A 112,802-nucleotide genomic window follows, 5' to 3' on the forward strand; every position below is an offset into this window, starting at 1 on the left:
TGCGGTCGCGCTTGGAGAGGCGGTCGATGTAGAGGTAGCCGTACAGGTGGTCCGTCTCGTGCTGCAGGCAGCGCGAGAAGTAGCCGGTGCCCCGCACCTTGACGGGGTTGCCCTTCTCGTCCTGCCCGGTCACCTCGGCGTAGTCCGGGCGGGCCAGGTCGGCGTAGGCGGTGGGCACGGAGAGGCAGCCCTCGCCCGCCTCGTCCAGGCGGCGCCGCTCGGCGGGGAGCTCGCGCACCACGGGGTTGCAGACCACGCCGACGTGCCGCTTGCCCTCGTCGTCCATGCAGTCGTAGACGAAGACCTTCAGGTCGACGCCGATCTGGTTGGCGGCAAGGCCCACGCCCTCCGCGCTCCGCTGGCTGGCGAACATGTCGTCGACGAGCCGCGCGAGTTCGTCGTCGAATGCGGTGACATCCTTGCACTCCTTGTGCAGCACAGGGTTGCCGACGACCGTGATGGGCCGGGACGTGCCGCGCTCGCGGTAGGCCGTCTCCCGCTCCTCGCAGTCCTCCGTGTCGATGACGAAGCCCTCGTCGTCCACGGGGAGGACCCCGCCCGAGGCCTGCTTCTCAGTGTCCTGCGCCATTGTCCGACGTACGCCTTCCTGGGAACCCACAAGAGATGGTGCCGGTACAGCCTACGGCCAGGAGTCAGCAGACCTCTTCCAGATCCCGCCAGTCACGGGAGTCCGGGCTGTCCGCGACCCAGCCGTCCAGGAGCCCGCGCACCAGGGCGGCGGGTGCCGCGATGCCGCACTCGCGCTCGGGCACCCACAGGGCACCGGGGCTGCGGTGACCGAGCGGTCCTGGATGACCGGGCTCGCTGTGGTCGTGCGGGTCCAGGTGTTCGCCGTCGCCCTCGTCGCTCGGCATGCGGCTCTCGGAGCACATGCGACAGAGCAGCCGTACGGACGACGACCAGTCCTCGGCGGCGAAGCCCGCGTCCGCGGCGAGCCGCTCCAGGGCGTTCCTGTCGTCCTCGGTGGCGGCCTCCAGGAGGACCACCCAGGTGGGGACCGGCGAGGGCGCCCACAGCTCGATCTCGTCGAAGACGGGGTACGAGTCCCCGGCCCCCGTCGTCCGCTCGCCGTGCGGGACGCCGTCGTGCAGCACGACCTCGCCCCAGCGGCGCCCGGAGGAGGGCAGCGGGATGGAGAGGATCTCGATCCTGGCGGGGTCGAGCCTGCGCCCCCACACGACCTCGGCCTCGCCCTCGGGCGAGAGCCGCACGGCGGCGCTGCCCAGGTCCATGCCGGTGGGCTCCCCGGAGGCGGCCACACCGCCGGGCACCTTCAGTCCGTACGCCTGCCAGGCGCGCCGGGCCAGCGGCCAGTCCTGCAACGCGGTGGCGGCGATACCCACGTTCCACCAGTCGGGGGCTCCCGCCGACCGGTCGAGCAGCGCGACGGCCCGCAGGCCCGCGGCGCGCGCCTGCTCCCAGTCGTGCCGGAACTTGTGGAGCAGCGCGAGGTTGAACCAAGACTCCGAGAGCCACGGCTCGAGATCCGCCGCGCGGGTAAGCAGCGCGCCCGCGTCCTCGTACCGCCCGTCGCCGATCAGCGTGAAGGCGCGGTCGGTGGCCTGCCGCCATGAGGCGGAGGGCCGGTGCCGTCCCTTGCCGAAGATCCTCACGATTCCCGCCTGCCGATTACTGAGTTCCTGTAGTCCCGCCGTGCCCCTGAGGGCCCTCTTCGCATCCAACCACGTACGGTCGGACGGCCGCTCATTACCCATGGGTTACCCAACCGGAGGCAAGCTATGACCGCCCCGTGCAAGGACCCGGGCCAGGGCTTCCACCACTTCGGGCTGGTAGTCGCGGCCGGTGCCCAGGCGCAGCCGCTCCAGGGCGTTGAGCGGGCCCCCCGGGCCTTCTCCCCTCGCCATCTCGTCGTACGCGTTGGCAGCTCGCACGATACGGGCGGTGAGCGGCTGCTCGCGATAGGGGTCCGCCTGCCGCTCCACGACCACGGCGACATCGCCGTTCACCCCCGTCTGACGCACGACGGCGCCCCCGAGCAGGGCGATGCGCCGCTGTTCCGCGTCCGGCAGGGCCGCGGTGGCGCCCGCGGGCACGGGGTCGATGAGGGAGAGCTGCCCGATGTCGTGCATCAGCGCCGCGTACTCGAGGACGGCGAGGTCCGGCGCGGAGAGACCCAGCTCACGCCCGACGGCCCTGCTCAGCGCGGCGACGCGGCGGGCATGCCCCTGCGGGGTGTACCCGGCGATCTCGGTGGACCTGGCGAGCGAGGTGATGGTCTGCCGGTAGGTGGTCCGCACGGCGGCGTACCGCCCGAACGACAGCTGGGTCAGGAGCAGCGGCAGGCTGAACACCGGAAGCGCCCAGAGCCCCGCCACGGCCACCGCGAGCGCCATGACGGCCCCGGTCGCGCACACGGCGGACCCGATGCCGAGCATGGCCCGCAGCTCGTCGCGCAGGAGCGGTCCGAACGGCCAGCGGGTACGGGCGTGCGCCAGGGCCGCGGCGAGGACCGCGTCGCAGAGGGCGGTCAGGACGAGCAGCGCGACGATGACGACGGCGAAGGCGGGCCCCCGCCCGGCCCACTCCTCCAACTTCCCCGCGTTGTAGAGCGGTTGGAAGCACGCGGCGGCGAAGCCGACCGTGAGCACGCGCCGCGCCACATGGTCGAGGGCGGGCCCTCTGCCGAGCGCCACACTCGGCACGGCTCCGACGAGCGCGGCGGCCACCACGACGGCGATCACCTGGAACACGCCGTGGTGCGTGGGCCGCCCCCCGACCTCCCCGAGCAGCGCGTACGCCAGCGCGCCCGCGGCACCGAGCGGCGCGGGCTCCCGGTCGCTTCCACCGGCGCCCCACCGGGCAAGCTCCCCCACCACCACAAGCCCCCCGAAGGCCAGCGCGACCCCGCCTTCGGCGACACCGCGCCAGAGGGTCCAGCAGAGGGCGAGCAGGGTGAGAATTCCGGCAGATCCGTAAACCAGTGCCGCCACCGTCGCGGACAGGCGTTCCGCGGGGCGAGTGGGGCCTCCCCTGTTCGAGCGAAGCCGAGAGCCTGGGGCAGGGCGGGCACTGCCCTCAGCGCCGGGTTCCGACAGAGCGGCGCTCACCGTGCTCCCGCCCCCGGGGCCGCGGGAACGCCGGGCTCCCCCCGGCGGGGCGACGGCACGCCCCCCGCGACGTCAGCAGTCACCTCGGGGTGCCAGCCGTACCGGCCCAGCGCCCGCTGGAGCGCGGCGACCATCACGGGGTCGAACTGCGACCCCGCGCACCGCGCCAACTCGGCCACGGCGGCATCAACGGGCCTCCCCCTCCGGTAGGACCTCGTGGACGTCATGGCGTCGAACGCGTCCGCGACGGCCACCACTCGCGCGAACTCCGGAATCTGCCGCCCCACGAGCCCGTACGGGTAGCCGCTCCCGTCGATCCGCTCGTGGTGATGGAGGATCGCCGCCCGCGCCTCTCCGAGGAAGCCGATCCCCCGCACCATCTCGTGCCCGTACTCGGGATGCAGTTCGATGACCCGCCTCTCCTCCGGGGTCAGCGGCCCGTCCTTGCGCAGCAGCCGGGTCGGTACGCCGAGTTTGCCGACGTCGTGGAGGATTCCGGCGAACCGCAGGCTCTCCACCCTCTCGTCCGCCATTCCCAGCTCCCTCGCGATCATCACGGAGGCCCGTCCCACGCGCTCGCTGTGCCCGCGGGTGTACCGGTCCTTGATGTCGACGGCCTGCACGAGCGCCCGGATCGTGGCCTGGTGGGCGGCCCGCTCGCGGTGGTACTGCGCGAAGACCCAGCAGGAGACCCCCATCGGGAGCAGCACGAGGAGCGCGGCGAGCGGCCCGTACGGACTGCGCCAGAGGACCGCCATCATCAGACCGGCGAGGCCGTGCACGGCGACCGGCGCGAACGACCGCAGGAAGAGCCCCCGCCAGGCGGTCCGCACCGGCACCCGTTCCGCGGTCGCCAGGATGCCGCCGTCCAGGGCGGTCAGTACGGCGGAGAAGGCCAGGACGGCCGCTCCGGCGGGCGCCAGGGCGTACGGAAAATGGGGCGCGGCCACCGCCTCGTGCCCGCCGAGCGCTCCGTACACCCACGCCGAAGCCCAGGCGGCCAGGACCAGTTGGGCCGCGCGCCAGACCCTGCGCACCCACCGGGGGCTCCGCTCGACGCGGGCGAGCAGCGCCCCCGGCACCGCGACGAGCGCGGCGGCGGCGGGCGGCAGCAGGAAGACGGCGGCGAGCAGCACGGGGAAGAAGGTGCCGAGGCCGTTCGGGCCGCGGCGGCCGATGACCCGGCACCGCGATGCCTGCTCGCAGCCCGCGTAGAGCGCGGCGAGGAGCCCGAGCGCGGCCCACGGCGTGCGCGAGGTCAGCGCGGGCGCGGCGCAGGCGGCCGCGGCCAGGGCGGCGCACAGGATGTAGGCGCGCGCCAACGGAGCGATGGACCGCATGGCACCGCCTCCTCCCCCATGACTCCCCCGTTGACCGCCCCCGGGGACCACGGTCCTCAGGAATCGCGTTCCAAGGTCCGGAGACTAGAACGGCCGCACCCCGCTCCGAGTCCCCCTCGCGGAAATTGGCACGTACGAGTGATGGAGGACAGAGAAAAAGCAGGTCGTGACGGAGTCCCGTCACGACCTGCTCACACTCAGCTGCCTCAACTGGCGAAAGTTCAGGCTTCCTTGGCCCGCAGGCCCTTGGCCGGCGCACTGCCCTCGGAGGCCACCGTCTCCACCGTCACGTCGTGCTCGGGCACGGCCTCGCCCGAACGGATCAGGTCGATGCGTCCCATGACCTTGGAGCGCAGGTCGACCGGCACGTCGTCCTGGCCGCAGCAGCGCTTCACCAGCTTCTTGACCGCCTGCTCCAGGCCGTACTTCTCCAGGCACGGAGAGCACTCCTCGAAGTGCGTCTCGAACTTGGTGCAGTCGCTGTCCGGCATCTCTCGGTCCAGGAACTCGTAGAGATGGTCCAGGACCTCACTGCAATCCGTCTCGTGCGGCTCTCCGCAGCTCATGAGCCTGAGCCTTTCGCTTCGTTCGACGACTCTGACGCAGCGCCGGCGGGGACGAGGCCGCGGTCACGGGCGTAGTCCTCGAGCATGCCGCGCAGTTGGCGACGGCCGCGGTGCAACCGGGACATCACCGTACCGATGGGTGTCCCCATAATGTCCGCGATCTCCTTGTACGCAAAGCCCTCTACATCGGCGAGGTAGACGGCGATGCGGAATTCCTCGGGGATCGCCTGCAGCGCGGACTTCACGTCCGAGTCCGGCAGGTGATCGAGCGCCTGCGACTCGGCCGAGCGCAGACCGGTGGACATGTGCGACTCGGCGCGTGCGAGCTGCCAGTCCTCGATCTCCTCGGCGGCGCTGCGCTGGGGCTCGCGCTGCTTCTTGCGGTACGAGTTGATGAACGTGTTGGTGAGGATGCGGTACAGCCACGCCTTGAGGTTGGTGCCCTCACGGAACTGGTGGAACGACGCGTACGCCTTGGCGTAGGTCTCCTGCACCAGGTCCTCCGCGTCCGCCGGATTGCGCGTCATGCGCAGCGCCGCCGAGTACATCTGGTCGAGGAAGCCCAGGGCGTCCCGCTCGAAGCGGGCCGTGCGCTCCGCCGATGTCTCAGCGGCTCCGTCGGGTCGCTCCGCCTGGCCGTGCTCGGCCCCTGCGTCGGTCCCAGTGACCGGACCCACCTCCTCCGAAGACGTGATGAGACCAAAAGCAGTCCCACTCGAATCGGAGGATAGACGACGATCCGGTCCTGCCGCCGCTCGAATAGGAGCGGTCTTGGGCGCGCTCAGCACAGTCCACTCCAGGTCAGAGGCGCTGGAGCGGGCCGGGCAAGTGGTCGAACCCATGCGGCGGACTTCCTCTCGTACGAACAGCGTTTAGCGTCTGTTCGGCACAACAGAGGTCATGCATCCAACATTCCCGTCCAATGGATGACGCCATCCGTGATGAGCGTCATGGCATCGGTCTCGGTGATGTCCGCGCGTTTGGGAATAGCGAAGCCATGATCGCCGTAGGGGATCTCCACCAGTTCGTACGTCCCGTCGGGGAACTCCGCGGGCTTCCCGAAGGGGTCGTTGCCGCCCTGTACGACGAGGGTCGGCACCCCGGCTCCGAGCAGTTCATCCGCGCGCGACTTCTCGGGCTTGCCCGGCGGGTGCAGGGGGAAGCTGAGGGCCAGTACGGCGGCTGCGCCCAGTTCGGTGGCGGTACGGCACGCGACGCGGGCCCCCGCGCTACGACCGCCCGCGATCACCGGAAGGCCGTGCTTGGCCACAGCGGGCCACAAGCCCCGCCATCCCACGTCGAGGGTCTTCGGCGCGGGTGCCAACTTCTTGCCCGCCACCCGCCAGGGCTGCTCCACGAGGGCGACGGTGACGCCGTGCGCGGGCAGGGCGGCGGCGATGGCCCTGAGGTCGCGGGCCTCGATACCGCCGCCCGCGCCGTGGCTCAGGGCCAGCACCGTGCGGGCCGTGCTCTTGGGGGCGGGGTGCCACGTGATGCGTGCCTCACCCGCGTCGGTCTCGACGATCTCGCTCTTGGTCACGTCAGAAGAGTGTGCCTTCTTCGGGCCCCTCCAGCTCCGTAAGCAGCTCCGGCCCGTTGTTGCGTACGTTGCTGACCGCCGTCGACACCGGGTAGGCCCGCATCAGGCCGTGCGGCGGCGGCTCCAGGAGCGTCCGCAGGTCCTCGGGGTCCGTGCGGGAGGGGTCGAGCCAGGCGTCCCAGCGGTCCGGCGTCAGCATGAGGGGCATGCGCGGATGGATGTCGGCCAGCGAGCGCGGGCCTTGTTCCGGTGCCTTCGCCAGGGGCGAGTTCTCCGCCTCCGTGGTGATCACCGTGCACGTCACCCACCAGGCGAGGGGGTGCTCGTCGGGGAGCGTCTTGTCGCGCCAGAACTCGTACAGGCCAGCCATCGCGAAGACCGAGCCGTCGGCGGGCGTCACGAAGTACGGCTGCTTGCGGGGGCGCTTCTTCTTGCCCTCGACCTCCAGATCCCGCTCGCCCGAGCCGGTGACCCACTCGTAGTAGCCGTCGGCCGGGATGACGCAGCGGCGGGACGTGAAGGCCCGGCGGTACGAGGGCTTCTCGTGCACGGTCTCCGCGCGGGCGTTGATCATCCGGGCGCCACCCTCGGGTGTCTTCGACCAGGACGGGACGAGTCCCCATTTGAGTGTGCGCAGCTGGCGAACCGGGCGGCCCGTGACAGAGGAACTATGAGAAACAGTTTCAGCGTCTTTCACCGGACGGTCCAGGATCGCGTAGACCTCCTTCGTGGGGGCCACGTTGAAATCGGGGGCGAGCGCCTCTTCCGGCTCCCACTTCTCGATCTCAAAGATTCCTGCGAGATCCTCGGGCCTACGACTCGATGCATACCGTCCGCACATACGTGCCAGACTGCCAGACCCCGTACACCCAGAGGAGCCGGTCCCGACAATGGCCAGAGCAATGGAAGCCACCGCGAACGCCAGCCTGACCGACCTCTGGGACCGGGTCTTCGGCACACAGGCGGCCCCCGACGAGTGGCTCGTGATCATCACCGGCCTCGTGGCGCTGGCCGTGGTCGTCCCGCACGGCGTCTGGCGGATAGCCCGCAACGCGATCACCATCGCGCACGAGGGCGGACACGGCCTGGTGGCCCTGCTCACCGGCCGCCGCCTCGACGGCATCCGGCTGCACTCCGACACCAGTGGCCTCACCGTCTCGCGCGGCAAGCCCACCGGGCTCGGCATGATCCTCACCGCGGCCTCGGGCTACACCGCGCCGCCCCTGCTCGGCCTCGGCGGCGCCGCGCTCCTCGCCGCCGGTCACATCACCGCGTTCCTGTGGATCGCCACGGCCCTGCTCATCGTGATGCTCGTCATGATCCGGAACGCGTACGGCGCGCTCACCATGGTCATCACCGGCGGCACCTTCCTGCTCGTCTCCTGGCTGACCAGCTCGCAGGTGCAGGCGGCGTTCGCGTACGCGGTGGTGTGGTTCCTGCTCCTTGGAGGCGTACGGCCCGCCTTCGAGCTGCAGTCCAAGCGCAGGCGCGGCGGCGCGGGCGACTCGGACGCGGACCAGCTGTCCCGGCTCACGCACGTCCCCGCGGGGATGTGGCTCTTCCTCTTCCACGCCGTCTCGCTGTGCTCGCTGATAGGCGGCGGTCGCTGGCTGCTCGACCTCTGAGCAGCGCCGACCGCGCCATTACCGTGAGCCACTAAAGTGTGAGCATGACCGCGAACCCAGCGCACAGCACCCTCTGGCCAGCCCCGCACGCGAGCGGAGCCGTCGCCGCGACGGTCCATGTGCCCGGGTCCAAATCGGTCACCAACCGCGGCCTCGTCCTCGCCGCCCTCGCCGCCGAGCCCGGCTGGCTGCGCCGCCCGCTGCGCTCCCGCGACACCCTGCTGATGGCGGGCGCCCTGCGTGCCCTCGGCGTCGGCATCGAGGAAGGCGTGGGCCCGGACGGTTCCGGTGAGGCCTGGCGGATCATCCCCTCCCGTCTGTACGGCCCCGCCACCGTCGACGTGGGCAACGCGGGCACGGTCATGCGCTTCCTGCCCCCGGTCGCCGCCCTCGCCGACGGCGCGATCCGCTTCGACGGCGACCCCCGTTCGTACGAGCGTCCGCTGCACGGCGTGATCGACGCCCTGCGCGCCCTCGGCGCCCGCATCGACGACAACAGCCGAGGCGCTCTCCCGCTGACCGTGCACGGCAGCGGCGCCCTCGACGGTGGCCCGGTCGAGATCGACGCCTCGTCGTCCTCACAGTTCGTGAGCGCCCTGCTGCTCTCGGGCCCCCGCTTCAACCAGGGTGTCGAGGTACGTCACACCGGCTCCGCCCTGCCCTCCATGCCGCACATCCGGATGACCGTCGACATGCTCCGCGCGGCCGGCGTCCAGGTGGACACCCCGGAGTCGGGCGGCGAGCCGAACGTGTGGCGGGTCACCCCCGGCGCCCTGCTCGGCCGCGATCTGACCGTCGAGCCCGACCTGTCCAACGCCCAGCCGTTCCTGGCCGCCGCGCTGGTCACCGGCGGCCGGGTGACCGTCCCGGACTGGCCCGCGCACACCACGCAGCCCGGCGACGAGCTGCGGCAGATCTTCACCGCGATGGGCGGTTCCTGCGAACTGACCCCGCAGGGGCTCACGTTCACCGGCTCCGGCTCCGTCCACGGCATCGACGTGGACCTGAGCGAGGTCGGCGAGCTCACCCCCGGCATCGCGGCCGTCGCGGCCCTGGCCGACTCCCCCTCGACCCTGCGCGGCGTCGCCCACCTGCGGCTGCACGAGACGGACCGCCTCGCGGCCCTCACCAAGGAGATCAACGCACTCGGCGGCGACGTCACCGAGACCTCCGACGGCCTGCACATCCGTCCGCGCCGCCTGCACGGCGGGATCTTCCACACGTACGACGACCACCGCATGGCCACCGCCGGCGCCATCATCGGCCTCGCGGTGGAGGACGTACAGATCGAGAATGTCGCGACGACGGCGAAGACGCTGCCCGACTTCCCCGCCCTCTGGACCGGAATGCTCGGGAACTGACGGGCGGATCCAGAACATGCGCCGCTACGGAAAGAACCCCGACGAGGACGACATCCGCGTCCGCCCCAACCGCAAGGGCAACCGCCCGCGCACCCACATCAGGCCCAAGCACGAGGACGCGTCCGACGGCATGGTCCTCACCGTCGACCGGGGCCGCCTCACGGTTCTGGTCGACGACCGGATCGTCCTCGCCATGAAAGCCCGTGAACTGGGCCGCAAGGCCGCCGTGGTGGGCGACCAGGTCTCGCTCGTCGGCGATCTCTCCGGCAAGAAGGACACCCTCGCGCGCATCGTGCGCATCGCGCCGCGCACGTCCGTCCTGCGGCGCACGGCCGACGACGACGACCCGTACGAGCGGGTGGTCGTCGCCAACGCCGACCAGCTCGCCATCGTCACCGCCCTCGCCGATCCGGAGCCGCGCCCGCGCCTGATCGACCGCTGCATCGTGGCCGCGTTCGACGGCGGTCTCAAGCCGATCCTCGTCCTGACCAAGTCCGACCTGGCGTCGGCCGACAAGATCCTGGAGACCTACTCCACGCTCGACGTGCCCTACGTGGTCACCAGCCGCGAGGAGTTCACCGACGGCGCGGAGCTCGCCCGGGTGCACGAGCTGCTCGACGGCAAGATCACCGCGTTCGTCGGCCACTCCGGAGTGGGCAAGACGACGCTGGTGAACGCCCTGGTGCCGCAGGAGCGCCGACGCAGCACCGGGCACGTCAACGCCGTCACGGGCCGCGGCAGGCACACCACCACGTCGGCGCTCGCGCTCCCGCTGGCGGGCTCACAGGGCGGCTGGGTGGTCGACACGCCCGGCGTACGGTCCTTCGGCCTGCACCACGTCGACCCGTCCCGCGTCATCCTCGCCTTCCCCGACCTGGTCCCCGGCACGGAGGAGTGTCCGCGCGCGTGCAGTCACGACGAGCCGGACTGCGCCCTCGACGCGTGGGTGGCGGAGGGGCACGCGGACCCCGCGCGCCTCTACTCACTGCGCAGGCTGCTCGCGACCCGTGAGCGGCGGGAGGGCGACTGACCTCCGTTGTTCGCGCCCGCGTTTGCGCCCGAGTTCACGCCCGATGCGCCGCGGCAAGGGCATAATCGCACCAAGCCTGATTCAAGCCAGACGAAGCGGTCACCGGACGTACGGATGCGGGAGGCGGATACATGGCGTGGCTGCTTGTCATCGTCGCGGGGTTCCTGGAGACCGGGTTCGCGGTCTGTCTCAAGCTCTCGCACGGCTTCACCCGGCTCTGGCCGACGATCACCTTCGCCGCCTTCGCGCTCGGCAGCTTCGGTCTGCTCACGCTCGCGCTGCGCAAGCTCGACGTGGGCCCGGCGTACGCCGTCTGGACGGGCATCGGCGCCGCGGGCACCGCGATCTACGGAATGATCTTCCTCGGCGACGTGGTCTCCACGCTCAAGCTCGTGTCGATCTCGCTGGTGATCGTCGGCGTCATCGGCCTGCAGCTCTCGGGCTCCGCCCAGTAGTCAGTAACCAGTAGCCAGAAGTCCCGTCAGACGTTGATCCAGCGCCCGAGCACCCCGCGCACCAGCTCCACCGGATCCTCGCCCGCGGGCGAGGGCGCGACGACGTACGACAACGCCATCCGCACGGCGCTCTCGCAGGCCATGGCCAGCTCGTCCGTGTCCGTGGGGCGTGCTCTGCCGTTCAGCGCGTTCACCGCCTTGTCCCGGACGAGGACGAGCAGTTCGGCGGGCGAGGGGACACCCGCGTCCGCTCGCCGCTGCGCCGGTACGGGCGAGGCGGAGACCCCGGACCTGCTCGGCGCGGGCAGGCGTTCGCCCCAGCAGCCGGTGAGCATGGCCCGGGTGAGTTCGTTCCCGCGCGCGGTGGCGATCGTCCAGGCGCTCACGGCGGCGAGCCGGTCCACCGGTCCGCCCTCCACGCCCAACGCCCGCTCCACGCCGTGCAGATAGGCGTCGGTCTCGCGTCGGAGCAGGGCGCGCGCGAGGCCGTCCTTGCTGCCGAACTCGTTGTAGAGGGTCTGCCGGGACACTCCGGCGGCCGCCGCGACATCGACCATGCGGACTGTCGGCCACGGTCGGCGAGCGAGCGCCGTACCGGCCGCGTCAAGTAGGGATTCCCGTGCTGCAGGCATCGTCGCCTCCCGGAGCCGAAGCGGCTCTGCGGCCAGAGTTGACGTGCTCGGAGGCGGTGTCAATAGCCTCGGCGGGACCTGGCACGGGATACGTCAGGTCCCGGAACGGCCCGGACATACGGCGCTGTGGCTCAGGTACAACGAGATCGATACTGTTCACTCATGCCCGACTACCACGATGATCTGCGTCTTGCCCATGTCCTCGCGGACGCCGCCGACGCGGCGACGATGGACCGGTTCAAGGCTCTCGACCTCAAGGTCGAGACCAAGCCGGACATGACGCCGGTGAGCGAGGCGGACAAAACGGCCGAGGAGCTGATCCGGTCGAACCTGAAGCGGGGGCGGCCGCGCGACGCGATCCTCGGCGAGGAGTTCGGCGTCGAGGGCACGGGCCCCCGCCGCTGGGTGATCGACCCGATCGACGGCACCAAGAACTACGTACGCGGGGTGCCGGTCTGGGCCACGCTGATCTCGCTGATGGAAGCGGGCGAGGGCGGCTTCCAGCCGGTGGTGGGCGTCGTGTCGGCGCCCGCGCTCGGCCGGCGCTGGTGGGCGGCGAAGGGTGCGGGGGCGTTCACCGGACGCAGCCTGACCTCCGCGACCCGGCTCAAGGCGTCCAAGGTCTCGCGGCTCCAGGACGCGTCCTTCGCGTACTCCTCGCTCTCGGGCTGGGAGGAGCAGGGCCGCCTCGACGGGTTCATGGACCTCACGCGCGCCGTCTGGCGCACCCGTGGATACGGCGACTTCTGGCCGTACATGATGGTCGCCGAGGGCTCCATCGACATCTGCGCGGAGCCCGAGCTCTCGCTGTGGGACATGGCGGCGACCGCGATCATCGTGACCGAGGCGGGCGGCACCTTCACCGGCCTCGACGGCGCTCCGGGCCCGCACAGCGGCAACGCGGCGGCGTCGAACGGCCTGCTCCACGGCGAGCTGCTCGGCTACCTCAACCAGCGCTACTGAGGCGCACGCCCCGCACGCCCCTCGCGCGCACACGCCCTGAACCGGCAGCACGCGCCCCCTTGTTGACACACCACATGGCTGCGAGTCTGAGGGTCCCCCCACTTGTGAACTTGTGAATCGCTTCTCTTGCGGTCCACTCAGGAGGTGGCTCAGCCCATGCTCGTCCGCGACGCCATGAGCACGACGGTCCTCACCATCGGCCCCGCCCACACGCTGCACCAGGCGGCCCGTCTGATGTCGACGCGCCGCGTCGGCGCTGCCGTCGTCCTCGACCCCGACACCTACGGCCTCGGAATCCTGACCGAGCGCGACGTCCTCATCTCGGTCGGCCTCGGCCAGAACCCGGACACCGAGACGGCCGGCACGCACACCACGACCGATGTCGTCTTCGCCGCACCGTCATGGACCCTGGAGGCGGCGGCCGACGCCATGTCGCACGGCGGCTTCCGCCACCTGATCGTGATGGAGGGGAACGAACCGGCGGGCATCGTCTCGGTCCGCGACATCATCCGCTGCTGGGCTCCGAGCAGGCAGCGCGTGGCGACGCTCACCGTGTGAAACGAAAGGTGGGCCGGACCCCCGAAGGAGCCCGGCCCACCTACTCCCCCCTCAGCCGCGAAGGGCCTGGACTGCGGCTTCGAGGCGCTTGCCGAAGTCACCGTCCGCCTGACGGAAGTTGTTGATCGCGCGCTCGGCGATGTCGTCGCGCGAGACACCCGCGATGTTGCCCGCGAGGTTCTCGATCAGACGCGCCTTCTCGTCCTCGGACATGTTGCGGTAGAGGTTGCCCGCCTGCACGAAGTCGTTGTCCTCGGCGTGCGAGGGGGCTTCGTGGTTGCCGGTGCCACCGGAGACGGGGGTGGTCACCCAGAGCGGCCGGTCCGTCTGGAAGGGGCCGCCGAAGGAGTTCGGCTCGTAGTTCTTCGCACCCTTGTGGCGGCCGTCGTACAGGAAGCCGTCACGGGAGTTGGTGCGCGCCTCGGTGGCGTGCGGGCGGTTCACCGGCAGGTGGTCGGCGTTGATGCCGACGCGGTAGCGGTGGGCGTCGCCGTACGCGAAGAGGCGGCCCTGGAGCATCTTGTCCGGGGACGGGCCGATGCCGGGAACGAAGTGCGCGGGCGAGAAGATGCTCTGCTCGACCTCGGCGAAGATGTTCTCCGGGTTGCGGTTGAGCTCCAGCTTGCCGATCTCGATCGGCGGGTAGTCCTCGTGCGGCCACACCTTGGTGAGGTCGAACGGGTTGAAGCGGTAATTGGCCGCGTCGGCCGCGGGCATGATCTGCACCTGCACGGTCCAGGACGGGAACTCGCCGCGCTCGATGGCCTCGCGCAGGTCGCGCTGGTGGGAGTCGGCGTCCTCACCGGCGAGCACGGCCGCGTCGGCGGCGGTGAGGTTCTTGATCCCCTGGTCGGTCTTGAAGTGGTACTTGACCCAGAAGACCTCGCCGGCCTCGTTGTTCCACTGGTAGGTGTGCGAGCCGTACCCGTTCATGTGGCGCAGTGTCGCCGGGATGCCGCGGTCACCGAAGAGCCAGGTGACCTGGTGGGTCGACTCGGGGCTGAGCCCCCAGAAGTCCCAGACGTTGTCGGCTTCCTGCGAGCCCGTGTACGGGTCGCGCTTCTGCGTGTGGATGAAGTCGGGGAACTTGATGGCGTCCTTGATGAAGAAGACGGGGGTGTTGTTCCCGACCAGGTCGTAGTTCCCCTCCTCCGTGTAGAACTTCAGCGCGAAGCCACGGGGGTCGCGCACGGCGTCGGCGGAGCCGAGGTTGCCTGCGACGGTGGAGAACCGGAGGAAGGTCTCCGTCTGCTTGCCGACCTCGGAGAGGAACTTCGCGCGCGTCCACTGCGAGACGTCGCGGGTCAGCGTGAAGGTGCCGTACGCACCGGCGCCGCGCGCGTGGACGATGCGCTCCGGGATGCGCTCGCGGTTGAAGTGCGCGAGCTTCTCGAGCAGCGCCTGATCCTGGACGAGTACCGGACCGCCGACACCAGCGGTCTCGCTGTTCTGGTTGTCGGCGACCGGCGCGCCGGCCTCCGTGGTGAGCGGTCCCTGCGTCACGTGCGCCTCCTGCGTCATTTCCTGCAAGTCCTGTCCTTTGGCGACTGCCCTCGGCGTTTGCCCTTGGCTTCCACCGACCTCGATCCTACGATGGACTTTGTCTAAGTCAAGTAAACATCCAAAGTCACACATCGTCGGGACTTAGGTCCCCCACCTGTTAGGCTGGTTCTCATGAGCGACCTGTTGGAACGACTGCGCGGACGCGGCTGGCGCATGACCGCGCAACGACGCGTCGTGGCCGAGGTGCTCGACGGGGACCACGTACACCTGACCGCGGACGAGGTGCACGCCCGCGCGGTGGGCAGACTGCCGGAGATCTCCCGCGCGACCGTCTACAACACCCTGGGTGAGCTGGTGACCCTCGGCGAGGTCCTGGAGGTCTCGACGGACCGCAGGGCCAAGCGGTACGACCCGAACGCCCACCGCCCCCACCAGCACTTGGTGTGCGCCCAGTGCGGCACGATCCGCGACGTCCACCCCACGGGCAACCCCCTGTCCAGCCTCCCCGACTCGGAACGCTTCGGCTTCACGATCGAGGGCGCGGACGTCACCTACCGAGGCACCTGCCCGAACTGCGCGGCGGCGTAGCACTTCTTCTTCGTACGTCCACGAAGCCCCCGGAGCCACCAGGCACCGGGGGCTTCGTGCGATGCCTGGGCAGGCGCTCCGCAAGGGCGGGACGGGTGGGCACAAACCACCCACGGCCCGCGGGGAACAACGAATCCCGGCCAAGGCGAACCCCTTCCGGAATCTGACGGTGCGTCATATCGTCGGCGGGCCCCATATCCGCCTGCCCTCCGCAAGGAGACCCCGTGGGAGATCCGCACCCCAAACTAGAAGCCCACGCAGTGACAAGAACGTTCGGCCGAGGCACCAAGGCCGTGGACGCCCTTGGCCCCGTGGACCTGGAGATCGCTCCAGGAGAGTTCACCTGCGTAGTCGGCCCCTCCGGCTGCGGGAAATCAACACTGCTCCGCATAGCCGCGGGCCTCCTGCGCCCCAGCGAGGGGGAGCTGAAGATCCGCACCACGGACCCGCGCCCCGCCGCGATGATCTTCCAGGACTACGGCATCTACGACTGGAAGACGGTCCAGGCCAATGTCCGCTTCGGCCTGGACATCCAGAAGGTTACCCGCCGGGAGGCGGACGCCCGGGTCAAGGACTGGCTCACCCGCCTCGGCCTCGCCGACTTCGCCGACGCCTACCCCGCCACCCTCTCCGGCGGCATGCGCCAACGCGTGGCCATCGCCCGCGCCCTGGCCGTGGAGCCCGAGATCCTCCTGATGGACGAGCCGTTCGCGGCCCTGGACGCCCAGCTCCGCACGATCCTCCAGGACGAACTCCTCGACCTCACCCAGACCACCCGCACCACCACCCTCTTCATCACCCACAGCCTCGAAGAGGCGATCGTGCTCGGCGACCGCGTCCTGGTGATGTCCGCACGTCCGGGCCGCATCATCGCCGAACGCCGCCCGCCGTTCGCGCGACCCCGCACCGGCGACGTACGCGCGACCCCCGAATTCACCGCCCTCAAGGGCGAGTTGTGGGACCTGCTGCGTGGCGAGGTGGTCCGCGAGGACGAGGTGGCCCTGGCATGACGACGGCCACCCCACGCAGAGCGGCCGACTCCGAGGACGGCGTACTCGTCCGCAGGCCAGGCCCCCAGGAGCTCCACCCCACCCGCACCCACCGCAGGCGCCGCACTCTGGAGATCGGCCTCGCCGCCGCCGTTCCCCTCGCCCTGATCCTCCTCTGGCAACTGGCCGCCACCCAGGGCTTCATCGACGACCGCGTCTATCCCGCGCCCCAGACCATCATCGAGGACGGCTGGCAGCGCGCGGCCGACGGCGATCTGTGGCCGGACGTCTGGGCCACGCTCAAGCGCGTGCTCGCCGGCTACGCGATCGGCACGGTCACCGGCTACGCGCTCGGCCTCCTCATGGGCTCCCTCTCCCTCGTACGCGCGGCGCTTGAACCACTTCTGGACGCTCTGTACGTCGTACCGAAGCTGGCCCTGCTGCCCGTCTTCCTGAACATGTTCGGCCTCGGGGAGGGCCCGCAGATCGCGCTCGTGGCGGCGACCGTCTTCTTCTTCGTCTGGATCTCGACGATGGCGGCGGTGCTCGCCGTGCCCTCCGGCCACCGCGACGCGGGCCAGGTCTTCGGCGCGTCGCCGTGGCAGATGTTCCGCCACATCCTGCTGCCCGCCTCGCTGCCCGCCGTGCTCGTCGGGGCGCGGATCGCGGCGGGCGTCGCCGTGCTGGTGATCGTCGCGTCGGAGCAGATCGCGGCGGCGAACGGCCTCGGCCATCTGATCTTCGACTCCCGGGCGCTGTTCCAGAACGACGTGATGTTCGTCGGCATCGTCTGCGTCGCCGTACTCGGCGTCGTCTTCTCCGAACTGGTGCAGATCGCGGGACGGATGCTCACTCCCTGGGCCCCGCGCGACCGCGGCCGAAGCCAGTCATGAGCCAGTCATGAGCCAGTCATGAATCATTCGTACGCGTACGGAGGCTCCATGCACACCCGCACCCGGTTCTCCGCCCTGACGCTCGTCGTGGCGGGCTCGCTGCTCGCGGCCGCGGGCTGCGCGAAGGAGGACGACAACACCACGGACTCGGCCGCGCCCGCGAAGCCCCGCACCGTCAAGGCGGTCGCCGGCTGCGGCAAGGCAAGTTGGACGGACCCGTCCGACCTCGCAAAGGACCGCGCGCCCGCCCGCTGCGCCAAGGGCGCCCCGGCCCCGCGCCCGCTGTCCAAGGAGCGCAGCCTCACCATCGCCACCGGCACACTGAGCGCCGAGTACGTAGCGCCTCTCCAGATGGCCGTGGAGAAGGGCGAGTTCAAGAAGGAGGGCCTGGACGTCCACCTCAAGGTGCTCCCGACCCCCGACGCACTGCCGCTCCTGGCCAAGGGAGACATCGACGCCCAGTGGGCAGCCCCCGAGGCCGCCGTCATGAACGGCATTACCAGCGGCTTCACCATCAAGTGGGCGGCCGGGAACTTCTCCCCCGACCCCCGGTCCAAGAGCGGCCTGTGGGTGAAGCTGAAGAAGGGCGAGAGCGCGGACCACGTCCCGATGGCGGGCCGCAAGCTCGGCACCATGATCGGCAAGGGCTCGGTCATCTCGTATCCCATGGACACGACCCTGAAGAAGCACGGCGGCGGCCTCGACAAGATCCAGTTCCAGCAGCTGGGTTCGGCCGACGTCCTGACCGCCCTCCAGAACGGCGGCACCGACTCCGCCTGGCTCCTCGACCCGGTCTGGCGCAAAGTCGACGGCGACGAGCGGTACGCCTTCCTCGGCGGCCAGCCCCGGGGCGAACCGCTCGGCGGCCTCCTGTTCGGCCCCGATCTCCTGACGAAGGACCCGGACGCGGGCGTCGCGCTGCTGCGCGCGTACATCAGGACCGTGAACACGTACTTCGCCGGTGACTACAAGGCGGACAAGGCCTTCGTCTCCGACCTCGCGAAGCTCCTCAAGACCGACGAGGCGGTCCTGAGGTCGACTCCGTCGCTGCGCATGGACTGGGAGATCCGCTCCGGAACCACGGACCGGCTCCAGGCGGCATACGAGACGGCGGGCGTGGCCGAGGGCGACAAGGTCCCGGAGAACGAGGCGGTGGACCGCAAGCTGTACGAGGAGGCGGTGGGCCACAAGCCGTCCTGATCAAGCGCTCCGAACACACCAGAGGCCGGGAAGCTAATGCTTCCCGGCCTCTGGCCTTTAGTAGCGGGGACAGGATTTGAACCTGCGACCTCTGGGTTATGAGCCCAGCGAGCTACCGAGCTGCTCCACCCCGCGCCGTTGTGTTGTAAGCGTATGCCAAACGCTACGACCAGCGCAAATCCGTTCCGGCGCCCTGCTGCGGGCAGGCGTCTCGCCCTGCTGCGGGCAGGCGTCTCGCCCTGCTGCGGGCGGGCGTCTCGCCCCGCTGTGGGCAGCCGCCTCGCCCCTGCTGTGGGCGGGCGTTCCGCCCCGCTGCGGGCAGCCGTCTCGCCCCGCTGCGGGCAGCCGTCTCGCCCCGCTGCGGGCAGGCGTTCCGCAGGGCGGAACGGGCGGGTACGGCCCGCCCATCCGCCTGCACCCGCCTGCACCCGCCTGCACCCGCCTGCACCCGCCCGTGGACACAGGCTCAGGCAGGGGCTAAGCAGTCAGCTCCTGCTGAAGAGCCTCACGCAGCCGAGCCGCCCGCTCGCTGACCTCCGCGGGTCCAAGCTCGACCGCACGGGACGCCCACCGCTGCCCCTCGACCAGCTGCCCGCGCCGAGCGTAAAGCAGCGCGAGCCGCAGAGCGGCCCGCCCGTGCCCCGCGTCAGCGGCCCGCGTCCACCAGAGCGCCGCCTCGGGCTCACTGCCCTCACGCGCAAGCAGCAGCCCCAGATTGAACGCTCCGTTCCGGCTGCCCGCATCCGCCGCCAGGCGGTACCAATGCGCCGCCTCCACGACGTCGCCGCGCCCCGCGGCCAGCATCCCGACCCGGACCTGCGCACGCCGGTGCCCCTGCTGAGCAGCCCGCTCGTACCACTCCTCGCACTCGGTCTTCTCGGCCGCGGGCTCGCCAAGGGCGGGCGGACCCGCGGGAGGCCGCCGCGCATCGAGCACGGTGCCCAGGCGGTACGCCGCCTCCGCGCTGCCGCCACCCGCCGCGCACCGCAGATGCCGCTCGGCATCCTGCTCGTCCCCCTCCCGCAGCCGCGCCGTGCCGACCTGGAGCGCGGCCTCGGTGTGCCCGGCCGCCGCCGCACGCTCGTACCAGGGCAGGGCGGAGTCCTCGTCGTCGCGGGACGCGTACAGGATCCCGAGGTTGAAGGCCGCGTCCACGCTGCCCGCCTCGGCGGCCTTGGAGAACCACGGCTCGGCGCCCGCCGCGTCGCCGCCCTGGAGCAGCAGCACGGCAAGCGCGTTGGCGGCCTCGCGGTGACCGGCGTACGCGGCACGCCTGTACCACTGGTCGGCCTGCACGGTCCGCCCCTGCTCGGCGCAGAGCAGACCGAGGTTGTACGCGCCGTTCACGTCCCCGGCGTCCATCGCGGCGCGGTACCACCGCTCGGCGGTCTGTGTCTCGCCCCGCTCGGCGTGCAGCGCGCCCAGGGCGTTGGCGGCGTTCCCGTCGCCGTCCTGGGCTGCTTTCAGCCACCAGACGGCTGCGCTCTCCTCGTCGCCCGCGTCGCGCAGCAGGAAGCCGAGGGCGCAGGCGGCACGGGCCTCCCCGTCCTTCGCGGAGTTCAGGTACCAGCGCCCCGCCTCCTTCAGCTCGCCGCGCTGCTCCAGGATCGCGCCGAGGTGCAGCGCGGCCCGCCGGTGCCCGCGCGCGGCGGCCTGGCGGTACCACTGCTCGGCCTCGGCGGCGGGCTCGGCAGGGGCCTTGGTGTCCGTACGGGCCGTGCGCTCGGCCGTGGCCCGCCGGTCAGTGGCCCGCCGGTCGAGGGCACGGGCGATCCGGTACGCGGCCTCGCGGTGACCGCGCTCGGCCGACGCCCGCATCCAGCGCTCGGCGCCCACGTCACCGCGGTGCTCAAGAAGGTCGGCGAGGGCGTACGCCCCCAGGGCGTGGCCCTGCTCGGCGGACTGCCGCAGCCAGTACTCGGCGGCGGGCTCGTCGCCGCGCTCGCGGTGGTGGCGTCCGAGCGCGTGCGCGGCCGCGGCGGAGCCGGCGACGGCGGCGACCCGCCACCACCCGGCCGCCTCGTCGGCGTACCCACGCTGGAGGAGGAGGACTCCGAGGTTGTTGGCCGCGGCACGGTCGCCCTCGGCGGTCGCCGCGCGCAGCATGGATTCGGCCTCGTCGAGATCACCGCGGCGCAGCAGAAGGCTTCCCAGGACGCTCATGGCGTCGACGTCTCCGGCCTCGGCGGCCAGCCGATGGCGCAATTCCTCCGCGGCCGTCCCGGGATCATCCCGATCGGCCGACTGCACAAACCGCCCTGTCTCCAACAGAGTTGCCTTGTCCCCCATAACGTCCATCGTCGCACCACCTGCAACCTGGGTATACCTGATATACCGCAGCCAGTGAGGTCACTACAGCGTTTTGTCGACTTGCCCACAGAGAGATAAGTCAAACACAGTTTTCCCAACTCCCCCCGGGCGGAGCAGGGTTCGCACAGACCAGCGCATGCCGCCACGACCCCACGCACACACGACAAAGGCCCGGATCCGATAAGGATCCGGGCCTTCGCCTTCTAGTAGCGGGGACAGGATTTGAACCTGCGACCTCTGGGTTATGAGCCCAGCGAGCTACCGAGCTGCTCCACCCCGCGCCGTTGTGTTGCAACCGTACCACGGCGCGGGGAGGGTGTTTCGCAGCTGGTCAGCCGCCCTTCTTGTCGCCCTTGTCGGCAGCCTTGCCGTCGCTCGCCTTGTCGCCCTTGCCGCCCTTGTCGGCAGCCTTGGCCTGGGCGTCCTCGGCTCGCTGCAGGGACTCCTGGAGCTTGTCCTGCGCCTTGCCGTAGGCCTCCCAGTCGCCGTCCTTCAGGGCCTGCTGCCCGTCCTCGAACGCCGTCTGGGCGTCGTCGAGGGCCGCCTGCACCGTCGGGTCGCTCGACTTGGGCGGATCGGTCGGCTGGTCCGTGCCGTCGGCCGGTGGCTTGGTGGACCCGTCGGCACCGAAGACCTCGTTGAGGCCGTCGCTCAGGGAGTCCGCGAACGCGGTCTCCGTGCCGTACGACACAGCCACCTTCTTCAGAAGCGGATACGCCGACTTGCGCCCCTGTACGTACACCGGCTCCACATAGAGGAACCCGTCGTCCAGTGGCACGGTCAGCAGATTTCCGTAGAGGACGTCGGAGTCGGCGCCCTTCATGTCCCGGACGAAGTTACCGACCTGCGTCATCGAGTTCAGCTTGTTCTGGACCTGTTCCGGGCCGTCCACGTCGCCCGTGACTCTCAGCAGTTTCATCGTGCCGAAGTTCTTGCTTCTGGCGTCGGCGTCGACCGTCATGAAGGCCCGTAGGTTGGGGCGCCCGCTCGGGGTGAACGTCGTCGTCAGTGAGAACTGCTGCTGCGTCTCACCCGGCGTCTTCATGGACAAGTAGTACGGCGGGACCGCGCTGTTGTCCTTCTTCGTCGGGTCGTTCGGCACCTGCCACGCGTCGGACGCGTTGTAGAACTGGCCGGGGTCCGTGACGTGGTAGAGCGTCAGGAGCTCGCGCTGCACCTTGAACATGTCCTGGGGGTAGCGCAGGTGGTCCATCAGGGCCTTGGGGATCTCACCCTTGTCCTTGACGGTGTCCGGGAACGCCTTCTTCCAGGTCTTCAGGACCGGGTCCTTGTCGTCCCAGGTGTAGAGCTTGACCTCTCCGGTGTACGCGTCGACGGTCGCCTTCACCGAGTTGCGGATGTAGTTGACCCGGTTCTGCTGGGCCACCACCGCACGCTGGTCGTCGGCCTCCGACAGCGAGTCGGCCGTCGTGTCGCCGAGCGTGGTCCGCGAGGCGTACGGATAGCCGTTGCTGGTCGTGTAGGCGTCGACGACCCACTGGATCCTGCCGTTGACCACCGTCGGATACGTGTCGCCGTCGATGGTCAGCCAGGGAGCCACCGACTCGACGCGCTCCTTGGGAGTGCGGTTGTAGAGGATCCGTGATCCCTCGCCGATCGCTCCCGAGTACAGCATCTGCGGTTCGCCGAAGGACACCGCGTACGCGGCGCGGTTGATCGGGTTGGAGAGGTTGACCCCGCTCTTGCCCTTGTAGCTGTAGGTCTTCTGACCCCCGCCGTCCTCCTCGTAGTCGAGCTCCTTCTGGGGCCCGCCCACGATCGAGTACTGGGTCGTCTTCTCGCCGTAGTAGACCCGCTGCTCGTACTCGCCGAGGCTGCCGGAGGTGGGCAGTCCGGACTCCGTGAAGTCCGGGGCGCCCTTGGAGCCCTTCTTGGTCTCCGTGCCCTTGGCGGTGACCATTCCATAGCCGTGGGTGTAGGCGAAGTGGTCGTTGATCCAGTTGCGCTTGTCGAGCTTGTCGAGGCTGAGCTCACGCAGACCGACGATGGTGTCCTGACCGTTGTAGCGGTCCACGTCCAGGGTCGTCGGGAAGCGGTAGTACTCGCGCTCCTGCTCCAGCTGCTGGAACGTCGGCGAGACGATGTTCGGGTCGTTCAGCCGGTAGTTGGCTGCCGCGTCAGCGTTCTCGCGCTTGTTCTTGGCGTCCTCGTCGGCCTTGCCCGCGCCCTTGTAGTCCTGGGGCTTCACACCGCTGATGCCGTACGCGTCACGCGTCGCCTTGATGTTCTTCTGGATGTACGGCGCTTCCTTGGCCTGCTCGTTCGGCGAGACCTGGAACTTCTGGACGATGGCCGGGTACAGACCGCCGATGAGGATGGCGGAGAGGACCATCAGGCCGAAGCCGATGACCGGCAGCTGCCAGGTGCGCCGCCACAGCGTCCCGAAGAAGAGCAGGGCGCAGATGACCGCGATGCAGAACAGGATGGTCTTGGCCGGCAGGTACGCGTTCGCGTCCACATAGCGAAGACCCGTCCAGTCGCCCGTCGCCTTGAAGTCACTGGACTTCACCGCGAGGCCGTACCGGTCGAGCCAGTACGCCACGGCCTTGAGCGTCACGAAGACGCCGAGCAGCACCGACAGATGCCCCGTCGACGCCGCCGTGGCCCGCGCGCCGGGGCTGGTGATCCGCAGCCCGCCGTACAGGTAGTGGGTGAGGGCCGCGGCGATCAGGGAGAGCACGGTGGCCGCGAAGCCGAAGCCGAGCATGAAGCGGTACCAGGGAAGGTCGAACGCGAAGAACGACACGTCCAGGTGGAACTGCGGGTCCTTCTGGCCGAAGGAGACGCCGTTCACCCACAGCAGCCACGTGCGCCACTGTCCCGCTGCCGACGCGCCCGCGATCAGGCCGACGAGCGTGGCGATGCCGAGCAGCAGCCACTTCTTGTACGGCGCGATGCTCATGCGGTACCGGTCGAGGCTCTGCTGCTCCATCGACATGGCGCTCAGCGGCGGGCGCAGCCGGTGCGCCAGCCAGATGTTGAGTCCGACCGCGGCCGCCATCAGGAGGCCGAAGACGAAGAACAGGCCGATCTTGGTCCACAGGGTCGTCGTGAAGACCGACGAATAGTTGACCGAGCGGTACCAGAGCCAGTCCGTCCAGAACCCCGCGAACATGACGAACACCATGGCGAGTACAGCCAGGATGCCCAGTGTCATGAGCAGGGTCCGGACGCGACGGGACGGTCGGCCCACTCTGATCCGTGGCCCCGTCGGGCCTCCGCCGCGGTCCGGCATCTGGAAAGCCAAGGTGCGCACCTCGAAGTTCGATGTTGATTCTGTTGATCCGTCAGGGCCCTTTGATCGTGGACCCACACCTATGCAACTTACTCACGCTTTACTCGGTTCCCGTTTTGCGGGACTAACGAGGCAGGATTGTGACCATGTCCAACACTCCCATGGCAGCGAGCCCCCTCACCCGTGCCGTACTCGAGATCGACGAGTACGCGTCCGGCCTCGGCTGGGACCAGCCCGCACGCCTTTTCGCGCTGGTCGACACGGCGCGACTGCGTACCCAGGAACCCGGCCTCGCCACCCAGCTCGGCCTCGACAACTCCCCCGAGGAGACCGCCCTCACCCCCATCGAGCAGGAGGAGATTCCGGCGGGCAAGCCGCTGGACGAGTTCCTCGGCACCATCGCCTGGCCGGACGCCGTGGCGGGCTGCGCCCTCACGGTGGAGCGCCTGATGCTTCCGCCGTCGGCGGAGACGTCCGTCCCCGAAGGGCTCGGCGAGGCGCAGCTCGCGAAGTGGGTGGCCGAGCACCCGGACCGCCAGGAGGTCCGCATGACGGTCGCGGTGCTCCGTGACGGTGCCCGCGACTCGGCCCTGCGGCTGCGCGAGAAGGACTCGCCGACCGAGGTCCTGACCGGTTCCGATCTGGTTCCGGGGCTCGCGGAGGCGCTGGCGGCCACGTTCGCCGACTGACACCACGCTGTTCTTCTCGTACGCGGGTGGGGTCGCACCCCATCCGCGTACGTCCGTCCCCGCGCTCCGTGCCGTGCTCCGTGCCGTGCTCTGCGCCGCACTCCGTGCTTCGGCCGCTACTTCGCGGTGCACTGCGGCAGGTCCGCGGTGTCGCCCTTGTGGATGTCCTTGAGGGCGGCGACCGCGTCGTCGATGGTGTCCACCTTGACCAGCGTGAGCCCGTCCGGGACGTCCTTGGCGGCGGTGGCGCAGTTCTCCTTCGGCGTCAGGAAGTACTCGGCGCCCTTGTCGCGCGCGCCGACCGTCTTCATCCCGATGCCGCCGATCGGGCCGACCTTGCCGTCGTCGGTGATCGTGCCGGTGCCGGCCACGAAATGGCCGCCGGTGAGGTCGTCCGGCGTCAGCTTGTCCACGATGCCGAGCGCGAACATCAGCCCGGCGCTGGGGCCGCCGACGTCGGCGAGCTTGATGTCGATGTCGAACGGGAACGTGTGATCGGTGCCCGCCTCGATGCCGACGATCGCGCGGCCGTCGTCCTTCGCCTTCTCCGTCGTCATCCTGACGTCTTCCGTCCCGGTCGGCTCCTTGCGCGCCTTCTCGGCGGCGGCGGCCTCCTTGACGGGGACGATGGTGAAGACGACGTCCTGGCCCGGCTTGCGCTTGGTGACCAGCTTGGAGACGTCCGTCATCTCCTTCACGGGCGTGCCGTCGACCTTCTTGATGACGTCGCCCGCGTGCAGCTTGCCCTCGGCGGGGCTGTCCTTGGAGACGGTGCGGGCGATGACCTGGGACTTCACCGGGATCTTCAGGTTCCGCAGCGCGGCGACCTTGGCGCTCTCCTGGGACTCGCTGAACTCTTCGGCGTTCTCCTGGCTCGACTGCTGCTCGGTCTTGCCGTCCGGGTAGAGGGTCTCGTGCGGCACCACGATGTTGTCGTGGGCCAGCCAGCCGTACACGGCCTCCGCGATGTTCATGTTGTAGTCGGCGCTGGTGACCCTGACCGTCGTCATGTTGAGGTGACCGCTGGTCCGATACGTCTTGCGGTCGGCGATCTGCAGCACCGGCTCGCCGCCGTGGTCGCCGAGGGTGTTCACCGTGGGGCCCGGGGACATCACCGAGTACGGCACTTTGATGAGGACTCCGGCGCAGAGCAGCGCGATCAGCATCAGGGTGGAGGCGAGCATCGTCGCGGTGCGGCGTGGCATGGAACGACAGTACGGGACCTGTCTGTCAGTACACCGCTGGGGCCAGTCCGTACGGGGCCCAGTGGGCCTGTCGGGGGCCATCGGGCCCCCGGGCCTCACGTGCCGGAGCGGGACTTGTCCATCGCCTCGCGGAAGGCCGCGTAGCCGTTCAGCTCGTTGTGGTCCCCGGTCTTGCCCGACCTGCGATTACGCGCGGCCCAGCCACCCCAAAGACCCGCACCGACAGCTGCCGCGAGTGGAATCAGCAACCAGGCAAGTGATGCCATGTCGACCTCCCGACCCCATATGCGACCGCAACTGACTGATCAGCAGATTAACCATCCGCTTCGTCAACGCTCACGGCAGGGGTCGGGTTACGCAACCGGAAGCTCTTGGTCCAACTGGCCCGACGGGGACGGGAGGAGGTCAGCGCACCTCGGCCGAGGAATCAGCAGGCGCCGACCCACACCTCCTGGCCGACCCGATTCCTGATGGCCGCTCTCGCACTGCTCGGCCCTGGCAGGCCTCCCAGGCTTCGACCGACCGCGTCGGACTCCGTCCGCCGACCGTGCAGGGCGGCCCGGACCGCGCACAAGCCGGCCGGCCCGGGCCGCGTCGGCGCTCAGCAGGCGCCGACCCACTCCTCCTGGCCGTCGGAGAAGCGCTGGTGCTTCCAGATCGGCACCTCGTGCTTGAGGTCGTCGATCAACTTGCGGCAGGCGGCGAAGGCCTCCCCGCGGTGCGGGCAGGAGACGGCCACGACGACCGCGAGGTCACCCACCGCGAGGTCGCCGACGCGGTGGACGGCGGCCAGGGCACGGACCGGGTATTCGGCGACGACCTTCTCGGCCACCCGGCGCATCTCGGCCTCGACCGTCGGGTGGGCCGAATAGCCGAGCGCGTCGACGTCCGCGCCCCCGTCGTGATTGCGCACCGTCCCCACGAAGAGCGCCGTGCCGCCCGCGGCGTCGTCACCGACGGCCCGGAACACCTCGTCCAGGGAGAGCGGTGCGTCGCGGATCGCAAGCAGCCGGATGGGGTCCTGAGCGGCCTGCTCGCCGGGGTGATCGTTCGTGGTGCGTGCCATGCGGCCATGGTGCCGCACGGCACGGACATCACGGAATAGCGCTTTCACCCGGCACGCGCGCGTGCCGGGTTGGAGCTCTCTACAGGCCCGCGGCTCGCGGCGGTCCCAGCGGGTCTCAGATCCGGCGCCGCGCCTTGCGGGCGCGCCGCACCACCGCCGCCGCACCAAGGAGCGCGACCGTCGCACCGGCGGCACCCGCGGCCGTGGCGTCCTTGCGCCCGAGCCTGCGTCCCGCCACGGTCCGGCGCCCCGCGACCTCTTCGAGCAGCTCCGCGAGGACCTCCTCGTTGGTCCACTGGGGCCGCCATCCGGCGTCGTGCAGCCTGCTGACGCTGACCACCCACGGATACATCGTGTACGCGAGGTCACCGGCGGGGGACGGAGTGAGACCGATCCGGTGCAGCCGGGCCGCCGCGCCGAGTGCCACCGTGGAGGGCAGCTCCATGCGACGGATCTCGCTGAGCTCCTCGACCTCCTCCTGCTCCAGCCATCCGTCGCAGCCGACGGCGAGCTCCCCGTCGACCTTCTCCAGGACGGCGTACTCCAGGGCGCTGCACAGGTCCTCGACGTGGCAGAACTGCCAGGCCGGACGCGAGCCCGCCACCACGAGCAGCCGGGGCGACTCGAAGTACCGCGTGAGCGCGGTGTCCGTGCCGCCCACCAGGACGGCAGGCCGCACGACGGTGACGTTCAGACCGGGGTGGGCACGGGGTGCGCGCCGGGCGAGCCGCTCGACCTCAAGAAGATCGCCGACGCCGGTCGCCTCCGCGGTGGCACGCAGTTCGGCGTCTTCGGAGAGGGGCAGTTCGTTGTCCGACAGCGCGCCGTAGACCATCGCCGACGTGCAGAGCACGACACGGTGGACACCGGCCGCCGCCGCGGCCGTGAGCACGGTCTGGGTGCCGCGTACGTTGTACGCCGTACGGGCGGCGGCGTCGGTCTCCAGGTCGAGATCGAGCGCGAGGTGGACCACGACGTCCGCGCCACGCAGCTTCTCGGCGATGGCCGGATCCCTGACGTCCAGGATGTGCCACTGGGCCTGGGCGCACTCGCCACGCCGCTCGTCGATGGCGACGACCTGCTTGATCTCTTCGGACGCGGCGAGGCGCTCGGTCAGCAGAGCGCCCACGCCGGACGCGGCGCCGGTGACGGCGACCACGGGCCCCCGGACAGGAGCCGGTGTAGAAAGGTTTCGCGCTGCGCGAACCTGTGGATCTGGGGAACTCACCAGGCGTCTCCAGCGGTTGTCTTCAGTAGATACGCAAATGACGCGTACGTACCAGGTGGCATCCATCCTGCCGCAGGCCATGAGTCGGCGGAGCACTGAGGCCCGATCCCGTCACGGTGTCTACGCTGGGTGGTGTTGTAAGGCAGCCGCCGCCGGAACAGTACCGGTGGCCTGACGAGCCGAGGAATCCCGTGAGTGACACCCCATTCGGATTCGGCCTTCCGCCGGAGGAGCCGGAGAACGGCGACGAGGGCAAGAAGAAGGACAGCCCCGGAGGGGGGCAGGGTGCAGGTGGTGGCCCTGGGAACCCGTTCGGCTTCGGAGGTCTGCCCGGCGCGGGCGGTCCCGGCGGCCAGGGCGGTGACAATCCGTTCGCCGCGATGTTCGGTTCGATGAATCCGAACGACCTGGGCGCCGCGTTCCAGCAGCTCGGCCAGATGCTCTCGTACGAGGGCGGCCCGGTGAACTGGGACATGGCCAAGGACATCGCCCGCCAGACGGTCTCCCAGGGCACGCCCGACGGCACCAAGGACTCCAGCGTCGGTCCCGCGGAGCGCGGCGCCGTCGAGGAGGCCGTCCGCCTCGCCGACCTGTGGCTCGACGACGCGACGTCGCTGCCGTCCGGCTCCGGCGTGGCCGTGGCCTGGAGCCGCGCCGAGTGGGTCGAGGCGACCCTTCCGGTGTGGAAGGAGCTGGTCGACCCGGTCGCCGAGCGCGTCGGCCTCGCCATGGGCGACGTGCTGCCCGAGGAGATGCAGGCCATGGCGGGCCCGCTGATCGGGATGATGCGCTCCATGGGCGGCGCCATGTTCGGCCAGCAGATCGGCCAGGCCGTGGGCGTGCTCGCGGGCGAGGTCGTCGGCTCGACCGACATCGGCCTGCCGCTCGGCCCGGCCGGCAAGGCCGCCCTCCTCCCGGTGAACGTCGAGGCCTTCGGCAAGGACCTGGGCATCGCCCAGGAGGAGGTCAGGCTCTATCTGGCGCTGCGCGAGGCCGCCCACCAGCGGCTCTTCGCCCACGTGCCGTGGCTGCGCTCGCATCTGTTCGGCGCGGTCGAGGGCTATGCCCGCGGCATCAAGGTCGACACGGCCAAGCTGGAGGACGTCGTCGGCCAGCTCGACCCGCAGAATCCCGAGCAGCTTCAGGAAGCACTCCAGCAGGGCATGTTCCAGCCGGAGGACACTCCCGAGCAGAAGGCGGCCCTGGCGCGCCTGGAGACGGCTCTCGCGCTCGTCGAGGGCTGGGTGGACGCAGTCGTCCACGCGGCGGCCAAGCCCCGCCTGTCGTCCGCGGACGCCCTCCGCGAGACGCTGCGTCGCCGCCGTGCGACGGGCGGGCCCGCGGAGCAGACGTTCGCCACGCTCATCGGCCTGGAGCTGCGCCCGCGCAGGCTGCGGGACGCCTCGCGGCTGTGGGCCTCGCTCACGGACGCGCGTGGCGTGGACGGACGCGACGGCCTGTGGGCGCACCCGGACATGCTGCCGACGGCCTCGGACCTGGACGACCCGGACGGTTTCGTGCACCACGAGCAGCTGGACTTCTCCGAGCTGGACAAGATGCTCGGCGAGGCGGCGGGCGGCTCCGCCAAGCCGGACCTCAAGAAGGACACCGGGGACACTGGGGACACCGAGGAAACCGAGGACGACGGCGACGGCAAGGGCGACAGCGAGAAGTGAGCCTGTATGACGACGCGGTCCTCGTACTGAAGAGCTACGAGGACCAGGAAGAGCTGCGCCAGTACTACCTGGACCACTTGGCGGCCCATCCGGACGACGGCATGTGGAAGGCCTGTACGGACGGCCATGTGACGGCCAGCGCCCTGGTGATCGATCCGGTGCGCGGGCGCGTCCTGCTGACCCTGCACAAGAAGCTGCGGATGTGGCTCCAGATGGGCGGCCACTGCGAGCCGGGCGACCCGACGCTGGCCGCGGCAGCGCTGCGTGAGGCGACGGAGGAGTCCGGCGTACCGGGCCTGACGCTCCTTGCGGGCGGCCCCGTCCGCCTGGACAGGCACCCGATCCCGGGCCCCTGCACACAGCACCTCGACGTGCAGTACGCGGCGCTGGCCCCGCAGGACGCCGTCGAGGCGATCAGCGACGAGTCACTGGACCTGCGCTGGTTCGCCTACGACGAGGTGGCGGGGGTGGCGGACGAGTCGGTGGTGCGCCTGGTGGAAGCGACGCGGGCGCGGCTGTAAACGCGCCCCGAAAGGGGCGCGGGGAACTGCGCGACCAGCCACGACCGGCCCGCAGTTCCCCACGCTCCTGTTCTGCTCCCGCTCCCGCTCCCGCGCAGAGCGATCGATCAGCTCCAGACGTTGCCCTGGTTCTGCCCGCGTGCGCCCTGCTGGCCCATGCCGTACTGAGCCCGGGCGCCCTGCCCGATGACCGCGTTCTGGGGCGGCAGCATCTCGCTCGGCTGGACGAGGGCGTAGCCCTGGCCCATGAAGCTGAGCTCCCAGCCCTCACCGGTGTTGCCGCGGCGCCGCCACACGCCCGACGAGTGCGTCTGGGCCTGCATCTGCACCCGCAGGCCGTTCGACCAGGCGACGATCGCGTCGGCGTCGGCGTTCACGTACTGGTCGGGCGTTACCTGCAGCATCAGCGGCTGGCCCGAGGTCATCAGGGCGACCTTGCCGCGGCCCGTGATGTTGAGCTGGTACTTGCCGGAGCCGGAGATGCCGTACTGGCTGTCCACGGCGATGACCTGGTGCGTCAGCGACGAGTCGAGCGCGAGGACGTAGCTGCTGTCCACGGTCAGACCGTCCCGGTCCACATCCACTACGTGGATGTACTGGGCGAGGTTGGCGAGATAGACCGTGCCCTGGCCGTGGCAGCGCATCAGGTCGAGGCCCTCGCCGGTGTGCGCACGGGCGCGCTGGCTGCCCTGGCTCTGGTACTCGGCGTCGAACTCCATCAGCCCCTGGTAGGCGACCATGGCGCCTTTGCGGGCCAGGATGTCGTCGTGGCCCGCGAGTGCCACCCGAAGGAGCTGCGGGTTCTGGACGGTGTAGCGCTCCTGAGTCTGCTGCTCGGTGTGCGCGAAAAGTGGGCTCTGCATGGTGTGTTGCTCCCCCTCAGCCCCGAGCTCGGAGACGGTCGGTGCTGTCCTCGCTGGGCTGTACGACGACGATGCCCTCCCCGGAGAAGCCCATCTGGTAGGCCTCGCCGCTGCCGCGCCCGATGAGCGAACCGGCCTTGAAGCTGCGCTTGCCCTTCACCTTGAGGTTCGGGGACCAGGCGATCAGGGCGTCCGGGTCGACGTACGTCTCGTCCTCGCCGCGGCCGCAGTCGACGACGACCGGGGTGCCGCGGGAGGTCAGCGCCACCCAGCCCTGGCCGGAGAGCTTGATGTTCCACAGGCCCTGACCGGCGAACTTGGCCATGCCCTTGACCCGCTCGACGCCCCACTGGAGGGATGTGTCGAAGGCCAGCAGGTTCGTGCCGTTCACCGAGAGCGAGTCGCCCGCCAGATTGATGACGACGACGTCGGCTCCGTAGTCGGCGAGATAGAGCAGGCCGTCTCCGGAGCACTTCATCAGAGGCGCGCCCTCGCCGGACATCCACTCCTTCGCGATCTGACGGACGGCGGGCGGATTGGGCTCGTACTGCACGAACCCTTCGTAGGCGACCATCGAGCCCACGCGCGCGAGGAGGTCGTTTCCGGTCTGCATCGCCACCTTGAGCATGTGGTGGCCATGGTTCTCCATACGGGCAGCGACAGGCGCCGCGGCGAAGCCCGCGAGTTGCTGATTCATGACGGGCTCCCTCAGACCTCGAACGGCTGGACGATGATGAAGTTGCCGGGTGCGCCCCGGAACTGCAGGTTCACGCTCTCCCCCGTGGAGCCCGCGTACGCGTTGCTGCGCAGCCGGACCTGGCTGGAGACGATCGCCTGAGCCGCCGCCGACCAGGCGACCACGGCGTTGCAGTCGGCGAACGTCGTCGGCGTGACGGGCAGGACGACGGGCACACCGTGCGTCTTGACGATGACCGTGCCGGTGCCCTGGAACTGCATCACGAACAGCGCGCCACCGGGGATCCCGTGGCCCTCGATCCTGCGCACCTCGTGCTGGAGGGACTCGTCGAACGCGAGGACGTTCTCCGCGGAGACACAGATCGCGTCGCCCTGGAGCTCGATGGGGTGCAGATGCGTGGCTTCCTCGGCGAGGAAGACCTGGCCCCGGCCGGAGCAGCGCATCAGCTGCATCTCCTGGCCGGTGGAGTTGCCCACGACGCGGCCCGCGAAGCCCGCGCCCTTGTAGCTGAACTCGACCTTGCCCTGGTAGAGCACCATGCTGCCCTGCCGGGCGAGCACGGCCTGCTCGCTGACGCCGAGGTCGACGCGGATCAGCTTCTCGTTCTGCTGCGTCCAGCGCTGCCCGGTGGGGGCCTCGCGGTACGCCGCGAGAGCCGCGGTCACGCCGCCGGCCTGCGCGGAACCCTGGGGGACGCCGGCTCCGTAGGGGGACGGGGCGGCGGGCTGACCGGGGAACTGGCCGGGGGGCTGCTGGCCGTAGCCGGGCGGCATCGGAGCACTTGGCTGCTGGCCGTAACCGGGCGGCGGGGGCGCCGACTGACCGGGCACCTGGCCGAACTGCGGCTGCTGCGGCTGCTGCTGGCCGGGCTGGCCGTACGGCGCGGGGGCCGGCGGGGGCGGAACCGTGCCGCCCTGCGGCTGGTTCGGCTGATGCATCGGCGCCACGATGGTCTGTGCGGCGTGTATCGACGGATCGAAGTTCTGGGCCGGAGCAGGGGCGGGAGCAGGGGCGGGCGCGGGGGCCGGAGCAGGCGCGGGGGCCGGGGCCGGGGCCGGGGCCGGGGTCTGTGCGGGGGCCGCCGGGGCGCCGAACGCGGGCGGGGCCGCGGCCTGACCGGGGGGCGGCGCGAAGGACGGCGCACCGATGGCCTGCGGTGCCTGCGGCGCGGGCTCCTCCTCCGCGACCTCGCCGCCGAAGTTCTTCAGGAGCGCGTCGAGACCGCCGTCGAAGCCCTGACCGATCGCGGCGAACCGCCAGACGTCCTTCATGTAGAAGTCGCCCAGCATCACGGCACGTTCCGTGGAGAACTCCGCACCGTTGAAGGAGTAGCGGGCCACTTCCTCGCCGCCCGCGACGATCCGGATGTAGCCGGGGGCGGCCTGCGACATCTGCCCCGCACCGTCGATCGTCGCGGTGAACGACAGCTTCTTGATCTGCGACGGGATCCGGTCGAGCGTGACCCGGAAGGACTCCGTGTCGCCGGCCTGCGCGCCGAGGAGCTGGATGGACTCCTCGGGCGACTTCGGCTGGTTGAAGAAGATGAAGTAACTGTCGTCCGAGAGCCGCTCGTCCGCGTCCAGGCCGAAGCAACTGATGTCGAAGCTCAGTCCGGGGGCGGAGATCTGCACGCCTACGTACAGATCGGTGCCCGCGGTGAGGTCACTGATCTTGGCCTTGTGGCCGCGTTGGAATTCCCTGGCCATACGTAACGACCGTCCCCCATCCCGAATGTAAATGCGTCGCGTCAGGCTAACCGCAAAGTCCGACAGCGAGCCAAGCCGGTACAGACCCGGTACACAACATCCGAGCGGGGCGGAAGTTCACTCGTCGCGGGCGGCAGGCTGGTGGGGCAGCCGGTCGGCCGCGACCACACCTTCGAGGTACCCACGAGCCCGCTCCGTCCGGGGGTAGGCCTCAAGGAGCTGCCAGAAGTCGGATCCGTGCCCGGGTACGAGGAGGTGCGCGAGTTCGTGGACGAGGACGTAGTCGACGACGTACTCGGGCATGCCCTGCAGCCGGTGCGAAAGGCGGATGCTGCCCTCCGCCGGGGTGCACGAGCCCCATCGGGTGTTCTGGTTCGTGACCCAGCGAACGGACGCGGGCCTGGCCCGGCCGTCGAAGTACTGCTCGGAGAGCCGCTCGGCGCGCTCGACGAGCTCCGCGTCGCCCAGGACCCGCTTGCTCTCCTGGGCCGCGAGCTTGTCGAGCATGACGTTGACCCAGCGCTGTTCCTCGGCCTCGGACATGCGGGCGGGGATGAGCACGACGGTGCGATCGCCCTCTCGGTACGCGGAGACCGTTCGGCGGCGGCGGGCGCTCCGTCTGACCTCGACCGCACTCGCCCCGTAGCCGGGTGACGGCGGGCTGGTCATGCTGCGCTGTGGGTTTCCGGCGCGGTGCAGTGGGTCGGCGGGCACGCCCCGACGTTACCCGCTGGGCAGGGGGGAAGTCCCGCCTCCGGATCGGTTCGGCGGGGTATCGCTCCCCGTCCGATCGATTAGTACGACGAATACCCCCAGCCTGTGGACAACGCTCGGCGGGTATCCGGCGGGGCGGGCATTCTGGCTGACGACCGGCGATGCGGACGGGGATCGACAGCGCCGGATGACCACGGGGGGCGACCATGCATCCGATCTTGAAACCGGCGTTGCGGCGCGGCTGGCGCGATCTGAACACCATCCAGTTCGGCGTGGCGCCCGCACACGCCCAGGTGCTCGGTCCTGTCGACACGGCGACGGGCAGCTTCCTCCAGCTCCTGGACGGGACACGCGGGCTGCCGCTCCTTCGCGACGAGGGCAGACGGATGGGGCTGCCCGACGATCATGTGGACAAGCTGGTGCGGCGGCTGTCCAGGGCCGGGCTGCTCGACGACGCGACGGGAGGCGGCGCCGCGGCCGACGCCCTGCGCAAGCGGGACCTGGCCATGGACCGGCTGCGCCCGGATCTGGCCTCGCTGTCGGTCGTGACTCCCGAGCCGGGCGACGGAATGAGGAAACTGGCCGCGCGCCGCGCCATGCGGGTCCAGGTCCGGGGCGCGGGCCGGGTGGGTGCGGTGGTGGCCTCGGTCCTTTCCGGGGCGGGCGTGGGGCAGGTCGATGTGATGGAGGGAGGAGTCGTCGAACCCTGGGATGTGGCGCCGGGCGGTCTGCCCGCCGACGCGGTCGGCGATCGCAGGGACGTGGCGGCCCGGCGGGTCGTGCGGCAATCGGCTCCGGACCGACCGCCCCGTCGGGGCCGGAGAGGAGCGGGGGCAGCGGGAGAAGGGGGAGAAGGGGAGCCGGGACTCTCCCTGGTGATCATCGCCCCGCGGGACGGTCTTGACGTTCATGCTCCCGACCCGGTCGCCGCCGAGCCGTTCGTCTCGTCCGGAACACCGCATCTTTATGCGGGCGTGATCGAGGGAACCGGAGTGGTGGGGCCGCTCGTCCTGCCGGGGACGACGGCCTGTGCGGGCTGTCTGGCGCTGGAGCGTGCGGACCGGGATCCCACCTGGCCACGGATGCTGGCTCAGTGGCGTTCGGGACGCGCGCGCCATGTCACCGCATGCGATCTGGCCCTGTCGACCACCATCGCCGGCCTTGCGTCGGCGCACGCCCTCGCTTTTCTGGACGGGGCGGCACCGGCGAGTGCGGGAGCACGCTGGGAGGCGTCCGCGCCCGGGTTCGACTGGCATGCGCGGCCGGTTTCACCGCATCTCGCGTGCCCGTGCGGGGCGGGTGTGGTGGATAAGGGGGAACACCCCGTCGGGGACAGAGAGCCGCACGACACAATGGCCGGGTAACCGCCTGACAAGGCGTGGCTGTCTGGGATTTGGAGGGGCGCATGTCTGATCTTCCCCGGAAGGCGGTAACCCGTACCGCCAAACTGGCCGCGCTGCCACTCGGCTTTGCCGGGCGGGCGACCTGGGGTCTCGGCAAGCGGATCGGAGGCAAATCGGCGGAGATCGTCGGCCGTGAGCTGCAGCAGCGCACGGCGGAGCAGCTGTTCAAGGTGCTCGGCGAGCTCAAGGGCGGGGCCATGAAGTTCGGCCAGGCCCTTTCGGTCTTCGAGTCTGCACTGCCGGAGGAGGTCGCGGGGCCCTACCGCGCCGCGCTGACGAAACTGCAGGAAGCGGCGCCGCCGATGCCCACGCGCACCGTGCACGCCGTGCTCGCTGAGCGGCTCGGCGATGACTGGCGCGAGCTGTTCCTGGAGTTCGAGGACAAACCGGCCGCCGCCGCTTCGATCGGCCAGGTCCACCGGGCGGTGTGGGAGGACGGGCGCGAGGTCGCGGTCAAGGTGCAGTATCCGGGGGCGGGCGAGGCACTGCTCTCCGATCTGAACCAGCTCAGCCGGTTCGCCAGGCTTCTGGGGCCGTTGATTCCGGGGATGGACCTCAAGCCGCTCATCGCGGAGCTGCGCGACCGCGTCTCCGAGGAGCTCGACTACAGCCTTGAGGCCCAGGCGCAGCACGCGCACGCCGAGGAGTTCGCGGACGATCCGGATGTCGTGGTGCCCGATGTGGTGCACCAGAGCGAGCAGGTCCTGGTGACGGAGTGGATCGACGGGGTGCCCCTGTCGGACGTGATAGCGGACGGCACGCAGGAGCAGCGGGACCGAGCGGGGCAGCTCCTCGCCCGCTTCCTCTTCTCGGGTCCGGCGCGCACCGGCCTGCTGCACGCCGATCCGCACCCGGGCAACTTCCGTCTGCTGCCCGACGAGAAGGGCGGCTCGCGGCTCGGCGTCCTGGACTTCGGCACGGTGGACCGGCTGCCCGGCGGCCTTCCCCCGACCATCGGCCGCTCCCTGCGGATGACGCTCGACGGCGAGGCCGACGCGGTCTACGCGATGTTGCGCGAGGAGGACTTCGTCCAGGAGTCCGTCGAACTGGAGCCGGACGCGGTCCTCGACTATCTGCTGCCGATCATCGAACCGATGCTGGTGGAGGAGTTCACCTTCACCCGCGGCTGGATGCGCGGCCAGGCGGCGCGGGTGGCCGATCCCCGCTCCCCCGCCTATCAGTTGGGCAAACGGCTGAACCTCCCGCCGTCGTATCTGCTGATCCACCGTGTGACGTTGAGCACGATCGGGGTGCTCTGCCAGCTCGGGGCGACGGTGCGGATGCGGGACGAGCTCGAGGAGTGGCTGCCGGGCTTCGTGGAAGAGGAGCCTCAGGAGCAGGAGGCGGACGATCCGGCGGCCGAGGCCTGAGGCCGTGGCCCGCCTCATCGTCGGCTCACCCTCATCGTCGGCTCACCCTCACCGTCGGCTCACCCTCACCATCGGCCTCTCCCACCATCGGCTCGCCCTCACCACCAGGGTGAGTCGAGTCGTCCCTCGATGGCTCTGATGTTCTCGCGGGCGCAGGAGTCACAGAAGTAGCGGCGGGCGCCGTTCTCCACGGAACAGGTCCAGGTGGGCGGCGCGCCTTCGGCGACCGCTCCGCAGCGGGAACACACGAGATTCTCGGCGCCCGCGGGCTGAGGATTCTGCTGGTCCACCCAGCGACCATATCGCCGCTTCCGGAGCTTCACCCGGCACAACGCACCGCGGGGGCCGGTCCGTTCGGACCGGCCCCCGCGGGCATCGTGGTGAAGCTCGGGCAACGCTCCGGCTCGTCACTGCATGACGGCCAAGGCGAGCGCGCGCTTGGCGCGCAGCGACGCGCGCTCGGCACGGCGCTGCATCCGGCGAGCCGCCATCACACGGGCGGCGGGGCGCTGGGCCTCGGCTTCCAGCATGCGTTCGTGCATATGCGCACGAGCCAAGGCTTCTGGGATGAGTTGCATCTCGCGGGTCCTGTTCTGGCGCGAGTCGTTCGCACCGGTGGTGGTGAAGTCCTGGGGGGCGGAGCCTGCGGGCTCGGCGGTGGCTGTCTTCATCGGAGCCTGCTTCTTGGGGTCGTGCGTCAGGGGGTGATCGATCGTTCCGATGGCGTTCATGCGGCAACAACCGGGTTCTTGCGCGGACGGCCACGGGGCCGCTTGCGGGCAACGACGACACCCTGGACGAAGAGCTCGCCGCCCCAGACGCCCCACGGCTCGCGCCGCTCCTTGGCGCCGGCCAGGCAGGCCTCCATCAGCGGGCAGGTACGGCAGAGGGACTTGGCGTACTCGACGTCCGCCGGCGACTCGGCGAAGAAGACCTCCGGGTCGTAGGCACGGCAGGGGACGGGTACGCCGAGGTTCTCGATGGCGTCGTCGAGCGCGGTGAGCGCGGTGAGGGGAGTCAAGGTCGGGTCCTCCGTGGGAGCGGGCGGGGGGAGAGTCTCTGAAGGCGGTACGGACGGGGCGTGCGCTTCGAGTTGCACGGTGGTGTTTTCCTCGTCTGGTCGTGCCGGCCTGGGTCGGCCGGTTGGCGGCTGGTACCGGGTCTTGCTCGGCCCCTTCGCTCCGTCATCCCGTTTTGGGGAAAACAGAAGGGCCGCGGATCCCGGGTGGGGTTCCGCGGCCCTGAAGGCGCCGGTCTGATCGAGGATCAGACTGGATCACTCCAGGGTTCGAGCCCACGGAAGGCCCACATCATGTGGTGGTGCTTCGTCGTCTGCTGCGTCTTGGATGCGGCACCGGCTGCGGCAAAGGCATAGGCCTTGGCCTGTCCTGTCGCTACTGCTTCCGGTGCCTTGGTCGCTCGCTCGTCGCCCTCATTGACCTCACGCGTCGGAAGAACGTTGAGACGCGGGAGGGACAGAGGCAGGACGGAGGACTCCGGACGGACGGCGGCGGCAGCGATGCCACCGGACAGACCGGTGCCCAGGTTCGAGAAGCCGAGCAGGCAGGAAGCGACGACCGAGCGATCGGTCATTTTCACGGTGCTGATGGAGCTCTCGTTGATGCTGATCACTGGAATCGCCTCCTCTCGGCGTCTATGGGATCGGCCGGAACCGATCCTGCGGGCTATTAAGTACAGCACGGGGCGGGGGCTTCGGAGAAGCCGCCGTTCCCGTGCTTAAGAACCTATGGGTCTTCCTTGCGCATGCGCAAACTATTTTTTCGACGAGTTTGAATCAGTTGCCATCGGCGCCCCTTACAGGCTCTCCACCTGCACAAATGGCGAGGACATCAGATCCATAGCGGTTGAGCTTGCGCACACCGACGCCGGGGATCCGGGCCAACTCGCCCTCCTCGTCGGGTGCGGCCTCCGCGATGGCGATCAAAGTCTTGTCCGTGAACACGCAGTACGCGGGCTGTCCCAGCTGCTGCGCCTGGCCCGATCGCCACTCCCGCAGCCTCTCGTAGAGCCCCTCGTCCATGTCGGACGGGCAGTCCTCGCACCGCATCAGTTTCATCTCGCCCGCGTCCGTCAGGCTCCGTCCGCAGACGCGGCACCGGGCCGGGGACCTGCTCGTCCGCCGACGGCTCCTGGCGCCGCCGCTCTCCTCGCCGCCGCTGCCGTAGCCACGCTCGACACCGCCGGGACCGCCGCCCGCGGCGCGCGATCCCGTGCCCGCCCCCGAGCCCGGGCGCAGCCCGTCCAGGAAGCGGCTGGGGCGGCGTCCCGCGCGACCGCCCGGCGAGCGGGAAAGGGCCCAGGAGAGGGAGAGGTGGAGGCGGGCCCGGGTGACCCCCACGTACAGGAGGCGGCGCTCCTCCTCGACCTGCTCGTCGGTCTTGGCGTACGTGATCGGCATCATTCCCTCGGCGAGGCCGACCAGGAAGACGGCGTCCCACTCCAGGCCCTTGGCGGCGTGCAGCGAGGCGAGGGTGACGCCCTCGACGGTCGGCGCGTGCTGGGCGCTCGCGCGCTCGTCGAGCTCCCCCACGAGGTCGGAGAGCGTCGCCCCGGGCTTGGCCCGCTCGAAGTCCTCGGCGAGACGCACCAGGGCCGCCAGGGACTCCCAGCGGTCACGGGCCGCACCGGAGCCCGCCGGGGGCTGTGTCGTCCAACCCTTCGTGGAGAGGACGGCACGCACCTGCGAGGGCAGGTCGACGACGTCGTCGAGCAAGGAGTCGTTCCCCCCGAAGCGGGCCGCGCCGCGCAGGGCGGCGCCCGCCTCCCGGACCTCGGTGCGCTCGAAGAACCGCTCGGCGCCGCGCAGCTGATAGGGCACGTTGGCGTCGGCGAGCGCCTGTTCGTAGATCTCGGACTGGGAGTTCGTGCGGAAGAGGACCGCGATCTCGCTCGCCGGGACACCGTCGGCGATCAGGGCCCTGATGCGGCGGGCGGCGCCTTCGGCCTCGGCGGGCTCGTCCGCGTACTCCGTGTAGACCGGCTCGGCCCCGGCGTCGCGCTGCGAGATCAGCTCTAGGCGGTGATCGGCGGCGCGGCCCCGGGCCTGGGAGAGCAGGCCGTTGGCGAGGTGGACGACCTGGGGCGTCGAGCGGTAGTCCCTGACGAGCTTGACGACCGTCGCTCCGGGGTGGCGGGTGCGGAAGTTCAGCAGGTGGTCGGGGGTCGCGCCGGTGAAGGAGTAGATCGTCTGGCTGGCGTCGCCGACGACGCAGAGGCTGTCGCGGTCGCCGAGCCACAGCTCCAGGAGGCGCTGCTGAAGCGGGCTGACGTCCTGATATTCGTCGACCACGAAGTGCTGATACTGGGCGCGGACCTGGTCGGCGATGTCGTGGCGGTCCTGGAGGATGCCGACGGCCAGGAGCAGGACGTCTTCGAAGTCGATGACGGCGCGGTCGCGCTTGAGGTCCTCGTACGCCCCGTAGATCTGGGCGATCTCCGCCGCGTCCCTGGGGATGAGGCGGCCCGACTTCGCGGCGGCTGCCGCATAGTCCGAGGGAACGGTCTGGGTGACCTTGGACCACTCGATCTCGCTGGTCACGTCGCGCAGTTCATTGCGGTCGAGGCGGATGCGGGAGGCGGCCGCCGCGTCCGCGACGAGTTTGATCTTGCGGTCGACGATCCGGGGCAGCTGGCCACCGACTGCTTTCGGCCAGAAGAACTGGAGCTGGCGCAGGGCGGCGGAGTGGAACGTGCGTGCCTGGACTCCGGAGGCGCCGAGCTGGCGCAGGCGTCCGCGCATCTCGCCCGCCGCGCGGTTGGTGAACGTGACGGCGAGCACGCTGGCGGGCTGGAGGATCCCGGCACGCACGCCGTAGGCGATCCGGTGGGTGATCGCCCGTGTCTTGCCCGTCCCGGCGCCCGCCAGGACACACACCGGTCCGTGCAGGGCCGTCGCCACCTCGCGCTGCTCGGGGTCGAGCCCGGCGAGCACCGCGTCGGCAGAGTCCGGGACCTGCGGGAAGAGTGTGGAGTGCGTTGCTGCTGTCACCCCGCCATGCTGCCAGGTCACCGGAGACGCGTGAGCCCGTTGTCCACAGGGAGGCCCGCGCGGTCGTACTAATGCGGGAATGGTGGCCGGGTCACGTACGTTCAGGTCATTGCGATGACGCACCCCGAGCAACAAAGGAGCGCGAGACACATGCCGGGCACTGTGACGATGTACAGCACCACGTGGTGCGGCTACTGCCGCCGGCTCAAGGGCCAGATGGACCGCGAGGGCATCACGTACAACGAGATCAACATTGAGCACGACCCGGATTCCGCGGCCTTTGTCGAGAAAGCGAACGGCGGGAACCAGACGGTCCCGACGCTGCTGGTCATCTCCGACGCGGGCACCGAGTCCGTGATGACGAACCCGAGCCTCGCCCAGGTGAAGCAGGCCATCGCCGCCTGAGTCCCCCGCTCCGCCGAAAGACCCCCGCTCCTCACGGTGCGGGGGTCTTCTGCGTCCGGCGCCCGACGGCGTCCGGCGGGGGGGCTCAGCCGACGCTGCCCGGCCTCGGCAGCGGCTTTCCGTACCAGAGTTCGATCAGTCGGGCCGCGATCGAGATCCCGTAGGGCGGCAGGACCTCTCCGGACTCGAATGCCGCCCGCAGGTCCTCCCGGGAGAACCAGCGGGCCTCCTCGATCTCCTCGCCGTCGACGTTGATCTCCGAAGAGGTCGCCGAGGCCATGAAGCCCAGCATGAGGCTGGAGGGGAACGGCCAGGGCTGGCTGGCGACGTACTCGACGGCACCGACCGTCACGCCCGCCTCCTCCCAGACCTCGCGGCGCACGGACTGCTCGATGGACTCCCCCGGCTCGACGAAGCCCGCGAGGGTCGAGAAGCGGCCCTCGGGCCAGTGCACCTGGCGGCCGAGCAGGATGCGGTCCTCTTCGTCCGTGACCGCCATGATCACGGCCGGGTCCGTACGCGGGTAGTGCTCGGCGCCGCACGCCTGGCAGCGGCGGATGTGGCCGGCCGCCGCGATGACGGTGCGCTCGCCGCAGCGCGAGCAGAAGCGGTGCAGGCGCTGCCAGTTCTCCAGGGCGACGGCGTGCACCATCAGGCCCGCGTCGCGGGGCGACAGGAGAAGGCCCGCCTCGCGCAGGCCCGCGGGGCGCGCCTGCTGGTCCATGCGGCCGGGCAGGGAGTCCTTCTGGAGCGCGAAGTAGCTGACGCCGTCGTCGTCCGTGCCCAGGAAGTAGCGGTGGGCCTCGGTGAGGGGCGCTTCGAAGGACGGTGTCATCACCAGTTCGGTGGTGCCGTCCGGCGTCTCGTCGATGAGCACCTGGCCGCCGGAGACCACGAAGACCCGTGTCGTGGGGTGGCTCCAGGCGGCGGCGAGCCAGGCCTCGTCGAGGCGGTGGTGGGCTGCGCGATCGATGCCGCTCGGTGCGGTGAGCGAGACGGGACGGTCAGCGGTGCGGTCGGTCCAGGTGGTCACAGGTGCTTCCAACTCCCCCGATGGAATGGGTGGTTCAGCAGGGCGGTGTTCAGTGTGCTTCGCGCCAGTGCTCGGCGAGATCGCCCCACAGGTAGGCCGCCGTCTCGACTCCCTTGAGGAGCAGATCGATCTCGACCTTCTCGTTCGGCGCGTGCCAGCCGTCGGACGGCACGGAGATGCCCAGGAAGAGCACGGGGGCGGCGAGTACGTCCTGGAGATCGGCAGCCGGTCCCGAACCGCCCTCTCGGGTGAAGCGGATCGGCTGTCCGAAAGCCTTGCCCATCGCCCGTACGACTGACTGCAGGGCGGGGTGGTCGAGCGGCGTCAGGCACGGGCGCGTGGCGGAGCCGAAGGTGATCGTGTGGCTGATTCCGTTCGGCAACTGGTCGGCGACCCAGGTGCGCACGGCCTCTTCGACGCGGTCCGGGTCCTGGCCCGCGACCAGCCGGAAGGAGAGCTTCAGGAAGGCGGACGACGGGACGATCGTCTTGCCGCCCGGCCCTTGGTAGCCGCCGCCGATGCCGTTGACCTCCGCGGTGGGGCGGGCCCAGATGCGCTCCAGGGTGGTGTGGCCCGCTTCTCCGTGGGTCGCGTGCGACTTGGCCGTGCGCAGCCAGCTCTCCTCGTCGAAGGGCAGCTCGGCGAAGAGCGCGCGCTCGCGGTCGGTGAGTTCGGTGATGCCTTCGTAGAAGCCGGGGACGGCCACGCGCGCGTGCTCGTCGTGCAGCGCGGCGACGAGGCGCGCGGCAGCGGTCGCCGGGTTCGGTACGGCGCCGCCGAAGGAGCCCGAGTGGATGTCCTGGTCGGGTCCGCGCAGCTCGATCTCGCAGTCGGCGAGGCCGCGCATGCCGGTGCAGACCGTCGGAGTGTCCTCGGCCCACATGCCGGTGTCCGAGACGATCACCGCGTCGGCCGCGATGCGTTCCTTGTGCTCCTCGATCAGCGCGCGGAAGTTCGGAGAGCCCGACTCCTCCTCGCCCTCGATCAGGAGCTTGAGGTTCACCGCGGGGGCGGTGCGGCCGGTGGCGGCGAGGTGGGCGCGGACGCCGAGTGTGTGGAAGAACACTTGGCCCTTGTCGTCGGCCGCCCCGCGCGCGTAGAGGCGGTTTCCCTGGACGACGGGCTCGAAGGGATCGGTGTGCCAGCCGTCCTCGCGGGCCGCGGGCTGCACGTCGTGGTGGCCGTAGACGAGGACCGTGGGGGCCTCGGGGTCCCCGGAGGGCCAGTCGGCGAAGACGGCGGGAGCGCCGGCCGTCGGCCAGACCTCGACGGTCGGGAAGCCGGTCTCCTTGAGCTGGGCCGCGAGCCAGTCCGCGCTGCGCCGCACGTCCTGTCCGTGATCGGGCTGCGCCGACACGGACGGGATGCGCAGCCACTCGGCGAGATCGTCGAGGAAGGCGGCACGGTGGGTCTGGATGAACGTACGGACGGCGCTGCCGCCACTGACGTCGCTGTCAACGGACTGGCTCATGGTCACGAGCCTATCCGTCCCCGGGAGCCGACTCGTCCGCTGGTTCATCACCCGGACGCCCGCCCGGTTCCTCCAGGAGAATCCGCTCAAGACCGGCCCGGCCCGGCAGGTGCGCGGGGCGGGAGATCTCACCGCTGCGCACGTACAGGAACGACGCCTTCACGGACTCCGGGGGCACGCCGTGCAGCTCGGCCCAGGCCAGGCGGTAGACGGCGAGCTGGAGGGGGTCCGCGGTGCGGGTGCGGCTGGTCTTCCAGTCGACGATCTCGTACGTCACGTCGTCGCCGTGGACCTCCTTGTAGACCGCGTCGATCCGGCCGCGGACGACACGGCCCGCGAGCGTCAGCTGGAAGGGCACCTCGACGCGGTGGGGGGTGCGGTGGGCGTACTCGGTGCGCTCGAAGGCCTCCTTGAGTGCGTCCAGGTCGCGTTCGTCGGCGATCTCGGCCTCGCCGGGGCCGCCGCCCGGCAGGTCGTCGGGGGCGAGCAGCGGGAGGCGCAGCTCCTCGAAGCGGGTCTCGATCCAGGCGTGGAAACGGGTGCCCCGGCGGGCCGCGGGCTGCGGCGGGCGTGGCATGGGGCGGGCGAGCTCCTGCGCGAAACCCTCGGGGTCGGCGGCCAGGCGCAGCACTTCGGAGGCGGTGAGCGATGCCGGTACGGGAATGTCCCTGATCGCTTCTCGGGCGCGCAGGAGTTCGCCGGTGAGGGCGTCCAGGTCGCGGTCCCAGGAGGCGAGCGTGCGGGCCTCCTCAGGGGTGAGGCGGGCCTCCTCCGGGGTGAGGCGGGGCTCCTCAGGGATGGCGTCGGCAGGGTGCGGGCGGGCGGTCGCGGAGGGCGGGGCGGCCACCTGGTGCGGGATCGCCGGACGGGCCGATGTCCAGGAGTCCCACTCCTCGGGGTCGGCGTCGGGCGGCTCGGCCTCCGCGTGGGGCGGCTCTTCGTCCTCCTCCGGAGGGGGCGGCCAGTCCGGGTCGTCGGACGGGGGCACGTCGTCGTACGCCGAAGGGTGGGGCTCTTCGTGCGAGCGGGCGTCGCCGCCCGGAGCACCCTGCCCCGTCAGGCTGTCCAGATGCGTGAGGACCGTCTGTGCGGCGGCCCGGCGGCGGACCAGGGACATGTCGTCCAGCGGGAGCGGCCACGCGTGTTCGGCCGCGGCCTCCGCGAGGGCGGGGTTCTCCTCGCCCTCCTCCGGTTCGTCCGCCCAGGCCTCGATCTCTCCGTGGCCCACCGCGCAGTGGTCGTACAGCGCCTTGAGGAAGTCCGAGGGGCCGCGCGGCTTCTTCTGCGAAGGGCCCCACCAGTGGCCTGAGCCCAGGAGGAGCGAGCGGGGGCGGGTGAACGTCACATAGCCGAGGCGGAGCTCCTCGGTGCGCTGGTGGTCCTTCATGTCCTCGTGGAACGCCTTCATGGACCGGGAGTCCCACGCCTCGATGTCGGGCAGGGTCGCCGCGTCCCCGCGCAGCGCGTGCGGGACGACCTTGCCCTGCGCCGTCCACTTCTCGCGGCCCTGGGTGCTGGGGAACGTCCCGGTGACCAGGCCGGGGACGGCCACGACGTCCCACTCCAGGCCCTTGGACTTGTGCGCGGTGAGCACCTTGACGGTGTTCTCGCCGCCGGGCAGGGCGTTGTCCAGACCCTTCTCGTACTGCGCGGCCGTCCGCAGGAAGGCGAGGAAGGCCAGCAGGCTCGCCCCGCTGTCGTTCGCGGCGAAGGACGCGGCGACGTCCAGGAAGTTCGACAGCGTCTCGCGGCGGCGGGCCGCGAGGGCGTGCGGCGACGCGGAGAGTTCGACTTCGAGGCCCGTGACGGCGAGGACCCGGTGCAGCACGTCCATCAGCGGGTCGGACAGGGAGCGGCGCAGATCGCGGAGCTCGACGGCGAGGCGGGCGAACCGCACCCTCGCCTCCGGCGAGAAGGGCAGACCGTCGTCCTGTGTGTCCTCCTCCAGAGGCGTCTCCAGGAACGTGTCGAGCGCGTCCGCGAGCGATATCACCTCGGCCGGGTCGACCCCCTCGACGGCTTCGGCGAGCCGCCGGTCCGGGTCGTCGGGGGCCGCGTGCCCGTGCCGTACGAGAAGGCGTGCGCGGCGGCCCAGGAGGGCGAGGTCGCGCGGGCCGACGCGCCAGCGCGGGCCGGTCAGCAGGCGCACCAGGGAGGCGTTCGCGCCCGGGTCCTGGAGCACCTCGCAGACGGCGACGAGGTCGGCGACCTCGGGCAGGTGCAGAAGCCCGGAGAGGCCCACGACCTCCACGGGGACGTCACGGGCGACCAGCGCGCCCTGGATCTGTGCGAAGTCCGTGGCCGTGCGGCACAGGACGGCGATCTCGCCGGGCGCCTTTCCGGTGCGCACGAGGTGCGCGATGGAGTCGGCGATCCAGTCGATCTCCTCGGCGTGCGTACGCAGCAGGGCGCAGCGCACCATGCCGTCGCGCTCGGCGCCGGGCGCGGGCCGCAGGGCCTCCACGCCCGCGTGCATCGCGCGCAGCGGCTCCGCGAGGCCGTTCGCCAGGTCCAGGAGACGGCCGCCGCTGCGGCGGTTCTCGCTGAGCGCGTGGCGGGCGGCGGGGCGCCCGTCGGCGTACGCGAAGTGCTCGGGGAAGTCGTCCAGGTTCGCCACGGACGCGCCACGCCAGCCGTAGATCGCCTGGCAGGGGTCGCCGACCGCCGTCACGGGATGGCCCGTGCCGCCTCCGAAGAGGCCTGCCAGAAGGATGCGCTGGGCCACCGAAGTGTCCTGATACTCGTCGAGCAGGACGACCCGGAACTCCTCGCGCAGGATCTCGCCGACCTCCGCGCGGGTGCGGGCAAGGGTCGCCGAGAGGGCGATCTGGTCGCCGAAGTCGAGGAGGTCGCGGGAGCGCTTCGCCTCCCTGTAGCGGCCGACGAGCTCGGCCAGTTCGAGCCGGGCCGCCGCTGTCTCCGGCACCTTGCGCAGGTCCGCGTTGGAGAGCTTGGCGCCCTCCAGGGCGTGCAGCAGTTCGGTGTCGTACGCCCGGAGCCTGTCGGGGCGCACGAGGTGCTCCGCGAGCTCGCTGTCGAGCGCGAGGAGGTCGCTGACGAGGTCGGGGAAGGAGCGGGTCAGCGCGGGATACGGGCCTGGCGCCTCGCGCAGCACGCGCGCGGCGAGCTGGAAACGGGTGGCGTCGGCGAGCAGCCGGGCGGTGGGTTCGAGCCCTATGCGCAGGCCGTGGTCGGTCAGGAGGCGGCCCGCGAAGGCGTGGTAGGTGGAGATGACGGGCTCGCCCGGAGGGTGGTCCGGGTCGAGCGCCTCGGGGTCGGTGACCCCGGCCTTGATGAGCGCCTGCCGCACGCGCTCGGCGAGTTCGCCCGCCGCCTTGTTCGTGAACGTCAGGCCGAGGACCTGCTCCGGGGCGACCTGGCCGGTGCCGACCAGCCAGACCACGCGGGCCGCCATCACCGTCGTCTTGCCCGACCCGGCTCCGGCCACGATCACCTGCGGGGCGGGCGGCGCGGTGATGCAGGCCGTCTGCTCCGGGGTGAACGGGATGCCGAGGAGCTCTTTGAGCTGCTCGGGGTCGGTGATGCGAGGTGGCACGTCAGAGAGGCTAGCGGCGACCACTGACAACCGGGGCGTATCCGGCCGTCAGGGGCCGCGGCCAGGGGGCCGTCAGAAGCCGCCGCCGCGAGGCGGCCGCTTCCGCGACCGGACGGTCAGGAGCCCATCAGCTTCTTCAGGTCGTCCTGCTCGACGACGTCATCGGCCGCCGGAGCCTTGACGACGACGGGCTTGCCGTAGTCGCTGAAGTTCAGCTTGACGGGGTCGTCGCCGCCCTTCTTGTCGATCTGCAGGAAGTACGGCTTTCCGTCCAGAGCGACGTGGTACGTGACGGTCTGCCCGCCGTCCTTCTTGGTGAGGACAGCCGTCTTCTTGCCGTCGATCTCGGCGTCGTCCCCGCGCTCGAGACCCTTGAGCCCCTTGGACTCGAACATCTGGTCCCTGTCGCAGGTCTTGGCCGTCTGGCCCTGCGGCGACTTCATCCAGCGGCCCTTGAGCTTGGCGCCCAGGGCGGAGCTGCCCGTGCTCTTCCAGAACTTGTCGTCGCCCTTGAAGTACGAGGACTTGCCGGACACGAGGATCTCGCCGATGCCGGTGGACGGGGAGCCCGTCTTCCCCTGGCAGTCGTCGGACTTGGCGACGGCGAAGTCGACCTGCATCGGCTTGCCCTGCTGCTCACCCTTGCCGGTGACCTTGAAGGAGCCCGCGCCCTTGGAGGCGTTGATGGCCTTCTTGGCGATCTGGTCGGCACTCTTCCCCTTGAAGGGGTCGTTGCCGCCGTCGCTGCTGCAGCCCGTGACGCCGACGACTGCGGCGGCGCAGACGACTGCCGCGGCCAGGAGCTTCCGGTTGGCTGCCATGTGTGTTTCTCCTCGAAAGACGTTGAGCTTTGCCGCGACCTTAGATGGCCTGTGCGGCTGCTATGTGCGGGGGCGCGGGGAGGTGACGTTGGCCACTGGCGTCCCGGTTGGTGCCCATGGGTGTCATTCCACCACCTGCCGGCCCTCGGGCCGCGCACTGCACGAGGCGCGGAAGGCACAGTGCGTGCAGTGCTGGCCGGTGGTGGGTGAGAAGCGCTCGTCGAGGACCTTGCCTGCCGCGGTGGCGAGGAGGTCGCCCACCCACTCCCCGGAGAGCGGCTCCTGGGCCTGCACCTTGGGCAGGGACTCACCGCCGTCCTTCTTGGCGGCGCCCTGGCGCAGTTGCACCAGTTCCGCGCCGCCCGCCTCAGGACGTACGCCTTCGAAGGCGTCGTCGACCGCGCCTTCGCGCAGGGCGAGCTGGTAGACGGCGAGCTGCGGGTGGCGGGCCACCTCGGCGGCGGTGGGGGTCTGTTTGCCCGTCTTGAAGTCGACCACGTAGGCACGGCCCTGCGCGTCCGTCTCGACGCGGTCCATGGAGCCGCGCACGCGTACTTCGTAGGGCCCCGCTTCGAGGGTGACGTCGAAGTCGTGCTCACTGCTGACGGGGGTACGGGTGGCGCGGTCCGTCACATGCCACTGGAGGAAGCGTTCGAGCGCCACGCGCGCGTGCTCCTTCTCCTGCGCCGACTTCCAGGGGGCGTCGAAGGCCAGCGCGTCCCAGACCGAGTCGAGGCGCTCCATGAGGACGGCGAGGTCGGCGGGTGTCGTGCCGGACGCGACCTCGTCGGCCAGGACGTGGACCACGTTGCCGAAGCCCTGGGCGGCGGTCGAGGGGGCGTCCGCCTTCACCTCGCGGCCCAGGAACCATTGCAGGGAGCAGGTGTTGGCGAGCTGGTCCAGGGCGCTTCCGGAGAGGACGACGGGCTTGTCGCGGTCCCTCAGGGGAACCTCGCTCGCCGTCGGTTCGTACATGCCCCACCAGCGGTACGGGTGCGCGGACGGCACCAGGGGGCGCCCGTCGGCGTCACTCAGCGCGGCGAGCCGGGCCAGACGGCGGGCGGCGGCCTCGCGCAGGGGCTCCGAGACCCGGGGGTCGACGGTGGTGGAGCGCAGCTCGGCGACGAGCGCGGAGACGGACAGGGGTCGGCGCGGGCGGCCCGTGACGTCCTTGGGCTCCACACCGAGTTCGGTGAGGAAACGGGACGGCTGGTCGCCGTCGTCCGCGGGCGCCTTGACGGCGGTGACGACCAGGCGTTCACGCGCGCGCGTGGCGGCCACGTAGAACAACCGGCGCTCTTCGGAGAGGAGCGCTCCGGGAGTGAGGGGCTCGGCGAGGCCGTCGCTTCCGATGCGGTCGGCCTCCAGGAGGGAACCGCGGCGACGCAGGTCCGGCCAGACTCCTTCCTGGACTCCCGCGACCACCACGACCCGCCATTCGAGGCCCTTGGAACGGTGCGCCGTCATCAGGCGTACGGCGTCGGGGCGTACCGCCCTGCGGGTGAGGGTGTCGGCGGCGATGTCCTGCGCCTCGGTCTCCTCCAGGAAGTTGAGGGCGCCGCGCCCTCCGGTGCGTTCCTCCGTGCGGGAGGCGTACGCGAACAGGGCGCAGACCGCGTCGAGATCACGGTCCGCGTTCCGCCCGGCGGCGCCGCCTCGGCGCGCGGTCCGCTCGAGGCGGCGCGGCCACGGTGTGCCGTCCCACAGCTCCCAGAGCGCCTCCTCGGCGGTGCCGCCGCCCGCGAGACTCTCACGGGCCTTACGAAGCAGCGCACCGAGCCGCTGGGCGCCACGCGCGTACGCGGGGTCGTGCGCGACGAGCCGCTCCGGTTCGGCGAGCGCGCGGGCGAGCAGTTCGTCGGAGGGCGCCGGAAGATGGCTCCCCGCGTCCCTCTCCTCCGCCCTAAGCGCCCGCCCGAGCCGACGGAGGTCGGCGGCGTCCATACCGGCGAGGGGCGACGTGAGGAGGGTCAGGGCGGTCTCGGTGTCGAGCCAGGCGGGGGCAGGGGTGAGGGCGGGGGAAGCGGTAGGGGCGGTGGTGGCTGCGGGGTCGGACGCGGAGTCGGACGTGGGGTCGGCATCGGCGTCGACAGACCCCGGCGCGGCCTCGGCGTCGGCCCCGGACACGACCTCCGACCCGGGCTCACTCTCGCGCTCGCCCTCCGACTCACGCTCGGCATGAGCCCCGACCCCGTCCCCGCCCCTGTCCCTGCCCCCATAAGGCGAAGCCTGCGACACCACCGCCTCCGCCACCGCCCGCAGCGCCGTGAGCAGAGGCGTGACCGCCGGTTCGTGGCGCAGTGCGATGTCGTCGCCGTCTATGTCCAGGGGGACGCCCGCCGCGGTGAGGCTGCGCCGGAACGCGGGGATCGTGTGGGCTCCCGCGCGGACCAGGACCGCCATCTCGTTCCAGGGGACGCCGTCCTCCAGGTGCGCGCGGCGCAGGATGTCCGCGATGTTGTCGAGCTCGGCACCGGACGTCGGATAGGTGTACGTATCGACGCGGCCGCCGTCCCGGACCGCGGTCAGCTCCCGGTGGGCCCGTACCTTCTCCGCGGGCAGCCTGGTCAGCGGCATGCGCCGGGTGAGCAGGCGGGTGGCAGCGAGGAGAGCGGATCCGGACCTGCGGGAGGTCGTCAGGACCTCGACCGGCGCCGGAGTGCCGTCCGCGCGCGGGAAGTCGGAGGGGAACTCCAGGATGCCGTTCACATCGGCGCCCCGGAAGGTGTAGATCGACTGGTCGGGGTCGCCGAACGCGACGAGGGAGCGCCCGCCACCGGCCAGCGCGTCAAGGAGCCGTACCTGCGCCGGATCCGTGTCCTGGTACTCGTCCACGAACACCGCGTCGTACTGCGCGCCGAGCGCCCGCGCGACCTCGGGGCGCCGCGCGAGCAGCACCGCACGGTGCACGAGTTCCGCGTAGTCGAGCACTCCTTGCATGTCGAGTACGTCCAGGTACTCCGCGAGGAACGCCGCCGCCGCACCCCAGTCCGGTCGCCCCGCGCGGCGGGCGAAGGCGTTCAGGGCGTCGGGGCCAAGACCCAGTTCACGGCTCCGGGCGAGCACCGCGCGCACTTCGTCGGCGAAGCCCCGCGTCGTCAGGCAGGCCCTCAGCTCGTCCGGCCAGCGGATGTGGGAGCGCCCCTCGCCCGCCAGGTCGATCTGGCCCGCGAGCAGCTCCCGTACGGCCACGTCCTGCTCGGGACCCGAGAGGAGCCGGAGCGGCTCGACGAACAGGTCCGCGTCCTGGTGGGCGCGGATGAGGGCGTAACAGAAGGAGTGGAAGGTCGTCGCCTGCGGGGCGTCGGCCGCGCCCATGCGCAGCGCCATACGGTCGCGCAGCTCCACCGCGGCCTTGCGGCTGAAGGTGAGGACAAGGACCCGCTCCGGCTCCGTGCCCTTCGCGATCCGGGCGGCGACGGACTCCACGAGCGTCGTCGTCTTGCCGGTGCCGGGCCCCGCCAGGACGAGCAGTGGCCCTCCGGGGTGGTCAACCACCGCACGCTGTCGTGCGTCAAGACGAGGGGGAGCCACGTGGACCGGCGGGGTACGCACCAGCCGATAGGCACCCTGGGACCCCTGTCGCACCTGGAGGTGCGACGGGTGCCGGGTGTGCCGGGCGGAAGAAGTGGAGCTCACGTGGGTCGCCGGTCCTGGTGGGTGTACGGGTCGAGATACAGCTGCGCGATGGCTGCGGGGTGAGAGAAATGCGTGCTGTCGACGCTACGCCAGCGGGCGTGGGTGACGCGTGGCTTCCCCCGTACGGGTCAGCGGGCGTGCGTGACGCTCGGCTTCCCCCGTACGGGCCACCGGCTCCCCGCGACGCCCCGGGATGGCCGAAGCTGTCAGGTGTGAGCCCCCGGAGCCTGCGGGCGAGCGGCACCGCCGCTTCCCGCCCCGCCGCCACTCGCCGCGGCGCCATCACTGGCCGCGGCGCCGTCCCAGCGCGCCCGCCGCATGTCGAGGCGCGGCACATGCCCCTCGGACGCACGGCCCGCCTCACGCAGCGGAGTGCCCTCGTCGCGGTAGTGGCCGAGCGCCCGCAGTTCGTGGCCCGGCAGCAGCCGACCGTCCGCGCGCACCACACGCCACCACGGAACCGCGTCCCCGTAGAGGGCCATCACCCGGCCGACCTGTCGGGGGCCGCCCTCCTCCAGCCACTCGGCGACGTCCCCGTACGTCATCACCCGCCCCGGCGGGATCAGCTCCGCGACCTCGAAGACCCGCTCGGCGTACTCCGGGTACCTCAAGAGCTCCTGTTCCGGTCCGTTCTCCTCGCTCATCCGGACCATCCTGCCGTACCCCACCGACACCGTGACGGCCCCGCGACAGAGTGTGCGGTACGCGACAAACTGGAGCTCCGTGAATACTTCGCGCCCCCGCATTGCACCCTGATGCCCCCCTCTGTCGGTGGAGCATGCCACCATCGTGCGGGCGGTGACTGGTGATACGAGATCAAGAAGAGGCGACGGAGCAGCAGGACGTGCACCCCGATGAGACGGCGGGCACCCCTGCGGCCGAGGCGCACCCGGACACCGGTGGGCACTCCCTGACGAAGAACGAGAAGAACGAGAAGCCCGAGAAGTACGAGCGGGACAAGCGGGACAAGCGGGACAAGCGGAACGAGAAGCCCGAGCAGGACGCGCACGCCGACTTCGTCCCCGACGGCCCCGCCGAGGACTGCGCCGAGAACGACGGAGCGCACACCGACCGCGTCGCAGGTGACGAACCGCTGCTCGCCGCGCGCGTGCACCGCCCGTCGGACCTGATGCGGCTGCTCGTCGGCGTCCTCGGGATCGTCGTGGTCCTCGCCATCGCCGCGTTCGCGCACGGCACGACGTCGGGGCTCGCCCAGGACATCAACAAGGGCACGGACCAGGCGCCCGACCTCCTGATCAAGTTCGCGGGCCTCACCGCGAGCATCGGCGTCCTGCTCGTCCCTGTCGCGTTCGCCATCGAGCGCCTGGTCAAACGGGACGGTCTGCGCATCGCCGACGGCGTCCTCGCGGCCGTCCTCGCGCACGGCGTGACGCTCGCCACCGACCTCTGGGTCGCCAAGGCCGCCCCGGGCTCCATCCAGGAGGCGCTGACCCGGCCGTCCCCCGGCGACCTGCACGCGCTCACCGATCCCGTGCACGGCTATCTGGCCCCCGTCATCGCCTATATGACAGCCGTGGGGATGTCCCGCAGACCGCGCTGGCGCGTGGTGCTGTGGGTGGTGCTGCTGCTCGACGCCTTCACCATGCTGGTCACCGGCTACACGACGCCGTTCTCGATCCTCCTGACGGTCCTGCTCGGCTGGAGCGTGGCCTACGGAACGCTCTACGCGGTCGGCTCGCCGAACGTCCGGCCCACCGGCCAGACGCTGCTCGCCGGGCTGCGGCACGTCGGCTTCCACCCGGTGAGCGCGGCCCGCGAGGACGCCCCGGACAGCGAGCACGGCGACCGGGGCCGCCGCTACTTCGTCACCCTGGAGGACGGCCCGCCCCTGGACGTCACGGTCATCGACCGCGAGCAGCAGGCGCAGGGCTTCTTCTACCGCGTATGGCGCAGACTCACGCTGCGCGGCATCACCCAGCGCCGCAGCCTGCAGTCGCTGCGCCAGGCCCTGGAGCAGGAGGCCCTCCTGGCGTACGCGGCGATCGCGGCCGGAGCCAACGCGCCCAAGCTGATCGCCACCTCCGAGCTCGGCCCCGACGCGGTGATGCTCGTCTACGAGCACACGGGCGGCCGCACCCTGGACTCCCTGCCTGACGACGTCATCACCGATGAACTGCTGTGCGACACCTGGCGGCAGGTGCAGGCGCTCCAGTCGCGGCGGATCGCGCACCGCAGGCTCGCGGGTGACGCGATTTTGGTGGATCGTTCCGGCACGGTCATCCTGACCGATCTGCGGGGCGGTGAGATCGCCGCCGGTGACCTGGTCCTGCGGATGGACGTCGCCCAGCTCCTGACCGCCTTCGGTCTTCGCGTGGGCGCCGAGCGCGCGGTCGCGACCGCCCTCGACGTGCTCGGCCCCGACACGGTCGCCGACTGTCTGCCGCTGCTCCAGCCCATCGCCCTGACCCGCTCCACCCGCGCGACCCTGCGCAAGCTGGCCAGGGAGCGGTCGCAGCGCGAGCGCGAGGCGGTGCTCGATGCCTCCCGCAAGGACAAGCTGGCGCGCGCGGCGGAAGCGGACGCCGACGCGGCGGAGGAAGCGGCGGAGACCGCCGACGGTGCCAAGGGCCTCGACCGCAAGGCCGTGCGCGCGGAGAAGCAGGCCGAGAAGCAGGCGATAGACGTGGCGCTCGATCAGGCCCGCGAGGAGGATCTGCTCACCCAGATCCGCCACCAGGTGCTGCTCATCCGCCCGCAGGCGCCCGTCGAACCCGCACAGCTCGAGCGCATCAGGCCGCGCACGCTGATCAGCTTCATCGCCGGTGCCATCGGCGCGTACTTCCTGCTCTCCCAGCTCACCCACGTCGACTTCAACACGATCGTCGGCGAGGCCGAGTGGGGCTGGGTCCTGGTGGCCGTGGCGTGCTCGGCGCTGAGCTACTTCGCGGCGGCGATGAGCCTGCTGGGCTTCGTGCCGGAGCGTGTGCCGTTCCTGCGGGCCGTCCAGGCGCAGGTCGCCGGGTCGTTCGTGAAGATCGTGGCACCGGCCGCGGTGGGCGGCGTAGCGCTCAACACGCGCTTCCTGCAGCGCTCCGGGGTCCGTTCCGGCCTCGCGGTGGCGAGCGTCGGCGCCTCGCAGCTGTTCGGGCTCGGCTCGCACATCATGCTGCTGATGATCTTCGGTTATGTGACCGGTACGGAGAAGACGCCGTCCCTGTCGCCGTCCCGCACGGTCATCGCCGGTCTTCTCTCGGTCGCGGTGCTCGTGCTCGTGGTGACCGCGATCCCGCTCCTGCGGAAGTTCGTCGTCACGCGCGTGCGGTCGCTGTTCGCGGGCGTCGTGCCGCGCATGCTGGACGTACTGCAGCGCCCGCAGAAGCTGCTCACCGGCATCGGCGGCATGCTGCTCCTGACGCTCATGTTCGTGCTCTGTCTCGACGCCTCGGTACGCGCCTTCAGCACGACGGAGATGAAGCCGCTGACCCTGGCGAGCGTCGCCGTGGTCTTCCTCGCCGGTAACGCGCTCGGCTCGGCGGCGCCCACGCCCGGCGGTGTCGGGGCGGTAGAGGCGACGCTCACGTTCGGTCTGATCGCGGTGGGCGTGCCCAAGGACGTGGCGGCGCCCGCGGTGCTGCTTTTCCGGCTGCTCACGCTGTGGCTGCCGGTGCTTCCGGGGTGGCTGTTCTTCAACCACCTGACGAGGAAGGGCCTTCTGTGAGGAAGGGCCTTCTGTAGAGAAGGCGGCCGCTCCACGGAAGGCCGAGCCAGCCGTGCGCCCCGTCTGTGCCCCCCGCAGGATGGGGAGCATGCCCAACCTCAAGGCGCGTGCCGCCGCCACCGTCGTCCTGCTGTCCGCAACCCTCGCGGCCTGCGGCGGTGACGACTCCAAGGAGTCCACAGCCTCCAAGGACACAGACCTGTCGGCTCAGGAGCTCAGCTGGAAGGACTGTCCCGCGCCCGACTCCTCCGAAGGCGGCGGTGAGGCCCCGTCCCCGCTGCCCGGCGGCGCGAAATGGCAGTGCGCCACCATGAAGGCCCCTCTCGACTGGGACAAGCCCAAGGGGGACACCCTCGACATCGCCCTGATCCGCGCCGCGGCGAGCGGCAAGAAGGACCAGCGGATCGGATCGCTCGTCTTCAACTTCGGCGGCCCCGGCGGCTCGGGCGTCACCACGCTGCCCGCCTTCGGCGCGGACTACGCCAAACTGCGCACCCGCTACGACCTGGTGAGCTTCGACCCCCGCGGCGTCGGCCGCAGCGCGGGCGTGAAGTGTGAGGACGACAAGAAGCTCGACGCGTACTTCCAGGCGGACTCCACTCCCGACGACGACGCCGAGCGGAAGAAGCTCGTCGACAACGTGAAGGGTTTCAACGGCGCCTGCGAGAAGAACTCCGGCAAGGTGCTCCCCCACGTACGCACCACCGACGCGGCCCGCGACATGGACCTGATGCGCCAGGTGCTCGGCGACGACAAGCTGCACTACTTCGGCATCTCGTACGGGACCGAACTCGGCGGCGTCTACGCACACTTGTTCCCCAAGAAGGCGGGCCGTGCCGTCTTCGACGCGGTCGTCGATCCCACCGAGACGGCCGAACAGGGCTCCATCGGACAGGCCGAGGGCTTCCAGCTCGCGCTCGACAACTACGCCAAGGACTGCACGTCGAAGGTCGATGACTGCCCTGTCGGCGACACCGAGCAGGACGTCAAGGACAAGATCGCGGGTCTCCTCAAGAAGCTGGACGCCAAGCCCCTGCCGGCCCAGGCCTCGCGCGAGCTGACGCAGACCGCCGCCACCAACGGCATCGCGCAGGCGCTGTACTCCAAGGACTTCTGGCCGTATCTCACCGAGGGCCTCGACCAGGCGTACGACGGGGACGGCAAGATCCTCATGGCGCTCTCCGACTCCATGAACGGCCGCAACGAAGACGGTACGTACAGCAATATCCAGGCCGCCAACATCTCCATCAACTGCGCGGACGACAAGGCCCGCTACACGCCGGAGTACGTCGAGAAGAAGCTCCCCGAGTTCCGTAAGGCGTCGCCGCTGTTCGGCGACTATCTCGCGTGGGGCATGGTCGGCTGCACCGACTGGGCGGTGGACGGCGCCGCCGACCACCCGGACGTCAGCGCGCCGGACGCGCCGCCCATCGTCGTCATCGGCAACACGGGCGACCCGGCCACACCGTACGAGGGCGCGAAGAAGATGGCGGACGCGCTGGGCAAGGGCGTCGGCGTCGAGTTGACGTACAAGGGCCAGGGGCACGGGGCGTACGACAGCAAGAACAAGTGCGTGCGGAACGCGGTGAACGGCTATCTGCTGGACGGCACGGTGCCCAAGGAGGGCACGGTCTGCTCGTGACGCGGCAGGGGCCACTCGGCCCCCCGGAGCCACTACAAGTGACCCCACCTACTATGGCCTGATTGTCTTACGAGGGGGGAACCGCTCCATGCCGCGTCTCGTACGGTCAGCAGCTCTGGCCGCCGCAGGAATTCTGGTGGCGGGGCTAGCCGCCGGCTGCGGCGGGTCCGACGGGGACGGGCGCGACGACGCGAAGCCCGCGCCGACCGGCCCCGAGCAGTCACCGAAGCCCGACGCCTCCTCCGCCCTGCCCGCCTCGCTCATCAGTCAGAAGCTCGACTGGGGCGGCTGCAAGGCGACCGGCAGCGACCCCGCACCCGGCTCCGAGTGGCAGTGCTCGACCCTCAAGGTCCCCTTGGACTACAAGAAGCCGGACGGCGAGACGATCGACGTCGCGCTGATCCGTGCCAGGTCCACCGGCAAGGGCGAGCGCATCGGCTCGCTCCTGTTCAACTTCGGCGGGCCCGGCGGCTCCGGCGTCTCCATGCTGCCGTCGTTCGCCGACGGGTACGAGAAGCTGCGCGAGCGCTACGACCTGGTGAGCTTCGACCCGCGCGGGGTCGACGGCAGCGAGGGTGTGCGCTGCCGCAGCGACAAGAAGACCCAGGCCGCGGAGTCCGTCGACCTCACTCCTGACACTCCGGCCGAGGAAGCGGCGTACTTCAAGGACGCGGCCGACTTCGGCGCGGGCTGCGCGCGCGACTCGGGCAAGCTGCTCGGCCATGTCTCGACGGCGGAGGCCGCCCAGGACATGGACGTGATGCGCCAGGTGCTCGGCGACGAGAAGCTGCACTACATGGGCATCTCGTACGGCACCGAACTCGGCGGTGTCTACGCGCACTTGTTCCCCAAGAAGGTGGGACGCCTCACCCTGGACGCCGTCGTCGATCCGACCGCGGACTCGGTGGGCCACTCGAAGAACCAGGCGCGGGGCTTCCAACGCGCCCTGGAGAACTACCTGAGGTCCTCGGGCCAGGACCCCGAGGCCGGCTCGCAGAAGATAGTGCGCCTCCTCAAGCGCCTCGACGCGAAGCCGCTGCCCGCTTCGGGCGGCCGGAAGCTCACCCAGTCCCTGGCCACCACCGGCATCACGGTCACCCTCTACAGCAAGACGAGCTGGCCCGCCCTGACCCGCGGTCTCGAACAGGCCGAGAAGGGCGACGGATCGGCGCTGCTCCAGCTGGCCGACCTCTACAACGAGCGCTCCGCGTCCGGCCGTTACAGCACGCAGAGCCACTCGCAGCGCTCGATCTCCTGCCTCGACGACAAGGGGCGTACGACGCCCCGGGAGGCGAAGGCGAGTCTTGGCGAGTTCCGTGAGATATCGCCGGTCTTCGGGGAGTTCATGGGCTGGGACACGGCCGGCTGGTGCTACGACTGGCCGGTGGCCGGGCTGCACGACTCAACCGACGTGAGCGCCCAGGGCGCGGACCCGGTCCTGGTCGTCGGCAACACCGGAGACCCGGCGACGCCCTACGAAGGCGCCCGCAAGATGGCGGACGAGCTCGGCAAGGGTGTCGGCGTCGAGCTGACCTGGAAGGGCGAGGGCCACGGCGCGTACGGCAGCGGCAGCGACTGCGTGGACGACACGGTCGACGACTACCTGCTGAACGGAACCCCGCCGAAGGACGGCAAGGTCTGCGAGACCTGAGACCGCGGCCCACTCCAGCCCGTCCGGCGTTTGAGGACGAGCCCTTGAGGCGATAGGGCCCGCACCTCAAAGGTGCGGGCCCTATCTCCGTTCAGGCGCTACGCCTAGTAGATCGGCTTGTCCGGCTCGATCTGGTTGACCCACCCGATCACGCCGCCACCCACGTGCACCGCGTCGCTGAAGCCCGCGGACTTCAGCACGGCGAGGACCTCCGCGGACCGGACACCGGTCTTGCAGTGCAAGACGATCTTCTTGTCCTGCGGAAGGCTCTCCAGGGCGGTGCCCATGAGGAACTCGTTCTTCGGGATCAGCTTGGCGCCGGGGATCGAGACGATCTCCCACTCGTTCTGCTCGCGAACATCGATGATCTCGATCTTCTCGTCCGCGTCGATCCACTCCTTGAGCTGCTTGGGAGTGATCGTCGAGCCGAGCGCCGCCTCCTGGGCCTCGTCGGACACGACGCCGCAGAAGGCCTCGTAGTCGATGAGCTCGGTGACGGTGGCGTTCGGGCCGCAGACCGCGCAGTCCGGGTCCTTGCGGACCTTGACCTGGCGGTACTGCATCTCCAGGGCGTCGTAGATCATCAGGCGGCCGACCAGCGGGTCTCCCACGCCGGCCAGGACCTTGATCGCCTCGGTGACCTGGATGGAGCCGATGGACGCGCAGAGCACGCCGAGGACGCCGCCCTCGGCGCAGGACGGGACCATGCCGGGGGGCGGGGGCTCCGGGTAGAGGCAGCGGTAGCACGGGCCGTGCTCGCTCCAGAAGACGGAGGCCTGGCCGTCGAAGCGGTAGATCGAACCCCACACGTACGGCTTGTTGAGCAGCACGCACGCGTCGTTGACCAGGTACCGGGTGGCGAAGTTGTCCGTGCCGTCGACGATCAGGTCGTACTGGCTGAAGATGTCCATCACGTTCTCGGCCTCAAGCCGCTCTTCGTGGAGGATCACGTTCACGTACGGGTTGATGCCGAGGACGGAGTCCTTCGCCGACGCCGCCTTGGAGCGGCCGATGTCGGCCTGGCTGTGGATGATCTGGCGCTGCAGGTTCGACTCGTCGACCTCGTCGAACTCCACGATGCCGAGCGTGCCGACGCCCGCCGCGGCGAGGTACATCAGCGCCGGCGACCCGAGGCCGCCGGCGCCCACACACAGCACCTTGGCGTTCTTCAGCCGCTTCTGCCCGTCCATCCCCACGTCGGGGATGATCAGGTGGCGGGAGTACCTGCGAACCTCGTCGACGGTGAGCTCAGATGCTGGCTCGACCAGGGGTGGCAGCGACACGGGGACTCCGTTGGTCGGTATTTCGGATCGGTGGTTCTCTCCGTAACACTGCCACGCCCTTCTTCATTCCGAGACACCCGTTCCGATGCGCGAGACGATTTCGTCCCAGTAGCCGGGCATCGACTCCCACGGGTCGTCCGCTCCGCCGCTGTCCACGCGGTCGGTGAAGTAGATCGTCGACGCGCCCTGCCAGCGTGCGATGCGCAGCGCCTCGTCGAGGTGGCCGCGCGGCATGCCGTGCACGAAGTGGCAGAAGCGCTCGGGCGGGTAGTCGGCGGTCCACTCGGCCACCTGTGACCAGCGGTAGTCGCTCCAGGGCCCGGAGAAGGTCACCAACTGGTCGCCGGATTCGGCGTACCCGGGATACGGATGGGTGCCGTGCCCCAGGACGATGTGGGCGTCGTCGCAGAGCGCGCGCAGGGTCGTGACCGTCCTGCGCACCTCAGGGAGCGACGCCCGTTCCGTGGGACAGCGGTCCAGCGAGAAGCCGTCGACCTGGTACCAGTCGAGGTAGCGGTGCGCGTCGGAGATGAGCTCTCCGAAGCTGCGGGCGCCGTACAACGCGTCGAGGTGACCGAGAACGCGCACGCCCGCGTTCCGCAACCGCCCCGCCGCCTCCAGGCAGTGCGGGTCGGGCCGCTCCCCCGGCCCCCTGCTCACGTTCAGGACGACCCAGTGCAAAGGGGTTCCGGGACGGGTGAGTTCGGACCATTCGGCGGGCGCGACGAGGGGGTGCGCGAAGCCCGGAATACCGAAGCCGAGACGTACGTCGGTGTGCGCGGTGCCTGTGGCTGTGCTGGTCAGATGCGGCATGCCGCCTCCATCCAGATGTCGGCGAGTGATTCTTCGAGGTTGATGCGGGGGCGCCAGCCGAGCCGGTCGCGCGCGGTGCGCACATCGGCCTGCTGCCAGCTGCCGCATCCGTCGGGGTAGGGGTAGGCGGCCGGGCTCGCGTGGTCGGATTCGGAGCGCGGGTGCCCGATGGATTGCCGCAGGCCGCCTTGGTCCAGCTCGTGCAGGGCTCCGCCGTACCCGGCGACGCGCGCCAGGACGGCGGCCGCGTCACGCAGCCTCACCGCTCTGCCCGCGCCGATGTTCACGACCCCCTGGGCCGCGGAGAGCGAGGCGGCGTGCACGGCGCGCGCCACATCGCGTACGTCGATGAAGTCCCGCTGCACTCCGAGGCCGCCGAGCTTGAGCTCGCCGTCACCGGCCTGCATGGCCCTGCGCATGGCCTCGGCGAGCCGCCCGAGCGGCGATCCGGCCGGGGTGCCGGGCCCCGCGGGCGAGAACACCCGCAGGACGACGGCGTCGAGACCCGCCCCGAGCACCAGCTCGGTGGCGGCCAGCTTGCTGACTCCGTACGGTCCGCCGGGCCTGGGCACGGCGTCCTCCGCGGTGGAGGATCCGGGCTGGCTCGGCCCGTACTCCGCGGCGCACCCCAGCTGCACGAGGCGCGCCCCGCATCCGCTGCGGCGCAGGGCCTCGCAGATCGTGGCGACGGCGACGGTGTTGTGCCGGGTCAGCTCGCGGGCGCCGCCGCGGGTGGCACCGGCGCAGTTGATGACGACGCCCGGGTGCACGGCGTCCAGGAAGCGGGTGAGCGCGCCGGGGCTGCCGCTCGCGAGGTCGAACCGTACGTCCGAGTCGTCGCCGCGGCCGAGCGCGGTGAGCTGCACCGCCGGGTCGGCGAGCAGCCGGTCGGCGACGAACCGGCCGAGGTATCCGTTGGCTCCGATCAGCAGCACCCTCATCGGGCGGCTCCCGGGTCGGATTCTCGGATGCTGAGGGTGCTCATCTGGCGTTCTCCTTCAGGGGGTTGCCGTAAATCACGGGGTAAGGCCCGCGGTGTCGGCCCCGCGGGAGAGAGAGTTCTCGGAGTGAAGTGAAGTGAGGTGAAGTGGCGTGAAGGGGGGCGGGCAGGAACGCTCAAGGCGCCCCGCCCGCATGCGCGGAAGCCCGGCTGAGCACGCGCAAGGAGTGGAGCAACAGCACGCCCGCGGCGGCGCCACACGCGACGACGGGGACGACTCCGGGCCCCCAGGCCCGCGCCGCCCCCTCCACCGGGGCCGCGAGCCACGCGAACCCGGGCAGGCGCCCGGCGAACACGCAGGCGATCGAGCCCGCCTCCACGGCTCCCGCGGCCCCCAGCATCAGCAGGGGCGCACGCATGAACCCGTACGAGGAGAGGAGCCGCGAAAGCAGCAGCAGCGCGCCGAGCGCTCCGGCACCGGCAGAGGCAGAGGCAGAGGCAGAGGCACCGGCAGAGGACTGGGCGCCGTGGACGGCCCCGGACCCCACGAGCAGGGCCCCCAGGGCGCAGAGGTAGAGCGCGACCACGCCCAGGAGCAACGGCCTTACGGCGGAGGTGAATTCAGCGAGCCCCCGGCTGAGCGACAGCCGCCTTCGTGCCCCCACGGCGAACAGCCGCGCGCACCACAGCGCGGGCGCGACGGCGAGCGAGAGCCCGAGGGCGGCGGCGGTCGACGGCGCCCACGGGCCATCGGGCCCACCGGAGACGGCGCCCCGCAGCAGCCCGTCTCCGAAGAGGGCGTACGCGATGAGGAAGCACACCCACGCGCGCGTGGCCGGCATGACCTCGTGCGGGCAGCGCAGCGGGCCGTACCGAAGAGCCGCCCGCAGCGCGACGGCGACGGCGAGCGCTCCGCCGAGCCCCACCGCGAGCCGCGCACGCCCCTCGCCCATTTCGAGCCCCACGGCTGCGAGCCCGCACACCACACCCGGAAGCAGGGCGAGCAGCGCCCATCCGGCGGGCAGTTGGGGATCTCCTGTCGAGGGAAGGGCCAGGGCCACAGGGACGCCGCGCTCCTCCTCGTCGCGCGGCACGCGCGCGTACATCTCCTCGGCGAGCGCGAACACGTCCCGGTGCCTGAACCGCGCGGCGGTCCTGTCGGTCACTCCGTGCGCCTCAAGACCGGCGGCGATCTCCAGCGGGTCGACGGCGCGTTCGCACAGCTCCCGGTGCCGGTGCATCAGCGTCTTCACCGGATCGACGCCACCGCGCCGTACGGGCCTGGAGCCGGTCCCGGTGCCCGTACTCGTCCCACGCCAGGCAGCGGGTTCCCCTACCAGTGCCGCGTCGGCGACCAACTCCTCCGACCGCACATCCCACCCGCCAGGGCTCGCCGGAGCCCGCGGCGCATCGACCTTCTGCTGCTTGCTCATACGCCCGCCCCCTTCAGCTGCTCCGGCCTGTCCGCCTGGTCCGGTCCATCCGCCTGGTCCGGTCCATCCGCCTCGCGCGCCCAGCTGGGCGCACCGGCTGAACCCGACCCCGAACCCGAGCCCGAACCCGAACCCGGGCCCGCGTCCCCGCCGCCCGCGGCGACCGCCCACCTGCCCGGCACGTACGCCTCCGCCGGATTGCCGAACGGCACCGGCTCGCCCGCGTCGTCGACCGCCTCTCTGCGCACCGGACAGTGCGAGACGATCTCCAGGTAAATGCCTCGAAATGCCTCGATGTTCTGCTCAACGGTGAACAGTTCGAGCGCCCGCGCACGCGCCGCCGCGCCGAGCCGCTCGCGCCGCCCCGCGTCGCGCAGCAGCGCCACGCACGCCTCGGCGAGCGCCCGGGGGTTGCGCGGCGGTACCACGAGCCCGGTGCCGCCGATGACCTCGACGACCGCGCCGACATCCGTGGAGACCGTCGCCCGCCCGCAGAACATCGCCTCGACCAGGCTGATCGGGAACCCCTCGACGACGCTCGAAAGGACGACGACGCTCCCCGCGGCGTACGCGTCCTGAAGTTCGGGCGCCTCGGGCGCGCCGATCTCCTCGAAGGAGACGGGATTGTCGCCGACGGCGTGCGCGCCCCGCGCCTCGTCCGGGAAGAGCTGCGCGGCCAGCGCCCTGCAGTGCGCGAGGTAGGCGGCCGCCTCCGGGCCCTCCGCGGGCGCGCCGACGATGCGAAGGCGCGCCTTCGGCTCCTCCTTGCGGACCTCCGCGAAGGCGTGCAGGAGGGAGATCAGGTCCTTGGCCGGCTCGATGCGCCCGACCCAGAGCAGGGTGTCCGGGTCGCCCGGGTCCTCGCGCTCGCCCACCTCGGCGAAGCGGGAGGCCTCCATGCCGGGATAGACCGTGCGCAGCTTCGCCCGCTCGGCTCCGCACCGCTCCTGCCAGCGGCGGGCGTGCGTGTTGCCGGGGGTGATGACCGTGGCCTTGCGGTACACCTCGGCGGCGAGCTTGCCGTGGAAGGAGGTGAGCAGCGCCCGCGCCGGCGCGCTCAGCGCGTCGTCGCCGGTCGCGAGGTAGTGCGCCCGCAGTTGTACGCCGTACTCGGTGACCAGGAGCGGCACTCCGGAGAAGTGCTTGGCGAGGAGACCAGGGAGCGCCGCCGGGCCGCCGGACGTGGCGTGGCACAGGTCCACCGCGCCGAGGCCGTCGTCGCCGTACCAGTCGAGGGAGAGCGGTCGCAGCGAGCGCTCCAGGTGGCCCGCCACGGTGAGCAGATCGGGGACCCGTGCGGTGCGCGCGGCGCGGAGTGCGCCCGGCGCGCGGCACGCGCGCTCCAGGGCGCGCACGGCTCCTTCGGAGCGCAGTGCGGCGACGAGGCCGCCCTCGTCCCTGGCGAGTTCGGCCAGGCCGTGGAGCGCACTGCTGAAACGGTCCGCCAACGCATCGGAGGGCCCGAAGCCCCCGGAAACATGAGAGACGCCAGCGACACCCGCGACACCGGAGACACCTGAGACACCGGAGTCGCACACCACCGCGGCGAGTTCACCGAAGTACTCCGCGAAGCGCCGCCGCGCCCGCCGCCCGTACCCGGCCTCGAAGGCCGCGTCGTCGTCGACCGTCCACAGGGGCGCCGTCCGCACGCGGCTCACCTGGGGCGGCAGCTCGACCCACCCCTGGACCTCCTGCCGCTCGCTGCGGCTGAGTGCGTAGATGTCGAATTCGTGCTGCCCGAGCCCGCGCACGAGCCGGTCACACCAGAGCCTGGCGTCACCGCTCACATACGGATAGCCACCCTCCGTAAGCAGTCCGATGCGCACGCGTACACCCCCGATCTCCCATATGGAGAGCCGCCGTTGAACCAGCGGCTCGCAGCGGGACGAACGTATGCGGACATGCCGGTGGCGTGATGGACGGTTGTCCATCACGCCACCAAAAGGGGTGAACGGCCGTAACTTTCCCGCGCCCGTAGCGTTCTGTCGCGCTATGGCTCCGGTAGAGCGCTCTTTCGCTACGGAGCGTTAAGCTGCGGCCAGCTCCCTGCGGGCCGTGCGGCGCCGCGCCGCGGCCTCCGGGTCGAGCGCGGGCACGGCGGCCAACAGCTGTTTGGTGTACGCCTGTCGGGGCGTCCCGTACACCTCGTCGACGGTTCCCTGCTCGACGATCCGGCCCTTCTTCATCACCGCGACCCGGTCGCTGACCTGGCGTACCACCGCGAGGTCGTGCGCGATGAAGACGAGGGCGAGCCCGTGCTCCTTCTGCAGCTCGGCGAGGAGCGCGGTCACTTGCGCCTGCGTCGTCACGTCGAGCGCCGAGACCGGCTCGTCGCACACGATGACCCGGGGGTCGGCCGCGAGGGCCCGTGCGATCCCGACACGCTGACGCTGGCCGCCGCTGAACTCGTGCGGATAGCGCCCGTAGTACGCCGGATCGAGTCCGACGCGCTCCATGAGGTCACTCACGCGTGCGCGCACGACGGAGTCGTCGCGCTCGCCCCGCGCGCGCAGCGGATCGGCGATGGACTCCCCGATGCCGCGGCGCGGATTGAGCGAGGAGACGGGGTCCTGGAACACCATCTGCACCCCGGCCCGCGTCCCGTCGGCCGGCGCCGACACGCCACCATGCCGGATCTCTCCCGCCGAGGGGTCGAGGAGCCCCACCAGCATCCGGCCGAGCGTCGTCTTGCCGCTGCCGCTCTCCCCCACGATCCCGAGCGTCTCCCCCCGGCGGACCGTGAGCGACACGTCGTCCACGGCGGCGAACGCGCGCTTTCCGCGCCCGAACTCCTTGCGCAGGCCGACCGCTTCGAGGACGACGTCGCCCTGCGCCCGCGATGCCGTCTCGCGGGGCGAGTCCACCCGGGGCACCGCCCCGAGCAGCTCCCTCGTGTACGCCTCCCTGGGCGCGCCGAGAACCTCCCGCACGGGCCCCCGCTCGACGGACCTGCCGTACCGCATGACCAGAACGTCGTCCACGCTCTCCGCCGCGACGCCCACATCGTGCGTGACCAGGAGCAGGGCCATCCCGGTCTCGGCCCGCAACCCGTGCAGCAGGTCGAGGATCTGGGCCTGCACGGTGACGTCCAGGGCGGTCGTCGGCTCGTCGGCGATCAGGAGCTCGGGCTCGCAGGCGAGCGCCATGGCGATGAGCGCGCGCTGCCGCATGCCGCCGCTGAACTCGTGCGGCCGGGAGCGCGCCCTGCGTACGGCGTCCGGAATGCCCACCCGGTCGAGCACTTCGACGCCACGCGCGCGTGCCGCCCTGCGCGAGGCCCCGCTGTGCACGCGGTACACCTCGGCGATCTGGTCGCCCACCGCGTAGTACGGGTCGAGGGACGACAGCGGATCCTGGAAGACCATCGCCGCCTTCCCGCCCCGAAGGCGCCGCAACTCCTCACCGGACGCTTCCTGTACGTCGATGCCGCCGACCAGAACGGATCCGTCGACGCCCGCGCCGGTGCCCCGGTGGAGCCCGAGCAGCGCGGAGGCCACCGTGCTCTTGCCGGACCCCGACTCGCCGACGAGGCCGAGCGCGGCGCCCTTCTCCAGCGTGAAGGAGAGCCCGTCGACGGCGCGCGTGTCACCGAAGTCGACCACCAGGTCGGTCACTTGGACGAGGCTTTGGGCCACGCTCATGACAGGGCCACCCTTCGGTCGGCCACCGCGTACAGGACGTCCGCGACGGCGTTGGCGAGCACTACGAAGAAGCCGGTCACCAGGACCATGCCGACCACGACCGGCAGATCGACGACCTTGACCGCGTGCACCAGTTCGCGCCCCATGCCGGGCAGGCCGAAGAGCGTCTCGCTGAGCACGGCGCTGCCGAACATCGACCCGAAGTCGTTGGCGCTCATCGCGATGACCGGGGCGAACGCGCCCCGCAGGGCGTGCTTGCCGATGATCGAGCGCTCCCCGACGCCGTACGCGCGAAACGTCCGCACATGGTCGTCGGCGAGGGTCTCCAGCATCGAGGCGCGGGTGAGGCGCGCGTACTTGGCGGCCTCGATCAGCGCGAGGGACAGCCAGGGCAGGAGCAGGTTCCACGCCCACTGCTGAGGGTCGTCGGTGAACGGTACGTACTGCGGGAAGGGCAGCAGGTTCAGCTGGCCGCAGACCACGATCATCAGGAGGAGACCGATGACGAAGACGGGTGTGGCCGTGCCCGCGAGCGTGACGGCGGTCAGGATGCGCTCGGTGACGCGCCCGCGCCGCCAGGCGGACAGGACGCCGGTGCCGACGCCGAGGATCAGCCACATCACCATGGCGCCGAGCGCGAGCGATCCGGTGACCGGAAGCTTCGCCACGATCAGCTGGGTGACCTGCTGGTCGCTCTGGTAGGAGAGCCCGAGGCAGGGGGCGTCGCAGTGCTCCACACCCGTGCCCGTCGAGTAGTCGTGGCCGACGAAGATGCCCTGGAGGAAGTCCCAGTAGCGGACGTACACCGGATCGTCGAGCCGCAGCTGCTCGGTCACCTGGGCCACTTGAGCCGGTGAGCAGCGCGGACCGCAGGTGATCTGGGCGACGTCGCCGGGAGCGACGTAGAAGACCGCGTAGATGATCACGGAGATGGCGAGCAGCGTGACGAGGGCGCCGACCGCGCGCCTCAGGAGGAAGCCGGTCATGCCTTGCCCTCCCCCTTCTTTCCGGTGCCGATCCGCAGCCGCGACGCGGCCCGTGGATCGAGCGCGGTCCGCACGCCGTCGCCCAGGACGGTCAGTGCGAGCACCGTCACGAACAGCGCCCCCGCGGGCAGCAGTAGGTACTGCGGCGCCGCCTGGTACCAGATGTCGGCCGAGGTCAGCATCTGTCCCCAGGACGCGGTCGGCGGTTTGACGCCGACGCCGAGGAAGGAGAGCGCCGCCTCCACCGTGATGTTCAACGGGACGAGCAGCGCCGCGTAGGTGATGACGGGGGCGGCGAGCCCCGGCAGGAGTTCGCGGCGCGCGATGCGCCAGGTGCTCCAGCCGCTGAGCCGGGCGGCGGCCACGTAGTCGAGCTCCTTGAGGGTGATGGTCTGCGCGCGCACGATCTTGGCCGTGCTGCCCCAGGCGACGAGCCCGATGACCAGGGCGACGAGGACGGGGCGCGGGAAGCCGCTGGGCACGATCGCCATCAGGGCGAGCGAGAGGACCATCAGCGGCATGGCGACGATGACATCGGTGGCGCGGCTGAGCACCTGGTCGACCCAGCGGTTGCCGAGCCCGGCCGCGATGCCGATGCTGACGCCGAGCAGCACCTGTACGAGGGTCGCGGCGAGCGCGACGCCGAGGGAGACCCGGGCGCCGTACACGAGACGGGCGAACAGATCGCGCCCGGTCTGCGGTTCGACGCCGAGCCAGTGCTCGGCGCTGATCCCGCCGAACGAACCGATGGGCACGCCGCCGCGCCCGGAGTCGATGAGGTCGGGGTGGTACGTACTGGGGTCCTGGCCCTCGATGGCGGTGAGCAGCGGCGCGGCGAGCGCGACCAGGACGAGCAGCGCGACGACGGCCGCCGCGACGAGGGCGGCGCGCTGCGTACGCAGCCGCCGCCAGAACTGACGGGCACCGGAAGTCGGGGCGGGCGCCGTGACGCCCGTCCCCGCTTCCGAGGCCAACAGGGCCTCGCTCATGGTGATGTGACCAGTAGCCCTTACTTGACCGCGACCTGGGAGATGTCCAGGACACCCGTCCAGTCGCTGATCACGATGTTCTTGACGTCCTTGCCGTAAAGGCGCTTGTAGACCGGGTGGAAGAGCGGCACGGTCAGGGCCTGCTCGCCGATCTTCTTGTCGAGGGCGCCCCAGCGCTTGGCGGCGGCGTCGAGGTCGGTGAGCTTGTTGATCTCGTCGATCTCGTTGTTGACGGACTTGTCGTTCAGGAAGCCGGTGTTGAAGTTGGCGCCGTCCTTCACGATCTGCCGCCCGTCGAAGATCGGGGCGAGGAAGGGGCCGCCGGAGGGCCAGTCGGCACCCCAGTGCGCGAGGAAGAGGCCGGGCTCGGTCTTGGCGCCGTGGACCTTGTCCTTGTAGTCGTTGTCCTCAAGGCCCTCCAGCTTGACCGTGATCCCGGCCTTCTTCAGGGCGTCCTGGATCGCGGTGGCGATCTCCGGGCTCGTCTCGAAGTCCTTGGCGTTGGAGTGGGTCAGCGTGATGGTGAGCCCGTCCTTGTGACCGGCCTCCTTCAGGAGCTCCTTGGCCTTCTTCGCGTTGCCGGACTTGCCCGCCGGGAAGTGGTCGTACTTCGTGTATCCGAAGGACTTCTGGTTGGGCAGGTACGTCGTCGCGGGCTCGGCGAGCGACGAGCCGCCGGCGGCGTTGACGACGGACGAACGGTCGACGGCGTACGAGATGGCCTGGCGCACCTTCGGGTCGTCGAAGGGCTTCACCTTCGGGTTGAAGGCGAGGTAGTTCGTGTATCCGAAGTGCCCGGTGCCCACCCGCGAGGCAAGGGCCTTGTCGCCGGTGACCTTGGCGAGCTCGGCGGGGCCGAGGTTCGTGTCGGTGGTCACGGCGGCGGCGTCCGCGCCCTGGCCCGCCGAGAGACGCTGGTTGATGACGGAGGAGTTCAGGCCGGACCGCACGTCGATCTTGTCCGGGTAGGCCTTGCGCTCGGGGTCGCTCTTCGCGGACCAGTGCGGGTTGCGCTCCAGGGTGAGGCGCTCGCCGTCGTTCTCGTTCTTGACGACCTTGTAGGGGCCCGACGAGACCGGGTGCTCCTCGTACTTCGTGCCCTTGTCCTTGCTCTTGGGGACGGGCGTGAACTGCGTCTGCGTCGCCAGATAGGGGAATTCGCCCTCGGGCTTGTTCAGGTGGAAGACGATGGTCCGCTCGTCGGGCGTCTCGATCGACTCAAGACCCTTGCCGCTCTTGTCCTTGTAGGGCCCGGCGTACTTGTCGCCGCCGGTCAGCCAGTCCCTCAAGTAGGGCGCGCCACCGGAGAGTTCACCGGCGAAGGAGCGCTCGATCCCGTACTTGACGTCGGCGGACGTGATCGGCGAACCGTCCTCGTACTTGAGGCCCTTCTTGAGGGTGTACGTCCACACCGTGGCGTTCTTGCTCGACTTGCCGAGGTCCGTGGCGAGGTCGGGCACGACCTCCGAGCCCTTGGCGCCGTCCTCGCGGTTGCGGGTGGTCAGGGTGCGGAAGACGAGCGAGGGGACGTTGCCGCCGCCGGAGGTGTAGAGCCGCGCCGGGTCGAAGTCGACCTGCGGCTGACTGTTGAGGACGGTGAGGGTGCCGCCCTCGGTGGGCTTGCCCTCGGCGCCGCCACTCCCGGCGTCGTTGTCCTCGGGGCCCGCGCAGGCGGCGGCGCCCGCTGCCAGGACGAGGCTGACGGATGCCGCTGCCACGCGGCGGGCTATGACGGACGGTTGACGCATGGGGAGGGACCTCTCGGAGGATCGAGCAGCGGAAGAGAGCAGAGCTCGCCCCGGGGTCGCCGAAGAAGGTCAGTCAGGACCGCGAAGGGTCCGGAGAGAATGCGACGCACGCGCCAGGGGCGGGCGTCAGCAACAGTGGATGTCGGACACGCAGAGCGCGGTCACGCCAAAGAGCGCCAGCTCAAGGGCGGCGCACGAGGAGGCGTGACGAGGCGACATGCGGAGAAATATGAACGAACTTTCGGCGGATGTCAAAGCCGTCGAACACGCGGTGAGCACAGAACGCTCACCGCGCGGTCGATTCGCCGGGGACGGCTCTCTCAACTCTTCGGAAAAGCCCAAGGGTTGGCCTTGCACTTGATTCCGTCGTGATTGAGGAACTTCGTCTGCTGCTGCATGACGGGCGCGAGCTCGCCGTCCTTCGTGCAGTCCGTGTGGTTGAAGCCGAGCCGGTGGCCGACCTCGTGGTTGATCAGCATCTGCCGGTACGGGTGGATTCGGTCACCGTAGGTCTTGGCGCCCTGCGCCCACCGATAGGCGTTGATCATGACGCGGTCGGTGGCCGCGGAATCACAGGAGACGTTCTGCTGAAGGGTGTCGAGCCCGGATTTCGCGCACCACTTCCCGGTCGTCCCCGGGCTGGCGAGCGTGATGACGAAGTCGGGCTTCCCCGAAGAGACGCGCTCGAAGGTCCGGCCTCCGTTGTGCGCCCAGCTCCGGTCGTCGTTCAGGGTCTTCTGCACGGCCGTCGCGAACAGCTCGCCGTCCAGGCCCATGCCCTTCTCGACGTCGACGCGGTAGCGGAACTTCTGCCCCTTGCCTGGCGCCTTGTCGAACCCGGCCATCGCGTCGAAGTCACCGGACGCCGTCAGCTTGGCGTCGAGCGGGTACTTCTTGGCCATCTTCGTCTCGTACGTCGCCGGGGCGGACTCCGCGGGCGTGGGCCGATCGTCCGAGCGGGACGCGTCACCGGCCGCGGCGCGGCCCTCCTGGCCCTTCGCGGTCTGCGTCCTGGGAGCGGAATCCTTCGCGCCGTCGGCCACCTGGCCGGCCACGACGACCGCGAGGACGGTGGTGACAGCGGCAGCGGCTATGCCGGTGAAGGTACGGCCCTTGCCGCCGCCGGACTTGCCGCCCTTGCCGTCGTCTTCCTGGTCGCCCTGGTCATCCTGGTCGCCCTGGTCGTCAGCGATGCCGCCGGGGCCGTCGGACCCTTCAGACCCTTCGGACCAGAGCTCTCCGTGGGCTTCCTCGTCCTCGTCGACCGCGCGGTCCCAGTCGGTGACGGAGGCGTACGGGTCGCGGGGCGGGGAGCCGGTCGGTGCGCCGTTCGGGGCGGGCGCGACCCGGGTCGCACCGGTCGCGAAAAGATCTTCCTCGGGGAACTCGTCACCGAACGCGTCCACGTACTCGCGGCGGGGGCCCGGCACGCGGGGCGACGCGGTCCGGGGCCCGGCTCCCCAGGCCCCGCCCGGCTCACGCTGCTCGGGGTGCCCGCCGCGGACATGCGGCGCGCCACGCGGAGGAGTGGCCTGGGGCATGCCGTGCGGCGGGGTCGCCTGCGGGACTCCATGCGGCGGGGTCGCCTGCGGGACTCCGTGCGCGGGCGTGCCGCCGTCCCCCGGGGCGCGTCTGCGGCGCCCCGTGCCGGGACCTGGCGGGCGTGCGCCCTGCGGTGACGGTATGTCGGCAGTGTCCGTACTGCCCGTGTTGTCTTCGAGGTCGACCGAACCTCGGCGGCTATGACGTCCCACTCGCCGCCTCAGCTCCCCGAGCTCGACTGACCGGATGCATTCAACTCTCCTGTGTCCGCGAGGAGTTCGCGGATTGCCGTGGCCACCGTATCCGGATACTCCATCATCGCCACATGCCCCGCGTCGGGCAACGTGAGCAACCGTGAGTCACGGAACGCGGCAGCGGCCTTGCGTGCCATACGGTACGAGACGAGCAGATCCCGGCCGCCGTAGATCAGCAGCGTCGGCGCGAGCACCCGCTCCGCCTGCCGCCACAGACCCTGCTGCCCGCCCATGGTGTACGCGTTCACGATGCCACGCGCCGAGCGGGCCATCGCATCCCACATGTACGGCAGGGCGAGTCTGCGCTCCATCTCCCGCACGGCCGCGCTGTACCCCTCGGGCGAGATCCGGCCCGGGTCGCCGTAACAGAGCGCCATGACGCCGCTGACCCGCTGCTCGGCCGTCCAGTCCTTGGTGAGCCGGGTGAACAGGCTCGCGACGCCGGGCACCGCGAGGAGCCCGGTCGGCAGTGCCGTGCGCTGCACCCGAAGCTCCGGGAGCGCGGGCGAGATCAGCGTGAGGGTGCGGACCAGGTCGGGGCGGACGGCGGCGACGCGCGTGGTGACCGCGCCGCCCAGCGAGTTGGCGATCAGATGCACGGGCCCGTCCTCGCGGGCGTCCAGATAACGGATGACCGCGCGCGCGTGCCCCGTGACCGAGTAGTTGCCGTCGTCCGGCGGCGGCGAGTCGCCGAACCCCGGCAGGTCGACCGCCGCACAGTCGACGACGTCCTCGAGCAGCGGCATCAGGGCCGACCAGTTCTGCGAGGACCCGCCGAGCCCGTGCACGTACAGCGCGGGCGGCAGACCTTCGCGGACCGGCGGTCTGGAACGCACCGAAAGCGTGAGCCCGGAGAGGGTGACCGAGTCGATCCGCTCGCCCGGCGCGACCCCGACGGCACCCGGTTTCGGGGCGACGGAGGCGGCGATCAGGTTCGGCAGCTCGGTCGAAGACATGCGGCAATGTTACGAGACGATCACACGGTGGCTCATGTGTTCGCCGTCACAGATCCTGATATTCGCGGTCACGGATACCGAATTCACCGTCACGGATCGCGACGACGGCGCCCGGAGATCACGTAGCGCCCGGTCCGGAGGTCTCCTAGGCTCATAGAAGAGGGCACACAGGGCACTCGCACCACTAGTCCGCAAGGGACTCCGTAGGGAAGAGAGCCACGATGACCGTCGACCCGTCCGACCCCGAGACCTTCCAGAACGAAGAGACCACCGGCAACACCGACATCAGCGGCATCAACGACATCAGCGCCGAGGCACCTGAGGCCGATGCCGCGGAGCAGCACACCGACCTCGCGCCGAGCCGGGACGACTCCCTGGAGGGCGCGGACACGGACGCGGCCAACGAGGCCGACCTGGCCGAACAGGCCCGCGTCGTCACTATCGACGAGGACGACTATCGCTGAGCTGCCCGTGTTTGCCCTGCTACGCACGGGTTTCGCAGACATCCAGTCCTTGAAATTCTCCGCTCGTACCGCGCACATCGGGGTTACCGAAAAGTACGATGGCCGCGCGGCGCACACCGCACATTCACGATCATGGGAGGCGGCGTGACAGCCATCGAGCAGACAGAGGCAGCGCGCCCACGGGGCACACGCCTGCCGCGTCGTGCCCGACGCAATCAGTTGCTGGGCGCGGCGCAGGAGGTCTTCGTCGCGCAGGGCTACCACGCGGCGGCGATGGACGACATCGCCGAGCGCGCCGGAGTCAGCAAGCCGGTGCTCTACCAGCACTTCCCCGGAAAGCTCGACCTATACCTCGCTCTGCTCGACCAGCATTGCGAATCGCTGCTGCAGTCCGTCCGTACGGCGCTCGCGTCCACGTCGGACAACAAGCTGCGGGTCGCGGCCACGATGGACGCCTACTTCGCGTACGTGGAGGATGAGGGCGGCGCCTTCCGCCTCGTCTTCGAGTCCGACCTGACGAACGAGTCCGCGGTCCGCGAGCGCGTGGACCGGGTCACGCTCCAGTGCGCGGAAGCGATCTGCGAGGTCATCGCCGAGGACACGGGCCTGCCCCGGGACGAGGCGATGCTGCTCGCCGTGGGGCTCGGCGGCTACTCACAGGTGGTCGCCCGGTACTGGCTCGCCAGCGGCAGCACGGTCCCGCGCGACAAGGCGGTGGAGCTGCTCACCTCGCTGGCCTGGCGCGGTATCGCGGGCTTCCCGCTGCACGGCCTGGACGGTCACTGAGCATTCCCGATCTCTGTTCGCTACTGGCGTGCAGCGGCGGAAGCATGAGCATCGCCTCACCGGGCTAATGTGTGCTGAGTACGGCGCGGACGCCCGCGCACATCACTGACCGTCGGAGGGACAAAGCCGTGGAGGTCAAGATCGGCGTGCAGTACGCGCCCCGCGAGATCGTGCTCGAGAGCACCCAGAGTGCCGAGGAAGTCGAGCGTGCGGTGTCCGAGGCGCTGACCGGCAAGTCGCCGCTGCTGAGCCTCGTGGACGACCACGGCCGCAAGGTCCTGGTTCCGGCCGACCGCCTCGCGTACGTCGAGCTCGGCGAGCCGACCGCGCGCAAGGTGGGCTTCAGCGCCCTGTAGTTCACGGGCGCTGCACGCAGGACGAACGACGAGAACGGCCCGGTGGTCACAACCACCGGGCCGTTCTCGTGTGTTGACGCGCCCGGCGCACATCAGGCGCTGAGGCGCGGAGGTTCTGGAGGATTGCATTCCGGCTGCCAGGGGTAAGACCGGCTACGACCGTTTTGCACCTGGCCGCGAGGGAGGGACACCCTGTGATTCTGGAAGCACTCGGCTCTGCACTGCTCGGTTTCGCCCTGGCATGGGCCACGGCCCACCGACTGGCCCACCGGCTCCCCGCGCGGGACCTGGTCCTGTCGACCGGGGCCGCGGGCGGCGTGATCGGCTCCTTCGTCACGCACATGGCCCTCGGCGCCGGGCACGTACCCGCCACACTCGCAGGCGCGGTGGCCGTGTCGGCCGCCCTGCTCTCACTCCTGATCCGCCCCACCCGCAGCCGACTGCGCCGTCGCTCAGCGACGGCGTAGGGCGCAGGGGGCGCCCCCGAAGGGGCGCGGGGAACGGCGCGCTCAGCCACAACGCACCCGCGGGTGAAAACAGCAGCCCCACCCACGACGCCCGAAGGGGCGCGAGGAACTGCGCGCCCAGCCACAAAACGCACCCGCAGGAAAAAACAGCCCCCCAGCCCCCGGAGCCCCAGCGACTACGCGGCGAGCCCCAGCGCAGCCATCCGCTTCGTGTGCGCCTCAGTGATCCGGGAGAACATCCGCCCGACCTCGGCGAGGTCGAAGCCGTCGGCGACGCCCCCGACCAGCATGGTCGACAGGGCGTCCCTGTCGGCGACGACCCGCTGCGACTGCGAAAGCGCCTCGCCCATCAGCCGCCGCGCCCACAGCGCGAGCCGCCCGCCCACGCGCGGGTCCGCGTCGATCGCGGCGCGCACCTTCTCGATCGCGAAGCTCGCGTGCCCCGTGTCGTCGAGCACACCGAGGACGAGACGACGGGTGTCACCGTCGAGCCGCGCCGCGACCTCGCGGTAGAAGTCACTGGCGATCGAGTCGCCCACGTACGCCTTGACCAGGCCCTCCAGCCAGTCGGAAGGCGCCGTCTGCCGGTGGAAACCGTCAAGGGCCTCCACGAAGGGCTCCATCGCCTCGGTGGCGTCCGCGCCGATCTCCGAGAGACGGTCCCGCAACCGCTCGAAGTGGTGGAACTCCGCCGACGCCATCTTCGCCAGCGCGGCCTTGTCGCCGAGCGTCGGCGCCAGCTTCGCGTCCTCCGCGAGCCGCTCGAATGCCGCGAGCTCCCCGTAGGCGAGCGCTCCGAGCAGATCCACGACCGCGGCGCGGTAGTGCGGCTCGTGAGCGGCGGTCTTCCAGTCCTGGGCGGCGATTCCGGTGGGTTCGGCAGGTGTGTCAGCGGCGGTGTCAGGCGTCTCCATAAACCGCACAATAGCCCGCTCGCAGCAACGTGTAAGGGCCTGGTCAGTGACTGCGACGACGACTGTGTGACCTAATCGCCAGACACGGCTGCGAGATTCCGGGGTACAGTGGTAAAGCGCCTGTCGAATATTCGTCGGGCCGTACGAATGAGGATGCCCGGTCGGAGGCCCGATCGGCTCCGACCCGACAGCCCTCCAGGCGGCCCGCGAAGTGCGGACGGCACGAGGAGGGAACCTCAGCGGTACGAGCGCTCGAGCGCAGGCAGTGGTCCCGCGCCCCCGGCCCCGCCCCCCAAGCAGCCGGCGGTAGTGGCACGGTCACGACCCCCAGCGTTCGCCTCGGGCCGCGTCTCACAGAAGAGGCAATGCCCTGACTACGACTTTCCGCGATCTCGGAATTCTCCCCGAGACGGCCGAGGCCCTTGAGGCCGTCGGCATCATCAGCCCGTTCCCCATCCAAGAGATGACGCTGCCCGTGGCGCTCTCCGGTTCCGACGTCATCGGCCAGGCCAAGACCGGCACCGGCAAGACGCTCGGCTTCGGACTCCCGCTCCTTGAGCGCGTCACCGTCCCCGCGGACGTCGAGGCGGGCCGGGCCAAGCCCGAGCAGCTGACCGACGCCCCGCAGGCGCTCATCGTCGTCCCGACCCGTGAGCTGTGCCAGCAGGTCACGAACGACCTGCAGACCGCAGGCAAGGCGCGGAACGTACGCGTCCTCGCCATATATGGCGGCCGGGCCTACGAGCCGCAGGTCGAGGCCCTCAAGAAGGGCATCGACATCGTCGTCGGCACGCCCGGTCGTCTTCTCGACCTGGCGGGCCAGAAGAAGCTCAACCTCAAGCACATCAAGTGCCTGGTGCTCGACGAGGCCGACGAGATGCTCGACCTGGGCTTCCTGCCCGACGTCGAGCGGATCATCAACATGCTGCCGCCGAAGCGTCAGACGATGCTGTTCTCGGCGACCATGCCGGGCGCGGTCATCGGCCTGGCCCGTCGGTACATGTCGCAGCCCACGCACATCCGCGCCACCGCGCCGGACGACGAGGGCCAGACCGTCGCGAACACGAAGCAGCACGTGTACCGCGCGCACAACATGGACAAGCCCGAGATGGTCTCGCGCATCCTGCAGGCCGACGGCCGCGGACTCGCGATGATCTTCTGCCGCACGAAGCGGACCGCCGCCGACATCGCCGAGCAGCTCGAAAAGCGCGGCTTCGCCTCGGGCGCCGTACACGGCGACCTCGGCCAGGGCGCCCGCGAGCAGGCGCTGCGGGCGTTCCGCAACGGCAAGGTGGACGTGCTCGTCTGCACGGACGTCGCCGCGCGCGGCATCGACGTCGGTGGCGTCACGCACGTCATCAACTACCAGTCCCCCGAGGACGAGAAGACGTACCTGCACCGCATCGGCCGTACGGGCCGCGCGGGCGCCAAGGGCATCGCGATCACGCTGGTCGACTGGGACGACATCCCGCGCTGGCAGCTGATCAACAAGGCGCTGAACCTCGACCTCAGCGACCCGGTCGAGACGTACTCGAGCTCTCCTCACCTGTACGAGGAGCTGAGCATCCCGGCGGGCACGAAGGGTGTGCTGCCGCGTGCCGAGCGGACCCGTGCCGGGCTCCGCGCCGAGCAGGTCGAGGACCTCGGCGAGACGGGCGGCAAGGGTGGCTCGCGCGGGCGGGACCGCGATCGTGGCGGCCGTGACCGTGACGGCGGCCGTGACGGCGGCCGTGACCGTGACCGCGGGCGCGCTTCCGAGCCGGAGCGCGAGCCGCGTGAGGCGCGTACGCCGCGTCGGCGTCGCCGCACCCGCTCGGGTACGCCGCTGGAGGCGCCGGCCGTGGCGGAGGTCGCCGCGGTCGCCCCTGCCCCCGTGTCTGCCCCTGCGTCCGCCCCCGAGGCCGAGCTGACGGAGCCGCGCACGCCGCGTCGCCGTCGCCGGACGCGGAGCGGCTCGGAGGCGGCGGAGGCTGTCGTCGACACGGTCGAGGCCGTGGAGAGGGTCGAAGCTGCGGAGACGGTCGAGGCCGAGGAGCCCGCCACGAAGCCGCGCCGCCGGACCCGCAAGGCAGCGGAGCCGGTAGCCGAGGCCGCCGAAGCCGCTGCCCCTGAGGCCGAGGCGCCCGCTACCAAGCCGCGCCGCCGGACCCGCAAGGCCGCGGAAGCCGTCGTCGACACGGTCGAGGCCGTGGAGACGACGGAGGAGCCCGCTACCAAGCCGCGTCGGCGTACGCGCAAGGTCGCGGAGCCGGTAGCCGAGGTCGCGGAAACCCCCGAGGCCGAGGTTGAGGCGCCCGCCGCCAAGCCGCGCCGCCGCACCCGCAAGGCCGCGGAGGCCGTCGTCGACACGGTCGAGGCGGTCGAGGCGGTCGAGGCTCCGGCCACCAAGCCGCGTCGGCGTACGCGCAAGGCCGCGGAGCCGGTAGCCGAGGCCACCGAAGCCGCAGCCGCTGAGGCCGAGGCGCCCGCGACGAAGCCGCGCCGCCGCACCCGCAAGGCAGCGGAAGCCGTAGTCGAGACCGTCGAGGCCGAGATTCCCGCTCAGCCGACGGAGGAGACCAAGCCGCATCGGCGTACGCGCAAGGCCGCGGAGGCGGCTCCGGCTGTCGCCGAGGAGGCCGCCGTCGCGAAGCCGCGTACTCGCCGTACGCGCAAGGCGGTCGCTGCACCGGCCGAGGAGAGCTGAGGCACTCCGCCAAGGCTCAACGCCAGAAGGCCCGGCCCCCTACGGGGTGCCGGGCCTTCTGCGTGCCTCTCCCTCAACTCCCCCTCGCCGTAACCCAGTTCCTGTCCCGGCGCTCCGCGCCGGATGTCCCCCTCCCACCCACCCGATCACCCGGCGACAACCCGGCAACGAGCGGGCGGACAGGCGGCACAGCCAGTGACGCCACCCCGCCCATCCGCCCCGCCGACGCGGGGTGAACGGACGGGTGGGCGGGACAGACCCGCCCCAACTCCACCCCACCGACCACCCCGCACCTGACCGCCACCCCACCCGGCCACCCCACCCATACGGGGCAAACGGGTGGGGTGACCGGGCGGGGGAGATCCGCGCGGGGCGGAGCGGGGCCGGGCGGAGCAGAGCGGGCGGAGCAGGGCCGGACGGAGCAGGGCGGAGCAGAGCCGGACGGAGCAGAGCCGGACGGAGCAGGGCCGGGAAGATCCGCACGGAGCGGGGAAGATCCGCACGGAGCGCGGGAAAGCCGACCACCCCGCCCAAGCCCCCGCCCCTGCCCCCACCCCTGCCCCCGTCCCCGCCCCTGCGACTAGCCTCGGAGGCATGAGCAGGCCCCCCACCTTCACCCCGCCCCCTGGCGTCGACGCGCGGCGGCTTCGGACCGTGCGCGGCGACTTCGCCACCCTCGACGCCCGCCCGGCCGGCGAGGCCAAGGGCACCGTCCTGCTGCTCCCCGGATTCACCGGGAGCAAGGAGGACTTCATCGCCCTGCTCAGGCCCATCGCGGATGCCGGGTACCGGGCGGTCTCCGTCGACGGCCGGGGGCAGTACGAGACTCAGGGCCCCGAGAAGGATGAATCCCCGTACGCCCAGGCGGAGTTGGCCCAGGACGTACTCGCCCAGGCCGACGCGGTCACCGGCACGCCCCACCTCCTGGGGCACTCCCTCGGAGGCCAGATCGCCCGCGCCGCCACCCTCCGCGCCCCCGCGGACACCTTCGCCTCGCTCACCCTCATGGCCTCCGGGCCTGCCGCCATCTCCGCCTCTCAGCAGGCCCGCGCCAAGATGCTGACGGACGCGCTCGGCGTCCTGTCGATGGCCGAGGCCTGGGAGGCCATCCAGGCCTTCGATCCGCCCGAGGACACCGCCCTCGACGGTGACGTCCTGCGCGAGCGCTGGCTGCGCCACAGCCCCGCCCAGCTCATCGCCACCGGCAAGCAGCTCTGCGCCGAGCCCGACCGCGTCACGGAACTCGCCGCCGTGCCCCTGCGCAAGCACGTCATCTCCGGCGAGCGCGACGACACCTGGCCCATCCCCTGGCTCGACGCCATGGCGGTCCGCCTGCACGCTCAGCGCACGGTCATCACCGGCGCCGAGCACTCCCCCAACACCGACCGCCCGGCGCAGACCACCGCGGCCCTCATCGCCTTCTGGGACCAGAACGCCGGCGACTAGCTAGTAGTGCGTCTGCAGGTGGCCCCAGAAGCCGTCCCGCAGCGCCCGCCGCAGGTCCGACTGCCCCCGCAGCGAGTACGCGAGCAGCTTCTCCGCCTCCACCAGGAGTTCCTGGTCCACCGATCCCGGCAGATACGGATGGCCCGGCAGCAGGTCCACAAGGGCCGCCCGCCCCCGCGCGGCCAGCCACTTCGCGGCGATCTGCGCGCCGACGAAACGCACGTCCTCGCGCGAGGGACGCGACGTGCCCGCCGTCTCGTACGACATGGCGGCGTTGCGCCGGGACACGTACGGCTTGAAGAAGTCGAGGTCGAACGTGCGCTGGCTGTCGACCTCCCACAGCAGCGGCTCGGCCTGGTTGCGGCCGTCGGTCGCCTCGATGCCCCACAGATGCACGCGCGCGCCGTAACCCTGCGCCGCCTCCACCGCCGAGACCAGGTCCTCATCGCCCCCGATCAGGGCCGCGTCGCTGATCGCGCGGTGCCGGGCCAGCGACTCCAGATCCGTCCGGATGAGGGAATCGACACCCTTCTGTTGATTGTTCGCGTTGAGGTTGCCGAGACGGACCTTGACGTCCGGCAGCTCCGCGATCGACTGCTGCTCCACCGTGTGGATGCGGCGCCGCGCACCGTCGTACCAGTAGACGCGCAGCAGACGGCTGTCCGCGAAGATCGTGCGCGCCTTGTCGATGAGCGCGTCGATCAGCCCCTCCGCGTCCAGGTCGAAGGCCCGCCGGTCCTCCGTGCCGACCGCGAGCCGCCCCGCCGCCGCGTACACATATCCGGCGTCGACGAAGATCGCGTGCGTGGACGGTGTCTTCGCCACCTCGGCGAGCACGCGCTCAAGGAGTCCGTTGGCGCGCTCCAGCTGGGCGCTGATCTCGATCTCGTCGTTCATGGGGGCCATAGGGGCCCATTGTCCTGTCGGTCACGCAGCGAACACAACCGGTCTCGCTACTCATGAGTAATTAGTCTGTCGAAAAATTTCCTTAGCGTAGGGAATGTTTGCTGGGGGCAACTCGTTGTACCCGTAGGAACGCCGGACACAGCTGTCCCGGCGGCCACAACACCAGTAGTTCTCCTCCAGGAGGATGACCAGACGAAGGGAGAAGCCTTATGCGCTTCGAAATCATGCGACTCGACGACGTCGACGGCTCCGCCGTGGACCGGACCGTCGTAGACGCCGCCTCCGTCAATCGGATCGTGCAGCAGGCCGCAGCGATCGGCCAGCGCATCTATATCCGACCGGCCGAATCTCAGGCCTCGTAACGCACAGGTTGAACAGAGACAGGTTGAAGGGCCCCCGTACACCTTTGGTACGGGGGCCCTTGGCATGTCCGGGCGGCCCGCCCCCGGTGGAGGCGCCCTAGGCGCCGTTGATCACCTGCGTCACGCCGTTGATGATCTGCTGCACCGCGATCGCGGAGAGCATCATGCCCGCGAGCCGCGTCACCAGGACCACGCCGCCGTCCTTGATGACCCGGATGATCAGCAGCGAGTAGCGCATCACGAGCCACAGCACGACGTGCATCGCCACGATCGCCGTCCACACGGAGAGCTGCGCACCGACGGTGTCGGCGTCCTGGACGGCCAGGATGACCGAGACGATCGCGCCGGGCCCCGCGAGCAGCGGCATGCCGAGCGGTACGAGGGCGACGTTGACGTCCTTGGTCTGCGTCGGCTCGTCCGTCTTGCCGGTGAGCAGGTCGAGCGCGATCAGCAGGAGCAGCAGACCACCCGCGATCATCAGCGCGGGGACGGAGACGTGCAGGTAGTCGAGGATCTGGTGGCCAAGGACCCCGAAGACCGCGATCACCCCGAACGCGACGCACACGGCCTGGAGGGCCATCTTCCTCTGCACCTTGGCGGGACGGCCGGAGGTCAGTCCGAGGAAGATCGGGGTGATCCCAGGGGGATCCATGATGACAAAAAGGGTCAGAAAGAGGGAGCCGAAGACGGCGACGTCGAACACAGTGATGGCCTTGCGGTGAGTCGTACGAAAGTGCCGCGCGAGGGCGGCGGAAAAGGTGGGGCGGGCGGGGAAGCCCGAGCGGGGAAGCCGCTGTTACGCGGCAGGACCTCCGCCCGCGCCCGGCACCGGGAACGCCCCGGTCGCGCGGCGCGTGATCTCCCCGTAGATCTCGGGGTCGGTCGTGAACTCCCCGAGCACGCAGGTCTTTCGGCTGCCGTGGTAGTCGCTCGACCCCGTGGCGAGCAGGCCGAGGTCCACGGCGAGGCCGTGCAGCCGGGCGCGGGTGGCCGGGTCGTGGTCCATGTGGTCGGCCTCGACACCGTCGAGACCGGCGGCGGCCAGCGCCGCCATCGCGGCCTCGGGCACCACCTGCCCCCGCTTGACGGCCGCCGGGTGCGCGAAGACGGTGACGCCGCCCGCGGCCTTGACCAGGCGGATCGCGTCGAAGGGGTCCAGTTCGTGCTTCCCGGCGTACGCGCGGCCGCCGTCCGCCAGCCAGTCGGACGTGAAGGCGTCCGAGACGGTCGGCACGACACCCAGTTCCACCAGGGCCTCGGCGATGTGCGGGCGGCCGACCGAGCCGTCGCCCGCGATGCGCGCGACCTGCTCCCAGGTGACCGGGACGCCGAGCTCCTGGAGCTTGCCGACCATCGTCTTGGCGCGGGGCACCCGGTCGTCGCGCACGAGCTCGCGCTCGCGGGAGAGTTCCGGCTCGTCGGGGTCGAAGAGGTAGGCCAGCATGTGCAAGCCCACGCCGTCGAGGCGGCAGGAGAGTTCGGCGCCGGTGACAAGGGTGAGGCCTGCGGGCAGAGCCGCGACGGCCTCCGCGTGTCCGCGGGTGGTGTCGTGGTCCGTGAGCGCGACGACGTCGAGCCCGGCGGCGGCAGCGTTGCGCACCAGCTGCGCCGGGGTGTCCGTGCCGTCGGAAGCCGTGGAGTGGGTGTGCAGATCGATGCGCACGACGCTGAACTCCAGACTCCGACGGGACGGCCTACGGCTGCCTACGGCTCACTACGGCTGACTCGACCAACGCAAGTGACGCGAGTGAGCCGCGAGCGACAGTCGTCAGGGGGACGCTCAAGGATAACGGGACTGGGACGCTCCCCCGTCCGCCACAGAGGAGACACCCCTCACGGCACCAACGGCCCCACCAGACGCCGCCATCACACCATCACGGGACACGGGACACGGGACGCGGGACACGCCATCACGGCATCAGAATCCGCGGCGAGAGCGCCCCGCACGGCAGCAGGTCCGTCTCGGCCCCCGCGTCCCGCAGATCGGTGAGCACCAGCTCGTCGTACATCAAGAGCCCCGACTGCTCCGGCCACGCGATCGCCCACAGCCACAGCCCGCGCGCCTCGCCCGCGAAGACCGCACGGTCGTCCGGCGCACCCGCCACATGCCACATCGGGGTCGGCCTGCCTGCCGCGAGGAGCTTGGCCGGTGGCGGCTTCTCCACGTTCAGATAGGGCCCGGGGTCCGGGCCGTCGATGCCCGCGTACCGCGCGCCGAGGCCGACGCCGAGCTCCTCGGCGACAAGGACCAGCTCTCCCATGCCGCCGAGCGGCGCGGGCCCCGAGCAGGCCACGGCGGTCGCACGGCCGCCGCTGCGGTCGTCACCCGCGCAGGCCACACCCGTGAAGAGCCAGCCGACCGGCAGCGGCCACGGCATCCAGACCGGCACCTGCGCGCGGTGCACCACGACCTGGAGAGCCTCGACGCTGGGTGGGATCACCGGCTGCAGCGGATGCACCGTCCCGTGCACACCGCACTGCCAGGAATCTGCAAAGAGACCGGGAGCCCTGACCCGGCCACCACACTTCGGGCAACTGGGTTCGCCCCTCATAACGACCAACCGTCCTCCCCGGTCGTCGCCCCGTCAAGGACGATCACCCGTCCGGTGGCGCTGTCCGTGGCCCTCTCCGTGGCCCTGTCACCAGGCGAAACTAGATGTAGCTTGCATCTTTTAGCCTTGCTAACTAATATATGTATACGTCAACGATCTAGACGGAAGCCGCTTCTGCGAGCCGCACCACGGAAGCCGCTTACGGAAGCCGCTAAGGAGCAGGCATGAACAGCAGCACAGGAGGTCCCGCCGAAGGGGACCCGTTCGACGAGGGAGCCCCGAGCCTTCTGCGTCAGCCGAAGGCTGTCTGGGCGACCGCGGGCGCGTCCGTCGTCGCCTTCATGGGCATCGGGCTCGTCGACCCGATCCTGCCCTCCATCGCCAAGGGCCTCGACGCCTCGGCCAGCCAGGTCTCCCTGCTCTTCACCTCCTACTTTCTCATCACCGCCGTCGCGATGCTGGTGACCGGATTCGTCTCCAGCCGGATCGGCGGCAAGAAGACCCTGCTCCTCGGCCTCGCGCTCGTCGTGGTCTTCGCCGGACTCGCGGGCACCTCGGGATCGGTCGGCGAGCTCGTCGGGTTCCGTGCGGGATGGGGGCTCGGCAACGCGCTCTTCGTGTCGACCGCGCTCGCCGTCATCGTCGGAGCGGCGGCCGGCGGCAGCGCCGCGGCGATCCTGCTCTACGAGTCGGCGCTCGGCCTCGGCATGGCGTGCGGACCACTGCTCGGCGCGGTGCTCGGCAACGCCAGCTGGCGCTACCCGTTCTTCGGCACCGCGGTTCTGATGGCAGTCGGCTTCCTCTGCATCACGGCGTTCCTGAAGGAGCAGCCCAAGCCCGCGCAGAAGACATCACTGCTCGCACCGATCAAGGCCCTGGGACACGGCGGTCTCGCGTCCGCCGCCGCCTCCGCGTTCTTCTACAACTACACGTTCTTCACGGTCCTGGCCTTCACGCCGTTCGTGCTGAACATGACCCCGTACAAGTCGGGTGCGATCTTCTTCGCCTGGGGCCTGCTGCTCGCGGTCTTCTCGGTGCTCGTGGCCCCGCGGCTGCAGGCGCGGTTCGGCTCCCTGAAGGTGCTCGGCGGTTCGCTGGTCCTTCTCGCGGCGGACGTCCTGGTGCTCGGGTACGGCAACCACGCCACCGCCATCGTCTGCACGATCCTGTCCGGCGCTTTCATCGGCGTGAACAACACCGTCTACACCGAGCTCGCGCTCGGCGTCTCGGACGCGCCGCGCCCGGTGGCCAGCGCCGGCTACAACTTCGTCCGGTGGTTCGCGGCCGCCGCCGCGCCGTTCTTCGCGCCGAAGATCGAGGAGTGGAGCGACATCCACATCCCGTTCGTGGTCGCGGCCGTCACGGCGGTCCTGGGAGCGGTCGTGGTCTGGGTCCGCAAGGACGCCCTCACCCACGAGGCCGCGGAGCTCGAACCGAAGCACGCCACGGAGGACAGCGTCACCGTCTTCGCCAACTGAGCCAACCGGGGCTCCCGGCAAGGGACTTCAGTCCAGGGACACGGACTTGCGCAGCGGATCGCGCAGGTCCGTTCCGCTGTTCAGCCAGCGCTCCTGAAGGGCCTGCGCGCCGTGCACCCGCTTCCACGCCGCCTCGTTCGGCGTCATGGGCAGCAGCGGCAGGAAACGTACGGGCTCCATCGGCTCGTCGAGCTCCAGGTCCTCCACCAGGCCCCCCGGCTCGGCGACGAGCACCGAGGTGAACTGCGCGCCGGGCCACAGCGGTTCGCCCACGTCGAGCGAGGCGCCGGGGGCCACGATCAGGCCCTCGACCTGGGGTGAGGCCGCCAGTACGGCGAGGGGGCGCAGCACCTTGTCCGTGTCCGCGACACCGCCCCGCACCGAGAGGATCAGCTCCGCGCGCGGGCCCTTGACGGGGTCGGCCAGGGCGGCGGTGGGGTCGGCCATCGGCTGGGCCGCCATGCCCAGGGTGGCGTATCTGACCACGTCCCCGTCCGTGAAGCGCAACACCTCGACGCGGTCGGTGCCGAGGAAGGTCACCGCGGCGCGGGCGTCCGGTTCACCCAGGCCAGTACGGAGACGGGCCTCGACCAGAGCAAGAACATCAGCCATGACGCGAGCATAGAACTCGCGGAAAAGGGGCCGGCGCGCAGCGTCGTCGTTCAGGGGCGGCGGTCGGGTGACGGGTTGGGAGGGTAAAGACGGGGCTTGACACTTCAGTCGGCTGATAGTGTTGGCCGCTGGTTCCGGGCAGCACGCAGCGCGCGCTCTCAAGCCCGGGCAGATGACTTCGCGCGCTACGCGCTTGGGACTTCCCCTACGGGGGACCGGCCGGAGGAGGTGGGGCTGCCATGGATCGAAGTCGACCGTGCAGTACCACCCGTTCTTCCGTCTGACACCTCACGCAGCCCTGTAGCTGCCACTGTGCGCCTGTACTCCCCGTGCTCGCGTGCGACGGAAGAGCACTTCGTTTCCACCTGATCTCTCTGAGTTATCTGATCTGAGTCAGTAGCGAAGCTGCCACCGCGATGGTGCGGTGCTCCCCGCTTTGTGGACGTGCCAAACATCCTCAGCAGGACGTCCCCATTCCGGGTAGTTCCACCCGCCGCCGGCGGCCTCCGTCAAAGGAGCCTGCCCATGTCGATGATCCGTGACCTTCGCGCCGCCGTCCGCCCCTCGCTCCGCAAGGACGGCAGCGCCTACAGCTCGTACGACACCACGCGCGACCCCACCGCCGCCTCCGCCGTCGTCGACTGCGCCGTCTACCGCGACGGCCGCCGCGCGGCCTGCGACGACACGCTCACGCCGCACGAGGCGATGCTCCAGGTGCGCCGCGACGGCGGCTTCGCCTGGATCGGTCTGCACGAGCCGACCGAGGCCGAATTCGCCGGTATCGCCGCCGAGTTCGGGCTGCACCCGCTCGCCGTCGAGGACGCGGTCCACGCCCACCAGCGGCCCAAGCTCGAACGCTACGACGACACCCTCTTCACCGTCTTCAAGACCATCCACTACGTCGAGCACGCCGAGCTCACCGCCACCAGCGAGATCGTGGAGACCGGCGAGGTGATGTGCTTCACCGGACGGGACTTCTTCATCACCGTGCGGCACGGCGGCCACGGCTCGCTGCGCGCCCTGCGGCGCCGGCTCCAGGAGGAGCCCGAGCTGCTCGCCAAGGGCCCGTCCGCCGTCCTGCACACCATCGCCGACCACGTCGTCGACGGCTATCTCGCGGTCGCCGACGCCATGCAGGACGACATCGACGACGTGGAGACCGAGGTGTTCTCGGCGCCGGGCAAAGGCACGTCACGCGGTGTCGACGCCGGGCGGATCTACCAGCTCAAGCGGGAGGTCCTGGAGTTCAAGCGGGCCGTGTCCCCGCTCCTTCGGCCCATGCTGCTCCTGAGCGAGCGGCCGATGCGGCTCGTCGATCCGGACATCCAGAAGTACTTCCGCGACGTCGCCGACCACCTGGCCCGCGTCCAGGAGCAGGTCGTCGGCTTCGACGAACTCCTCAACTCGATCCTCCAGGCCAACCTCGCGCAGGCCGCGGTCGCGCAGAACGAGGACATGCGCAAGATCACCTCCTGGGCGGCGATCATCGCCGTGCCGACGGCGGTGTGCGGGGTCTACGGCATGAACTTCGACCACATGCCCGAGCTGCACTGGCGGTTCGGCTACCCGATGGTCCTCGGCCTCATCGCCGGCGCCTGCTACGCCATCCACCGCACCCTCAAGCGCAACGGCTGGCTGTAGCCGCAAGGCCTGTCGATAGGCTGCGCGCATGACAGAAACGCTGCTCGCCCGGGCCCTCGTCGAGGAGGCCACCAAGAAGTCGGGCCTCATCTGGGTGCGCGGCGAAGAACCGGCCCGCGCCCTGTGGCACGTATGGCACGAGGGTGCGGCGCACCTCATCGGCGACGGCCCCGGAGAGCAGCCGCTGCCGGGGCTCGTCGACGGCGGCACCGCCGAAGTCACCGTACGCAGCAAGGACAAGGGCGGGCGGCTCGTCGCCTGGACGGCTCAGGTGACCGAGCTCGCGCCGCGCTCCGAGGCGTGGGAGGCGGCCGTCGCCGAGCTCAAGGGCAAGCGCCTGAACGCGCCCGACGGCGAGCGGATGCCGCAGCGCTGGGCGGACGAGTGCCGGGTCGTCCGGCTCACCCCGCAAGACACGATCACCGACCTGCCCGACGGTTCCCTGGCGGCCCCGCCGCTGCCGACCGTGGCGACCACCCGGCAGCCGGTGCCCGAGAGTCTGCCCCGGCTGCTGTTCAAGCGGAAGAAGCGGCGCGGCTAGACGTGCACGCGCCGACCCCGGCGTACGCACTGCCTGGCGCGCCCCCACGGCGTACGCACGCCGCCTCTACGCACCCCGCTCGTACGCGACCCGCTCGTACGCGGCCCGCTCGTACGCGACCCCGCCCCTACGCGCCCCGCCCCTACGACGTGGGCAGCTGCTCGCCGTAGTCCACCATCTCGTCCTTGTCGGGCTCGGCGAGCGTGAAGTCCTGGCCCCAGTCGCTGAGCCGGAGCGTGCCCGTGTCGCCCGCGCGCTCCAGGCGCAGCGGGTAGGGCTTGCCCTCCAGGGAGACGTCAAGGGTGCCGCCCGCGCCCTCGTCGCCGTTGATCTCGATGGTGGGGTTGCCGTCCGTCGTACCGCGGTCGCCGGTGGCCAGCTTGCCGTGCAGGGTGAGCATGCCGTCCAGGAGGAGGTCCTTGTCCGTGAAGCCGCTCAGCTGCTTGTAGGCCGCGTCCCCGGCGGGCACCTTCACGAACTTGCCGTCGAGCTTGGCCGCGGCCGCGTCGTCCGTCTTGCCGGGCTTCTCGGCGCCGCCCTTGGCGTCCTCGTGGGTCCAGAAGGCGGAGTCGGCCTTCAGGAAGAGCTCCTTGCCGACGCGCAGCAGCTGGAAGGTCTCCCCCTTCGAGGTCACGGAGCCGGTGCCGCCCTCTTCCTTCAGGCGCATGTCGAGCTTGTACGTGTGGCCCTTGCTGACCAGCGTGCCCGCGAGCCGCACGGCGGGTGCCGCGTCGGCCGCCGCTCTGGACTTGCTCTGGATCTTGGCGGCGGAGAGTTTGCCGATGCCGTTCGTGCCCGCGTCCGGATCCTCGTCGCTGCTGCACCCGGTGAGGCCGGTGACCCCCGCGACGAGACCCGCGCACATCGCGCTCACGAGTGCCGTCTTGCGGATACGGCGGACCGGGGGAATAGCTGGCACAGGGGGCGCTGCCTCTCGTGGGGACGACGGCTACGGCTACGGCAGTACGGCAGCGTACCCGTGCTGACTAGGTGGATCGTCGCCAGTGCGGCCGGACGCTCCGCCGGGGCACATCCGACCGGGACGGGCTAGCCTGAAGCCCGCATTGCAGGACAGAACTGCGCATAACGTCAAGAGCTGACGTCAAGACCTGACATCAAGAGCTGACGCAGGAGCGAGGGAGGCGCGTGACATGGCGGCGAGCGCCTCCCGGGTCTTCGTCTCGCACCTGGCCGGCAGCGCCGTCTTCGACCCGAACGGCGACCAGGTCGGGCGGGTGCGCGACCTGGTGGCGACGCTACGGGTGCAGCGCAGGCCGCCCCGGCTCCTTGGCCTCGTCGTCGAGCTGTCCACGCGGCGCCGCATCTTCCTGCCGATGACCCGCGTGACCGGCATCGAGACGGGCCAGGTCATCACGACCGGCGTACTGAACGTGCGGCGTTTCGAGCAGCGGCCCACCGAGCGGCTCGTGCTCGGCGAGATGCTCGACCGGCGGGTCAGACTCGTCGAGACGGGCGAGGAGGTCACCGTCCTCGACGTGGCGGTGCAGCAGCTTCCGGCCCGGCGCGACTGGGAGATCGACCGGCTCTTCGTCCGCAAGGGATCAGAAAGGCGCGTGGCGCTTCCCTGGAAGGACGGTGGTGGGAGACGGGCGGGCGGCACCTTCCGGCGCAAGGGAGAGACGCTCACCGTCGAGTGGTCGGCCGTCGACGGCTTCTCACTGGAGGAGCACGGCCAGGGCGCAGAGAGCCTGCTCGCCACCCTCGAACAGCTGCGCCCCGCCGACCTCGCCAACGTCCTGCACCACCTCTCGCCGAAGCGGCGGGCGGAGGTGGCGGCCGCGCTCGACGACGACCGGCTCGCCGACGTCCTCGAAGAGCTCCCCGAGGACGACCAGATCGAGATCCTCGGCAAGCTCAAGGAGGAGCGCGCCGCCGACGTCCTGGAGGCGATGGACCCGGACGACGCGGCCGACCTGCTCGCCGAGCTGCCCGAGGACGACAAGGAGCGGCTGCTCACGCTGATGAAGCCGGACGACGCCGCCGACGTGCGGCGCCTGATGGCGTACGAGGAGCGCACCGCGGGCGGTCTGATGACGACCGAGCCGATCGTGCTGAGGCCCGACTCGACGGTCGCGGACGCCCTCGCGCGGGTGCGCCAGCAGGACCTCTCCCCCGCGCTCGCCGCGCAGGTCTACGTGTGCCGTCCGCCGGACGAGACGCCGACGGGCAAGTATCTGGGCACCGTGCACTTCCAGCGGCTCCTGCGCGATCCGCCGTACACGCTGGTCAGCTCGATCCTCGACGACGATCTGCAGACCCTCGCGCCGGAGACCACGCTGCCCCAGGTCGCCGGGTTCTTCGCCACGTACGACATGGTGGCGGCCCCCGTCGTCGACGAGGGCGGCTCGCTGCTCGGGGCGGTCACGGTCGACGACGTGCTCGACCACATGCTGCCCGACGACTGGCGCGAGACGGAGTTCCACCAGGAGGAGGGGGCGCCACGTGCCGCCGGCTGACCGCGAGCGGGACACCCGCGCCGAGCAGCGGATCGCTCCCCGCTTCCGCCTCGACCAGCCGAGGCCGCCGCGCCGCAAGTTCCTGCCGGAGTACGACCCCGAGGCCTTCGGGCGGCTCTCCGAGCGGATCGCGCGGTTCCTCGGCACGGGGCGCTTCATCGTCTGGATGACGGTCACCATCATCGTGTGGGTCGGCTGGAACGTCTGGGCGCCGCAGGCGCTGCGCTTCGACCCGTTCCCCTTCCTGTTCCTGACCCTGGCGCTCTCCCTGCAGGCGTCCTACGCGGCCCCCCTGATCCTGCTCGCGCAGAACCGGCAGGACGACAGGGACCGGGTCAACCTCGAACAGGACCGCAAACAGAACGAGCGCTCCATCGCGGACACCGAATATCTGAGCCGCGAGATCGCCTCGCTGCGCATGGGTCTCGGCGAGGTCGCCACCCGCGACTGGATCCGTTCCGAACTCCAGGACCTGGTCAGGGAGCTGGAGCAGCAGCGCGCGGGGAGCCGCGCGGTATTCCCGGCGGAGGAGAGCGGCGGGCGTGATCTAGGCGACCGTTGACGGCTCTTTCCGGGGCGGGGTTACCGCGCCGTACTATCGGTCTCATGGCTACGGAAGACGCGGTGCGTGAAGCACTGGCGACGGTGAACGACCCCGAGATCCACCGACCCATCACTGAATTGGGGATGGTCAAATCGGTTGATATCTCCCCTGATGGGGCGGTAGCGGTCACCGTGTACCTCACGGTCTCCGGGTGCCCGATGCGCGAGACCATCACGAAGAACGTGACCGACGCGGTCGCCGCCGTCGAAGGCGTCACACACGTCGACGTCACCCTCGACGTGATGAGCGACGAGCAGCGCAAGGAGCTGGCGAGCGCCCTGCGCGGCGGCACCGCCGAGCGCGAGGTCCCCTTCGCCAAGCCGGGATCGCTGACCCGGGTCTACGCGGTCGCGTCCGGCAAGGGCGGCGTCGGCAAGTCCTCGGTGACGGTGAACCTCGCGGCATCGATGGCGGCGGACGGCCTGAAGGTCGGCGTCGTGGACGCGGACATCTACGGCCACTCCGTGCCCCGGATGCTGGGCGCGGACGGCAAGCCGACCCAGGTCGAAGACATGATCATGCCGCCGTCGGCGCACGGCGTGAAGGTCATCTCCATCGGCATGTTCACGCCGGGCAACGCCCCGGTCGTGTGGCGCGGCCCGATGCTCCACCGCGCCCTCCAGCAGTTCCTCGCGGATGTCTTCTGGGGCGACCTCGACGTGCTCCTCCTCGACCTGCCGCCGGGCACCGGTGACATCGCGATCTCCGTCGCCCAGCTGGTCCCGAACGCCGAGATCCTCGTCGTGACGACGCCTCAGCAGGCGGCGGCCGAGGTCGCCGAGCGCGCGGGCTCCATCGCCGTACAGACCCACCAGAAGATCGTCGGCGTCGTCGAGAACATGTCGGGGCTTCCCTGCCCGCACTGCGGCGAGATGGTCGACGTCTTCGGCACGGGCGGCGGCCAGCGGGTCGCCGAGGGCCTCACGAAGACGACGGGCACCACGGTCCCGGTCCTCGGCTCCATCCCGATCGACGTCCGCCTGCGCGAGGGCGGCGACGAGGGCAAGCCGGTGGTCCTGACCGACCCCGACTCCCCGGCGGGCTCGGCGCTGCGCACGATCGCCGGCAAGCTGGGCGGCCGCCAGCGCGGCCTCGCGGGCATGACCCTGGGAATCACCCCGCGCAACAAATTCTGAGGCCTTTCCGCGCTTCTGCCGTACGCCGATGGGGCGCCGCTCATGATGAGCGGCGCCCCATCGGCGTACGGGTGCGGGCGGTCGATGCCGCGCACCCGTAAGCGGCGCGGGAACCGTACGACCAGCCCCCACCGGCCCGAGGCTCGTCACCGCGTTTCCGGCGGAGCGCTCAGGCCGCGTACTCGTGGATGTCCTTGACCACCGAGAAGCCCAGGCCGTACGCGCTCATGCCGCGTCCGTACGCGCCCAGGTGCACGCCCTCCTTGGTGGACCCGGCGAGCACCCAGCCGAACTCGGACTCGCGGTAGTGGAACGAGGTCGGCACCCCGTCCACCGGGAGCGAGAGCGTCGACCAGTCCTCGCCCTGAAGGTCGTCGGCGAGGACCCAGGCCGTCTCGGTCTGCTGGTCCAGCCAGTCGTCACGCAGGCTGTGGTCCATCTGATTGGGCCAGGTGAAGGACAGCAGCCCCACTCCGGCCAGCCAGGCCGCGGACGACACCGAGGTCGCCTCCAGCAGGCCCGTGCCGTCCGGGCTGTGCCGCACCGGGTTGGCCGCGACGGTCACCACGGCCGCGAAGCGCTCCTTGTCGCTGTTCCCGAAGGGTCCGTCGCTCCGTACCGACGGCTCATCGCCGTGCCCGATGGAGCCGTGCTCCACCGCGCCGTCCGCGGCGGTGCCGACCTGCATCAGCCAGCGCTGCCCCGTGAAGGCCTCGTCGAGGCCGTACCAGGGGAAGGGCGCCAGCAGATAGCTCTCGACCGTGCGCCGGGCGGAGGGCTTCGCTTGCGCGCCGCCGTCCGCGGCCGGCGCCTGTGCGCCTACGCGACTTGTCGTCTCCATGTACCCGGCCGCCTCCTCGATCTCATCGGTCCGATGGGCCCGCCCCCCTCGGGCGTCCTCAGCCGGACAACAAGGCAGGATAGCCACACCCGTTCCGGAAGCTGGTACACCGGTAGGCGGAGGGGTGTCTCAAAGGGAGTGTCCCGGGGCGCGCTCGGGGGCGCACGAGGGGGCCTCGCAGGAGGTCGGGCGAAGGTCAGGAGGAGACCCTGCGGAGGTCGGACACAGGCCGGCCGGAGGTCATCGGACGGAGGTCAGGTGGCGTCCGCGTCGAACGGCGGGTGCTCGGCGGGTGCGGCCTTCCCGGGCTTCTTGTCCATGTCGATACGGCCGTCCTTCTTGGCCATGTCCACACGGTCACCGGCCGCGTCGGACGCGCTGGACGTGGCGGCCGCGCCGTCGGCGGATTCACTCTCACGCCCGTGCACGGCATCCGTGACCTCGGCCATCTCCTTCTTGAGGTCGAAGCCGTTCCGGATTTCCTTCAGACCGAGCTCGTCGTTGTCGATCTGCTTGCGGATGAAGGTCTTCGGATTCAGGTCCTCGAACTCGAAGTCCTTGAATTCCGGGCCGAGTTCGCTGCGAATGTCTTCCTTGGCGCTGTCGGAGAATTCGCGGATCTTACGGATGGTGCGCGAGGCGTCCTGAATCAGCTTGGGAAGCTTGTCCGGGCCGAAAACGAGCACAGCGAGGATGATCAGCGCCACTACCTCGAGCGGGCCAATGTCTGAGAACACCTTTAGCTCCTTGCCATCCGGACCGGGTCCACGGTACCCGGCGTTCCTGTCCGTCCGGTAGCCGCTGGGCGACAGACGTGGATCAGTCGCCGCTCGACGCACCGAGCACGAGCGTCACTTTCCGGTCCTTTCCGGCACGCTGGACCGTCAATTCGAGACTGTCCTGGGGCCGGTGTGCACGGATCTTTACGATGAGCTCGTCGCCGGAGTGGATGCGCTGGCCGTCCACCTCGGTGATGACGTCGCCCGGCTTGATCCCGGCGCGATCGCCGGGGCCGCCCTTGTTCACGGCCGGGCCGTCGTCCTTGCCCTTGTCGCCGACGCGGGCGCCGTCGCCCGAGTACTCCATGTCGAGCGTGACACCGATCACGGGGTGCGTGGCCTTGCCGGTGTTGATCAGCTCTTCGGCGACGCGCTTGCCCTGGTTGATGGGGATGGCGAAGCCGAGCCCTATCGAACCGGCCTGGCCGCCGCCGGGCGCCGAGCTGTCGTCGGCGGAGCGAATGGCGCTGTTGATGCCGATGACCCGGGCCTCGGAGTCGACAAGGGGGCCGCCGGAGTTCCCGGGGTTGATGGGGGCGTCGGTCTGGAGCGCGTCGACGTAACTGATGTCGCTGCCGTCGCCCTTCTCCCCACCGGCGGTGATGGGCCGGTCCTTGGCGCTGATGATGCCGGAGGTGACGGTGTTCTCCAGGTCGAAGGGGGCGCCGATGGCCACCACGGGGTCGCCCACCTGGACGTTCTCGGAGTTGCCGAGGGGCAGCGGCTTGAGTCCGCGCACCCTGGAGACCTTGACCACGGCGAGGTCGTACCCGGAGTCGCGGCCGATGACCTCCGCCTTGGCGGTCTCGCCGCCGCTGAACGTCACCGATATCTCGCCGCCGGTCCCTGCGGGCTCGACCACGTGGTTGTTGGTGAGGATGTGGCCCGTGCCGTCGAGCACGAAGCCGGTCCCGGTGCCCTGCGCCTCGGCGCCGCTGACGTGCAGGGTCACGACGCCGGGCAGCGAGCTCGCCGCGATCCCGGCGACGCTGTCCTTGGCCCGCGCCTTGCTCTTGGAGTCCGCCTGCGGCAGCTCGATGTCCGTACCGCCGCCGTTGCGCTCGAGATAGGCCCCGAGGACTCCCCCGACACCGCCGGCCACGAGGGTGATGACCGCGACCCCGACCAGGATGATCCGCCGCCCACGCTTCTTCTGCTTCTCCTCGTCGACAGGGACGGCACCGGTCTGCTGGAGGGGGGCGTTCCAGGGGTCGTAGGGCTGACGGGGAGGGGCGGGGGCGGGAGCCTGGGGCTGTTGCGGGTGGGGCGGTGGCTGCGGGGCGACGCCTTGCGGGGGCGTGGGGTTCGGGGTGCCGTGCGGCGGGGTTCCGCTGTGGGCCGCCGGGAGCTGCGTGCCGTGCGCAGGGGTCGCCGCCGGGTGCTGCACGGGCGGGGCGGGGGCCCAGGGACCCGGCTCGCCGTAGGGCGGGGTGCTGTACGGATCGGGGTCGTGCAGTGGGCGGGGGCGCTCGGCGGGTGCGGCGGCGGCCGGGGTGACGTCGGCTGGCGCCGAGTCGGCCGGAAACGCCTCGGCTGAGCCGGGCGGGGGTACGGGACCGGGCGTGGAGTCCGGCACGGGTACGGGCGCGGGGCTGGGCGCGGGCTCAGCATCTGGAGGGGAGGCGGCGGACCCCGACGCGCTCTCAGAGCCATGCGCGGAGGCGGCAGACCCCGGCGCGGGCTGAGAACCCGGAACGGAGTCCGAACCCGGCACGGACGCAGCCCCCGGCGCGTGCACAGAGGCAGAGCCAGCCGCAGGCTCACCCACCGGCACGCAAGCCGAACCCCGCGAAGGCTCGGAACTCGGCACGGACACAGAACCCGGCACAGACTCACCCCCCGGCGGGGAGGACGAACCCGGCACAGCCTCACCCCCCGGCATCGCCGCAGGCGGGGTCGCCGCGGCCAGCGTGAAGTCGCCGGACGTGTCCTCCGCTCGTCCGGCGGCCGCTGCCGCCCCCGCATCCGTTCCGTCAGGCGCGGACGCCGACTTGGGACGGCTCCACCATTTCGCCTTCGTGGGCTTGCCCTCGTCCATGCTCTCCCCACACCTGGCCTACGGCGGACGCCGTTCACATGCTCAACTCCGCGCCCGCCACAAGCCTCGGGCAGGCACGGCCCACCAAGGATTCAACCAGGTTCCCGCGCCGAAGCGCAGAGCACGTCAGCGGATCTGCGAAGTGCCCTGCAGCGTGCCTTCGAGGGGCGAGGCCGCCGCGGTGCGCGCCGGATCCGCCCCGGTGTCCGAAGCGACGCCGCCCAGGGTCGGCACCGAACCAGCAGGAGACATGCCTTTCGGTGCGGCGGGAGGGATCGGACGGATCAAGGGAGACATGATCGCCGCCCCGGTCAGCATCGGCGCCGTCACCTCGTGCCTGGCGGACACGGACTCGGGCTGCTGGATGCGCGGACCCTTCGCCGTCACCCCGGGCAACAGGGGCCCGGCAGCCTGCGTCGGCGCGACCGGCGCCGCCAGGACACCGGGACGCGGGCCCTGGGCCGTCAGCGGGCCGCTGCCACGGCGGCGCATGGAATCGGGAGCCGTGGTGGCGCCCGAACCCTGCGAACGCAGCGGCGACGCATTGCTGTTGGTGCTGCTGCCCGAGCCCGCGCGCGAGCCGCCCGGGTCCGCGGGAACGCCCGTCGTGACGCCGCCAAGGGCTATCGCGGCCAGCGACACCGCACCGGCGGCGGCGAAGGCGAACCGCCGCCCGCGCCACATCGACCGCTCTGCCGCCTCGTGACGACCGACGTCGTGCCGGTCGACGTCATGGATACGGAAACCGCGCCCCGTGCTCGGCAGCACCGCGGCATGGGCACCCGAAGGTGCGTAACCGAAGGTGCCGGGCCGCACGCCGAAGACTCCGGTCGGGGGCAGCCCCGACTCGGTGTCCGCCGTGGCGAAGCCTCCGGTCCCAGGAGGCTTGGGACCGGAGGGAGGCTCGCTGCCGCCGCCGGGAAGACCCTGGAGGCGGGCGAGGAAACTCTCGGAGGGAGGCGGCGGCGCCACCTCGGCGAAGACACTCTTGAGCCGCCGCTGCGCGTCGGCCTCGATCTTGCACTTCGGACAGGTCGCGAGATGAGCGAGGACTCGCTCACGCGCGTCATGGCCCAACTCGCCGTCCACCAGGGCGGCGAGTCGGTCCCCCAGATGCTGCTCGGCCAGACGCCGCTCGACAGGATTCGACCGTGATCCACTCACGCGGTCGCGCCCCCTCCTCCCAGCGCCACGGCTCCTGCGAGCGAGCGACGCTCGGCGCGGGCTTCGGGCGACCGGTGCTGAAGGGCCTTGCGCAACTGCGAGCGGCCACGGTGGATACGGCTGCGGACCGTGCCCAGCTTGACGCCCAGGGTCGCGGCGATCTCTTCGTACGAGAGGCCCTCGATGTCACACAGGACCACTGCCGCACGGAACTCGGGAGCGAGGGTGTCAAGAGCCTGCTGCACGTCCGCGTCGAAGTGCGTGTCGTTGAAGACCTGCTGCGGCGAGGGCTCACGGCTGGGAAGGCGCTCCGCCGCGTCGTCCCCGAGGGCGTCGAAGCGGATGCGCTGCTTGCGGCGCACCATGTCCAGGAAGAGGTTCGTGGTGATGCGGTGCAGCCAGCCCTCGAACGTGCCGGGGGTGTAGGTCGACAGGGACCGGAAGACACGGACGAAGACTTCTTGTGTAAGGTCCTCGGCGTCGTGCTGATTGCCGGTCAGGCGGTACGCCAGGCGATAGACCCGCCCGCTGTGCGTGCTGACGATCTCCTCCCAGGTGGGGGGAGTCCACGCCTGCGATTCCGCGTCAGCGGCAAAGGTCGCGGTCTGAGCGGAGCTGGCAGTGTGGAATCGGTCAGCGGTGTCGGTCACAGATTTCGGCTCACCCGCCAACCTGAGAAAGCGCCTCAGCGCTCCTCCCCGATCCGCAGACGCAGCCGCACCTCCCCTGTCGGCTCTGGTGGTGTCCAGTGGAGCCCCTACCATAACCACCTCGCCCGTTAGCTCCGGATAAGTGTTTTTACTGGAATTTGGTACGAGCTCCCTGCCAGGCGTCCTGCCTGGTCGAAGGGCCCGCGGCCAGTCTTGATCCATTCGTTACCCCCGGCGTCCACCTACCCCTACTAAACGCCCGGTCCCATCTGCGGGTTCCCGCCCCCAACGGATACAGTCACGGCCAGGCATCCACGGGGACAGGAGAGGGCCATTACCGGCAACCGGCAGACGAGCTGGGCGTTCGCCGACGCCTTTGTCGCCGAGGACGAAGCAGCACGCTGGGCCCGTGACCGAGCCCAGGAAGCAGGGCTGCCCTCGGTGTCTCCCGGTACCGGCGCCGCGCTGCGCATGCTGGCCGCCACGGCGGACGCCAAGGCCGTCGCCGAGATCGGGACGGGCACGGGCGTGTCCGGCCTCCACCTGCTGCACGGAATGCGGCCCGACGGCGTCCTGACCACCGTCGACCCCGAGCCCGACCGCCAGCAGTTCGCGCGGGAGGCCTTCCGCGCCGCCGGATTCGCCGGCAATCGGGCACGGTTCATCCCCGGCCGCGCACTCGACGTACTGCCCAGGCTCGCCGACGGTGGCTACGACCTCGTCTTCTGTGACGGCGACCGCACGGAGTACCTGGACTACCTCGCTGAATCGTTGCGCCTGCTGCGCCCCGGCGGCCTCGTCTGCTTCGAGGGTGCCTTCGCCGACGGCCGGACGGTGGACTCCGGCCCGCAGCCCGCCGAGGTGCTCCGGACCCGCGAACTCCTTCGCACCGTGCGCGAGAGCCACGACCTGATGCCGGCGCTGCTCCCGGTGGGCGACGGGCTCCTCTGCGCCGTCAAGCGCTGAGCGCAGCGCTCCGCAAGGGCAAGGGCGAGCAGCGTTCTCCGCGGGTGCTTCGTGGCTGGTCGCGCAGCTCCCCGCGCCCCTTCGGGGCTCTCCACCGCCCTGGACATAGCACTGCCCCGGGCACCATGAAGGTGCCCGGGGCAGTGAAAGAGTGTGAGCGCTTCCGCGTCAGCCGACGACCTTCTTCAGGGCGTCGCCGAGTGCATCGGCCTCGTCCGGAGTCAGTTCGACGACAAGTCGTCCGCCGCCTTCGAGCGGAACGCGCATGACGATGCCCCGCCCCTCCTTGGTCACCTCGAGCGGGCCGTCGCCCGTTCGCGGCTTCATGGCCGCCATGCTCGTTCCCCTTCCTGAAACCAGCTCATCGCAGCCGACAACCCAGGTGTCACCGGCATCGAACATATTGCTTCTTGGCCATTATCCCGCATGGCAGGACCCGATGACCAACATCGGTCTGCATCGCTTGCGCAACGCGCGCCCGCAAAACCACCCAATTCGCCGATGTGGCTGCGATACTGCGCCGCTCGTCACACCTGCTGGACCAGTAATTCTTTGACGCAGGTCACATATCTCCCCTCATGCCGGAGCCCTGGGACCTCCGTCATGCTGTGCTCGGACAAAGATGACCGGCGCAGGACCACTGGAGGGGATTCACCATGGCCGACACCGTGCTCTACGAGGTGAGCGACGGGCTCGCGACCATCACGCTGAACCGCCCCGAGGCGATGAACGCGATGAACACCGAGGCCAAGGTCGCCCTGCGGGAGGCGGCGCGGTCGGCCGAGTCGGACCCGGCGGTCCGCGCGGTCCTGCTCACCGCCACCGGGCGCGCCTTCTGCGTGGGGCAGGACCTGAAAGAGCACGTGGGTTCGCTCATGGCGGACCGCGCGTCGGGCACCGGACAGACGATGAGCACGGTGCGGGAGCACTACAACCCGGTGCTGCGCGCGCTGACCGGGATGGCCAAGCCGGTCGTCGCGGGCGTCAACGGCGTCGCGGCCGGGGCGGGCTTCGGCTTCGCGCTCGCCGCCGACTACCGGATCGTCGCGGACACCGCGCGTTTCAACACGTCCTTCGCCGGGGTCGCGCTGACCGCCGACTCGGGCGTCTCCTGGACCTTGCAGCGCCTGATCGGGCCGGGCCGCGCCGCCGATCTCCTCCTGTTCCCGCGCAACATCGGCGCACAGGAGGCGTACGACCTGGGCATCGCCAACAAGGTCGTCCCCGAGGCCGAGTTGGCGGCCGAGGCCCAGAAGCTGGCCCGCACCCTGGCCGAGGGCCCGACCCTCGCGTACGGGGCGCTCAAGGAGTCGCTCGCCTACGCGGCGGGCCACACCCTGGAGGAGGCCCTGGAGAAGGAGGACGAACTCCAGGCGAAGGCGGGCGCGTCCGAGGACCACGCGATCGCCGTCCAGGCGTTCCTGGACAAGGCGAAGCCCAAGTACCTCGGCCGCTAGAGCCTGTCGTCAAAGACCCTGGGGGACGCGGATCACGCAGTCCTCCAGGTGGTCGTCGACCAGGCCGCAGGCCTGCATCAGCGCGTACGCCGTGGTGGGGCCGACGAACCGGATGCCGCGCTTCTTCAGGTCCTTGGACAGGGCCGTGGACTCGGGTGTGATGGCCGGTACGTCGGCCAGGGTGCCCGGGGCCCTGCGCGATGCCGGGTCCGGGGCGTGCGACCAGATGAGCTCGTCGAGGTCGCCGTCGGCCCAGTCGGCGAGCACGCGCGCGTTGGCGAGGGTCGCGTCGACCTTGGCGCGGTTGCGGATGATGCCGGGGTCGGCGAGGAGCCGCTCACGGTCGGCGTCCGTGAACCGGGCGACCTCGGCGATCTTGAACCCGGCGAAGGCGGCCCGGAAGCCCTCGCGGCGGCGCAGGATCGTGATCCAGGAGAGGCCCGACTGGAAGGCCTCCAGGCAGAGCCGCTCGTACAGGGCGTCGTCCCCGTGGACCGGGCGGCCCCACTCCTCGTCGTGGTACGCCACGTAGTCCTCGGTCGAGAGGCCCCAGGGACAGCGCAGTCTGCCGTCCGGTCCCGCCACCGCGTCACCGCTCACTGGCCGTTCTCCTCTTCGACAGCGTCCTTCGTTGTTTCCTGGTCCTGGGGGGTCGTCGCCGGGGCGTGCGTCTTGAGGAAGAGGCCTGGTCCGCCGACCGCGGTGGCCTGGGCCCCGGCGAGTGCCGCCTCCAGCTCCGCGATGTGGGCGTCGCGCTCGGCCAGTTCGGCGGCGAGGCGGCCGAGGGCGTCGTCCACTTCCACCATGCGATAGCCGCGCACGGTCAGCGGGAAGCGCAGTGCCTCCACGTCGGCGCGGCGCAGGGCGCGGTCCGGTGGCAGCGGGTCGGTGAACCGCTCGGCCGGCACGTCGGGCAGCGCGGCACGCTCCCCGCCGCCGACCACGGCAAGCGTCACCGCGCCGACCACCACGACGAGGGCGACGACCAGGAACAAGAACAAGACCATCTCTTCAGGCCCCCACGCTCGACTGCCGTGCTCAAACTGTCAGGGTCTGATCGTGCCATGCGCCTGTGACAGTTAAGGTCGCAGGCGGCCGAACCACGGCTCCGACAGAGAGGCTCACAGGGGATGCTCAGGCTTGGCAGGCGTGAATTCGACGCGCACGAGCCGGTGATCATGGCGATCGTGAACCGGACCCCTGACTCGTTCTACGACCAGGGCGCCACGTTCCGCGACGAGCCCGCGCTCGCCCGCGTCGAGCAGGCGGTGTCGGAGGGCGCCGCCATCATCGACATCGGCGGGGTCAAGGCCGGTCCCGGTGAGGAAGTAACGGCCGAGGAGGAGGCGCGGCGGACGGTCGGTTTCGTGGCGGATGTGCGCAAACGTTTCCCTGATGTCGTCATCAGCGTCGACACCTGGCGGCACGACGTCGGTGAGGCGGTCTGCGAGGCGGGGGCCGATCTCCTGAACGACGCGTGGGGCGGGGTCGACCCCCGGCTCGCGGAGGTGGCCGCGCGCTATGGAGTGGGCCTGGTGTGCACGCATGCCGGTGGCGCCGAGCCGCGGACCCGACCGCACCGGGTGACGTACGAGGACGTCATGGCCGACATTCTCTCGGTCACCCTGGGCCTCGCCGAGCGCGCGGTCGCGCTCGGGGTGCCGCGTGAGTCCGTGATGATCGACCCCGGGCACGACTTCGGGAAGAACACGCGGCACTCCCTTGAGGCGACGCGGCGGCTCGGGGAGATGGTCGAGACGGAGTGGCCCGTCCTGGTCTCCCTGTCCAACAAGGACTTCGTCGGCGAGACGCTCGACAAGCCGGTCAAGGAGCGCGTCCTGGGGACCCTGGCGACGACCGCGGTGTCGGCGTGGCTCGGGGCGCAGGTGTACCGGGTGCACGAGGTCGCGGAGACGCGGCAGGTGCTCGACATGGTCGCGACGATCGCCGGACACCGGGACCCGGCTGTGGCCAGGCGGGGACTGGCGTAAGGACACATGGCCCGGCGGGGGGGGGCCGCCGCAAGGACGGAAGAACGAGCGCCGGGCGTGCGGACAGGAAGCCGCCCGGCGGGGTCGGGCCGGCTGCCTACCGGCCGACTTCCTTGGTCACCAGGGCGACCGCCTCGTCCACGTCGTCAGTGATGTGGAAGAGATGCAGATCGCGCTCCGCCGCCTTGCCGCCCGCGATCACCGTGTCGCGGAGCCAGTCGACGAGCCCGCCCCAGTACTCGGAGCCGAAGAGCACGATCGGGAAGCGGGTCACCTTGCGGGTCTGGACGAGGGTGAGGGCCTCGAAGAGCTCGTCCAGGGTGCCGAGGCCGCCGGGCAGGACCACGAAGCCCTGCGCGTACTTCACGAACATGGTCTTCCGTACGAAGAAGTAGCGGAAGTTCACGCCGATGTCGACGTGCTCGTTGAGACCCTGCTCGAAGGGCAGCTCGATGCCCAGGCCGACGGAGACGCCCTTGGCCTCGCGCGCGCCCTTGTTGGCCGCCTCCATGGCGCCGGGGCCGCCCCCGGTGATCACGGCGAAGCCCGCGTCGACGAGGGCCTTGCCGATGCGGATGCCCGCTTCGTACTCGGGCGAGTCGACCGGTGTGCGTGCCGAGCCGAAGACGCTGATGGCGCTGGGGAGTTCGGCGAGCGCGCCGAAGCCTTCCACGAACTCCGACTGGATGCGCATGACCCGCCAGGGGTCGGTGTGCACCCACTCGGACTCGCCCTCGGCGTCCGTGTCGAGGAGCCGCTGGTCGGTCGTGCCGGAGGTGATCTGCTCACGCCGCCGCACCACAGGCCCCAAGTGCTGCTCCTCCGGCGGGCCCTGCCCCTCTGGACTACCCATGAACGTCCCCTTCCGCTGACGGTCTTGCTCGACGTGCCTCTTCAGCGTAGGTCCAAGGGCGTTACAGACGAGGCATCCTTGTGGGAACTCAGGATGTCAGCCAGCCGCTCAGCCGCTTCTCGGCCTCCGGGATCAGCGAGACCCGCACGCGCTCGTCGATCTTGTGGGCGAGCAGCGGATCGCCCGGGCTGTAGTTCACGGCGGGCACGCCGAGCGCGCTGAAGCGGGAGACGTCCGTCCAGCCGAACTTGGGCTTCGCCTCGCCGCCGACCGCCGCCATGAAGGCCGCCGCGGCCGGGTGGTCGAGGCCGGGGCGTGCCCCGCCCGTGTGGTCGTCGACGATGAACTCGTCGATGTCGCAGTCGGCGAAGTAGTCGCGCACGAAGGCGAGTGCCTCGTCCTCGGAGCGGTCCGGCGCGTAGCGGAAGTTGACGGCCACGGTGCACTCGTCGGGGATGACGTTGGTCGCGACGCCGCCCTCCACGCTGACGGCGTTGAGGCCCTCGTGGAACCGGAGGCCGTCGACCACCGGCGTGCGCGCCTCGTACGCGGCGAGCTTCGCCAGGATCGGCGCGGCCTTGTGGATGGCGTTCGACCCCATCCACGCGCGCGCGGAGTGCGCGCGCGTGCCCTTCGTCTTCAGGAGGACCCGCAGCGTGCCCTGGCAGCCGCCCTCGACCTGGTTGTCCGTCGGCTCCAGGAGGATCGCGAAGTCGCCCGCGAGCCAGTCGGGGTGCGCCTGCGCGACATGGCCGAGGCCGTTGAGATGGGCGGCGACCTCTTCGTTGTCGTAGAAGACGAACGTGAGGTCGCGGTTCGGCTCGGTCACGGTCTGCGCGATGCGCAGCTGGATGGCGACGCCCGACTTCATGTCGCAGGTGCCGCAGCCCCACAGGACGCCGTCCTCGTCCAGGCGCGAGGGCACGTTGTCCGCGATCGGGACGGTGTCGATGTGCCCGGCGAGGATGACGCGCTCGGCCCGGCCCAGGTTCGTGCGCGCCACCACGTTGTTGCCGTGCCGGTCCACCGTGAGGTGCGGCAGGCCGCGCAGGGCGGTCTCGATCGCGTCCGCGAGTGCTTTCTCCTGGCCGCTCGGCGACGGGAAATCGACCAGCTGGGCGGTGAGCGCGGCGGCGTCGAGGGTGAGGTCGAGCGGCATGTCGTGTGAGGTCTGGGCCATGGCTTCGACCCTAACGCCACCAGCGCCTCTCGTTCGGATCAGGCCCATCCGAACGAGAGGCCCCAGGAGCACCGCCTTGTCGGTGGCCTCCAGTACCTTGGTCGCGTGCCTGAGCCCCGCACCCTCGTCCGGCACGGTCGCCTCGTGCGTATCGGGGCGGCCGTCGCGGTCCTTCTCGCGCTCGTGGGTTACGTGGTGGTGCAGTACGTCTTCGGGGGCAGGGCCGCTCCACGCTGCACGGTCGTCTCGGGCAACGGCGACGGGGCGTCGTACGAACTCGGCGCCGATCAGGCGCAGAACGCGGCGACGGTCGCCGCCGTGGGCACCTCGCGCGGCATGACGGAGCGCGCGGTCACGATCGCCCTCGCGACGGCCCTTCAGGAGTCCGGCCTCCGCAATGTCGGCCGCGGTGACCGGGACTCGCTCGGCCTCTTCCAGCAGCGGCCGTCGCAGGGCTGGGGCAACGCGGAACAGATCATGGACCCGGCGTACTCGGCGGCGCGTTTCTACGTCCATCTCAAGGAGATCCCCGGCTATTCACGCCTGCCCCTGACCGTCGCCGCCCAGCGCGTGCAGCGCAGCGGCTTCCCCCAGGCGTACGCGAAGCACGAGCCGGACGCCGTGCTGCTCACCGCCGCACTGGACGGCCGCGCCCCCGCCACCTTCACCTGTGAGGGCCGCTCGGCCGAGGAGCCCGGCGACCCGGCGAAGGTGCGGGCCGCCCTGGTCCGCGACTTCGGCCGCGCCGTGGCGCCCACGAGGGGCCGCGGCGGCACGCTCACCGTGCCGGTGGAGGCCACGGCGGCAAGCGCGGAGGGCGGGGCCGGGCAGCGGGGCTGGGAGCTCGCGCACTGGGCGGTGGCCCAGGCGTCCACGCTCGGCATCGAACGCGTCTCGTACGGCGGCCGGGAATGGAGCGCCGCGAATCCCGGCAAGGAATGGCGCATGCCGGGCAAGGCAGGCAAGACGGGCGCGGGCGGACAGCTCGGCGGAGCCGGGACCGGCACGGACGAGGTTCGAATTGTCCTTGGTCAGTAGTACGGATGATCACCCGATCGGGCCACGCTGATCACGCACGGGCGACCTGCCACCCAGGCTTCCGCGCGCCCCTCCCCGTACATGCCAAACCCCTTGCGAACAAAGGGGATGAACGATTCAGCAGGCCCGCACGACGCAGTCCCTTTGCCCGTTTTTATCCACAGCTGATAATGCGATGCATTGCTAATTCTTTACGTTGGGCCACCGCAACCTTCGAGGGCTTCGAGCGGTAGTCACTGCGTCCAGGCGCCGGGCCCCATCCGGCCGGACACACCAACGTTCTCTCCCGTCTGAAGGAGCATCATGTCCCTCCCCCTGACCCGTCGGATCGCCCGCGCCGCGCTGCTCATCGCAGCGGGGGCGGCTCCCGTGGTCGGTGCGGCCGGCTCCGCAAGCGCCGCCGAACTCCCGGCCACCCCCGACCTGGGCGGTGTGACCGCCCTGGACGGTGCCAACCTGGGCAACACCGTCGACGGCGCGGCCCAGAGCAGCACCGGTCTCGCGGGTGAGACCGGCAGCAAGGCCGTGAAGAAGGGCGTCCCGACCGCGGGCAGGGTCGTCGGCACGACCGCCAAGACCACGACCCCCGTGGCGCAGAAGGCCGCCGGTGACCTCGCGGGCAACGCCGGCAACACGGTCGGCGAGACCGCGGGCACGGCCACCAAGGACGGTCTGCCCACCGACGCCGTCGGCGAGGGCCTGCCCACCGACTCGCTCACCAAGGGCGGCCTGCCCACCGACCAGCTGCCGGTCAAGAGCCTGCCGCTCGGCTGACCGTCACGCACACGCGAGGAGGGCCCGGAGCCAGTGGCTCCGGGCCCTCCTCGCGTGCCGCCCGCTCTCGTCTCAGGCGAGCCGCTCGACCGCCGCGGCCACGCGCTCGTCCGTCGCCGTCAGCGCGACGCGTACGAAGCGGTCGCCCGCCGAGCCGTAGAAGTCACCGGGGGCCACGAGGATGCCGAGGTCCGCGAGGTGGCCGACCGTGTCCCAGCAGGACTCGTCACGGGTCGCCCAGAGGTAGAGGCTCGCCTCGCTGTGCTCGATGCGGAAGCCGTGCCGGAGCAGGGCGTCGCGCAGGGCGGTGCGCCGCGCCAGGTACCGTTCGCGCTGCTCGCGCACGTGCTGGTCGTCGCCGAGCGCCGCGACGACCGCCGCCTGCGTCGGCGCGGACGTCATCATGCCGCCGTGCTTGCGGATCTGGAGCAGGTCGCCAAGGACGTCCGCGTCACCGGCGACGAACGCCGCGCGGTAGCCCGCGAGGTTCGACCGCTTGGAGAGCGAGTGGACGGCGAGGATTCCCTCGTACGAACCACCGCACACGTCCGGGTGGAGGACCGAGACCGGCTCCGCCTCCCAGCCGAGCTCCAGGTAGCACTCGTCGCTGACGAGGAGCACCCCGTGCTCGCGCGCCCAGGCGACCGTGGAGGTCAGCTCCTCCTTGGACAGGACTCGCCCGGTCGGGTTCGACGGCGAGTTGAGCCAGAGGAGCCGCAGGCCCGTCGGGTCGAGGTCGGTCGGGTCGTCGTAGGCGACGTACTCGGCGCGGGCGAGGCGGGCGCCCACCTCGTACGTCGGGTAGGCCAGGCGGGGGTAGGCGACGACGTCACCCGGGCCCAGGCCCAGCTGGGTGGGGAGCCAGGCCACCAGTTCCTTGGAGCCCACGATCGGCAGCACGTTGCGGTGCGTGACGTCACGCGCGCCCAGGCGCCGCTCGCACCAGCCGGTGATCGCGTCACGCAGCTCGGGCGTGCCCCAGACCGTCGGATACCCCGGTGAGTCCGCCGCCGCGACCAGCGCTTTCTGGATCAGCTCCGGAACCGGGTCGACCGGGGTGCCCACCGACAGGTCGACGATGCCGCCGGGATGGGCGGCCGCCGTGGCCTTGTACGGCTCGAGCTTGTCCCAGGGGAAGGCGGGAAGGCGGCCGGAGAGACCGGAGACTACGGACACGTACTGACTCCCGTAATGCGTGGGTGGGCAAATGCCCGCGGGTGGGCAAATGCCTCGGCCCCGTACAGCGACATGTGCCGTACGGGACCGGGGCGGCGCTTCAAGCAGCCGTTACTGGTTCTGCGGCGGCAATGCGGCGATGAAGGCGTGGTCGCGCTCGATCAGGCCGAGCTTGCTGGCACCACCGGGCGATCCGAGCTCGTCGAAGAACTCGACGTTCGCCTTGTAGTAGTCCTTCCACTCTTCCGGGGTGTCGTCCTCGTAGAAGATCGCCTCGACCGGGCAGACCGGTTCACAGGCTCCGCAGTCGACGCATTCGTCCGGGTGGATGTACAAGGACCGGGAGCCCTCGTAAATGCAGTCGACCGGGCACTCCTCGATGCACGCCTTGTCCTTGACGTCGACACAAGGCTGCGCGATGACGTAGGTCACGCTGTCGTTCCTCCTCGATACGGGCGTTGGCGGGCCGTCTTCAGGCTCCGCTCGCCTGGCGCGCGGGAGCGCGGCGTCGTCGATGCCCGCCTCTAGTATCTCCGTTCCCGGGCATGATCCGAACAGGAGGGGCGTACAGAGCTGTGGAATTCACTGCGGGCGGACGGCTTGAGGTCCGCATCACCCCTGCTGACGTGGGCAAACGAGTGTCGGTACGCCGCCTGAACCAAAGGGCGGGGTCGGGGATCAAGTTCACCGACACGGTGGGTGTTCTCACATCGTGGAACGACGGTGTGGTGCTGATCACACGACGTGACGGTGAGCGTGTCCGTGTCGAGGAGAGCGCACTGGTGGCGGGCAAGGTGGTTCCCGCGGCCCCGGCCCGCAGGCGCGGCCCCGCGGCGTCCTACGCGGAACTGGCCCGGGTCTGCGCGCGCGCCTGGCAGCCCGTCGAGAGCGAGCGGCTCGGCGAGTGGGAGCTGCGGGCGGCAGTTCAGGAGGGGCCGCGCGAAGCGCGTCGTGGAGGGGCGGCGGTCGGGCGACGGGTGGGCTTCACTCGTCGGGCCAACTCCGTGCTGCCGCTCGGCGATCCGGGACGGCCCCTGGACCAGGCTCTTACGCACGTACGCCAGTGGTACGAGGAGCGGGGGCTGCCCGCGTACATACAGACCGCGACCGGCGCCGACGGCACCCAGGAGCTGCTCTGCGCGGAGCTCGAGGAGCGGGGCTGGGAGCGCGAGGTGAGCGCGCAGCTCCATGTCGGCGCTCTCGCGCCGCTCGGCGATCCGGACCTGCCCGAGGCGGCGGTGGAACGGGTGCGTCTTTCGCGGTCCTTCGACGGGGCGTGGCTGCGGCGCTACAAGCGGTTCAGCGTGCCGGGACCTCATGTGCTCCAGGTGCTGGCGGGCGGACCCTCGGTGTGGTTCGCTTCCGTGCCCGGGGCCTCTTTCGACGAGGGGCCCGCGGCGATCGGGCGGTGCGTCGTGGACGGGCGCTGGGCGGGATTCATGGCGGTCGAGGTGGATCCGGCGCACCGAAGGCAGGGACTGGCGACCGCGGTGATGGCCGCGCTGTCCCGGCAGGCGCTCGCCGAAGGCGCGTCGGCGGCCTGGCTCCAGGTCGAGGACGACAACGAGGGTGCGCGGGCGCTGTACGGCAGTCTTGGCTTCGCCGCGCACCACACGTACCACCACTATCGATACCCGTCGGCTCGGTAGCTTCTACCGGTCGGCTCGGTAAGTAAGGCACGAGGCACGCATGCACGAGGAGTCAAGGACGGCCGCGTCCCGGCGGCGTTTCGCCGAGGAAGCCAGATCGGAGCGGCCCGACCTGTCCCTGCTCTGCCTCCTCCTGAGCGCGGAGGCGGACCCCGAACTCGGTGACGACGGCATCGACGCGGCGCAGATCGAGCTGGACCGGCTCGCCGGGCAGCTGCCCTACCGCCCTGGTGGGGCACGGGAGTGGGCGGGGGCGCTCGCCGAACTCCTCGGCGCCCGGTGCGGCTTCATGGGAACGCCCGCCGACTACCAGCGTCTGGAATCCTCCCTCCTGCACGAGGTGCTGCGGCGCCGACGCGGCCTGCCGATCCTGCTCTCGGTGGTGTGGATCGAGGTGGCGCGCCGGGCGGGCGCGCCCGTCTACGGCGTCGCGCTGCCCGGTCACTTCGTGGTCGGCTTCGGCGCCCGTGACGAGCAGGTGCTCACCGACCCGTTCGCCGGCGGGCAGGTCCTGACGGGCGAGGACGCGGAGCAGCTCGTCGCCGGATCGTCGGGCGGCACGGTGTCCCCCTCGATGCTGACGCCCACCGATCCGCTGAACATCGTGCTGCGGATCCTCAACAACATCCGCGCGTGGGCCGCGGCCCGCCCCGAGCGCTCGGACGTCGCGCTCTGGGCCGTCGAACTCTCCCTCCTGCTGCCCGCGCACCCGGCGCGCCTGCGTTACGAGCGGGCTCAACTCCTCGTGCAGCGGGGCGACTTCCTCGCGGGCGCGGCGGAGCTTGAGACGTACGCCGACGTGGTGACGGCGGTGGAGCCGACCACGGCTGACCGCGTGCGGGACCAGGCGCGGGCCGCCCGGGCGATGCTCAACTAGGACCTGTCCGGTCGATCACGGCGAAGACGCGGGGTGTGGCACACGCGTCCGCGGCCGGGCGGGCGCCGTGCGCAGATCTCCTGGCGGGCCACCATGCAAGAAACGTACGAGACGCGACGGCGGTCCGCTCGGCGGTCTCGACGCACGAGAACCACCGCCGAGACAGACATCGCCGCGGTACGGGCCGTGGCGGCTGGTCAGTCGTCCATGGTGGGGCTCGCCGTCCACGGTCCGCGCGACGCGGCCGACAAGGTCCTCAAAGGGGCCCGGAAGCATCCCTGACCGACGGGGGCGGCAGCGCGGGGTAGATCGGAGCGCTATCGATCGGCCGGGCCGGGCACGAAGGACCTATGCACCCCCAATCCCCGGAGCGGCGCTGCCTCTTCGCCGATCAGGCCCGGTCCGCGCGGCCCGATCTCGCGCAGCTGTGCCTGCTGATCGGAGCGGAGGCGGACCCGGATCTCGACGACGCCGGGATGCGCGCGGCGCGGCACATCCTCGACCGGCTCGCCGACCAGCTGGCCAAGCGGCTGGCCGAGCGACCGCCGGACCATGCCGACGGCCCCCTGTCCTGGGCACTCGCGCTGTCCGAACTCCTGGGCACGCGCTACGGGTTCAGGGGCAGGCCCGGCGACTACCAGCACCTTCGCTCCTTGCTGCTGCACGAAGTGCTGCGCAGGCGCAGAGGCCTGCCCATCCTCCTGTCGGTAGTGTGGATCGAGGTGGCCCGGCGCGCGGGCGTCCCGGTCCACGGGGTGGCTCTGCCCGGCCACTTCGTGGTCGGCTTCGGCGCACGCGGCGAGCAGGTCCTCGCCAATCCGTTCGCGGGAGGTCCCGCACTTCCCTACCCGGACGCGGAGTTACTGGTGGCGGGCGCCACGGGCGCGCCGCTCGTGCCGTCGATGCTGAGCCCCGCCGGGCCCCTCGACATCGTGCTGCGCGTCCTCAACAACATCCGCGCGTGGGCCGCGGCCCGCCCCGAGCGCTCGGACGTCGCGCTCTGGGCCGTCGAACTCTCCCTCCTGCTGCCCGAGCACTCCGATCGACTGCACTACGAACGGGCCCAACTCCTCGTACAGCGCGGTGACTTCCTGGCCGGCGCCATGGAGATCGATACGTACGCCGACGTCATTGCCGCCACCGACGAGGTGGCCGCGGTGCGGCTGCGCCGGGAGGCGCACGGTGCGCGGTCGATGCTGAACTGAGGGAGTTGGCGGGGCGGTTCAGAGCCAGCCCTTCTCCCGGGCGACGTTGACCGCCTCGGCGCGGTTGCGTACGGCCAGCTTCTGGATGGCCGTGGAGAGGTAGTTGCGGACCGTGCCCGGGGAGAGGTGCAGGGCCGTCGCCAGTTCGGCGTTGGTGGCGCCGTCCGCCGCCGCGCGCAGGACCTCGCGCTCGCGGTCGGTGAGCGGGTTCGCTCCCCCGGCGAGCGCCGCAGCCGCGAGCGTGGGGTCGATGACCCGGTCCCCCGCGAGGACCTTGCGGACCGCGTCGGCGAGCTGGGACGCGGGCGCGTCCTTGACCAGGAAGGCGTCGGCACCGGCCTCCATGGCGCTGCGGAGATAGCCGGGGCGGCCGAACGTGGTGAGGACCACGATCTTCAACCCGGGGAACTCCGCGTGGAGTTCGGCCGCCGCCTCGATGCCCGTCCTGCCCGGCATCTCGATGTCGAGCAGCGCCACGTCCACCGCGTGCTCGCGCGCCGCGGCGAGCACCTCGTCGCCGCGGGCCACCTGGACCACCACCTCGATGTCCGGCTCAAGGCCGAGCAGCGCCGCAAGCGCCTCGCGGACCATCGACTGATCCTCGGCGAGGAGCACCCTTACGGCGGCGCCCGCACTGTTCGTACTCATGCGGAGGATCCTAGAGCCGAAGATCCCGAGGCGGAGCCGCCGGGCAGACCGTCGCCCTCGCTCCCGGCCTTGTCCAGCGGCACCCGCGCCGTGAGTCTGAAGCCCCTCCGCGCGCCGGGCCCCACGTCGAGGATGCCGCCGACCGCCTCCACGCGCTCGGTCAGGCCCGTCAGACCGTTGCCCTGGGCGGCGGCGGAACCGCCTGTGCCGTCGTCCTCCACCGACAGTTCGATGACAGGACCGTCCAGGGTGTGCCGGGACGTGAACGCCACCGTGCAGCGGCGCGCACCGCTGTGCCGCACGACGTTGGTCACCGCCTCGCGCAGCGCCCAGGCCAGCGCCGTCTCCCCCTCCTCGGCGGGCAGCACGGCGGGCGCCTCCAGCGGTACGTCGGCCACGACACCGGCGGCGGTGAGCGCCGTGCGGGCGCCCGCGAGCTCGCCGGTGAGGGTGCGCCTGCGGTAGCCGGAGACCGCCTCGCGCACGTCCACCAGGGCCTGGCGGCTGACCTGCTCGATGTCCGCCACCTGCTGCGCGGCCTTGTCGGGGTGGGCCGGGAGC

General features: G+C 70.8%; 104 protein-coding genes, 2 tRNA genes and 1 pseudogene (2 of these 107 cut by a window edge). 41 read left to right on the forward strand and 66 right to left on the reverse strand.

The features are described from left to right. From def to ACFVXC_RS09745, 8 genes are all read right to left on the reverse strand, one after another. Window positions 1-589: the 5' portion of a peptide deformylase gene (gene def / locus ACFVXC_RS09710; protein WP_389903386.1), read on the reverse strand. It extends 62 nt beyond the left edge of the window; only the first 589 of its 651 coding nucleotides appear in the window; its start codon is at window positions 587-589; its stop codon lies off the left edge, out of view. Window positions 590-653: 64 nt separating this feature from the next. After that, complete coding sequence (locus ACFVXC_RS09715) at window positions 654-1,634, reverse strand: tetratricopeptide repeat protein (RefSeq protein ID WP_389903390.1); 981 nt, start codon at window positions 1,632-1,634, stop codon at window positions 654-656. Between the two features lie 105 nt (window positions 1,635-1,739). Further along, window positions 1,740-2,972 (reverse strand): HD-GYP domain-containing protein, encoded by a 1,233-nt coding sequence (locus ACFVXC_RS09720; protein WP_389903392.1) that lies wholly within the window; start codon window positions 2,970-2,972, stop codon window positions 1,740-1,742. Window positions 2,973-3,085: 113 nt separating this feature from the next. Beyond that, entirely contained in the window at window positions 3,086-4,429 is a 1,344-nt protein-coding gene (locus tag ACFVXC_RS09725; RefSeq protein ID WP_389903394.1) for an HD-GYP domain-containing protein, read from the reverse strand. A gap of 221 nt (window positions 4,430-4,650) precedes the next feature. After that, a complete protein-coding gene (gene rsrA, locus ACFVXC_RS09730; RefSeq protein ID WP_389903396.1) occupies window positions 4,651-4,995 on the reverse strand; it encodes a mycothiol system anti-sigma-R factor in 345 nt (114 codons plus the stop codon). Next, entirely contained in the window at window positions 4,992-5,672 is a 681-nt protein-coding gene (locus ACFVXC_RS09735) for a sigma-70 family RNA polymerase sigma factor (protein WP_389903398.1), read from the reverse strand. Before ACFVXC_RS09735 ends, rsrA begins: the two co-directional genes overlap by 4 nt. Window positions 5,673-5,893: 221 nt before the next feature. Continuing rightward, window positions 5,894-6,535, reverse strand: coding sequence for an alpha/beta family hydrolase (locus ACFVXC_RS09740; protein ID WP_389903400.1), 642 nt, complete (start codon window positions 6,533-6,535; stop codon window positions 5,894-5,896). 1 nt (window position 6,536) lies between these two features. Continuing rightward, the gene (locus ACFVXC_RS09745) at window positions 6,537-7,376 is read right to left on the reverse strand and encodes an SOS response-associated peptidase (RefSeq protein WP_389903402.1); all 840 of its coding nucleotides are present in this window, start codon (window positions 7,374-7,376) and stop codon (window positions 6,537-6,539) included. A 61-nt stretch (window positions 7,377-7,437) separates the two neighbouring features. On the opposite strand from ACFVXC_RS09745, the gene ACFVXC_RS09750 reads away from it, so the two are divergent. From ACFVXC_RS09750 to ACFVXC_RS09765, 4 genes are all read left to right on the forward strand, one after another. After that, the gene (locus tag ACFVXC_RS09750) at window positions 7,438-8,160 is read left to right on the forward strand and encodes a M50 family metallopeptidase (protein WP_389904395.1); all 723 of its coding nucleotides are present in this window, start codon (window positions 7,438-7,440) and stop codon (window positions 8,158-8,160) included. Between the two features lie 44 nt (window positions 8,161-8,204). Next, complete coding sequence (aroA, locus tag ACFVXC_RS09755) at window positions 8,205-9,521, forward strand: 3-phosphoshikimate 1-carboxyvinyltransferase (protein WP_389903405.1); 1,317 nt, start codon at window positions 8,205-8,207, stop codon at window positions 9,519-9,521. A 16-nt stretch (window positions 9,522-9,537) separates the two neighbouring features. Further along, entirely contained in the window at window positions 9,538-10,551 is a 1,014-nt protein-coding gene (rsgA, locus tag ACFVXC_RS09760; RefSeq protein ID WP_389903407.1) for a ribosome small subunit-dependent GTPase A, read from the forward strand. 131 nt (window positions 10,552-10,682) lie between these two features. Then, window positions 10,683-11,006 (forward strand): DMT family transporter, encoded by a 324-nt coding sequence (locus ACFVXC_RS09765; protein ID WP_383273912.1) that lies wholly within the window; start codon window positions 10,683-10,685, stop codon window positions 11,004-11,006. A 26-nt stretch (window positions 11,007-11,032) separates the two neighbouring features. On the opposite strand, the gene ACFVXC_RS09770 is transcribed toward ACFVXC_RS09765, so the two are convergent. Next, the gene (locus ACFVXC_RS09770; protein WP_389903410.1) at window positions 11,033-11,638 is read right to left on the reverse strand and encodes a TetR/AcrR family transcriptional regulator; all 606 of its coding nucleotides are present in this window, start codon (window positions 11,636-11,638) and stop codon (window positions 11,033-11,035) included. 162 nt (window positions 11,639-11,800) lie between these two features. Between ACFVXC_RS09770 and hisN the strand changes: the two genes are divergently transcribed. Both hisN and ACFVXC_RS09780 read left to right on the forward strand, forming a co-directional pair. Continuing rightward, entirely contained in the window at window positions 11,801-12,601 is an 801-nt protein-coding gene (gene hisN / locus ACFVXC_RS09775; protein ID WP_389903413.1) for a histidinol-phosphatase, read from the forward strand. Between the two features lie 156 nt (window positions 12,602-12,757). Further along, window positions 12,758-13,159, forward strand: a complete 402-nt coding sequence (locus tag ACFVXC_RS09780) for a cyclic nucleotide-binding/CBS domain-containing protein (RefSeq protein ID WP_389904396.1) — start codon at window positions 12,758-12,760, stop codon at window positions 13,157-13,159. A 51-nt stretch (window positions 13,160-13,210) separates the two neighbouring features. Here the strand turns inward: ACFVXC_RS09780 and ACFVXC_RS09785 are convergent, their stop codons facing one another. After that, window positions 13,211-14,680: a catalase gene (locus ACFVXC_RS09785; RefSeq protein WP_389904398.1), complete on the reverse strand. Its 1,470-nt coding sequence runs from the start codon at window positions 14,678-14,680 to the stop codon at window positions 13,211-13,213. A gap of 153 nt (window positions 14,681-14,833) precedes the next feature. Between ACFVXC_RS09785 and ACFVXC_RS09790 the strand changes: the two genes are divergently transcribed. From ACFVXC_RS09790 to ACFVXC_RS09805, 4 genes are all read left to right on the forward strand, one after another. Further along, complete coding sequence (locus ACFVXC_RS09790; RefSeq protein ID WP_389903415.1) at window positions 14,834-15,250, forward strand: Fur family transcriptional regulator; 417 nt, start codon at window positions 14,834-14,836, stop codon at window positions 15,248-15,250. A gap of 224 nt (window positions 15,251-15,474) precedes the next feature. After that, window positions 15,475-16,260 carry an ABC transporter ATP-binding protein gene (locus ACFVXC_RS09795; RefSeq protein ID WP_389903418.1) on the forward strand — a complete coding sequence of 262 codons (786 nt, stop codon included), beginning with the start codon at window positions 15,475-15,477 and terminating at the stop codon, window positions 16,258-16,260. Next, the gene (locus ACFVXC_RS09800; protein ID WP_389903420.1) at window positions 16,257-17,132 is read left to right on the forward strand and encodes an ABC transporter permease; all 876 of its coding nucleotides are present in this window, start codon (window positions 16,257-16,259) and stop codon (window positions 17,130-17,132) included. The genes ACFVXC_RS09795 and ACFVXC_RS09800 overlap by 4 nt, the downstream gene beginning before the upstream one ends. A 48-nt stretch (window positions 17,133-17,180) precedes the next feature. Then, a complete protein-coding gene (locus ACFVXC_RS09805; protein WP_389904399.1) occupies window positions 17,181-18,332 on the forward strand; it encodes an ABC transporter substrate-binding protein in 1,152 nt (383 codons plus the stop codon). A 61-nt stretch (window positions 18,333-18,393) separates the two neighbouring features. On the opposite strand, the gene ACFVXC_RS09810 is transcribed toward ACFVXC_RS09805, so the two are convergent. The 4 genes from ACFVXC_RS09810 to ACFVXC_RS09825 all read right to left on the reverse strand — a co-directional run bounded on the left by ACFVXC_RS09810 (window position 18,394) and on the right by ACFVXC_RS09825 (window position 23,898). Beyond that, window positions 18,394-18,467 (reverse strand) — tRNA-Met (locus ACFVXC_RS09810). Window positions 18,468-18,809: 342 nt separating this feature from the next. After that, window positions 18,810-20,630 carry a tetratricopeptide repeat protein gene (locus tag ACFVXC_RS09815; RefSeq protein WP_389903421.1) on the reverse strand — a complete coding sequence of 607 codons (1,821 nt, stop codon included), beginning with the start codon at window positions 20,628-20,630 and terminating at the stop codon, window positions 18,810-18,812. 219 nt (window positions 20,631-20,849) lie between these two features. After that, a tRNA-Met gene (locus tag ACFVXC_RS09820) sits at window positions 20,850-20,923 on the reverse strand. A 50-nt stretch (window positions 20,924-20,973) separates the two neighbouring features. Beyond that, window positions 20,974-23,898: a UPF0182 family protein gene (locus tag ACFVXC_RS09825; protein ID WP_389904400.1), complete on the reverse strand. Its 2,925-nt coding sequence runs from the start codon at window positions 23,896-23,898 to the stop codon at window positions 20,974-20,976. A gap of 146 nt (window positions 23,899-24,044) precedes the next feature. Here ACFVXC_RS09825 and ACFVXC_RS09830 point away from each other — a divergent pair, with 146 nt between their 5' ends. Beyond that, on the forward strand, window positions 24,045-24,587 hold the full coding sequence (locus ACFVXC_RS09830) for a PPA1309 family protein (protein ID WP_389903423.1): 543 nt from the start codon (window positions 24,045-24,047) through the stop codon (window positions 24,585-24,587). A 116-nt stretch (window positions 24,588-24,703) separates the two neighbouring features. Here the strand turns inward: ACFVXC_RS09830 and ACFVXC_RS09835 are convergent, their stop codons facing one another. The 4 genes from ACFVXC_RS09835 to ACFVXC_RS09850 form a co-directional block, all read right to left on the reverse strand. After that, on the reverse strand, window positions 24,704-25,792 hold the full coding sequence (locus tag ACFVXC_RS09835) for a PDZ domain-containing protein (protein ID WP_389903424.1): 1,089 nt from the start codon (window positions 25,790-25,792) through the stop codon (window positions 24,704-24,706). Between the two features lie 95 nt (window positions 25,793-25,887). Continuing rightward, window positions 25,888-26,058: a hypothetical protein gene (locus ACFVXC_RS09840; RefSeq protein WP_389903426.1), complete on the reverse strand. Its 171-nt coding sequence runs from the start codon at window positions 26,056-26,058 to the stop codon at window positions 25,888-25,890. A gap of 335 nt (window positions 26,059-26,393) precedes the next feature. Beyond that, window positions 26,394-26,858, reverse strand: a complete 465-nt coding sequence (locus tag ACFVXC_RS09845; protein ID WP_389903429.1) for a molybdenum cofactor biosynthesis protein MoaE — start codon at window positions 26,856-26,858, stop codon at window positions 26,394-26,396. Window positions 26,859-26,973: 115 nt separating this feature from the next. Next, on the reverse strand, window positions 26,974-28,086 hold the full coding sequence (locus ACFVXC_RS09850; protein ID WP_389903430.1) for an NAD-dependent epimerase/dehydratase family protein: 1,113 nt from the start codon (window positions 28,084-28,086) through the stop codon (window positions 26,974-26,976). 191 nt (window positions 28,087-28,277) lie between these two features. Here ACFVXC_RS09850 and ACFVXC_RS09855 point away from each other — a divergent pair, with 191 nt between their 5' ends. Both ACFVXC_RS09855 and ACFVXC_RS09860 read left to right on the forward strand, forming a co-directional pair. Then, entirely contained in the window at window positions 28,278-29,762 is a 1,485-nt protein-coding gene (locus ACFVXC_RS09855; RefSeq protein WP_389903433.1) for a zinc-dependent metalloprotease, read from the forward strand. Beyond that, window positions 29,759-30,283 carry an NUDIX hydrolase gene (locus ACFVXC_RS09860; RefSeq protein WP_389903435.1) on the forward strand — a complete coding sequence of 175 codons (525 nt, stop codon included), beginning with the start codon at window positions 29,759-29,761 and terminating at the stop codon, window positions 30,281-30,283. The genes ACFVXC_RS09855 and ACFVXC_RS09860 overlap by 4 nt, the downstream gene beginning before the upstream one ends. Window positions 30,284-30,390: 107 nt before the next feature. On the opposite strand, the gene ACFVXC_RS09865 is transcribed toward ACFVXC_RS09860, so the two are convergent. The 4 genes from ACFVXC_RS09865 to ACFVXC_RS09880 form a co-directional block, all read right to left on the reverse strand. After that, entirely contained in the window at window positions 30,391-31,146 is a 756-nt protein-coding gene (locus tag ACFVXC_RS09865) for an AIM24 family protein (RefSeq protein WP_389903437.1), read from the reverse strand. Window positions 31,147-31,162: 16 nt separating this feature from the next. Beyond that, window positions 31,163-31,843, reverse strand: coding sequence for an AIM24 family protein (locus tag ACFVXC_RS09870; protein WP_389903438.1), 681 nt, complete (start codon window positions 31,841-31,843; stop codon window positions 31,163-31,165). An 11-nt stretch (window positions 31,844-31,854) separates the two neighbouring features. Beyond that, window positions 31,855-33,549 (reverse strand): TerD family protein, encoded by a 1,695-nt coding sequence (locus tag ACFVXC_RS09875; protein ID WP_389903439.1) that lies wholly within the window; start codon window positions 33,547-33,549, stop codon window positions 31,855-31,857. A 117-nt stretch (window positions 33,550-33,666) separates the two neighbouring features. Then, a complete protein-coding gene (locus ACFVXC_RS09880) occupies window positions 33,667-34,263 on the reverse strand; it encodes a M48 family metallopeptidase (protein WP_389903440.1) in 597 nt (198 codons plus the stop codon). Window positions 34,264-34,469: 206 nt separating this feature from the next. On the opposite strand from ACFVXC_RS09880, the gene ACFVXC_RS09885 reads away from it, so the two are divergent. Then, entirely contained in the window at window positions 34,470-35,627 is a 1,158-nt protein-coding gene (locus ACFVXC_RS09885; protein ID WP_389903441.1) for a ThiF family adenylyltransferase, read from the forward strand. A gap of 41 nt (window positions 35,628-35,668) precedes the next feature. Beyond that, window positions 35,669-37,036 (forward strand): ABC1 kinase family protein, encoded by a 1,368-nt coding sequence (locus ACFVXC_RS09890; protein ID WP_389903443.1) that lies wholly within the window; start codon window positions 35,669-35,671, stop codon window positions 37,034-37,036. 98 nt (window positions 37,037-37,134) lie between these two features. Here the strand turns inward: ACFVXC_RS09890 and ACFVXC_RS09895 are convergent, their stop codons facing one another. The 5 genes from ACFVXC_RS09895 to ACFVXC_RS09915 all read right to left on the reverse strand — a co-directional run bounded on the left by ACFVXC_RS09895 (window position 37,135) and on the right by ACFVXC_RS09915 (window position 41,150). Then, window positions 37,135-37,326, reverse strand: a complete 192-nt coding sequence (locus ACFVXC_RS09895; RefSeq protein ID WP_389903444.1) for a hypothetical protein — start codon at window positions 37,324-37,326, stop codon at window positions 37,135-37,137. Between the two features lie 117 nt (window positions 37,327-37,443). Then, on the reverse strand, window positions 37,444-37,767 hold the full coding sequence (locus tag ACFVXC_RS09900) for a hypothetical protein (protein WP_389903447.1): 324 nt from the start codon (window positions 37,765-37,767) through the stop codon (window positions 37,444-37,446). Beyond that, window positions 37,764-38,135 carry a WhiB family transcriptional regulator gene (locus ACFVXC_RS09905; RefSeq protein ID WP_344522157.1) on the reverse strand — a complete coding sequence of 124 codons (372 nt, stop codon included), beginning with the start codon at window positions 38,133-38,135 and terminating at the stop codon, window positions 37,764-37,766. Before ACFVXC_RS09905 ends, ACFVXC_RS09900 begins: the two co-directional genes overlap by 4 nt. A gap of 167 nt (window positions 38,136-38,302) precedes the next feature. Further along, a complete protein-coding gene (locus ACFVXC_RS09910) occupies window positions 38,303-38,668 on the reverse strand; it encodes a hypothetical protein (protein WP_389903449.1) in 366 nt (121 codons plus the stop codon). A gap of 163 nt (window positions 38,669-38,831) precedes the next feature. Then, complete coding sequence (locus ACFVXC_RS09915; RefSeq protein WP_389904403.1) at window positions 38,832-41,150, reverse strand: ATP-dependent DNA helicase UvrD2; 2,319 nt, start codon at window positions 41,148-41,150, stop codon at window positions 38,832-38,834. Between the two features lie 45 nt (window positions 41,151-41,195). Between ACFVXC_RS09915 and ACFVXC_RS09920 the strand changes: the two genes are divergently transcribed. Next, on the forward strand, window positions 41,196-41,450 hold the full coding sequence (locus ACFVXC_RS09920; RefSeq protein WP_361181665.1) for a glutaredoxin domain-containing protein: 255 nt from the start codon (window positions 41,196-41,198) through the stop codon (window positions 41,448-41,450). A gap of 85 nt (window positions 41,451-41,535) precedes the next feature. Here the strand turns inward: ACFVXC_RS09920 and nudC are convergent, their stop codons facing one another. From nudC to ACFVXC_RS09950, 6 genes are all read right to left on the reverse strand, one after another. Continuing rightward, on the reverse strand, window positions 41,536-42,483 hold the full coding sequence (nudC, locus tag ACFVXC_RS09925; RefSeq protein ID WP_389903452.1) for an NAD(+) diphosphatase: 948 nt from the start codon (window positions 42,481-42,483) through the stop codon (window positions 41,536-41,538). 49 nt (window positions 42,484-42,532) lie between these two features. Continuing rightward, window positions 42,533-43,954 carry a dipeptidase gene (locus tag ACFVXC_RS09930; RefSeq protein WP_389903454.1) on the reverse strand — a complete coding sequence of 474 codons (1,422 nt, stop codon included), beginning with the start codon at window positions 43,952-43,954 and terminating at the stop codon, window positions 42,533-42,535. Between the two features lie 10 nt (window positions 43,955-43,964). Then, a complete protein-coding gene (locus ACFVXC_RS09935; protein ID WP_389903456.1) occupies window positions 43,965-47,510 on the reverse strand; it encodes an ATP-dependent DNA helicase in 3,546 nt (1,181 codons plus the stop codon). A gap of 116 nt (window positions 47,511-47,626) precedes the next feature. Continuing rightward, window positions 47,627-48,331 (reverse strand): hypothetical protein, encoded by a 705-nt coding sequence (locus tag ACFVXC_RS09940; RefSeq protein WP_389903459.1) that lies wholly within the window; start codon window positions 48,329-48,331, stop codon window positions 47,627-47,629. Between the two features lie 123 nt (window positions 48,332-48,454). After that, window positions 48,455-51,970 carry an ATP-dependent helicase gene (locus ACFVXC_RS09945; RefSeq protein WP_389903461.1) on the reverse strand — a complete coding sequence of 1,172 codons (3,516 nt, stop codon included), beginning with the start codon at window positions 51,968-51,970 and terminating at the stop codon, window positions 48,455-48,457. Between the two features lie 206 nt (window positions 51,971-52,176). After that, the gene (locus ACFVXC_RS09950) at window positions 52,177-52,614 is read right to left on the reverse strand and encodes an MGMT family protein (RefSeq protein WP_389903463.1); all 438 of its coding nucleotides are present in this window, start codon (window positions 52,612-52,614) and stop codon (window positions 52,177-52,179) included. Between the two features lie 161 nt (window positions 52,615-52,775). Here ACFVXC_RS09950 and ACFVXC_RS09955 point away from each other — a divergent pair, with 161 nt between their 5' ends. The 3 genes from ACFVXC_RS09955 (at window position 52,776) to ACFVXC_RS09965 (ending at window position 58,942) form a co-directional block, all read left to right on the forward strand. Further along, a complete protein-coding gene (locus ACFVXC_RS09955) occupies window positions 52,776-55,649 on the forward strand; it encodes a lysylphosphatidylglycerol synthase domain-containing protein (RefSeq protein ID WP_389903465.1) in 2,874 nt (957 codons plus the stop codon). Window positions 55,650-55,737: 88 nt separating this feature from the next. Then, entirely contained in the window at window positions 55,738-57,291 is a 1,554-nt protein-coding gene (locus ACFVXC_RS09960; RefSeq protein ID WP_389903467.1) for an alpha/beta hydrolase, read from the forward strand. Between the two features lie 88 nt (window positions 57,292-57,379). After that, a complete protein-coding gene (locus ACFVXC_RS09965; RefSeq protein ID WP_389903469.1) occupies window positions 57,380-58,942 on the forward strand; it encodes an alpha/beta hydrolase in 1,563 nt (520 codons plus the stop codon). Between the two features lie 104 nt (window positions 58,943-59,046). Here the strand turns inward: ACFVXC_RS09965 and moeZ are convergent, their stop codons facing one another. The 12 genes from moeZ to ACFVXC_RS10025 all read right to left on the reverse strand — a co-directional run bounded on the left by moeZ (window position 59,047) and on the right by ACFVXC_RS10025 (window position 73,527). Then, on the reverse strand, window positions 59,047-60,225 hold the full coding sequence (gene moeZ / locus ACFVXC_RS09970) for an adenylyltransferase/sulfurtransferase MoeZ (protein WP_389903471.1): 1,179 nt from the start codon (window positions 60,223-60,225) through the stop codon (window positions 59,047-59,049). A 63-nt stretch (window positions 60,226-60,288) separates the two neighbouring features. After that, complete coding sequence (locus ACFVXC_RS09975) at window positions 60,289-61,038, reverse strand: spherulation-specific family 4 protein (protein WP_389903473.1); 750 nt, start codon at window positions 61,036-61,038, stop codon at window positions 60,289-60,291. Beyond that, window positions 61,026-61,979 carry an NAD-dependent epimerase/dehydratase family protein gene (locus ACFVXC_RS09980; protein WP_389903476.1) on the reverse strand — a complete coding sequence of 318 codons (954 nt, stop codon included), beginning with the start codon at window positions 61,977-61,979 and terminating at the stop codon, window positions 61,026-61,028. Before ACFVXC_RS09980 ends, ACFVXC_RS09975 begins: the two co-directional genes overlap by 13 nt. Before the next feature lie 175 nt (window positions 61,980-62,154). Continuing rightward, entirely contained in the window at window positions 62,155-63,411 is a 1,257-nt protein-coding gene (locus tag ACFVXC_RS09985) for a hypothetical protein (RefSeq protein WP_389903478.1), read from the reverse strand. After that, on the reverse strand, window positions 63,408-65,237 hold the full coding sequence (locus ACFVXC_RS09990; protein ID WP_389903480.1) for a DUF3492 domain-containing protein: 1,830 nt from the start codon (window positions 65,235-65,237) through the stop codon (window positions 63,408-63,410). The genes ACFVXC_RS09985 and ACFVXC_RS09990 overlap by 4 nt, the downstream gene beginning before the upstream one ends. 201 nt (window positions 65,238-65,438) lie before the next feature. Further along, window positions 65,439-67,052 carry a dipeptide ABC transporter ATP-binding protein gene (locus tag ACFVXC_RS09995; protein ID WP_389903483.1) on the reverse strand — a complete coding sequence of 538 codons (1,614 nt, stop codon included), beginning with the start codon at window positions 67,050-67,052 and terminating at the stop codon, window positions 65,439-65,441. Next, window positions 67,049-68,038, reverse strand: a complete 990-nt coding sequence (locus ACFVXC_RS10000; RefSeq protein ID WP_389903484.1) for an ABC transporter permease — start codon at window positions 68,036-68,038, stop codon at window positions 67,049-67,051. Before ACFVXC_RS10000 ends, ACFVXC_RS09995 begins: the two co-directional genes overlap by 4 nt. Further along, window positions 68,035-69,027 (reverse strand): ABC transporter permease, encoded by a 993-nt coding sequence (locus ACFVXC_RS10005; protein ID WP_389903486.1) that lies wholly within the window; start codon window positions 69,025-69,027, stop codon window positions 68,035-68,037. Before ACFVXC_RS10005 ends, ACFVXC_RS10000 begins: the two co-directional genes overlap by 4 nt. Window positions 69,028-69,047: 20 nt before the next feature. After that, a complete protein-coding gene (locus ACFVXC_RS10010; RefSeq protein WP_389903487.1) occupies window positions 69,048-70,775 on the reverse strand; it encodes an ABC transporter substrate-binding protein in 1,728 nt (575 codons plus the stop codon). 126 nt (window positions 70,776-70,901) lie between these two features. Beyond that, a complete protein-coding gene (locus tag ACFVXC_RS10015; RefSeq protein WP_389903490.1) occupies window positions 70,902-70,994 on the reverse strand; it encodes an Ms4533A family Cys-rich leader peptide in 93 nt (30 codons plus the stop codon). A gap of 101 nt (window positions 70,995-71,095) precedes the next feature. Further along, window positions 71,096-72,529 (reverse strand): DUF3152 domain-containing protein, encoded by a 1,434-nt coding sequence (locus ACFVXC_RS10020; protein WP_389903492.1) that lies wholly within the window; start codon window positions 72,527-72,529, stop codon window positions 71,096-71,098. An 8-nt stretch (window positions 72,530-72,537) separates the two neighbouring features. Continuing rightward, the gene (locus ACFVXC_RS10025; protein WP_389903494.1) at window positions 72,538-73,527 is read right to left on the reverse strand and encodes an alpha/beta fold hydrolase; all 990 of its coding nucleotides are present in this window, start codon (window positions 73,525-73,527) and stop codon (window positions 72,538-72,540) included. Window positions 73,528-73,748: 221 nt separating this feature from the next. Here ACFVXC_RS10025 and ACFVXC_RS10030 point away from each other — a divergent pair, with 221 nt between their 5' ends. The 4 genes from ACFVXC_RS10030 (at window position 73,749) to ACFVXC_RS10045 (ending at window position 75,600) form a co-directional block, all read left to right on the forward strand. After that, window positions 73,749-73,991, forward strand: coding sequence for a hypothetical protein (locus ACFVXC_RS10030; RefSeq protein ID WP_389903496.1), 243 nt, complete (start codon window positions 73,749-73,751; stop codon window positions 73,989-73,991). Window positions 73,992-74,135: 144 nt separating this feature from the next. Then, window positions 74,136-74,777 carry a TetR/AcrR family transcriptional regulator gene (locus ACFVXC_RS10035; RefSeq protein WP_389903499.1) on the forward strand — a complete coding sequence of 214 codons (642 nt, stop codon included), beginning with the start codon at window positions 74,136-74,138 and terminating at the stop codon, window positions 74,775-74,777. A gap of 128 nt (window positions 74,778-74,905) precedes the next feature. After that, window positions 74,906-75,133 (forward strand): DUF3107 domain-containing protein, encoded by a 228-nt coding sequence (locus ACFVXC_RS10040; RefSeq protein WP_249587904.1) that lies wholly within the window; start codon window positions 74,906-74,908, stop codon window positions 75,131-75,133. 194 nt (window positions 75,134-75,327) lie between these two features. After that, a complete protein-coding gene (locus tag ACFVXC_RS10045; RefSeq protein WP_389903501.1) occupies window positions 75,328-75,600 on the forward strand; it encodes a hypothetical protein in 273 nt (90 codons plus the stop codon). A gap of 176 nt (window positions 75,601-75,776) precedes the next feature. On the opposite strand, the gene ACFVXC_RS10050 is transcribed toward ACFVXC_RS10045, so the two are convergent. Beyond that, on the reverse strand, window positions 75,777-76,514 hold the full coding sequence (locus ACFVXC_RS10050; protein WP_389903502.1) for a ferritin-like fold-containing protein: 738 nt from the start codon (window positions 76,512-76,514) through the stop codon (window positions 75,777-75,779). Between the two features lie 463 nt (window positions 76,515-76,977). On the opposite strand from ACFVXC_RS10050, the gene ACFVXC_RS10055 reads away from it, so the two are divergent. After that, entirely contained in the window at window positions 76,978-79,200 is a 2,223-nt protein-coding gene (locus ACFVXC_RS10055) for a DEAD/DEAH box helicase (protein ID WP_389903504.1), read from the forward strand. A 594-nt stretch (window positions 79,201-79,794) separates the two neighbouring features. Beyond that, complete coding sequence (locus ACFVXC_RS10060; protein WP_389903506.1) at window positions 79,795-80,646, forward strand: alpha/beta fold hydrolase; 852 nt, start codon at window positions 79,795-79,797, stop codon at window positions 80,644-80,646. On the opposite strand, the gene ACFVXC_RS10065 is transcribed toward ACFVXC_RS10060, so the two are convergent. Then, complete coding sequence (locus ACFVXC_RS10065) at window positions 80,647-81,552, reverse strand: NYN domain-containing protein (protein ID WP_389903508.1); 906 nt, start codon at window positions 81,550-81,552, stop codon at window positions 80,647-80,649. A gap of 209 nt (window positions 81,553-81,761) precedes the next feature. On the opposite strand from ACFVXC_RS10065, the gene ACFVXC_RS10070 reads away from it, so the two are divergent. Beyond that, window positions 81,762-81,914, forward strand: coding sequence for a hypothetical protein (locus tag ACFVXC_RS10070; RefSeq protein WP_389903510.1), 153 nt, complete (start codon window positions 81,762-81,764; stop codon window positions 81,912-81,914). A gap of 97 nt (window positions 81,915-82,011) precedes the next feature. Here the strand turns inward: ACFVXC_RS10070 and ACFVXC_RS10075 are convergent, their stop codons facing one another. The 3 genes from ACFVXC_RS10075 to ACFVXC_RS10085 all read right to left on the reverse strand — a co-directional run bounded on the left by ACFVXC_RS10075 (window position 82,012) and on the right by ACFVXC_RS10085 (window position 84,466). After that, entirely contained in the window at window positions 82,012-82,617 is a 606-nt protein-coding gene (locus ACFVXC_RS10075) for a MarC family protein (protein WP_389903511.1), read from the reverse strand. Between the two features lie 93 nt (window positions 82,618-82,710). Further along, the gene (locus ACFVXC_RS10080; RefSeq protein WP_389903513.1) at window positions 82,711-83,577 is read right to left on the reverse strand and encodes a PHP domain-containing protein; all 867 of its coding nucleotides are present in this window, start codon (window positions 83,575-83,577) and stop codon (window positions 82,711-82,713) included. Window positions 83,578-83,824: 247 nt separating this feature from the next. Continuing rightward, window positions 83,825-84,466 carry a DUF6758 family protein gene (locus ACFVXC_RS10085; protein WP_389903514.1) on the reverse strand — a complete coding sequence of 214 codons (642 nt, stop codon included), beginning with the start codon at window positions 84,464-84,466 and terminating at the stop codon, window positions 83,825-83,827. A gap of 224 nt (window positions 84,467-84,690) precedes the next feature. On the opposite strand from ACFVXC_RS10085, the gene ACFVXC_RS10090 reads away from it, so the two are divergent. Next, window positions 84,691-85,944 carry an MFS transporter gene (locus tag ACFVXC_RS10090; protein ID WP_389903516.1) on the forward strand — a complete coding sequence of 418 codons (1,254 nt, stop codon included), beginning with the start codon at window positions 84,691-84,693 and terminating at the stop codon, window positions 85,942-85,944. Window positions 85,945-85,971: 27 nt separating this feature from the next. Here ACFVXC_RS10090 and ACFVXC_RS10095 read toward each other — a convergent pair whose 3' ends face one another. Continuing rightward, window positions 85,972-86,556 carry a suppressor of fused domain protein gene (locus ACFVXC_RS10095; protein WP_389903518.1) on the reverse strand — a complete coding sequence of 195 codons (585 nt, stop codon included), beginning with the start codon at window positions 86,554-86,556 and terminating at the stop codon, window positions 85,972-85,974. 525 nt (window positions 86,557-87,081) lie between these two features. On the opposite strand from ACFVXC_RS10095, the gene ACFVXC_RS10100 reads away from it, so the two are divergent. Further along, the gene (locus ACFVXC_RS10100; protein WP_389903521.1) at window positions 87,082-88,197 is read left to right on the forward strand and encodes a magnesium and cobalt transport protein CorA; all 1,116 of its coding nucleotides are present in this window, start codon (window positions 87,082-87,084) and stop codon (window positions 88,195-88,197) included. Between the two features lie 28 nt (window positions 88,198-88,225). After that, window positions 88,226-88,738: a hypothetical protein gene (locus ACFVXC_RS10105; protein ID WP_389903524.1), complete on the forward strand. Its 513-nt coding sequence runs from the start codon at window positions 88,226-88,228 to the stop codon at window positions 88,736-88,738. Window positions 88,739-88,880: 142 nt separating this feature from the next. Here the strand turns inward: ACFVXC_RS10105 and ACFVXC_RS10110 are convergent, their stop codons facing one another. After that, the gene (locus ACFVXC_RS10110; protein ID WP_389904406.1) at window positions 88,881-89,603 is read right to left on the reverse strand and encodes a hypothetical protein; all 723 of its coding nucleotides are present in this window, start codon (window positions 89,601-89,603) and stop codon (window positions 88,881-88,883) included. Window positions 89,604-89,889: 286 nt separating this feature from the next. Between ACFVXC_RS10110 and ACFVXC_RS10115 the strand changes: the two genes are divergently transcribed. Genes ACFVXC_RS10115 through ACFVXC_RS10125 form a run of 3 tightly spaced genes read left to right on the forward strand, consistent with a single transcriptional unit; the run spans window position 89,890 to window position 92,955 of the window. After that, window positions 89,890-91,215 carry a magnesium transporter MgtE N-terminal domain-containing protein gene (locus ACFVXC_RS10115; RefSeq protein ID WP_389903525.1) on the forward strand — a complete coding sequence of 442 codons (1,326 nt, stop codon included), beginning with the start codon at window positions 89,890-89,892 and terminating at the stop codon, window positions 91,213-91,215. After that, on the forward strand, window positions 91,202-91,777 hold the full coding sequence (locus ACFVXC_RS10120; protein ID WP_389903527.1) for a DUF1003 domain-containing protein: 576 nt from the start codon (window positions 91,202-91,204) through the stop codon (window positions 91,775-91,777). Before ACFVXC_RS10115 ends, ACFVXC_RS10120 begins: the two co-directional genes overlap by 14 nt. 44 nt (window positions 91,778-91,821) lie before the next feature. Continuing rightward, on the forward strand, window positions 91,822-92,955 hold the full coding sequence (locus ACFVXC_RS10125; protein WP_389903530.1) for an Mrp/NBP35 family ATP-binding protein: 1,134 nt from the start codon (window positions 91,822-91,824) through the stop codon (window positions 92,953-92,955). Window positions 92,956-93,124: 169 nt separating this feature from the next. On the opposite strand, the gene ACFVXC_RS10130 is transcribed toward ACFVXC_RS10125, so the two are convergent. The 5 genes from ACFVXC_RS10130 to sigE form a co-directional block, all read right to left on the reverse strand. Continuing rightward, window positions 93,125-93,796 (reverse strand): hypothetical protein, encoded by a 672-nt coding sequence (locus ACFVXC_RS10130; RefSeq protein WP_389903532.1) that lies wholly within the window; start codon window positions 93,794-93,796, stop codon window positions 93,125-93,127. A gap of 254 nt (window positions 93,797-94,050) precedes the next feature. Next, the gene (locus tag ACFVXC_RS10135; protein ID WP_389903534.1) at window positions 94,051-94,533 is read right to left on the reverse strand and encodes a sec-independent translocase; all 483 of its coding nucleotides are present in this window, start codon (window positions 94,531-94,533) and stop codon (window positions 94,051-94,053) included. Window positions 94,534-94,615: 82 nt separating this feature from the next. Then, window positions 94,616-96,457, reverse strand: a complete 1,842-nt coding sequence (locus tag ACFVXC_RS10140; protein WP_389904408.1) for a trypsin-like peptidase domain-containing protein — start codon at window positions 96,455-96,457, stop codon at window positions 94,616-94,618. 282 nt (window positions 96,458-96,739) lie between these two features. Beyond that, entirely contained in the window at window positions 96,740-97,777 is a 1,038-nt protein-coding gene (locus tag ACFVXC_RS10145; protein WP_389903537.1) for a zf-HC2 domain-containing protein, read from the reverse strand. Next, complete coding sequence (sigE, locus tag ACFVXC_RS10150) at window positions 97,774-98,541, reverse strand: RNA polymerase sigma factor SigE (RefSeq protein ID WP_344528354.1); 768 nt, start codon at window positions 98,539-98,541, stop codon at window positions 97,774-97,776. The genes ACFVXC_RS10145 and sigE overlap by 4 nt, the downstream gene beginning before the upstream one ends. A gap of 153 nt (window positions 98,542-98,694) precedes the next feature. Here sigE and ACFVXC_RS10155 point away from each other — a divergent pair, with 153 nt between their 5' ends. Further along, window positions 98,695-99,393, forward strand: coding sequence for an O-methyltransferase (locus tag ACFVXC_RS10155; RefSeq protein ID WP_389904411.1), 699 nt, complete (start codon window positions 98,695-98,697; stop codon window positions 99,391-99,393). 168 nt (window positions 99,394-99,561) lie between these two features. Here the strand turns inward: ACFVXC_RS10155 and ACFVXC_RS10160 are convergent, their stop codons facing one another. Continuing rightward, window positions 99,562-99,729: a DUF3117 domain-containing protein gene (locus tag ACFVXC_RS10160; RefSeq protein ID WP_003966491.1), complete on the reverse strand. Its 168-nt coding sequence runs from the start codon at window positions 99,727-99,729 to the stop codon at window positions 99,562-99,564. Window positions 99,730-100,049: 320 nt separating this feature from the next. Here ACFVXC_RS10160 and ACFVXC_RS10165 point away from each other — a divergent pair, with 320 nt between their 5' ends. Continuing rightward, on the forward strand, window positions 100,050-100,850 hold the full coding sequence (locus ACFVXC_RS10165) for an enoyl-CoA hydratase/isomerase family protein (protein ID WP_389903539.1): 801 nt from the start codon (window positions 100,050-100,052) through the stop codon (window positions 100,848-100,850). Window positions 100,851-100,859: 9 nt separating this feature from the next. Here the strand turns inward: ACFVXC_RS10165 and ACFVXC_RS10170 are convergent, their stop codons facing one another. Both ACFVXC_RS10170 and ACFVXC_RS10175 read right to left on the reverse strand, forming a co-directional pair. Next, a complete protein-coding gene (locus ACFVXC_RS10170; RefSeq protein WP_389903541.1) occupies window positions 100,860-101,450 on the reverse strand; it encodes a DNA-3-methyladenine glycosylase I in 591 nt (196 codons plus the stop codon). Further along, a complete protein-coding gene (locus tag ACFVXC_RS10175) occupies window positions 101,447-101,857 on the reverse strand; it encodes a DivIVA domain-containing protein (protein WP_389903543.1) in 411 nt (136 codons plus the stop codon). The genes ACFVXC_RS10170 and ACFVXC_RS10175 overlap by 4 nt, the downstream gene beginning before the upstream one ends. Before the next feature lie 123 nt (window positions 101,858-101,980). Here ACFVXC_RS10175 and folP point away from each other — a divergent pair, with 123 nt between their 5' ends. After that, complete coding sequence (folP, locus tag ACFVXC_RS10180; protein ID WP_389903544.1) at window positions 101,981-102,841, forward strand: dihydropteroate synthase; 861 nt, start codon at window positions 101,981-101,983, stop codon at window positions 102,839-102,841. A 97-nt stretch (window positions 102,842-102,938) separates the two neighbouring features. Here the strand turns inward: folP and ACFVXC_RS10185 are convergent, their stop codons facing one another. Together ACFVXC_RS10185 and dapE are read right to left on the reverse strand one after the other, a co-directional pair. Further along, window positions 102,939-103,694 carry a TIGR00730 family Rossman fold protein gene (locus ACFVXC_RS10185; RefSeq protein WP_389903547.1) on the reverse strand — a complete coding sequence of 252 codons (756 nt, stop codon included), beginning with the start codon at window positions 103,692-103,694 and terminating at the stop codon, window positions 102,939-102,941. An 88-nt stretch (window positions 103,695-103,782) separates the two neighbouring features. Beyond that, entirely contained in the window at window positions 103,783-104,874 is a 1,092-nt protein-coding gene (dapE, locus tag ACFVXC_RS10190; RefSeq protein ID WP_389903549.1) for a succinyl-diaminopimelate desuccinylase, read from the reverse strand. Window positions 104,875-104,979: 105 nt separating this feature from the next. Here dapE and ACFVXC_RS10195 point away from each other — a divergent pair, with 105 nt between their 5' ends. Both ACFVXC_RS10195 and ACFVXC_RS10200 read left to right on the forward strand, forming a co-directional pair. Beyond that, on the forward strand, window positions 104,980-105,912 hold the full coding sequence (locus ACFVXC_RS10195) for a heavy metal transporter (protein ID WP_389903551.1): 933 nt from the start codon (window positions 104,980-104,982) through the stop codon (window positions 105,910-105,912). Window positions 105,913-106,215: 303 nt separating this feature from the next. Beyond that, a complete protein-coding gene (locus tag ACFVXC_RS10200) occupies window positions 106,216-106,686 on the forward strand; it encodes an ATP-binding protein (RefSeq protein ID WP_389903554.1) in 471 nt (156 codons plus the stop codon). Window positions 106,687-106,758: 72 nt separating this feature from the next. Here the strand turns inward: ACFVXC_RS10200 and ACFVXC_RS10205 are convergent, their stop codons facing one another. Both ACFVXC_RS10205 and fdxA read right to left on the reverse strand, forming a co-directional pair. Beyond that, entirely contained in the window at window positions 106,759-107,862 is a 1,104-nt protein-coding gene (locus ACFVXC_RS10205; protein WP_389903555.1) for a bifunctional succinyldiaminopimelate transaminase/glutamate-prephenate aminotransferase, read from the reverse strand. 111 nt (window positions 107,863-107,973) lie between these two features. Beyond that, window positions 107,974-108,294: a ferredoxin gene (fdxA, locus tag ACFVXC_RS10210; protein ID WP_030573070.1), complete on the reverse strand. Its 321-nt coding sequence runs from the start codon at window positions 108,292-108,294 to the stop codon at window positions 107,974-107,976. A 143-nt stretch (window positions 108,295-108,437) separates the two neighbouring features. On the opposite strand from fdxA, the gene ACFVXC_RS10215 reads away from it, so the two are divergent. From ACFVXC_RS10215 to ACFVXC_RS10230, 4 genes and pseudogenes are all read left to right on the forward strand, one after another. Further along, window positions 108,438-109,511 (forward strand): GNAT family N-acetyltransferase, encoded by a 1,074-nt coding sequence (locus tag ACFVXC_RS10215; protein WP_389903557.1) that lies wholly within the window; start codon window positions 108,438-108,440, stop codon window positions 109,509-109,511. A gap of 40 nt (window positions 109,512-109,551) precedes the next feature. Beyond that, complete coding sequence (locus tag ACFVXC_RS10220) at window positions 109,552-110,388, forward strand: tetratricopeptide repeat protein (RefSeq protein WP_389903559.1); 837 nt, start codon at window positions 109,552-109,554, stop codon at window positions 110,386-110,388. 171 nt (window positions 110,389-110,559) lie between these two features. Continuing rightward, window positions 110,560-110,670 (forward strand): annotated as a pseudogene (locus ACFVXC_RS10225) (DUF2000 domain-containing protein); the annotation flags it as partial. A gap of 68 nt (window positions 110,671-110,738) precedes the next feature. After that, window positions 110,739-111,593 carry a transglutaminase family protein gene (locus ACFVXC_RS10230; RefSeq protein ID WP_389903561.1) on the forward strand — a complete coding sequence of 285 codons (855 nt, stop codon included), beginning with the start codon at window positions 110,739-110,741 and terminating at the stop codon, window positions 111,591-111,593. Window positions 111,594-111,611: 18 nt separating this feature from the next. Here ACFVXC_RS10230 and ACFVXC_RS10235 read toward each other — a convergent pair whose 3' ends face one another. Next, entirely contained in the window at window positions 111,612-112,241 is a 630-nt protein-coding gene (locus ACFVXC_RS10235; RefSeq protein WP_389903563.1) for a response regulator, read from the reverse strand. Continuing rightward, window positions 112,238-112,802, reverse strand: the final stretch of a protein-coding gene (locus tag ACFVXC_RS10240) for a sensor histidine kinase (protein WP_389903565.1). It continues 707 nt past the right edge of the window; 565 of the gene's 1,272 nt are visible here — the last part of the coding sequence; its start codon lies beyond the right edge, outside the window — the gene reads right to left on this strand; it ends in the stop codon at window positions 112,238-112,240. Before ACFVXC_RS10240 ends, ACFVXC_RS10235 begins: the two co-directional genes overlap by 4 nt.

This window comes from Streptomyces sp. NPDC058257 (assembly GCF_042881845.1).
GTDB lineage: Bacteria > Actinomycetota > Actinomycetes > Streptomycetales > Streptomycetaceae > Streptomyces.

Excerpts from the sequence above, each read along its gene's own strand:
- ACFVXC_RS09725 (WP_389903394.1), bottom strand. The coding sequence starts at position 4,429 with ATGCGGTCCATCGCTCCGTTGGCGCGCGCCTACATCCTGTGCGCCGCC.
- rsrA (WP_389903396.1), bottom strand. The coding sequence starts at position 4,995 with ATGAGCTGCGGAGAGCCGCACGAGACGGATTGCAGTGAGGTCCTGGAC.
- ACFVXC_RS09745 (WP_389903402.1), bottom strand. The coding sequence starts at position 7,376 with ATGTGCGGACGGTATGCATCGAGTCGTAGGCCCGAGGATCTCGCAGGA.
- ACFVXC_RS09750 (WP_389904395.1), top strand. The coding sequence starts at position 7,438 with ATGGAAGCCACCGCGAACGCCAGCCTGACCGACCTCTGGGACCGGGTC.
- aroA (WP_389903405.1), top strand. The coding sequence starts at position 8,205 with ATGACCGCGAACCCAGCGCACAGCACCCTCTGGCCAGCCCCGCACGCG.
- rsgA (WP_389903407.1), top strand. The coding sequence starts at position 9,538 with ATGCGCCGCTACGGAAAGAACCCCGACGAGGACGACATCCGCGTCCGC.
- ACFVXC_RS09765 (WP_383273912.1), top strand. The coding sequence starts at position 10,683 with ATGGCGTGGCTGCTTGTCATCGTCGCGGGGTTCCTGGAGACCGGGTTC.
- ACFVXC_RS09770 (WP_389903410.1), bottom strand. The coding sequence starts at position 11,638 with ATGCCTGCAGCACGGGAATCCCTACTTGACGCGGCCGGTACGGCGCTC.
- hisN (WP_389903413.1), top strand. The coding sequence starts at position 11,801 with ATGCCCGACTACCACGATGATCTGCGTCTTGCCCATGTCCTCGCGGAC.
- ACFVXC_RS09780 (WP_389904396.1), top strand. The coding sequence starts at position 12,758 with ATGCTCGTCCGCGACGCCATGAGCACGACGGTCCTCACCATCGGCCCC.
- ACFVXC_RS09785 (WP_389904398.1), bottom strand. The coding sequence starts at position 14,680 with ATGACGCAGGAGGCGCACGTGACGCAGGGACCGCTCACCACGGAGGCC.
- ACFVXC_RS09790 (WP_389903415.1), top strand. The coding sequence starts at position 14,834 with ATGAGCGACCTGTTGGAACGACTGCGCGGACGCGGCTGGCGCATGACC.
- ACFVXC_RS09800 (WP_389903420.1), top strand. The coding sequence starts at position 16,257 with ATGACGACGGCCACCCCACGCAGAGCGGCCGACTCCGAGGACGGCGTA.
- ACFVXC_RS09805 (WP_389904399.1), top strand. The coding sequence starts at position 17,181 with ATGCACACCCGCACCCGGTTCTCCGCCCTGACGCTCGTCGTGGCGGGC.
- ACFVXC_RS09815 (WP_389903421.1), bottom strand. The coding sequence starts at position 20,630 with ATGGACGTTATGGGGGACAAGGCAACTCTGTTGGAGACAGGGCGGTTT.
- ACFVXC_RS09825 (WP_389904400.1), bottom strand. The coding sequence starts at position 23,898 with ATGCCGGACCGCGGCGGAGGCCCGACGGGGCCACGGATCAGAGTGGGC.
- ACFVXC_RS09830 (WP_389903423.1), top strand. The coding sequence starts at position 24,045 with ATGTCCAACACTCCCATGGCAGCGAGCCCCCTCACCCGTGCCGTACTC.
- ACFVXC_RS09835 (WP_389903424.1), bottom strand. The coding sequence starts at position 25,792 with ATGCCACGCCGCACCGCGACGATGCTCGCCTCCACCCTGATGCTGATC.
- ACFVXC_RS09840 (WP_389903426.1), bottom strand. The coding sequence starts at position 26,058 with ATGGCATCACTTGCCTGGTTGCTGATTCCACTCGCGGCAGCTGTCGGT.
- ACFVXC_RS09845 (WP_389903429.1), bottom strand. The coding sequence starts at position 26,858 with ATGGCACGCACCACGAACGATCACCCCGGCGAGCAGGCCGCTCAGGAC.
- ACFVXC_RS09865 (WP_389903437.1), bottom strand. The coding sequence starts at position 31,146 with ATGCAGAGCCCACTTTTCGCGCACACCGAGCAGCAGACTCAGGAGCGC.
- ACFVXC_RS09870 (WP_389903438.1), bottom strand. The coding sequence starts at position 31,843 with ATGAATCAGCAACTCGCGGGCTTCGCCGCGGCGCCTGTCGCTGCCCGT.
- ACFVXC_RS09875 (WP_389903439.1), bottom strand. The coding sequence starts at position 33,549 with ATGGCCAGGGAATTCCAACGCGGCCACAAGGCCAAGATCAGTGACCTC.
- ACFVXC_RS09885 (WP_389903441.1), top strand. The coding sequence starts at position 34,470 with ATGCATCCGATCTTGAAACCGGCGTTGCGGCGCGGCTGGCGCGATCTG.
- ACFVXC_RS09890 (WP_389903443.1), top strand. The coding sequence starts at position 35,669 with ATGTCTGATCTTCCCCGGAAGGCGGTAACCCGTACCGCCAAACTGGCC.
- ACFVXC_RS09900 (WP_389903447.1), bottom strand. The coding sequence starts at position 37,767 with ATGAACGCCATCGGAACGATCGATCACCCCCTGACGCACGACCCCAAG.
- ACFVXC_RS09920 (WP_361181665.1), top strand. The coding sequence starts at position 41,196 with ATGCCGGGCACTGTGACGATGTACAGCACCACGTGGTGCGGCTACTGC.
- ACFVXC_RS09930 (WP_389903454.1), bottom strand. The coding sequence starts at position 43,954 with ATGAGCCAGTCCGTTGACAGCGACGTCAGTGGCGGCAGCGCCGTCCGT.
- ACFVXC_RS09940 (WP_389903459.1), bottom strand. The coding sequence starts at position 48,331 with ATGGCAGCCAACCGGAAGCTCCTGGCCGCGGCAGTCGTCTGCGCCGCC.
- ACFVXC_RS09950 (WP_389903463.1), bottom strand. The coding sequence starts at position 52,614 with ATGAGCGAGGAGAACGGACCGGAACAGGAGCTCTTGAGGTACCCGGAG.
- ACFVXC_RS09960 (WP_389903467.1), top strand. The coding sequence starts at position 55,738 with ATGCCCAACCTCAAGGCGCGTGCCGCCGCCACCGTCGTCCTGCTGTCC.
- ACFVXC_RS09965 (WP_389903469.1), top strand. The coding sequence starts at position 57,380 with ATGCCGCGTCTCGTACGGTCAGCAGCTCTGGCCGCCGCAGGAATTCTG.
- ACFVXC_RS09975 (WP_389903473.1), bottom strand. The coding sequence starts at position 61,038 with ATGCCGCATCTGACCAGCACAGCCACAGGCACCGCGCACACCGACGTA.
- ACFVXC_RS09980 (WP_389903476.1), bottom strand. The coding sequence starts at position 61,979 with ATGAGGGTGCTGCTGATCGGAGCCAACGGATACCTCGGCCGGTTCGTC.
- ACFVXC_RS09985 (WP_389903478.1), bottom strand. The coding sequence starts at position 63,411 with ATGAGCAAGCAGCAGAAGGTCGATGCGCCGCGGGCTCCGGCGAGCCCT.
- ACFVXC_RS09995 (WP_389903483.1), bottom strand. The coding sequence starts at position 67,052 with ATGAGCGTGGCCCAAAGCCTCGTCCAAGTGACCGACCTGGTGGTCGAC.
- ACFVXC_RS10000 (WP_389903484.1), bottom strand. The coding sequence starts at position 68,038 with ATGACCGGCTTCCTCCTGAGGCGCGCGGTCGGCGCCCTCGTCACGCTG.
- ACFVXC_RS10005 (WP_389903486.1), bottom strand. The coding sequence starts at position 69,027 with ATGAGCGAGGCCCTGTTGGCCTCGGAAGCGGGGACGGGCGTCACGGCG.
- ACFVXC_RS10010 (WP_389903487.1), bottom strand. The coding sequence starts at position 70,775 with ATGCGTCAACCGTCCGTCATAGCCCGCCGCGTGGCAGCGGCATCCGTC.
- ACFVXC_RS10015 (WP_389903490.1), bottom strand. The coding sequence starts at position 70,994 with ATGTCGCCTCGTCACGCCTCCTCGTGCGCCGCCCTTGAGCTGGCGCTC.
- ACFVXC_RS10025 (WP_389903494.1), bottom strand. The coding sequence starts at position 73,527 with ATGTCTTCGACCGAGCTGCCGAACCTGATCGCCGCCTCCGTCGCCCCG.
- ACFVXC_RS10030 (WP_389903496.1), top strand. The coding sequence starts at position 73,749 with ATGACCGTCGACCCGTCCGACCCCGAGACCTTCCAGAACGAAGAGACC.
- ACFVXC_RS10050 (WP_389903502.1), bottom strand. The coding sequence starts at position 76,514 with ATGGAGACGCCTGACACCGCCGCTGACACACCTGCCGAACCCACCGGA.
- ACFVXC_RS10055 (WP_389903504.1), top strand. The coding sequence starts at position 76,978 with ATGACGCTGCCCGTGGCGCTCTCCGGTTCCGACGTCATCGGCCAGGCC.
- ACFVXC_RS10060 (WP_389903506.1), top strand. The coding sequence starts at position 79,795 with ATGAGCAGGCCCCCCACCTTCACCCCGCCCCCTGGCGTCGACGCGCGG.
- ACFVXC_RS10065 (WP_389903508.1), bottom strand. The coding sequence starts at position 81,552 with ATGGCCCCCATGAACGACGAGATCGAGATCAGCGCCCAGCTGGAGCGC.
- ACFVXC_RS10070 (WP_389903510.1), top strand. The coding sequence starts at position 81,762 with ATGCGCTTCGAAATCATGCGACTCGACGACGTCGACGGCTCCGCCGTG.
- ACFVXC_RS10085 (WP_389903514.1), bottom strand. The coding sequence starts at position 84,466 with ATGAGGGGCGAACCCAGTTGCCCGAAGTGTGGTGGCCGGGTCAGGGCT.
- ACFVXC_RS10090 (WP_389903516.1), top strand. The coding sequence starts at position 84,691 with ATGAACAGCAGCACAGGAGGTCCCGCCGAAGGGGACCCGTTCGACGAG.
- ACFVXC_RS10095 (WP_389903518.1), bottom strand. The coding sequence starts at position 86,556 with ATGGCTGATGTTCTTGCTCTGGTCGAGGCCCGTCTCCGTACTGGCCTG.
- ACFVXC_RS10100 (WP_389903521.1), top strand. The coding sequence starts at position 87,082 with ATGTCGATGATCCGTGACCTTCGCGCCGCCGTCCGCCCCTCGCTCCGC.
- ACFVXC_RS10105 (WP_389903524.1), top strand. The coding sequence starts at position 88,226 with ATGACAGAAACGCTGCTCGCCCGGGCCCTCGTCGAGGAGGCCACCAAG.
- ACFVXC_RS10110 (WP_389904406.1), bottom strand. The coding sequence starts at position 89,603 with ATGTGCGCGGGTCTCGTCGCGGGGGTCACCGGCCTCACCGGGTGCAGC.
- ACFVXC_RS10115 (WP_389903525.1), top strand. The coding sequence starts at position 89,890 with ATGGCGGCGAGCGCCTCCCGGGTCTTCGTCTCGCACCTGGCCGGCAGC.
- ACFVXC_RS10125 (WP_389903530.1), top strand. The coding sequence starts at position 91,822 with ATGGCTACGGAAGACGCGGTGCGTGAAGCACTGGCGACGGTGAACGAC.
- ACFVXC_RS10130 (WP_389903532.1), bottom strand. The coding sequence starts at position 93,796 with ATGGAGACGACAAGTCGCGTAGGCGCACAGGCGCCGGCCGCGGACGGC.
- ACFVXC_RS10140 (WP_389904408.1), bottom strand. The coding sequence starts at position 96,457 with ATGCCGGGGGGTGAGGCTGTGCCGGGTTCGTCCTCCCCGCCGGGGGGT.
- sigE (WP_344528354.1), bottom strand. The coding sequence starts at position 98,541 with ATGGTAGGGGCTCCACTGGACACCACCAGAGCCGACAGGGGAGGTGCG.
- ACFVXC_RS10160 (WP_003966491.1), bottom strand. The coding sequence starts at position 99,729 with ATGGCGGCCATGAAGCCGCGAACGGGCGACGGCCCGCTCGAGGTGACC.
- ACFVXC_RS10165 (WP_389903539.1), top strand. The coding sequence starts at position 100,050 with ATGGCCGACACCGTGCTCTACGAGGTGAGCGACGGGCTCGCGACCATC.
- ACFVXC_RS10175 (WP_389903543.1), bottom strand. The coding sequence starts at position 101,857 with ATGGTCTTGTTCTTGTTCCTGGTCGTCGCCCTCGTCGTGGTGGTCGGC.
- folP (WP_389903544.1), top strand. The coding sequence starts at position 101,981 with ATGCTCAGGCTTGGCAGGCGTGAATTCGACGCGCACGAGCCGGTGATC.
- ACFVXC_RS10185 (WP_389903547.1), bottom strand. The coding sequence starts at position 103,694 with ATGGGTAGTCCAGAGGGGCAGGGCCCGCCGGAGGAGCAGCACTTGGGG.
- dapE (WP_389903549.1), bottom strand. The coding sequence starts at position 104,874 with ATGGCCCAGACCTCACACGACATGCCGCTCGACCTCACCCTCGACGCC.
- ACFVXC_RS10200 (WP_389903554.1), top strand. The coding sequence starts at position 106,216 with ATGTCCCTCCCCCTGACCCGTCGGATCGCCCGCGCCGCGCTGCTCATC.
- ACFVXC_RS10220 (WP_389903559.1), top strand. The coding sequence starts at position 109,552 with ATGCACGAGGAGTCAAGGACGGCCGCGTCCCGGCGGCGTTTCGCCGAG.
- ACFVXC_RS10230 (WP_389903561.1), top strand. The coding sequence starts at position 110,739 with ATGCACCCCCAATCCCCGGAGCGGCGCTGCCTCTTCGCCGATCAGGCC.
- ACFVXC_RS10235 (WP_389903563.1), bottom strand. The coding sequence starts at position 112,241 with ATGAGTACGAACAGTGCGGGCGCCGCCGTAAGGGTGCTCCTCGCCGAG.